The 115,343-nt window shown below is 40.2% G+C and carries 95 protein-coding genes, 1 tRNA gene, 1 riboswitch and 2 other annotated features (1 of these 99 running past the window's edge); of the genes, 11 read left to right on the top strand and 85 right to left on the bottom strand.

Going from position 1 to position 115,343, the window contains the following annotated elements:
* From citF to zwf, 20 genes are all read right to left on the bottom strand, one after another.
* On the bottom strand, positions 1-659 hold the beginning of the coding sequence (gene citF / locus HMPREF9200_RS00795; RefSeq protein ID WP_009352834.1) for a citrate lyase subunit alpha. 892 nt of this gene lie to the left of the window's left edge; only the first 659 of its 1,551 coding nucleotides appear in the window; the start codon lies at positions 657-659; its stop codon lies off the left edge, out of view.
* Positions 649-1,581 (bottom strand): CoA ester lyase, encoded by a 933-nt coding sequence (locus HMPREF9200_RS00790; protein ID WP_009352816.1) that lies wholly within the window; start codon positions 1,579-1,581, stop codon positions 649-651. Before HMPREF9200_RS00790 ends, citF begins: the two co-directional genes overlap by 11 nt.
* A complete protein-coding gene (locus HMPREF9200_RS00785; RefSeq protein WP_009352869.1) occupies positions 1,581-1,850 on the bottom strand; it encodes a citrate lyase ACP in 270 nt (89 codons plus the stop codon). Before HMPREF9200_RS00785 ends, HMPREF9200_RS00790 begins: the two co-directional genes overlap by 1 nt.
* 95 nt (positions 1,851-1,945) lie before the next feature.
* Positions 1,946-3,367, bottom strand: coding sequence for an anion permease (locus tag HMPREF9200_RS00780; protein WP_009352992.1), 1,422 nt, complete (start codon positions 3,365-3,367; stop codon positions 1,946-1,948).
* A gap of 714 nt (positions 3,368-4,081) precedes the next feature.
* On the bottom strand, positions 4,082-4,984 hold the full coding sequence (locus HMPREF9200_RS00775) for a LysR family transcriptional regulator (RefSeq protein WP_009352904.1): 903 nt from the start codon (positions 4,982-4,984) through the stop codon (positions 4,082-4,084).
* A gap of 124 nt (positions 4,985-5,108) precedes the next feature.
* On the bottom strand, positions 5,109-5,807 hold the full coding sequence (locus HMPREF9200_RS00770; RefSeq protein WP_009353001.1) for a Bax inhibitor-1/YccA family protein: 699 nt from the start codon (positions 5,805-5,807) through the stop codon (positions 5,109-5,111).
* 9 nt (positions 5,808-5,816) lie between these two features.
* Positions 5,817-7,535 carry a pyruvate kinase gene (pyk, locus tag HMPREF9200_RS00765; protein ID WP_255260709.1) on the bottom strand — a complete coding sequence of 573 codons (1,719 nt, stop codon included), beginning with the start codon at positions 7,533-7,535 and terminating at the stop codon, positions 5,817-5,819.
* A gap of 27 nt (positions 7,536-7,562) precedes the next feature.
* Positions 7,563-10,970 (bottom strand): DNA polymerase III subunit alpha, encoded by a 3,408-nt coding sequence (locus HMPREF9200_RS00760; RefSeq protein WP_009352982.1) that lies wholly within the window; start codon positions 10,968-10,970, stop codon positions 7,563-7,565.
* A gap of 165 nt (positions 10,971-11,135) precedes the next feature.
* Positions 11,136-11,747 (bottom strand): L(+)-tartrate dehydratase subunit beta, encoded by a 612-nt coding sequence (gene ttdB, locus HMPREF9200_RS00755; protein ID WP_009352944.1) that lies wholly within the window; start codon positions 11,745-11,747, stop codon positions 11,136-11,138.
* Positions 11,747-12,646 carry a L(+)-tartrate dehydratase subunit alpha gene (gene ttdA / locus HMPREF9200_RS00750; protein ID WP_009352839.1) on the bottom strand — a complete coding sequence of 300 codons (900 nt, stop codon included), beginning with the start codon at positions 12,644-12,646 and terminating at the stop codon, positions 11,747-11,749. Before ttdA ends, ttdB begins: the two co-directional genes overlap by 1 nt.
* A gap of 14 nt (positions 12,647-12,660) precedes the next feature.
* Positions 12,661-13,929: an SLC13 family permease gene (locus HMPREF9200_RS00745; protein ID WP_009352853.1), complete on the bottom strand. Its 1,269-nt coding sequence runs from the start codon at positions 13,927-13,929 to the stop codon at positions 12,661-12,663.
* Positions 13,930-14,212: 283 nt separating this feature from the next.
* The gene (locus HMPREF9200_RS00740) at positions 14,213-15,259 is read right to left on the bottom strand and encodes an AraC family transcriptional regulator (RefSeq protein ID WP_009352958.1); all 1,047 of its coding nucleotides are present in this window, start codon (positions 15,257-15,259) and stop codon (positions 14,213-14,215) included.
* Positions 15,260-15,302: 43 nt separating this feature from the next.
* A complete protein-coding gene (locus tag HMPREF9200_RS07950; RefSeq protein ID WP_009352884.1) occupies positions 15,303-16,166 on the bottom strand; it encodes a M48 family metallopeptidase in 864 nt (287 codons plus the stop codon).
* A gap of 589 nt (positions 16,167-16,755) precedes the next feature.
* Positions 16,756-18,567 carry a translational GTPase TypA gene (gene typA / locus HMPREF9200_RS00730; RefSeq protein WP_009352910.1) on the bottom strand — a complete coding sequence of 604 codons (1,812 nt, stop codon included), beginning with the start codon at positions 18,565-18,567 and terminating at the stop codon, positions 16,756-16,758.
* A gap of 209 nt (positions 18,568-18,776) precedes the next feature.
* On the bottom strand, positions 18,777-19,715 hold the full coding sequence (locus HMPREF9200_RS00725) for a bile acid:sodium symporter family protein (RefSeq protein WP_009352921.1): 939 nt from the start codon (positions 19,713-19,715) through the stop codon (positions 18,777-18,779).
* Positions 19,716-20,058: 343 nt separating this feature from the next.
* Positions 20,059-20,499 (bottom strand): cupin domain-containing protein, encoded by a 441-nt coding sequence (locus HMPREF9200_RS00720; protein WP_009352998.1) that lies wholly within the window; start codon positions 20,497-20,499, stop codon positions 20,059-20,061.
* Between the two features lie 93 nt (positions 20,500-20,592).
* Positions 20,593-20,898 (bottom strand): heavy-metal-associated domain-containing protein, encoded by a 306-nt coding sequence (locus tag HMPREF9200_RS00715; RefSeq protein ID WP_009352905.1) that lies wholly within the window; start codon positions 20,896-20,898, stop codon positions 20,593-20,595.
* Positions 20,899-20,982: 84 nt separating this feature from the next.
* Positions 20,983-21,207 carry a twin-arginine translocase TatA/TatE family subunit gene (locus HMPREF9200_RS00710; RefSeq protein WP_009352849.1) on the bottom strand — a complete coding sequence of 75 codons (225 nt, stop codon included), beginning with the start codon at positions 21,205-21,207 and terminating at the stop codon, positions 20,983-20,985.
* 26 nt (positions 21,208-21,233) lie between these two features.
* On the bottom strand, positions 21,234-21,983 hold the full coding sequence (gene pgl, locus HMPREF9200_RS00705) for a 6-phosphogluconolactonase (RefSeq protein ID WP_009352975.1): 750 nt from the start codon (positions 21,981-21,983) through the stop codon (positions 21,234-21,236).
* Entirely contained in the window at positions 21,968-23,491 is a 1,524-nt protein-coding gene (zwf, locus tag HMPREF9200_RS00700; protein WP_009352883.1) for a glucose-6-phosphate dehydrogenase, read from the bottom strand. The genes pgl and zwf overlap by 16 nt, the downstream gene beginning before the upstream one ends.
* A 175-nt stretch (positions 23,492-23,666) precedes the next feature.
* Between zwf and rpsD the strand changes: the two genes are divergently transcribed.
* Both rpsD and HMPREF9200_RS00690 read left to right on the top strand, forming a co-directional pair.
* Positions 23,667-24,254, top strand: a complete 588-nt coding sequence (gene rpsD, locus HMPREF9200_RS00695; protein WP_009353000.1) for a 30S ribosomal protein S4 — start codon at positions 23,667-23,669, stop codon at positions 24,252-24,254.
* Positions 24,255-24,476: 222 nt separating this feature from the next.
* Positions 24,477-24,797 (top strand): YnfA family protein, encoded by a 321-nt coding sequence (locus HMPREF9200_RS00690; RefSeq protein ID WP_176604743.1) that lies wholly within the window; start codon positions 24,477-24,479, stop codon positions 24,795-24,797.
* A 207-nt stretch (positions 24,798-25,004) separates the two neighbouring features.
* Here the strand turns inward: HMPREF9200_RS00690 and HMPREF9200_RS00685 are convergent, their stop codons facing one another.
* The 3 genes from HMPREF9200_RS00685 to tadA all read right to left on the bottom strand — a co-directional run bounded on the left by HMPREF9200_RS00685 (position 25,005) and on the right by tadA (position 26,455).
* On the bottom strand, positions 25,005-25,847 hold the full coding sequence (locus HMPREF9200_RS00685) for a DUF362 domain-containing protein (protein ID WP_009352922.1): 843 nt from the start codon (positions 25,845-25,847) through the stop codon (positions 25,005-25,007).
* 66 nt (positions 25,848-25,913) lie between these two features.
* Positions 25,914-26,004 (bottom strand) — tRNA-Ser (locus HMPREF9200_RS00680).
* Complete coding sequence (tadA, locus tag HMPREF9200_RS08230) at positions 25,958-26,455, bottom strand: tRNA adenosine(34) deaminase TadA (protein ID WP_071814776.1); 498 nt, start codon at positions 26,453-26,455, stop codon at positions 25,958-25,960. Before tadA ends, HMPREF9200_RS00680 begins: the two co-directional genes overlap by 47 nt.
* A gap of 136 nt (positions 26,456-26,591) precedes the next feature.
* On the opposite strand from tadA, the gene ispE reads away from it, so the two are divergent.
* Both ispE and HMPREF9200_RS00670 read left to right on the top strand, forming a co-directional pair.
* The gene (gene ispE, locus HMPREF9200_RS00675; protein ID WP_009352886.1) at positions 26,592-27,476 is read left to right on the top strand and encodes a 4-(cytidine 5'-diphospho)-2-C-methyl-D-erythritol kinase; all 885 of its coding nucleotides are present in this window, start codon (positions 26,592-26,594) and stop codon (positions 27,474-27,476) included.
* Entirely contained in the window at positions 27,473-28,162 is a 690-nt protein-coding gene (locus HMPREF9200_RS00670) for a GntR family transcriptional regulator (protein WP_009352903.1), read from the top strand. The genes ispE and HMPREF9200_RS00670 overlap by 4 nt, the downstream gene beginning before the upstream one ends.
* A gap of 180 nt (positions 28,163-28,342) precedes the next feature.
* Here HMPREF9200_RS00670 and gltB read toward each other — a convergent pair whose 3' ends face one another.
* From gltB to HMPREF9200_RS00625, 9 genes are all read right to left on the bottom strand, one after another.
* The gene (gene gltB, locus HMPREF9200_RS00665) at positions 28,343-32,926 is read right to left on the bottom strand and encodes a glutamate synthase large subunit (RefSeq protein ID WP_038144380.1); all 4,584 of its coding nucleotides are present in this window, start codon (positions 32,924-32,926) and stop codon (positions 28,343-28,345) included.
* Between the two features lie 419 nt (positions 32,927-33,345).
* Positions 33,346-34,365: a branched-chain amino acid aminotransferase gene (locus HMPREF9200_RS00660; protein ID WP_009352867.1), complete on the bottom strand. Its 1,020-nt coding sequence runs from the start codon at positions 34,363-34,365 to the stop codon at positions 33,346-33,348.
* A 304-nt stretch (positions 34,366-34,669) separates the two neighbouring features.
* Entirely contained in the window at positions 34,670-36,112 is a 1,443-nt protein-coding gene (locus HMPREF9200_RS00655) for a [FeFe] hydrogenase, group A (protein WP_009352988.1), read from the bottom strand.
* A gap of 315 nt (positions 36,113-36,427) precedes the next feature.
* Positions 36,428-37,612, bottom strand: coding sequence for a methylmalonyl Co-A mutase-associated GTPase MeaB (meaB, locus tag HMPREF9200_RS00650; RefSeq protein WP_009352979.1), 1,185 nt, complete (start codon positions 37,610-37,612; stop codon positions 36,428-36,430).
* A 127-nt stretch (positions 37,613-37,739) separates the two neighbouring features.
* Positions 37,740-39,923, bottom strand: coding sequence for a methylmalonyl-CoA mutase (gene scpA, locus HMPREF9200_RS00645; RefSeq protein WP_009352889.1), 2,184 nt, complete (start codon positions 39,921-39,923; stop codon positions 37,740-37,742).
* Complete coding sequence (locus HMPREF9200_RS00640; RefSeq protein WP_009352986.1) at positions 39,924-42,098, bottom strand: methylmalonyl-CoA mutase family protein; 2,175 nt, start codon at positions 42,096-42,098, stop codon at positions 39,924-39,926.
* A gap of 309 nt (positions 42,099-42,407) precedes the next feature.
* Positions 42,408-42,584: riboswitch (cobalamin riboswitch) on the bottom strand.
* A gap of 275 nt (positions 42,585-42,859) precedes the next feature.
* Positions 42,860-43,795, bottom strand: coding sequence for a LysR family transcriptional regulator (locus HMPREF9200_RS00635; protein WP_009352929.1), 936 nt, complete (start codon positions 43,793-43,795; stop codon positions 42,860-42,862).
* Positions 43,796-44,052: 257 nt separating this feature from the next.
* On the bottom strand, positions 44,053-45,414 hold the full coding sequence (gene dcuC / locus HMPREF9200_RS00630) for a C4-dicarboxylate transporter DcuC (protein ID WP_009352810.1): 1,362 nt from the start codon (positions 45,412-45,414) through the stop codon (positions 44,053-44,055).
* A 34-nt stretch (positions 45,415-45,448) separates the two neighbouring features.
* A complete protein-coding gene (locus tag HMPREF9200_RS00625) occupies positions 45,449-46,609 on the bottom strand; it encodes a M20 family metallopeptidase (RefSeq protein ID WP_038144352.1) in 1,161 nt (386 codons plus the stop codon).
* 341 nt (positions 46,610-46,950) lie between these two features.
* Between HMPREF9200_RS00625 and metF the strand changes: the two genes are divergently transcribed.
* Positions 46,951-47,832 (top strand): methylenetetrahydrofolate reductase [NAD(P)H], encoded by an 882-nt coding sequence (gene metF, locus HMPREF9200_RS00620; protein WP_009352852.1) that lies wholly within the window; start codon positions 46,951-46,953, stop codon positions 47,830-47,832.
* A gap of 212 nt (positions 47,833-48,044) precedes the next feature.
* On the opposite strand, the gene alr is transcribed toward metF, so the two are convergent.
* The 17 genes from alr to yfbR form a co-directional block, all read right to left on the bottom strand.
* On the bottom strand, positions 48,045-49,154 hold the full coding sequence (alr, locus tag HMPREF9200_RS00615; RefSeq protein WP_009352878.1) for an alanine racemase: 1,110 nt from the start codon (positions 49,152-49,154) through the stop codon (positions 48,045-48,047).
* A gap of 264 nt (positions 49,155-49,418) precedes the next feature.
* Positions 49,419-50,714, bottom strand: coding sequence for an SLC13 family permease (locus HMPREF9200_RS00610; protein WP_009352963.1), 1,296 nt, complete (start codon positions 50,712-50,714; stop codon positions 49,419-49,421).
* A 51-nt stretch (positions 50,715-50,765) separates the two neighbouring features.
* On the bottom strand, positions 50,766-51,029 hold the full coding sequence (locus tag HMPREF9200_RS00605) for a hypothetical protein (protein ID WP_009352887.1): 264 nt from the start codon (positions 51,027-51,029) through the stop codon (positions 50,766-50,768).
* A 143-nt stretch (positions 51,030-51,172) separates the two neighbouring features.
* Positions 51,173-52,288 (bottom strand): sodium ion-translocating decarboxylase subunit beta, encoded by a 1,116-nt coding sequence (locus tag HMPREF9200_RS00600; RefSeq protein WP_009352994.1) that lies wholly within the window; start codon positions 52,286-52,288, stop codon positions 51,173-51,175.
* Positions 52,289-52,344: 56 nt separating this feature from the next.
* On the bottom strand, positions 52,345-52,728 hold the full coding sequence (locus tag HMPREF9200_RS00595) for a biotin/lipoyl-containing protein (RefSeq protein ID WP_009352906.1): 384 nt from the start codon (positions 52,726-52,728) through the stop codon (positions 52,345-52,347).
* 60 nt (positions 52,729-52,788) lie between these two features.
* A complete protein-coding gene (locus HMPREF9200_RS08615; RefSeq protein ID WP_009352831.1) occupies positions 52,789-52,953 on the bottom strand; it encodes a hypothetical protein in 165 nt (54 codons plus the stop codon).
* A gap of 16 nt (positions 52,954-52,969) precedes the next feature.
* Positions 52,970-53,278 carry a hypothetical protein gene (locus tag HMPREF9200_RS08610; protein ID WP_038144350.1) on the bottom strand — a complete coding sequence of 103 codons (309 nt, stop codon included), beginning with the start codon at positions 53,276-53,278 and terminating at the stop codon, positions 52,970-52,972.
* A gap of 94 nt (positions 53,279-53,372) precedes the next feature.
* On the bottom strand, positions 53,373-54,902 hold the full coding sequence (locus HMPREF9200_RS00585) for a carboxyl transferase domain-containing protein (RefSeq protein WP_009352916.1): 1,530 nt from the start codon (positions 54,900-54,902) through the stop codon (positions 53,373-53,375).
* A 36-nt stretch (positions 54,903-54,938) separates the two neighbouring features.
* Positions 54,939-55,361, bottom strand: a complete 423-nt coding sequence (gene mce, locus HMPREF9200_RS00580) for a methylmalonyl-CoA epimerase (protein ID WP_009352819.1) — start codon at positions 55,359-55,361, stop codon at positions 54,939-54,941.
* A 101-nt stretch (positions 55,362-55,462) separates the two neighbouring features.
* On the bottom strand, positions 55,463-56,404 hold the full coding sequence (gene meaB, locus HMPREF9200_RS00575) for a methylmalonyl Co-A mutase-associated GTPase MeaB (RefSeq protein ID WP_009352943.1): 942 nt from the start codon (positions 56,402-56,404) through the stop codon (positions 55,463-55,465).
* A 68-nt stretch (positions 56,405-56,472) separates the two neighbouring features.
* Positions 56,473-56,868, bottom strand: a complete 396-nt coding sequence (locus HMPREF9200_RS00570) for a cobalamin B12-binding domain-containing protein (RefSeq protein WP_009352817.1) — start codon at positions 56,866-56,868, stop codon at positions 56,473-56,475.
* A gap of 30 nt (positions 56,869-56,898) precedes the next feature.
* Positions 56,899-58,545 (bottom strand): methylmalonyl-CoA mutase, encoded by a 1,647-nt coding sequence (locus tag HMPREF9200_RS00565; RefSeq protein WP_009352914.1) that lies wholly within the window; start codon positions 58,543-58,545, stop codon positions 56,899-56,901.
* Positions 58,546-58,565: 20 nt separating this feature from the next.
* A complete protein-coding gene (locus tag HMPREF9200_RS00560; RefSeq protein ID WP_009352985.1) occupies positions 58,566-60,074 on the bottom strand; it encodes an acetyl-CoA hydrolase/transferase family protein in 1,509 nt (502 codons plus the stop codon).
* A 589-nt stretch (positions 60,075-60,663) separates the two neighbouring features.
* A complete protein-coding gene (locus HMPREF9200_RS00555) occupies positions 60,664-61,965 on the bottom strand; it encodes an O-antigen ligase (RefSeq protein ID WP_083818383.1) in 1,302 nt (433 codons plus the stop codon).
* Positions 61,938-63,230: a folylpolyglutamate synthase/dihydrofolate synthase family protein gene (locus HMPREF9200_RS00550; RefSeq protein ID WP_009352842.1), complete on the bottom strand. Its 1,293-nt coding sequence runs from the start codon at positions 63,228-63,230 to the stop codon at positions 61,938-61,940. The genes HMPREF9200_RS00555 and HMPREF9200_RS00550 overlap by 28 nt, the downstream gene beginning before the upstream one ends.
* Positions 63,231-63,241: 11 nt before the next feature.
* Positions 63,242-65,902: a valine--tRNA ligase gene (locus HMPREF9200_RS00545; protein WP_009352961.1), complete on the bottom strand. Its 2,661-nt coding sequence runs from the start codon at positions 65,900-65,902 to the stop codon at positions 63,242-63,244.
* Between the two features lie 124 nt (positions 65,903-66,026).
* Positions 66,027-66,237, bottom strand: a binding site (T-box leader).
* Positions 66,238-66,435: 198 nt separating this feature from the next.
* Positions 66,436-67,029, bottom strand: coding sequence for a 5'-deoxynucleotidase (gene yfbR, locus HMPREF9200_RS00540; RefSeq protein WP_009352894.1), 594 nt, complete (start codon positions 67,027-67,029; stop codon positions 66,436-66,438).
* Positions 67,030-67,131: 102 nt separating this feature from the next.
* Between yfbR and HMPREF9200_RS00535 the strand changes: the two genes are divergently transcribed.
* Complete coding sequence (locus tag HMPREF9200_RS00535; RefSeq protein WP_009352970.1) at positions 67,132-67,866, top strand: adenosylcobinamide amidohydrolase; 735 nt, start codon at positions 67,132-67,134, stop codon at positions 67,864-67,866.
* Between the two features lie 72 nt (positions 67,867-67,938).
* Here HMPREF9200_RS00535 and HMPREF9200_RS00530 read toward each other — a convergent pair whose 3' ends face one another.
* Complete coding sequence (locus HMPREF9200_RS00530) at positions 67,939-68,916, bottom strand: asparaginase (RefSeq protein ID WP_009352864.1); 978 nt, start codon at positions 68,914-68,916, stop codon at positions 67,939-67,941.
* Between the two features lie 167 nt (positions 68,917-69,083).
* On the opposite strand from HMPREF9200_RS00530, the gene HMPREF9200_RS00525 reads away from it, so the two are divergent.
* Positions 69,084-70,529: an aminoacyl-histidine dipeptidase gene (locus tag HMPREF9200_RS00525; protein ID WP_009352858.1), complete on the top strand. Its 1,446-nt coding sequence runs from the start codon at positions 69,084-69,086 to the stop codon at positions 70,527-70,529.
* 187 nt (positions 70,530-70,716) lie between these two features.
* Here the strand turns inward: HMPREF9200_RS00525 and HMPREF9200_RS00520 are convergent, their stop codons facing one another.
* From HMPREF9200_RS00520 to HMPREF9200_RS00415, 22 genes are all read right to left on the bottom strand, one after another.
* Positions 70,717-72,288, bottom strand: coding sequence for a methyltransferase regulatory domain-containing protein (locus HMPREF9200_RS00520; protein WP_009352841.1), 1,572 nt, complete (start codon positions 72,286-72,288; stop codon positions 70,717-70,719).
* 324 nt (positions 72,289-72,612) lie between these two features.
* Complete coding sequence (locus HMPREF9200_RS00515) at positions 72,613-72,924, bottom strand: hypothetical protein (RefSeq protein ID WP_009352875.1); 312 nt, start codon at positions 72,922-72,924, stop codon at positions 72,613-72,615.
* Positions 72,925-73,165: 241 nt separating this feature from the next.
* The gene (locus HMPREF9200_RS00510) at positions 73,166-73,579 is read right to left on the bottom strand and encodes a PepSY domain-containing protein (protein WP_009352844.1); all 414 of its coding nucleotides are present in this window, start codon (positions 73,577-73,579) and stop codon (positions 73,166-73,168) included.
* 326 nt (positions 73,580-73,905) lie between these two features.
* On the bottom strand, positions 73,906-74,793 hold the full coding sequence (gene pheA, locus HMPREF9200_RS00505) for a prephenate dehydratase (protein WP_009352823.1): 888 nt from the start codon (positions 74,791-74,793) through the stop codon (positions 73,906-73,908).
* Positions 74,794-75,216: 423 nt separating this feature from the next.
* The gene (gene leuB / locus HMPREF9200_RS00500) at positions 75,217-76,290 is read right to left on the bottom strand and encodes a 3-isopropylmalate dehydrogenase (protein WP_009352939.1); all 1,074 of its coding nucleotides are present in this window, start codon (positions 76,288-76,290) and stop codon (positions 75,217-75,219) included.
* 4 nt (positions 76,291-76,294) lie between these two features.
* Positions 76,295-76,789: a 3-isopropylmalate dehydratase small subunit gene (locus HMPREF9200_RS00495; RefSeq protein ID WP_009352818.1), complete on the bottom strand. Its 495-nt coding sequence runs from the start codon at positions 76,787-76,789 to the stop codon at positions 76,295-76,297.
* Position 76,790: 1 nt separating this feature from the next.
* Positions 76,791-78,056, bottom strand: a complete 1,266-nt coding sequence (gene leuC, locus HMPREF9200_RS00490; protein ID WP_009352973.1) for a 3-isopropylmalate dehydratase large subunit — start codon at positions 78,054-78,056, stop codon at positions 76,791-76,793.
* A 4-nt stretch (positions 78,057-78,060) separates the two neighbouring features.
* Entirely contained in the window at positions 78,061-79,599 is a 1,539-nt protein-coding gene (locus HMPREF9200_RS00485; RefSeq protein ID WP_009352936.1) for a 2-isopropylmalate synthase, read from the bottom strand.
* Positions 79,600-79,928: 329 nt separating this feature from the next.
* Positions 79,929-80,129, bottom strand: a binding site (T-box leader).
* A gap of 177 nt (positions 80,130-80,306) precedes the next feature.
* The gene (locus HMPREF9200_RS00480; protein ID WP_009352983.1) at positions 80,307-81,917 is read right to left on the bottom strand and encodes a CTP synthase; all 1,611 of its coding nucleotides are present in this window, start codon (positions 81,915-81,917) and stop codon (positions 80,307-80,309) included.
* Positions 81,918-81,948: 31 nt separating this feature from the next.
* Positions 81,949-83,613 (bottom strand): arginine--tRNA ligase, encoded by a 1,665-nt coding sequence (gene argS, locus HMPREF9200_RS00475; protein ID WP_038144346.1) that lies wholly within the window; start codon positions 83,611-83,613, stop codon positions 81,949-81,951.
* Positions 83,579-84,037, bottom strand: coding sequence for a DUF1934 domain-containing protein (locus HMPREF9200_RS00470; RefSeq protein ID WP_038144345.1), 459 nt, complete (start codon positions 84,035-84,037; stop codon positions 83,579-83,581). The genes argS and HMPREF9200_RS00470 overlap by 35 nt, the downstream gene beginning before the upstream one ends.
* Positions 84,038-84,073: 36 nt before the next feature.
* On the bottom strand, positions 84,074-84,346 hold the full coding sequence (locus tag HMPREF9200_RS00465; RefSeq protein ID WP_009352827.1) for a GIY-YIG nuclease family protein: 273 nt from the start codon (positions 84,344-84,346) through the stop codon (positions 84,074-84,076).
* Position 84,347: 1 nt separating this feature from the next.
* Positions 84,348-84,974, bottom strand: coding sequence for a peptidylprolyl isomerase (locus tag HMPREF9200_RS00460; RefSeq protein WP_009352896.1), 627 nt, complete (start codon positions 84,972-84,974; stop codon positions 84,348-84,350).
* A 109-nt stretch (positions 84,975-85,083) separates the two neighbouring features.
* Positions 85,084-85,578 (bottom strand): pyridoxamine 5'-phosphate oxidase family protein, encoded by a 495-nt coding sequence (locus HMPREF9200_RS00455; protein ID WP_038144343.1) that lies wholly within the window; start codon positions 85,576-85,578, stop codon positions 85,084-85,086.
* A gap of 381 nt (positions 85,579-85,959) precedes the next feature.
* The gene (locus HMPREF9200_RS00450; protein ID WP_009352820.1) at positions 85,960-86,271 is read right to left on the bottom strand and encodes a PepSY domain-containing protein; all 312 of its coding nucleotides are present in this window, start codon (positions 86,269-86,271) and stop codon (positions 85,960-85,962) included.
* A 479-nt stretch (positions 86,272-86,750) separates the two neighbouring features.
* Positions 86,751-87,440, bottom strand: a complete 690-nt coding sequence (locus tag HMPREF9200_RS00445) for an energy-coupling factor transporter transmembrane protein EcfT (protein WP_009352964.1) — start codon at positions 87,438-87,440, stop codon at positions 86,751-86,753.
* A gap of 10 nt (positions 87,441-87,450) precedes the next feature.
* The gene (locus HMPREF9200_RS00440; RefSeq protein ID WP_009352843.1) at positions 87,451-88,257 is read right to left on the bottom strand and encodes an energy-coupling factor ABC transporter ATP-binding protein; all 807 of its coding nucleotides are present in this window, start codon (positions 88,255-88,257) and stop codon (positions 87,451-87,453) included.
* 1 nt (position 88,258) lies between these two features.
* Positions 88,259-89,725, bottom strand: a complete 1,467-nt coding sequence (locus HMPREF9200_RS00435; protein ID WP_009352912.1) for an energy-coupling factor ABC transporter ATP-binding protein — start codon at positions 89,723-89,725, stop codon at positions 88,259-88,261.
* 171 nt (positions 89,726-89,896) lie between these two features.
* The gene (locus HMPREF9200_RS00430) at positions 89,897-90,646 is read right to left on the bottom strand and encodes an ATP-binding cassette domain-containing protein (protein WP_009352957.1); all 750 of its coding nucleotides are present in this window, start codon (positions 90,644-90,646) and stop codon (positions 89,897-89,899) included.
* Complete coding sequence (locus tag HMPREF9200_RS00425; protein ID WP_009352902.1) at positions 90,643-91,413, bottom strand: ABC transporter ATP-binding protein; 771 nt, start codon at positions 91,411-91,413, stop codon at positions 90,643-90,645. Before HMPREF9200_RS00425 ends, HMPREF9200_RS00430 begins: the two co-directional genes overlap by 4 nt.
* A 55-nt stretch (positions 91,414-91,468) precedes the next feature.
* The gene (locus tag HMPREF9200_RS00420) at positions 91,469-92,278 is read right to left on the bottom strand and encodes an ABC transporter permease (RefSeq protein ID WP_009352911.1); all 810 of its coding nucleotides are present in this window, start codon (positions 92,276-92,278) and stop codon (positions 91,469-91,471) included.
* Positions 92,275-93,213: an ABC transporter permease gene (locus HMPREF9200_RS00415; RefSeq protein ID WP_009352863.1), complete on the bottom strand. Its 939-nt coding sequence runs from the start codon at positions 93,211-93,213 to the stop codon at positions 92,275-92,277. The genes HMPREF9200_RS00420 and HMPREF9200_RS00415 overlap by 4 nt, the downstream gene beginning before the upstream one ends.
* A gap of 232 nt (positions 93,214-93,445) precedes the next feature.
* Here HMPREF9200_RS00415 and HMPREF9200_RS00410 point away from each other — a divergent pair, with 232 nt between their 5' ends.
* Positions 93,446-94,963 (top strand): ABC transporter substrate-binding protein, encoded by a 1,518-nt coding sequence (locus HMPREF9200_RS00410; RefSeq protein ID WP_009352917.1) that lies wholly within the window; start codon positions 93,446-93,448, stop codon positions 94,961-94,963.
* A 194-nt stretch (positions 94,964-95,157) separates the two neighbouring features.
* Here the strand turns inward: HMPREF9200_RS00410 and HMPREF9200_RS08605 are convergent, their stop codons facing one another.
* From HMPREF9200_RS08605 to HMPREF9200_RS00385, 6 genes are all read right to left on the bottom strand, one after another.
* Positions 95,158-95,316, bottom strand: coding sequence for a hypothetical protein (locus tag HMPREF9200_RS08605; RefSeq protein WP_176604739.1), 159 nt, complete (start codon positions 95,314-95,316; stop codon positions 95,158-95,160).
* 52 nt (positions 95,317-95,368) lie between these two features.
* A complete protein-coding gene (gene purB, locus HMPREF9200_RS00405; RefSeq protein WP_009352931.1) occupies positions 95,369-96,664 on the bottom strand; it encodes an adenylosuccinate lyase in 1,296 nt (431 codons plus the stop codon).
* A 364-nt stretch (positions 96,665-97,028) separates the two neighbouring features.
* Positions 97,029-98,372, bottom strand: coding sequence for an MFS transporter (locus tag HMPREF9200_RS00400; RefSeq protein WP_009352971.1), 1,344 nt, complete (start codon positions 98,370-98,372; stop codon positions 97,029-97,031).
* Positions 98,373-99,053: 681 nt separating this feature from the next.
* Positions 99,054-99,926: a 2-oxoacid:ferredoxin oxidoreductase subunit beta gene (locus tag HMPREF9200_RS00395; RefSeq protein WP_009352915.1), complete on the bottom strand. Its 873-nt coding sequence runs from the start codon at positions 99,924-99,926 to the stop codon at positions 99,054-99,056.
* On the bottom strand, positions 99,926-101,677 hold the full coding sequence (locus HMPREF9200_RS00390; protein WP_009352980.1) for a 2-oxoacid:acceptor oxidoreductase subunit alpha: 1,752 nt from the start codon (positions 101,675-101,677) through the stop codon (positions 99,926-99,928). Before HMPREF9200_RS00390 ends, HMPREF9200_RS00395 begins: the two co-directional genes overlap by 1 nt.
* A gap of 603 nt (positions 101,678-102,280) precedes the next feature.
* The gene (locus HMPREF9200_RS00385; protein WP_009352927.1) at positions 102,281-102,976 is read right to left on the bottom strand and encodes a GntR family transcriptional regulator; all 696 of its coding nucleotides are present in this window, start codon (positions 102,974-102,976) and stop codon (positions 102,281-102,283) included.
* A gap of 192 nt (positions 102,977-103,168) precedes the next feature.
* Here HMPREF9200_RS00385 and HMPREF9200_RS00380 point away from each other — a divergent pair, with 192 nt between their 5' ends.
* Complete coding sequence (locus HMPREF9200_RS00380; RefSeq protein WP_009352836.1) at positions 103,169-104,113, top strand: diacylglycerol kinase family protein; 945 nt, start codon at positions 103,169-103,171, stop codon at positions 104,111-104,113.
* A gap of 63 nt (positions 104,114-104,176) precedes the next feature.
* On the opposite strand, the gene HMPREF9200_RS00375 is transcribed toward HMPREF9200_RS00380, so the two are convergent.
* From HMPREF9200_RS00375 to HMPREF9200_RS00350, 7 genes are all read right to left on the bottom strand, one after another.
* Complete coding sequence (locus tag HMPREF9200_RS00375) at positions 104,177-105,625, bottom strand: glycosyl hydrolase family 28-related protein (protein ID WP_009352955.1); 1,449 nt, start codon at positions 105,623-105,625, stop codon at positions 104,177-104,179.
* A gap of 96 nt (positions 105,626-105,721) precedes the next feature.
* A complete protein-coding gene (locus tag HMPREF9200_RS00370) occupies positions 105,722-106,054 on the bottom strand; it encodes a YolD-like protein (RefSeq protein ID WP_009352825.1) in 333 nt (110 codons plus the stop codon).
* The gene (locus tag HMPREF9200_RS08885; RefSeq protein ID WP_009352940.1) at positions 106,044-106,691 is read right to left on the bottom strand and encodes a hypothetical protein; all 648 of its coding nucleotides are present in this window, start codon (positions 106,689-106,691) and stop codon (positions 106,044-106,046) included. Before HMPREF9200_RS08885 ends, HMPREF9200_RS00370 begins: the two co-directional genes overlap by 11 nt.
* The gene (locus HMPREF9200_RS08880; protein WP_009352956.1) at positions 106,691-107,305 is read right to left on the bottom strand and encodes an ImpB/MucB/SamB family protein; all 615 of its coding nucleotides are present in this window, start codon (positions 107,303-107,305) and stop codon (positions 106,691-106,693) included. The genes HMPREF9200_RS08885 and HMPREF9200_RS08880 overlap by 1 nt, the downstream gene beginning before the upstream one ends.
* Before the next feature lie 360 nt (positions 107,306-107,665).
* Positions 107,666-108,538 carry a CoB--CoM heterodisulfide reductase iron-sulfur subunit B family protein gene (locus HMPREF9200_RS00360; protein WP_009352877.1) on the bottom strand — a complete coding sequence of 291 codons (873 nt, stop codon included), beginning with the start codon at positions 108,536-108,538 and terminating at the stop codon, positions 107,666-107,668.
* Entirely contained in the window at positions 108,538-109,398 is an 861-nt protein-coding gene (locus tag HMPREF9200_RS00355) for a succinate dehydrogenase/fumarate reductase iron-sulfur subunit (RefSeq protein WP_009352935.1), read from the bottom strand. The genes HMPREF9200_RS00360 and HMPREF9200_RS00355 overlap by 1 nt, the downstream gene beginning before the upstream one ends.
* A gap of 96 nt (positions 109,399-109,494) precedes the next feature.
* Complete coding sequence (locus HMPREF9200_RS00350; RefSeq protein ID WP_009352845.1) at positions 109,495-111,213, bottom strand: FAD-binding protein; 1,719 nt, start codon at positions 111,211-111,213, stop codon at positions 109,495-109,497.
* A 932-nt stretch (positions 111,214-112,145) separates the two neighbouring features.
* Between HMPREF9200_RS00350 and HMPREF9200_RS00345 the strand changes: the two genes are divergently transcribed.
* Complete coding sequence (locus HMPREF9200_RS00345) at positions 112,146-114,428, top strand: ribonucleoside-diphosphate reductase subunit alpha (protein WP_009352965.1); 2,283 nt, start codon at positions 112,146-112,148, stop codon at positions 114,426-114,428.
* A gap of 698 nt (positions 114,429-115,126) precedes the next feature.
* Positions 115,127-115,343: AAA family ATPase (locus HMPREF9200_RS00340; protein ID WP_009352913.1), on the top strand; the 217-nt coding region annotated here is incomplete at its 3' end.

The raw sequence follows: 115,343 nt of genomic DNA, 5'->3' as shown, positions 1-115,343 counted from the left end.
ATTGGGTATACATTGTCGATTAAGTTATCTGTTAATAATACAGTTTGGTCTGCATAGTGAGAGTCAACCATAGCATAACCCAACGCACCGCAAGCGGATTTACCTTTACGGCCTGTAGCATTACCACGACGATCACAAGCAGGTACGCCCATGAAAGCTACGTCAATATGAGCTTCCCCAGTGCAAACGGCACGAGCACGTCCACCATGGGAACGAATTACTACTGGGCGTTTTAATACGCCTGGGTTCAAGCTTAAGAATTTGCCCAATGCATCACGAAGACCAGATGTTTCGATGGCTGTTACTGTACCATCTTTAATCATATCGATTAAGAACTCATGGCAAGGTGCTAAGGAAGAATTAAGGATTGTAATATCTTTGATTCCTTTGGCTTGTACACGGTCCATCACAAGTTTCATTACATAGTCACCATTACGTAAATGATGGTGGAAGGAAATAGACATGCCATCTTTCAGACCTACTTTTTCAATAGCTTCATCGATAGAGCCTACTAATTTATCTTCGCCTGGAGTGTGAAGTTTCACTGGTTTACCTGCACGAACTGCAGTTTCTGTCATTGCAAATTGTCCTTCATAGAGACGACGACCTTGAAGGCATTCTAATTCCATAGGAATATCGCGACCAATTTTATTTAACATCGATTTCTGCTCCTTCCTCAAGCTCTACTTTGATACCTGCTGCACGGGCTTTATCTACCACGCGTTGTGCACGTACTACGATAGGACCGTCAATCATTTTACCATCTACTGCGATAACGCCTTTATTGTTGCGAAGTGCTTCTGCATAGGAGTTCAACACTTTTACAGAATGAGCAATTTCTTTTTCATCTGGAGTGAACACTTCATGGATAATTTTGATTTGGCTTGGGTGAATACAAGATTTTCCATCATAACCAAGAGCTTTAATGAATTCTACTTCTTCACGGAAGCCTTGTGGATCTTTCACATCGGAGAATACTGTATCAAGCACACGGATACCTGCTTCACGAGCTGCATGAAGGATGGTTTGACGAGCAAATAACAATTCATGAGCTGGTTTATGTTTGCCTGTACGAAGGTCAGCACGGTAATCTTCTGCACCAAGAGCGATTGCTACTACACGAGGACCTTGTGCAATTTCACGTACATTGTATAAACCTTTTACAGATTCGATAGCTACGATAATGTTGATGGTGCCTTCTTCCCAACCATTCGCTTTTTCTACTTCTTCAATTTTCTTAGCAACGATTTCTACTTCAGATACATCTTCAGTTTTTGGAAGACGAATCAAGTCAGGTTTTGCTGGTACAATCACATCAAGGTCAGCATAACCATATGGAGTTTGTGTAGGATGGTTGATACGAACCACTGTTTCGCCTTTGAATTTTAAAGTTTTCAAAGCTTCTGCTGTCAATAAACGAGCTGTATCTTTTTCAGTGACTGCTACAGAGTCTTCAATATCAAACATGATGGAGTCTGCACCGTGGATATCAGCACTGTTAATCATTTTAGGCGTGTTACCTGGTACGAACATCATGGAACGAGATAAACGTTTTTTTGCTAATTCAGTTAATTGGCTCATTATGCTTCGCTCCCTCTTTCTAATGCACCCAATACACGGGCTTTAATAGTATAATCCCAAGCTGCTTTATCGATAGCTGTTACTTTCACGCCATCGAAGCCTGCTTCTTTTACAGTGGCTTCAATGAAAGCACGAATATGCTTACCATAAGCACGCTCAACTTTTGATTTTAATTCTACTTCGATACCAGATGCAATTGGTTCAACCGTTACCAATACATCATTTTTTTCATCAAAGCCAGCCATAGCTGCTTTCACTAGATGTTTCATAGCAAATCCTTTCTATTACATCAAAATATAGCATAAAAGTCAGGTTCTACAGAGGTATTTCCCCTGTAGACTCTGACTATACAAATTACCTTGTCCTATAGGATGCCTAGCATACCCCACCATGGATAGCCTACTACGAATGTAAGGGTTAAGCACAATACAGCGATAATACCGCCAGTAATCCACCAATCTTTTACATCATTGTAACCTGCGCCAAATACGATTGGTGCTGCTGCTCCGCCGTAGTGTGTTAATGCACCACCATAAGAGTTAGATGCACAAAGCACTAATGCTAATGCCATAGGATTTACACCTGCTGCTGGGCCTACTGCCAAGAATACAGGTAGCATTGCTACTACATAAGCAGATCCAGATGCAAATAAGTAACGAATTGCTACGGAAATAATACCGATAATAACAAGTGCTACAAATCCATTATCTCCGAAGTGAAGATGTGTTTGCATTACATCTGCTAACCATTCGAAGAATTTTGCTTTAGATAACGCATCAGATAAACCGATGATACCACCGAACCACATCAATGTGTTCCAGCCACCTTTATTGGCAACCATATCATCCCATTTAATCGCGCCTAAGCAGAAGCTAGCAACCATAGCTACAATAGCTACTGCAGTAGCATCAATTTTAAATTTAATACCAAATGCTGCTAAGATAGAAGGCAATGCCCAGCCTACTAATGCAAAGATGAAAATACCAACTAATGTTTTTTCAGCACTAGTCATAGGTCCTAATTCTGCTAAGCCTTCTGCTGCAATTTTCTTATTGTCAACTGTAGTCAACGTTGGTTTGTTTAATAAGTATGTTACATATGGAACTACTAATAACATTACTATGCCTGGTACTGACATAGCCAATGCCCATAAGCCCCAATCTAAATGTACACCTAACATTTTTGCCATGAAGTCACCTGCTAGTGCATTTGGTGCCATCGCTGTTAGGAACATTAAGGATGTAACTTTTGTTACCATGTACGTATTAACCATTAAGAAACGACCAGCTTTGTTCGCTGTTTCACCAGGTTCAGAGCCCAAGGATTTCGCTACGGAGTTCATGATTGGGAATACGATACCACCACAACGAGCAGTGTTAGATGGTGTAGCTGGGGAAATGATTCCGTCTAATAAAGCCGTTACATAGCCTAAACGAAGTACTGTACCACCAAATGCATTGATTAGATGATACGCAATACGACGGCCTAAACCAGTCTTTACAAATGCTACAGATAAAGCAAATGCAGAGAATACCAACCATGCTGTTGTTGTAGCATAACCAGAAAGAACTGCTTTTGTGTTACCTAAAAATAATGCAGAACCTGCGATAGCGGATAATACTACTACAGGAGCTGGAAATGGCTTCAAAATTAAGCCTACGATAGCTGCTAAATAGAAACCAAATAGTTTCCAAGCACCATCTGCTAATCCTTCTGGAGCTGGGCTATACCAGATCACGATTGGGATTAACAACATAATCAAAGCATTGATTACTTTTTTGTTCATCTTGTGTCTCCTTACTACATAAGATATAAATACATTGCCTATGTTGCTTGCACTCATACTTTCTATAAACGTGAAACTTAATATATATATAAATGAATGTATATAAGGGCGGTTCACCACTTACTAGAATACTAGAACGTGCAAATGTCTAGGTCTTTTTACGCTCTCATTATATCCAATCATTTCAGAAGGTAAAAATAAAAATCCTTTATAAGGCTTATAAAAATTTTATTATCATCAAAAAGCCTTCATGTATGCATTTAGAGAATACATTATAAACATAGGTATCATGCGGTTTTTATGTTATTCCTACTAAATTGTTCCTATTTTCATGATATATATCTATAATAATTGCTACTTTCATATACATTAACAGTCTGTTAATAGTATTCTAAACTAATCAAATATTAGCATTAGCAAAATCTATACATTGTAAAAGCTCAAGCATAGTAATATACAAAAGTACCAACTACAATGAAAACCACATACAAAAAGAACGCAACTCAATTAGCTGCGCTCTTTATATGTAATACTTTATACGCTTTATCAACTATGAGGCCTTGTTCGGCCAGACATGTAACCCTATCTATATACGTAGTCAGGGACGTATTTTTTGCTGACCAAATATATACAAATCCCTTTAGGTTGTATACTTATATCTATGGACAAAAATACCTGACAGTTGTAAATCCTTACCACACGCACATCAGCCTCTTAGCTTGTATATCCCGGTAATGTAACGATTTGATGATTTTCGTAATACTCTGTTACATAATCAATGAAAGTTTTCACTGCAATGAGCTTTGTACTTACTTCATCATGGAACAAATAGGTAGAACGTACCAATGGACGATTATCTTTCATCCGCAAAGGTTCTACATAAATACCATGTTCACGGCAACTACCAAGTCCTAAATATGGTAAAATAGCCCAACCTAATCCTTCTCGCACAAAGTGACGACAAGTCACCATAGAATCCAGTTCCATGGCTGGTCTCACATCCCCTACGCTATGTTCTTTCTTCCAATTTTCTACCACTGTCGCAATGGATCCATCCGTGCGATAGTTAAGCATCGGAATATCTCGTAATTCCTTGTAATCTACAGGATGTTTATAGACTAAACAATAGGGTTCATCAAAAAGACGCACACCATTCGGCACATGATTATATTCACCACGGGCAAAGGCAATCATCACCTCTCCAGAATTAAACATTTTATTCACATGGGAGCTATACCCTGTCTTTACCTCAATACGAATCTTAGGATACTGTTTTGTGAAATTATTGAGTAAATGAGGCAACTCATAGTCCGCAAAATTAATGGATGCAGCAATTTTTAAGGTACCTTGTATTTTTCCCGTCACCTTTCCAATATTTTGTCGCAATTCCTCCCGGGATCGAATCATACGTCGGCAATAATCGTAATACAACTCGCCTTCTGCAGTTAACGCAATGCCATCATTAGCACGAATTAATAAGGGCCGCCCTAAAATATCTTCTACTTGCTTTAATCGATAGCTTAATGCAGGTTGTGAAAGAAATAATTTTTCTGCTGCTTTCGTAATATTGCCTTCTTCCACCACTGTGACGAAGGTTTGCCATTCTTTTGCTTCCATATACAACCTCCTTACTTGTGTTAATCTATTATATATTATCTCATATATCGAAAGATTTGCATACTAAAAGGGAGAGCTTATAGCTCCCCCTTTTATAAATGTGCTCTCACAAATTAACGATACGTTACCGACGACCGAAAACGCGAAGTAAGTTGATGAAAATATTGATAAAATCTAGATATAAACCTAAAGCACCAATCAATTCAACTCGTTCCAGAACACTTTCATCTTCATAAGCTACTTCCATTATGGTCCGTTTAATGCGATATACATCATACATGGTAAATAAGGAAAAAATCCCTACGGCTATATAGCTGTATACTAATAATCCAAAGTCACTAGCACCGAAGAACATCATAATCAAACTAGCAATGAGTAGCGCAATCACTGCACCCATTAAAAATGTGCCTAATCCAGACAAATCTTTTTTTACCACTACTCCTAAAAAGGCAAAACTGCCAAATACTGCTACAGCCCCTGTTAAAGCATATACTACCACCTCAAAGGAATAGTGTAACGCGATAGCGGTCAAGGTCAATCCATTCATAATGGAATAGAGGAAAAACATGGCTTTCAAAAATGTGTTAGACGCCGTGTATTGACGGAAGGAAAATAAAAACACTACCCCCACTTCGGCTAACAAAATGATATTAAAGTTGGAATGGGCAAAGCGTAACCAACTGGGGTTCGTCAACGCCATAAATCCGATGATGGCTGTAGTCAATAAGCCCCACACCATCCAAAGCATAGAATTGCGCAATTTACGATTTACAATTTCTTCTACTACCACTGTATCTGCTTGTGTAGGAATATGATACTCCATAGTTACCTCCTATCTTGCGTTTGCAATACCTTCATAGACATTACCACGAATACCATCGACTGTTACTACTTGACCATTTGTCAATTGCGATTGCTCATGAGCACCTAAAATAACAGGAATACCAAATTGAATGCCTGCAATAGCTGCTGTCGATGTGTATCCTTCTTCTGCGGTAATAATAGCGCCAGCTCGTTTTGCTAGTTCCATATATTCTGGTTCTAAATCACGAACTACTAGAATACTTCCATCTGTCATAGGCTCTGTAGAATCAGCGTGATGGATTGGTCCCGTTACAGATAGTTTACCAACTCCACGACCTTTGATCAATACATTACCAGTGACATGAACACGAATCATATTAGTTGTACCAGATAAGCCAGATGGCACACCAGCAGTAACAACTACTAAATCACCAGATTGAATCAATCCTTCTCCTAAGGCGGCACTCATAGCGCAGTGTACCATTTCATCTGAATTGGAGTGGGATGGTCCTTGAATCGGTGTCACCCCCCAGTATAACTGCATACGACGTACAGCGTGTTCATGTGGTGTTACTGCAATAATTTGACAGTTTGGACGATGACGAGAAATACTCATGGCTGTAATACCCGATTCAGTACAAGTAATGATCGCACTAGCTCCCAAAGAACGTCCTACTTCAACAGTAGCAGAACAAATAGCATCTGTCGTTTTTGCTTCTTCTAACGGTACTGTATGATTACTATTCACATATAAATCAGATGTTTCTGTTACTTTTGCAATACGAGCCATAGTTGTGACCGCTTCCAATGGGTAGTCCCCCCCTGCAGTTTCCCCAGATAACATGACCGCATCAGTACCATCTAATATGGCATTCGCAACGTCACTAGCTTCTGCTCTTGTAGGTCTTGGATTGGTTACCATGGACTCTAACATCTGGGTCGCTGTAATAACAGGCTTGGAGGCGGCATTACATTTTTGAATCATCATTTTTTGCAATACAGGCACTTCTTCGGCTGGAATCTCTACACCCAAGTCACCACGAGCCACCATTAATCCATCAGACACTTCTAAAATATCATCTAAATTATTAAGACCTTCTTCATTTTCGATTTTAGAAATGATGCGAATATCTGCCCCTTTGGATTCCAAAATACGACGAATGGCCACTACATCGCTAGCCCGTTGCATGAAAGAAGCTGCTACATAGTCCACACCCATTTCACAACCAAATACCAAATCTTTTTCATCTTGTTCCGACACTGGCGGCAAGGATAAGGATACTCCTGGTACAGCCACTCGTTTGCGATTGCTCATCATACCCGTGTTCATAACAGTCGTATGAATCTCCGTGCCCTCGATAGAATCAATACGCAATGTCACTAATCCATCAGATAAGAGAATTTGTTTTGCCTCTTTCACATCTTCTGGCAATCCCGCATGATTCACGGAGCAAATCTCCTTCGTTCCTTCCACATCTCTTGTAGTCAACGTAAAAGCTTGTCCTTCTTCTAAACACACTTTGCCTTCTTTGAATAAGCCAAGGCGAATTTCAGGGCCTTTTGTATCTAGCATTAATGCCACTGGAATACCTGTTCTAGTAGAGGCTAAGCGAACGAGCTCCATACGCTTTGCTTGCTCTTCATGAGAACCATGAGAGAAGTTAAAACGTGCCACATTCATACCTGCTCGCAATAAGGATTCTACCATTTCTAAACTATCTGTACTAGGTCCCATGGTACAAACAATCTTTGTTTTTTATTCATTTCTATCTCCTTATAGTAACTCTACTGCATTGGCCCCTAGTAAGGCTTGCACACGCCCAATAGATTCTTTTGATGGGGTGAAATAAAAACTACGGTTCACCGCTAAGCTGCGTTTTTGACGTTGCAAGAATAGAGTAACTGGTGTATCTCCTTGTAATTCTTGTAACAGCTTTTGTAATTGTTGACTCACTTGCGGTGTATCATGAGCTGTATCAATATGAATACGTATCTGTCGTACTTTATCATATTCTACTTTCAATAACTGTATGGAACTAGCAATGCATTGCACACCTTTTTCATCCGCATCAATGCGTCCCTCGATAGCTACCACACCATCTCGTTGCAATAGCATATGACTTTTTTGATACCCTTGTGGGAATACTACTACTTGTACGGTGCCTGTGAAATCTTCCAAGGTTAAGGTGCACATTTTTTCCTGTCTTGCCTTCGTTAATCGATCCACTTTTTCCGTAATCAATCCACCAATGGTAACAGTTTTTCCATCAAAATCCTCTGGATTTTCTGCTAATCTCCCTAATTGAAATAGTCCTTCCAATTCATCACGATAGGCATCTAAAGGATGCCCCGTAATATAAAAGCCTGTATATTCCTTTTCATCTTTCAGCTTTAGTTCTTTAGGCAAGTCTGGCAAGTCTGGAACATGGATACTCTCCATTTCCTCAACCTCCGCAAAGAGGCTCACCGCTCCTAAAGCATTATTTTTTTGCCCTTTAGAACCAATCCCTTGGGCTTGTTCATAAATCTGTAACAGCTGATTTCGATTTTCTTTGAAAGAATCCATAGCCCCACATCGGATTAAACTTTCCAACAAACGCTTATTGACCACGCGGTATGGTATACGTTCGCAGAAATCAACAATGGATGTAAATTGCCCATTTGTCTTACGTTCTGCTAGTAATTCTTCGATGGCATTATCACCTACATTTTTGATACCACCTAAACCAAAACGAATTTGTCCATTTTGTACGGTAAACATACGCTCTGAATGGTTGATATCTGGTCCTAATACAGCCACCTGTTTCGCTTTACACACATTGATATAATTCGTCATTTTATCCATATTACCCATAAAGCTTGTCATAGTAGCAGCCATAAACTCTGGGAAATAATGGGCTTTCAGATACGCCGTTTGATATGCAATGTAGGCATAAGCGGCAGAGTGGGATTTATTGAATCCATAACCTGCGAAATATAGCAAGAGATCAAATACTTCATTGGCTAGCTTCTCATCGATACCATTGTTCACAGAACCAGATACAAAGGAATCTCGTTGTGCTTTTAGTACAGATTCCTTTTTCTTACCCATGGCACGGCGCATTAAGTCCGCCTGCCCCAAGGAGAATCCCCCCATAGCAGAGGCAATCTGCATAACTTGTTCTTGGTATAGGATAACCCCAAATGTATCCTCTAAAATAGGCTCTAATATAGGATGTAAATAGGTCACTTCTTTTTCTTTATGACGACGCTTGATAAAATCTTCTACCATGCCCGATCCCAACGGTCCTGGACGATAGAGGGCCACTAAAGGAATTAAATCTTCAAAATGTTCTGGCTTCAAATCCATTACTAATTTTGTAATCCCTTCCGATTCTAACTGGAAGACCCCTGCTGTTTCCCCTTTACATAAGATTTCACAAGATGCCTTGTCATCTAACGGGATGGCATCCAAGTCTAGCTCAACACCATGATTTTCCTTAATGAGGCGTAGTGCCTCACCCATCACTGTCAACGTACGAAGTCCCAAAAAGTCCATCTTCAATAGGCCTAGTTCTTCGATATTATCTTTATCATATTGCGTGACAAATCCATCTTCATTGGAGTTTTGCACCGGCACATACTCATCTAATGGTGCTGCTGAAATTACGACCCCCGCCGCATGAGTAGAAGAATTACGAGCAATCCCTTCCAATCGTAAACAAAGGTCAAATAGTTCTTTTACCGATGCATCACTTTCATATAGATCTTTGAGTTCTTTTACCTCTAAAGATTTTTTCAAAGTGATACCTAGCTCATTGGGAATCATTTTTGCTAACCGATTCACCTCTGGTAAAGGCATATCTAGCACGCGACCTACATCACGAATAACAGCACGAGCCGCTTCAGTACCAAAGGTAATGATTTGCGCTACTCGTTCTTGTCCATATTTTTCTGTCACATATTCGATGACCTTATTGCGAGTTTCATAGCAGAAGTCGATATCGATATCGGGCATGCTCACCCGCTCTGGATTTAAGAACCGTTCAAAGAGCAAATCATATTTAATAGGATCTAAACCTGTAATCCCTAATAAGTAGGCTACCACTGACCCTGCGGCACTACCACGACCCGGGCCTACTAGTACCCCATGTTCACGAGCATATTTAACATAGTCCCAAACGATGAGGAAATAATCTTCAAAACCCATGCGACTAATAACACCTAACTCATAATCTAGCCGCTCTTGTAATACCGGTGTTACCTCTGGATAGAATTGAGGAATATAGGACTCACACACTTTACGCAAGTAAGAATGTGCTGTTTCCCCTTCTGGTACATCAAATTTTGGCAAATGGTGGGCATCAAAATTGAACTCTACATGGCAACGTTCCGCAATCTTCAACGTATTATCCAAAGCTTCTGGAATATGACCAAAGAGTTCTTCCATTTCATCGCCGCTTTTCATATAAAACTCATTACTGAAAAACTTCATGCGATCTACATCATTCCGCCTTGCACCCGTAGAAATACATACCTTAATATCATGAGCTTCCGCATCGTCTGCATAGACATAGTGAAAGTCATTAGAACATACAAGTCCCACACCATATTGCTCCGCCATATCTACCAATACATCTTGAACCCGTAATTCCTTAGGGTCTCCATGGTTCTGAATCTCTAAGAAAAAGTTCTCTTTTCCATAGGTCTCAAGATACCATTCTAAAGCACGATGAGCGCCCTCAATGTTGTCCTGTAATATTAGTTGCGGAATTTCTCCTGCAATACAAGCACTCAAAGCAATAATTCCTTTATTGTAGGTAGATAGCAAATCTCGATCAGCACGCGGCTTGCGGTAGAACCCTTCTGTAGAGGATTTAGATACAATTTTTACAATATTTTCGTATCCTTCCATGGTTTCTGCTAAGAGAATTAAATGCTTTAATCGTTCATAGGTCTTACCTTCAGGGCGGTCAAAACGACTGCCTTCGGTCACATACACTTCGCATCCTAAGATGGGTTTGATACCTTGTGCTATGGCCTCTTTATAAAAATATATGGCTCCATACATATTACCATGGTCCGTTAACGCTAGGGCAGACATATTGAGTTCTTTCGCACGACTCACCATTTGTGGCAATCGGCTAATGCCATCAATGAGGCTATATTCACTATGACTATGCAGATGTACAAATGGTCTCATGGGCCCTCCTTACTAACGTAACGCGATATGCTTTCATTCCCTTTATTATATCATAATTTGCATATTTCAGTGTACCGTGAAAGCGTTTGTCATCTATCAATCCATGGATGCTTACAAAATAAAAATGCCTATGTAATCTGTATAACAAACTACATAGGCTTTGCATTATTTAATAAACTTTACTTCTTGGTAGATAGATTCTAATACTTCTTCTTTTTTCGCATTATACTCTACTTTTTTCTGTTCAAACCAGTTATTACCTTCTGTATCAATGGATACAATTAAAGGACCAAACTCTTTCACACGACATGTCCAAAGCGTTTCTGGCATACCTAGCTCTCGCCAGTTAGCGCTTTCAATTTCTTCCACTTCTGTAGCCGCTAGTACAGCATTGCCCGCAGGAAATACTAGATGCAAGGCTCCAAATTCTTTACAAGCACGTTCTGTATTCGGTCCCATACCACCTTTACCAACAATAAGGCGTACACCTGTCTCTTTCACAAAATCGTACTCAAACTTTTCCATACGCATACTTGTGGTAGGTCCTACAGACACCATTTCAAATGTGTCATCTCCTAGATCTCGGACGATAGGACCCGCATGCAAAATGGCGCCATCCCGTACATCCACAGGCAATTCACGGCCTAATTCAATCAACCGACGATGCGCTACGTCACGACAGGTCGTAATATGACCTGTTAAATAAATGATGTCCCCTGCTTTAATACCTTCTAAATCTTTCCGCTGAATCGGCGTTGTTAATACTTTCTTTTCCATTAATATGTCACCCCACTATGCGATAGAATTGTACATTGTCCATCTTTATCAAATACCATATGGCCTCTGCGGTGATTCCAACATCCCACATTAACTGCAACAGAAATAACCGATGGATGACGAGCCCCATGCTCAATATTGACGCCTAGCAAGCACTTATCTCCACCCATACCTTGTGGGCCAATATGCAAGGAATTAATCCCATCTTCTAGCAATTGTTCCATTTTTGCTGCTCGTTCATTAGGTGCCACGGAACTCACGGGTCTCATTAACGCTTTTTTTGAAAGTAACGCCGCTGTATCAATAGACGTAGCCACACCTACACCAATTAACAATGGTGGACACGCATTTAATCCGTAGGATGTCATCAAATCTAAGACAAACTTTGCTACTCCTTCATAGCCTTCTCCAGGCATCAATGTTTTACCGCTACCTGGCAAGGAACAACCACCACCTGCCATGTAAGGGAAAATTTCAACATCATCTCGATCTGGCACGATATCCCATAAAATATAAGGTGCTAAAGTACCAATGTTTTTTCCAGTATTATATTCATCAAATGTTTCTACACAATTATGTCGAAGCGGAGTTTCCTGTGTTGCTTGATACGTTGCATTTCTCAAGATACTTTCCAATTCACCAAGCAATGGATAATTAGCACCTACTTTCACCCAATATTGCAATACTCCTGTATCTTGGCAGGATGGGCGACTTAACTCTTTTGCTAACTTCATGTTTTCTTTCATAGTTGCATAAATTGTTTTCGCTAGCGGATTTCGTTCATCATTCGCTAATTCTGTAATTTTTTCTTGTACATCGTCAGGTAATACTTTAGCAACATGGCCTACAAAATCACTAACGATCTTTGTCATTCGTAACACTTGTTCTTCTTTATTCATACAAACCTCCTATATTATGGGTAAAAGGGAAAGAATATTGGCAAAATAATTAATGACACGATTGTCACTATCACAATGAGAGGAACCCCTACTTTCACGTAGTCCATAAAACTATATCCTCCAATGTTGTACACCATGGTATTGGCAGGCATACCAATTGGTGTTGCATATGCACAAGATGCACCGATAACAGTAGCCATCAATACCGCTTTGGGATCTGCTCCCATAGACTGTGCTAATTGCAAACCGATAGGCACCAACAGTGCTGTAGCTGCCGTATTAGACATAAAGTTTGTTAATACAGCGGATAAGATAAAAATCACTGCCATCACAATATATGGACTTGGATTGCTACCTAATAATCCCATAATCGTATTTGCTACTACAGAACCCGCACCTGTTTTCACAAGAGCTGTAGCAATAGATAAGGAACCAACGAACAAAAATATTGTTTTCATATCAATGGATTTTACCGCCTCTGTTTCAGTCACCACATTCGTAGCCACTGAAATAAGTGCCCCAATCCATGCAGATACATACAGTTTAACACCAATTTGAGTTTCAAAAATCATTGCTAAGATAGTACCTACCAATACCAATGTCGCCATCCATTGTTTCCATTTTGGTACATGGCTATAATCTTCCACTGTATCATAGGTAGAGTCTACAGCACGACTTGGTGTGTCTGGCAGTAATTTATATCCCAATAACAAGAAGTAAATAATACCTACTAACAAAATTGGTCCACCAATTAAAGCATAATCAAAGAATCCAAAGGATAAGCCAATTTTTTCTAATCCTGCTTGTGCGATCATATTTCCTGGGGCCCCAATTAAACTAAGATTACCACCCATAGCCGATGCCAATACTAAGGGGATTAAAAATTTTGATTGGTTAAATCCTGATTTTTGTGCAATTCCAATTGCAACAGGAATCAATACCGCTGCGGTTCCCGTATTAGACAAGAAGCCAGATAATAATCCTGTAATTAGCATGACTGCAACAATGAGCATTTTTTCAGTGCTAGCCATTTTTGTAACTACACTACCTACCACTTGTGCCACACCAGTTTCAAAGAATGCTGCACCCACGATAAACATAGCCATAAATAAAAGAACATTACCATCTACAAAGCCTGCAAAGGCCTCTTTAGGAGATAAAACTCCAGATAAGACTAGACCAACTGATACTAACATCGCCGTAATCGATAAAGGTATCTTCTCCCATACAAACATAACTATGGCAAACACTAAATAACATAACGTAATACTAACTGCATCCATTCCATTCCTCCTGAATCTCTAGTACCGTATTAATATATGCCCTCATTATAGCTATTTATACATCCTCCCTTCTATCCAATATTCATCATGATACTTTTCTATAAAATAGGCATATTTATCTATATTTTTGCAATTTTAAGTCCAATATATATAAAAAAATGCTATGTTATTACATGTAATAACATAGCATTTACCAGTATTAATTAAATTCAGCCTTATTTTATTATATAAAAATATATCCATATACTTAATATTATATATATGCAAGTAAAGTATACCTAGCTTATTCTAGGGTCTGCAATAGCTGCTGTAATTCTTCTTTAACCCGTTGAACCTTACTAACAAGGCTTTGTTTCGTATATTCATTTTCCTCATACTTCACATTTTCTCTAGTCAGGTAACTTCCATACATTGTTAATATCCCCTTAATTTCTGTATCATCAGAGCTAATATATTCTTTCCAATCTTCTAACACTGTATGACGCTCAATTCTCTTTGCCCGTTCACGATAGGCAGAAGGAGTTAGTTTAAAATGTTTTTTAAACGCACTATTAAAAGCTTTTACGTCAGGGAACCCACAATAACTTGCAATATGAATAACCATATCATCCGTATTTACTAATCGTATCGCTGCCTCACGCAATCGCATACGTGACACATATTCTAAAAAAGTAATCCCCAGCTGCCGTTTAAATAGTTGAGAGGTGTAGCTTTCAGTATATCCGCCTACATCAGCAATCGTTGCTAACTCAAGACGGTCGCGAAAATGTTCATCGATAAAATGAACCATCCGTTCAAAATTTTCTTCTTGATGCAATATCTTAGTGGATAATTGATTCTCGTATCGACTAGCCAGTATAATCTCATACACATCTGACAACACTGTATATATAACACCATCTACCTTCATGGTTTCTAGCGCACTAATGCTTATTTCTGCAGTATGATGATTCATAATATACGCTAACGATTGGCGAAGCTCTTTATACCTTTCAGCAATATTTATATCTTGTGTGGAGACTGACACAAATCGATACTTCATAAAATCCTGATCATACTGCAAAAACCATTGTGGTTCTACATGAAAGACGAGAGCAATCGTATCCTCTTCTAATGCCAATGTAGCATGCCCACATTGTGATGAATATAAAATCATGTCATCTCGTTGTAATGTATAGGTCTGCCCCTCTACACACACTTCTAAAGCTCCTTTTAATACCCATAATAACTCAATATGATTATGCCAATTATAATGATAGGTGGAAATACGATATATGTGACTTTTAACTTGTAATAACCCTCTATCAATAGTGTATCTAAAATATTTCATAGGAACCTCTTAATCTCTATAATTGTACATTACCTAACCCTGCTTATGTATAATATTCCTTCATCTCCGCTTTCACTTGCTCCCAATTTGGCAACACATCGCTCATAACCTTATAAAAGCGTGACGAATGGTTCGGCTCTATAAAATGGGCAAATTCATGGACCATCACATAATGAGCAAACTCCGTAGGCCCTAATAGCAATCGAGTATTCATAGTGATAATTTCTTTTAAAGGCATACAAGATCCCCAACGGCTCGTCATGTACCGCAAGCGCAAGGTCGGTGTCGGCACTGTATACCCCGCTTGTTGAAACTCACTATACACTTGTTGTGCTAGTGTTTCCATGAAGTCCTGACCTATGGTTTTCCAAAAGCTAAGCCACATTCGTTCTACTTTGCTAGCATCCAAGGTCTCATGATTACTTGGGTAGCGTACCAACAATATGTCGTCTACCACCGTTACTGCATAGGTAGAGGCGTTCCCTCTCGACAGTTTTCTTTGTGATCGGCTTCCTTGTGCGCCCTTCCTTTTTGATAAACTACCTTTCAATGGAGAATCTGACGGAGTATCACTTAATTGACTATCCTGCGAAGATGTTTCCAAATAGGCAGATACTGTATGAGGCTGTTCTAATATGACTCGATACATCTTACCCATCACCATGATTTCTGTATCTACAGCAGGTACCATCGGATGACCGCCTCTGCTTTTTCGGTTTTGCAGTGCTTTTTCAACGAAAGCTCGATGACGACAGATGAAGGCTTCAATCAATCCTAGGGGAACACGAGGGGAGGCAGACACTCGTACTACGCCACTGGTGGTGACACGAAGATTCATGTTCTTCACGCGTTTTCTATGCAGTTCATAAGTAATGCTACCATCTGGCAGTGTGCGAAGTTCTTTCATCCTATCTCCTGTATCTCCTATATCATTACTAATGTATTACTTATATATCTATTATAGGCTTTCAGTCCTATAAAATACAACAAAATATCATTGCATAACTAAAAAGCACAGAATTTGCCTTCTGTGATTTTTATATATTTTATGAAAGAAAAATCTGCTATAATAAACATGTCACTATCACCCAATCCGTGACGGGAAGGAGGTGTTATCATTGCTTAATTTTTTAATCTTGTTGTTTGTTACTATCATGGCGAATGTAATTAGCTACTACATTTGCAAATGGCTAGATAGTAACAATAAATAGTGACTAGCCAAAGTCGTTACTTTTAGACGACAAAGAAAAAGCACAGGGCGGCAACCCTGTGCTTTTTTTGGTGTTATCAATGCTAGATAATCCTTGTTGTTTTAGCTACTGTTATTATATCACAATTACCCTACAAATTCCAACCTTGTTTCATTTTTCTTCTATCTGCTGCCTCTCAGATACATGACATTTATATTCATCCTTATACTTTCCATGCGCAGTTTCTCTATTTTGAGAGATAGAAGCTAAGTCTTTCAATGGAATTATTCCATATAGCGTATGCAATTATTTTGCTGCTTTTGCTGCTTTCGCACGAGCGGAACGATCCAAGATCGCTTTACGCATACGAATATTTTCTGGTGTTACTTCTACCAATTCGTCATCGTTAATCCACTCTAAGGCTTGTTCCAAGCTGAAGATACGTGGAGGTGTTAAACGAACTGCCTCATCAGAGGAGCTAGAACGCATATTAGTAACATGTTTCTTTTTGTTAGGGTTTACGTCCATATCGTTTTCACGAGCATTTTCGCCGATAACTTGGCCTGTGTATACTGGCACGTTAGCACCTAAGAATAAAGTACCACGGTCTTGTACAGAGTTCAAGCCATATGGTGTTGTTTCACCGTCTTCGAAGGCCACCAAGGCACCGCGCGTACGGCCTGGGATATCTCCTTTGTATGGTGCATAGCCATGGAATACATGGTTCATGATACCATTACCTTTTGTAGCTGTTAAGAACTGCGCCCGGAAACCAATCAAGCCACGAGCAGGTACTACGAATTCCATACGTAAGTAACCAGCTAATTCAACCATGTTGATTAACTCAGCTTTACGAACACCTAAGTTTTCCATAACAGCGCCCATAAATTCTTGTGGCACATCGATAGTTAAATGCTCCAATGGTTCACATTTTTGACCATTGATATCTTTGAAAATTACACGAGGTTTACCCACTTGCAATTCGTAACCTTCACGGCGCATAGTTTCGATCAATACTGCCAAATGCAATTCGCCACGGCCAGATACTTTGAAAGAGTCCGGAGAATCTGTTTCTTCTACACGCATGGATACGTTAGTTTCTACTTCTTTGAACAAACGGTCACGTAAATGACGACTTGTTACATAGTCACCTTCACGGCCTGCGAATGGAGAGTTATTAACGGAGAACATCATGGATAATGTTGGCTCATCGATAGAGATTGTTGGTAGTGCTTCTGGATTTTCTGCATCCGCTACAGTCTCACCGATATTGATGTCATCGATACCTACGAAAGCGATGATGTCGCCCATGCCTGCTTCATCTGTTTCTACACGATTTAAGCCATTGTATGTGTACACACGGCCGATTTTGCCTTTACGAGTGCTTTCGCCATTCATCAACACCACTTGTTGATTGGTTTTCATGCGACCACGAACGATACGACCTACTGCAATTTTTCCTACGAAATCATCATAGTCAAGTGTCGTTACCATGAATTGCAATGGACCATCGATGTCGCCTTGTGGAGCAGGAATTTCTTTGATCAATACATCGAATAATGCAGTCATATCTGTGGAATCATCTTCCATGGATGCTTTCGCAATGCCATCACGAGCAGAGGCATACACCACAGGGAAGTCCAATTGATCATCGTCTGCTTCGAGTTCCATGAACAATTCTAATACTTCGTCTTCTACTTCATGAACGCGTTGGTCAGGACGGTCAATTTTGTTGATAACCACGATTGGTTTCAATCCTTGTTCCAAAGCTTTGCGCAATACATATTTAGTTTGTGGCATTGGACCTTCGAAAGAGTCTACCAATAACAATACACCATCAACCATGTTCAATACACGTTCTACTTCACCACCGAAGTCAGCATGGCCCGGTGTGTCCACGATGTTAATTTTTACATCGTTATGCATAACTGCTGTATTTTTGGAAAGGATCGTAATCCCTCTTTCACGTTCTAAGTCGTTAGAGTCCATTACACGCTCAGCAACTTTTTCATTATCACGGAAAATATGGCTTTGTTTAAGCAATGCGTCTACCAATGTTGTTTTACCATGGTCAACGTGGGCGATAATCGCCACATTGCGAAGATTTTCACGAATCATTCTATACTCCTTTATCTACTTAAGTAGGGTATTCCTAATATTTGTACAAATCGTACTACGACAGTCTATTATATACTTTATTTTAGGATTTTACAAGGAAAAAACGTCACATACTTTCATCCTATAGAAGGCTATGAAAGTACATGACGTTTCTACTAGATATTTAATTTTCTAAATGCTCTAATACCCAAAGTACATTAACTTATAGATTAATGTGTATTTTTAGAATCGTTTCTTCGGCAAATGCCCGCAAAGATAGATCCTGTAAAGTTATGGATAATGGAGAACACGGCACCTGCTACGGCTGCTTGTGGTGTAAAGTGTTTCAATGCCAAGCTAGCTGCCAAGGCAGAATTTTGCATTGCCACTTCGATTTGCATAGCACGGCGATCTGGTACGTTAGAACCAAATAGACGGCAAATGAAATATGTCACTACATAACCGCTCACATTTTGCACTAAACAAGCTAAGAAAATCATCACTCCGTGAGCTAAGATATTATCCCGGCTAACAGCAGTGACGCCAGCTAAGATAATCAATACAGCTACGGCACCTACTGTTGGCAATACTTCTTTCACAGGTTCAATACGAGAACCGATGAAATAGTTTACAATAATTCCTAGCGCAATTGGGACCGCAATGATTTTCACAATGGACATGAACATCGGCCAAAATGCAATATCTACGGTTTGTCCAGCATATAACACGATGAAGATTGGTGTTAACACTGGTGCCAATAATGTGGATACTGTTGTGGCAGATACGGATAACGGCACATTACCATTTGCCAAGAATGTCATTACATTGGATGCGGTACCACCTGGTGCTGCCCCTAACAAGATAAATCCTAAGGCGATTTCTGGTGGGAATCCAAACAAGGTACCTACTAACCAACCTGCTAGTGGCATCCACAAGAATTGAATCAAGGATACCAAGATTACTTGCCACGGTTGTTTAAATACGTCTAAGAATACTTTCCCTGTTAAGGTTAAGCCCATGCTGAACATAACTAATTGTAACAAAGGAACTGTTTGTTTCGCTGCCCCCATGAATAGTTCTGGCACTAAGAATGCGATAACTGCCATAGCTAACACAATCCATGCTAGGTAATCATTGAACAAGCGATTAATACTACGAATAAAATTCATATGTAACCTACTTTCTATAAAAAATGAGAACTTTTCAATTATAACAAATATTTCTCTCTAATAAAAGGGATTTATCTTAAATTTATAATATATTTGTCCATTTATGTGTTACAACTATTAGCTGTGATATGCATCGTATAGTTTTCGTCCCACTCTCATGATTATAACTAGACTCCGTTATTGTATATTAGAAAATGTTATCTACTTAATTGTATAATGCAATTTCACTTTAAAATAAAAAAGAAACATAAGTAACGATAACTCCTAACATCAATATTAGATGCCTAGATTCCTCATCACTTATATTTCTTCCTTGTGAGACAGTTGTATGTAAACTGATTAACTAGCTATTTAAAAACTCCTCGATTACAGGATTTTCCATCATCACAGCTTGTTCTTCCTCTGTGATAACTTGCACCTTATCTCGGTCCACATTAACCAAGCAGAGGAAGCCTAAATGATCGTCTTGGTTCGCACGGAATTGGTGTGCCATCAATTTAGGGATTTCAATCATATCTCCTTCTTGGACGTCTTCCACGGTGTCGCCTAGTAAACATTGGCCTTTCCCACGGAAGATCATGACCATATGCGTATGCTCATGGCGCTCCATAGTGCTATACCCACCTGGTTGTACCTCAAAATAACGGAATTGGCATGGAATATCCCAAGCTCCATCAAACAAAACTTGACGGGTCACATCTTTAAAAGGGCTATTATCTTGCTTGTATACCAACGTGTCGACTCCATCCCAGGTGTATTCTTTTTGATTAAACTTGCGTATCATACTAACTCCTATAAAAGGGCCATCTTGAAATCAATCCAGATAGCCCCTCCTTGTATTCTAATATATACCCGGCATATCACCAGATAGTACGCCTTATTTGAATATTTTCTTAATAGCGCCCAAAATGCCACCATGTTCATGAACATAGTCTTTCACAGATTCCACTTCAAAACCTGTTTCGTCGATAGCTGCACGAATGGTTGCTTCATCCGTTTTAGTATGGTCAAAGCGAATCCGTACTTCTTTTGTTTTCAAATCCACAGTAGATTCTAATACGCCTGGCAACCCACGAACGGCCCCATTTACAGTGTTTTCACAGTTCCCGCACATCATGCCTGGCACGTGAAATAATTTTGTAGTCACATTACCCGTGCTACCACAACCACAATCTTTACACATAGTTCCTCCTAATTATTTTGTTTATGACTATTTTTAGCCCCTAAATAAGGAGCAGAAATATGACTAAATTCATTATAGCACATCCTAATTATTTTGTTTATGACTATTAGTAGCACCAGCTTCTACATCAATGGTTTCCGCTTTTGCAGGTTCTTCTTTAGCTACTTTTTTATCGCCACTAACAGCATCTTTAAATTCATTAATACTTTTACCAATGGCCTTACCAATTTCAGGTAACTTTTTAGGTCCAAAGATAACAAGGGCAATAATTAAAATAAGAAATAACTCTTGTGTACCAAAATTAAACATACCTAATACCTCGCATTTCAAATCAATTAATTTTTATGCGCAGAATCATCTACATACCATTCTACTGGTTCATGAGTTAATACCGCACCTGGTAAACAATGGTCTACTCGATCCTCCCAAGAATATTCTTCATATTCTTTACGTTGGCGAAGCACACGAGCTAAGGCCGCCTCTTTAGAAGCGCCTACCACCGTGAACCACACAGATTTCGCATTCACCAGCATTGGGAATGTCAATGTCACACGTTCCCATACTTTGCCATCTTTCACAGCCACTACCATACGATCACGTTCATACAAAGCTTCCGATTTAGGGAATAGGGACGCTGTATGTCCATCATCACCTAAGCCTAGTAAGACTAAATCTATGGATTCCTTTTCTGTGCGCTTCAAGACCATTTTTACTTCTTGTTCATATTTATCTGCTGCTTCCTCCACAGTACCATTATTCGTTGGTACTGGATAATAGTGAGCAGCTCCCATAATATTTCCAAATAAGCGATCTTTTGCACGGCCAAAATTGTTATCTGGATTCGACTGTGGCACAAATCGTTCATCTACCCAAAGGAAGAAAATATGCTCCCAATCGATACGATTTGTATACTCATCAGAATCGAGCAATGAAAACAATGCATTTGGTGTAGTCCCTCCAGATACAGCCACCACGCAAGCGCCTGTTTCTGCAATGCATTCATTTGTATAAGTTAAAAATCGATCGGCCACTGCTTTCGCCACGTCATCTCCTGTAGGAAATGCATGAATTATATCTCTCGCCACGACCAAGATCCTCCTTCTAATAACTCTTCTGCCTCTTTTGGGCCCTCACTGAAAGCTGGATAGAAGCATAACGGTGTTTCTTCATCATTTCGTTCCCATGCCTCAATCAATGGCTTAAATAAACGCCAAGATTTTTCTACCGCATCATTGCGAACGAATAATGTTTGGTCTCCTAATAAACCATCTAAAATCAATCTTTCATAAGCATCTGGAATGTCTGCTAATTCCTTAGAATTGCTATAAGAAAAGTCCATTTCTAACGTATTGACGCTTAATTTCGATCCTGGAGATTTTACCTCTAAGGACAATCCCATTCCTTCATTTGGTTGCATGCGAAGAACCAATACGTTTTGGTTAAAATCTTTCGCATGGAACGGTTTAAAAATGGAGTGCGGAATTGGTTTGAAAGTAATAGCAATTTCACTTGATTTCTTCGGCAATCGTTTCCCTGTACGCAAATAGAACGGCACATCACGCCATCTCCAATTATCAATGAACAGTTTCAATGCCACATAAGTTTCTGTCGTAGACGTCGGTGGCACATTTTCTTCCTTCCGATACTCTGGGGCTGGGCGCTCTGTATTACCAGAATCTGTATATTGACCACGCACTGCAATATCGCCTAATTTTTGACGGTGTAAACCACGAATAGACGAAATCAATTTAGCAATTTCATCACGGTAATCGTCGGCATTAAAACTGGCAGGTGGTTCCATAGCAATCAAAGATAATACCTGGATCATATGGTTTTGCACCATATCACGCAAAGCGCCTGCCCCATCATAATAGCCAGCACGTTTTTCTACACCTAACTCTTCGGCCACCGTAATTTCTACCCGTTCAATATATTTGCGATTCCAAAGCGGTTCAAATATAGCATTAGCGAAACGAAGCATCAAAATATTTTGTACCGTTTCTTTCCCTAAATAATGATCAATACGATAGGTTTGCTCTTCTGTTATGTATTGTTTTAATGATTCATCTAATGCGATAGCACTTTCTAAATCATGACCAAAAGGTTTCTCAATGATTACTCGAGACCAAGAACCTACTTCTTCTAATAGCTTCGCCCCATGTAATTCACGTACGATAGGTTCAAATAACTCTGGTGGCATGGCTAGATAAAATAGTGCATTCCCGCCAGTACAATGAGCATCTGCCACACGTTCTAATTCTTTGCGCAACGCTACATACGTAGAAGGCTCTGTATATTGACCAGACACATAGGAAAAGCGTTCAATAAATGCTAGTTCTTCTGCACTTGGTTCACGATCGCCTAATATAGATGCTTTCACTTGTTCACGAAACTCGTCGTGGCTCATGGCTGTCCGTGCTACGCCCACTACGGCTACCTTCGGTGAAAGTAAACCACGTTGAAACAAGGAATAAATAGCTGGTAATAATTTACGCTTTGTCAGGTCTCCAGAGGCCCCAAAAATAACGATGGCACCTGCACCTGGTGTATGTTCTATACATAATTCTTCTTTAACATTATAGGACACATTCATTGTGAATCTCCTCTTACATCATTTCCTAATGGAAACACTAATACTGTACCCTTTATTATAGCACATACACGGCCCTTGACAATGGTTATAGCCCTTTGACTTTTTTATTTTCATAGGGTATAATAATTAAGCACGATTTGTGCAAAGTTTTATTAATCTATGAGGTGATAATCACATGGCAACGAGAAGAGAAGCACGATTTAAGTTATGCCGTCGCTTCGGTGTGAACGTTTTCGGTCACGCGAAGGCTTTAAAACGTGTAAAAAAAGACCAACGTCAAAAGAAAATGTCTGAATATGGTCTTCAATTATTAGAAAAACAAAAAGTTAAAGCATACTACAACTTGCTAGAACGCCAGTTCGTACGCTATTACGATAAAGCGAAAAAAATGCATGGTGTTACAGGCCAAAACATGTTGAAATTGTTGGAATGCCGTTTGGACAACCTTGTATATCGCATTGGCTTCGGTAACTCCATCCGTCAAGCACGTCAAATGGTAAACCATGGCCACATTCTTGTTAACGGCAAACGCGTTGACATTCCATCCTACCAATGTAAAGTTGGCGATGTAATCGAACTTCGTGAAGCTAGCCGTGACAACGAAATGTTCAAAGTGAACTTCCAAGAACTTCGTTCTTTCGAACTTCCTTACATCGAAAAAAATCTTGACGCTTTCCAAGGCACATTAACTCGCCTTCCTGAACGTGAAGAACTTCCTATCGAAGTAAACGAAACATTAATCGTCGAATTGTACTCCAAATAATAGGATACTACAGCAACCAGTCTTCGGATTGGTTGCTTTTTTATGCCTTAGTGGTTGAAATTATTATGATTAGTTTATATAATGAAAGTATATATCATTTACTATATATTACATACGGTCTTAGTACACGGTATATCGAGAGTATATTATTCCTATACAACGTACCACATGTATTTCATCCTATGAAAGGCAGTTAACACAAAGGTATTTACTATGTCGCAAATTCTTTTATCAATATTTTATTTTATCCTAGCCGGTATTGCAGAAATCGGTGGTGGCTATTTAGTATGGCTCTATCTGAAAGACGATAAAAGCCCATGGTATATGCTGGCAGGTGCTATTACGCTAATCATTTATGGTATCATCCCTACTCTACAAGAAGCACCCTTCGGCAAGGTCTATGCAGCCTATGGCGGCATCTTCATCGCCCTCTCTATTTTATGGGGCTATTATGTAGACGGCATCACTCCTGATCAGTACGATATCATCGGTGGTATCGTCTCCATCATCGGGGTACTCATTATTATGTATTATCCTCGATAGTATAACTCCCTAGGGTTCCACCTAGGGAGTTTTTGTGCTTCTTTAAGACCCGTTTTATTTGACCTATCTGCCACCACTCTCTAGGCAGAAAAATCTCTAGTCAAAGCGATGCCTTACGCACTCGCTTACACTAGAGATTTTTTATTATTCACATAACCTATCCTTCCACAGCTTATAAAAGCTACCTATTGTTCTAGTTACGTACTATTAAATTTTTTCACCATAGAAGATTAACTCTTCGTCTTTCACCAAGGCGTAGGAACGTGTACCAAGTCCCATGCGGTCCGCACGAAGTAAGATGGCTTGCCATTCGCTATTAGGAGAAATATCTTTGAAATAATCCCACGTACGTTTTTCCACTGTGCTTAATACGCCATGTTCCACTGGTGTAGCTTGGGTAATAATGTCTCCCAAAGCTTCGTCCATAGCCACCATGTCATAGGATACAACAATGCCTAAGTTACTTACGATTTCGTTAGTAGCACCAGCCTCTTTCAGCTTATCTTGGTTCACATAATCTGCTACAACGTCCATCGCTACCCCTACATGGAATCGTTGACGATTTCGAGTGGCAGCTGCTGCATATTCAGCCACCGCTTTATGATGCTCTGTACCTGTTAAAGCTACCAATTCACGACGACCTTCTAGGCTCGCAGAGTACCACCCTGTATTGTTCACAGCCCCAGAGAATCCGCTGTACTCATTCGCTTTAATGTGGTTTACAGAAATCACCACATCACTGGTAGCAATGCGTTCATCGATATAGGCTACTTTCACAGATTCACCATCAGGAATGATGACCTCACAAGAATGGTTGCTAGGCTCATCTACATAGACCACAGTGCCACCTTCGGATTCGATGCGTGCTTTCATATATGCCACTACCGTTTCATACGCCTCATAATCGCTGTGCAAATCATTGCGAAGTAGAGCCACTTTTTTGCCAGCGCAACCAATTTCATCAAAGCCGATTTTACGCAACAAAAAATCTAATCGTTTATGGATTAATTCTTGATTAACCTCTTGTAAAGGGGAGTAATATACTTCCATATCATACCTCCTATAACTACATCATTTTGTAAAAAAGGGCTGCATCTACTGACACAGCCCTTACTTTGGCGGAGAGAGGGGGATTTGAACCCCCGCGCCAGTTTCCTGACCTACCGCATTTCGAGTGCGGACTCTTCAGCCACTTGAGTACCTCTCCGTATACGACGGCGTTCTTTGAAAAAATCTTTCATAATTTGACTGCATTCTTCTTGCAATACACCCGATAACACCTGTGGTTCATGGTTTAAATTCGGATGTGAAAGTACATTAAACAAAGATTCTACCGCACCGCCCTTATAATCACTACTGCCATAGACAACACGATCTATACGACTATTAATAATAGCACCAGCACACATAGGGCACGGCTCTATGGTAACATAAAGCGTACAACCGGTCAACCGCCACCTTTCAAGCATAGCATTCGCCTCACGGATGACAAGGACCTCTGCATGAGCCGTCGCATCATGGTCAATCTCGCGTCTGTTGTGATGACGACTGATAATCTTGCCTTCATGCACTAATACTGCACCAATAGGAATCTCACCCATATCATAGGCCTTACGTGCCTCTACCAAGGCTTCACGCATATACTCTTCATCAGTCATACAGTCACTTCCTTTCCAATTGCCGCTACACAATAGAATACCATACTTTCAGAGAATCGTCACTTCTTAAGCTAATTATGATATAATAAAGAGTACATGTAAACATTTTCGATGACTTCACTGAGGTGACAATCTTATGGAACAACGAGCTTTTAGTAAAATCAATGTAGGTCTTGCTATCACGGGCAAACGTGATGATGGGTACCACGATATAGATACCATTTTTCAATCTATTTTCTTAGGGGATTCCCTCTATTTCGCGCGTCACCATTCTGTGGTGTTCTCTGGCGATGCTCCTGAACTGCCTTATTATATGGCACAATTAATTCCCTATACAGAAAGTAATATTGCTATGAAAGCCCTTCGTATGGTGCAAGACTATACGGGCTGTAAACAAGGGGCTGCTATTCATTTGTTAAAACGAGTTCCCCCTTGTGCTGGTATGGGCGGTGGTAGTGGTGACGGTGCCGCTATGCTACTAGGCCTTAACAAGTTTTGGGACCTGCGCTTAACCGATGAAGAACTATTGACCATGGCTTCTAAACTCGGATCTGATGTACCATTCTTACTAAAAGGCGGCACTGCCCGTGGCACCGGTCGAGGAGAACTATTAGAAACTTTACCAACTAGTAGTGCTCAATGGCTACTGATCGTAAAACCAGAAGTGAGTATTTCCACGGCAGAAGCCTACGGAAGATTTGCAGGGACTTCTCGTGTCACTTCAGACACGATGGATACCGTTACTGCACATATGAATGCCAAAGACTTTTGTCAAGCTTTTATTAGTAGTGACAACACCTTTGAAGAATTAATATTCCCTGTCCATCCAGAACTTACAGCATGTAAGCAATTTTTCTTAGACCGTGGATTTCCCACCATCATGACAGGTAGCGGTCCTACTATGGTGGTTCTATTGGAAAAAGCACTGGATGCAATTCGATTACAAGAAGAAATCAAAAAAGCTGGTTATAACTGGCTTTCACTAATTACGAAAACACATGATGAGGAGGCCCTACGATGAATGCACCACGTTTACAACCCATCCGTTTAGACGCTTACAAACCGCTTCGTGAAATTGTTAGCGATGCTTTGCGTCAAGCCATTCGCGATGGTATTTTACCACCAGGAGAACGTCTCATGGAGATTCCTCTTGCGGAAGAACTCGGTGTGAGCCGCACCCCTATCCGTGAAGCCATCCGCATTTTAGAGCAAGAAGGACTCATTGTTATGATTCCTCGCCGTGGTACCTATGTGGCAGATATGAGTTTGAAAGATGTAACAGAAGTGTTTGAACTTCGTTCTATCTTAGAAGAATTAGCCGCAGAACTAGCTGCAGAACGTATTACGAATGAAGAAATCGAGGCCTTAGAGCAACATCTTGTAGAAATCGGCAATTACATGAACGAAAATAACTTAGACAAAGTCGTACAAGCCGATATTCTATTCCATGAAATCCTTTATAAAGCTTCTCGTAATGATCGTCTTGTTGAAATGATAAACAATCTACGGGAACAAACATTGCGGTTCCGTACATTGTCTATGAGCCAAACAGGTCGTCTTGCCAAAACTTGGGATGAACATCGTCAACTTGTGGAAGCTATCTCCGATCGCGATGTGGAACGAGCTCGCCAGATTGCTCGTATCCATATGGAAGAATCGGAGAAAACATTGTTAGAAGGTATGCAATTAAAAAGTCATGAAGGCTAATATATCTTCCACATATCATACTTCAAATTAAAAGGGTCCTCTCGGACCCTTTTTTAGTTATCAGAGTATAAATAGAGAGGAAAGTTGATGCATTTTGCTCAACTTTCCTCTTTTTTACACAACGATTCAGTTTATGGATAGAGTTCCCCCTAGATATATCGGTTACCTAAGATCTACCCTCTATTTTCCACTCATATATTTTGCTTTAAATGCTGCTAATTGTGCTTCTTCTAATGCCATGCCTTCCTCTTGGAAGTGAGCGATACTTTGCTCCATTTCTTCGTAAGCTGTTGGCACGATTTTCGTAAAGCGATCTTTGTACAATACCCAGTTTTCTAACATATGTCGACCTTGTTTAGAGTTTGTATGCAATACATGTTGTCGTATTAGCTCATGAATCCGTGCTAAATCACTTTCACTAGTTTTACGAAGTTCCACAAGTCCTGTATTACAGTAGCGTCCATCTAAATCAAGGACGTACGCATAACCACCGGACATGCCAGCCCCAAAGTTACGGCCCACACGGCCAAGGACAAGGACCTCACCACCAGTCATGTATTCGCAACCGTGGTCACCTACACCTTCTACAACGGCGGTAATACCGCTGTTACGAACGCAGAACCGTTCCCCAGCCACACCGTTGATATAGGCAGTACCAGAAGTAGCCCCATAGAATGCCACGTTACCGATTAAGATGTTTTCATGCGCCTCATAGGTAGCAGCTTTTGGTGGGTACGCAATGATAGTACCACCAGACAAGCCTTTGCCAAGATAGTCGTTGGCATCACCTTCAAGTTCCAATGTCATACCATTCGGAATGAAAGCGCCGAAGCTTTGACCTGCAGAACCAACGAAATTCAATTTGATAGTATTCTCTGGCAAGCCCGTTTCACCGTAACGACGAACCACCTCGCCACCAACTAAGGTACCTACTACACGATTCACATTGCTGATAGCCAATTTGGCACGAATTGGTTTTTGATCATCCAAGGCAGGACGGCACATACGAAGTAATTTTTTCATATCCAAGGTGCGTTCCAATTCATGGTCTTGGTCGATGCTGTGTAAATGTCCCACAGACGCATCTGTATATGGTTTGAACAAGATTCGTTTCAAGTCCACACGAGACAATTTGAAATTATCGTCCTGTGAGCGTTGGCGTACTAAGTCAATACGACCTACTAACTCACGAACACTGCGGATACCTAAACGAGCCATGATTTCACGCAATTCTTGGGCGATAAACTTCATTAAGTTTTCCACATATTCTGGTTTACCTGTAAACTTAGCACGCAATTTCTCATCTTGTGTGGCCACACCATACGGACATGTATTCATATGGCAAACCCGTGCCATACGACAGCCCACTGCCACTAATGGCAAGGTACCAAATCCGAATAATTCTGCTCCCAACAAGGCTGCGATCGCCACATCATAACCAGTCATCAGTTTACTGTCCACTTCCAGCTGTACACGGTCACGCAAACGGTTCAACATCAAGGTTTGATGCGTTTCTGAAAGGCCCAATTCCCATGGCACACCTGCATGTTTTACAGATGTACGACCTGCTGCGCCAGTACCACCATCGTAGCCGGAGATGAGGATGCTGTCTGCTTTCGCTTTGGCTACCCCTGCGGCAATGGTACCTACCCCAGCTTCTGAGGTCAATTTTACGGAAATCGCTGCACTTGGATTGACGCATTTCAAGTCGTAAATCAACTCTGCCAAGTCTTCGATGGAGTAAATATCGTGATGTGGTGGCGGAGATACCAGTTCTACACCTGGTGTGGAGTGACGAGCTTTGGCAATCTCTGGATATACCTTTTTACCCGGTAATTGACCGCCCTCACCTGGTTTCGCTCCTTGGGCACATTTGATTTGTAATTCTTTCGCATGTACCAAGTAATTCGTTGTTACCCCAAAGCGACCTGATGCAATTTGTTTTACTTCACTATTGCGATTATCTCTATTGGCATCGAGAACAAAGCGACTTGTATCTTCGCCGCCTTCCCCAGAGTTCGATGTAGATCCTAAACGGTTCATAGCGATGGCAATAGTTTCGTGGGCCTCTTTACTGATAGCACCGTAACTCATAGCGCCAGCTTTAAAGCGTTTCACAATGTCTTCCACTGGTTCTACTTCTTCCACAGGAATACCGCCACCTACAGGGAAGTTCAATTCCATCAAGCTCCGTAAGGTCACATGGTAATCATTTCGAATCATTTTGGAATATTCTTTGTATCTATTGTAATCCCCTTCGATTAAGGATGTTTGTAATAACTTAATCGTATCTGGATTGAATAAATGCTCTTCCCCATCTTTCATAGGTCCGTACCAACCACCTGGTTCAAGGACTTTCACATCTTCTTTGAAAGCCCGTTGGAATCGTTCCAATGTTTCATGAGCTACGCCACCTAAGCCGATACCACCAATGCGTGTCGGTGTGTTCGGGAAGTAGGTACTAATAAAGTTCGTATTCAATCCCAATGCCTCAAAGATTTGTGCCCCATGGTAGCTACGTACAGTGGAAATACCCATTTTCGACATCACTTTCATAATGCCCGACACAGAGGCCTTGATGTAGTTTGCTTCTGCTTCCTCTGGTGTAAGGTCTCCCAATCGGTTGGTGGCTTGTAAGTCACGTACTGTTGCTAATGCCACATATGGATTGATGGCCGTTACGCCATAGCCTAAGAGTGTACAGAAATGATGCACTTCACGAGGTTCCCCAGATTCTAAGATTAAGCCCATTTCCGTGCGTAATACAGTGTTAATTAAATGATTGTGCACCGCTGCCACTGCCAATAAAGCTGGAATCGGCGCATGGTGTTCGTCCACGCCACGGTCAGACAAGATCAACACATTTTGGTCTGTGCGAGCTGCTTCCTCTGCATCCTTGCACAAACGGTCTAAGGCTTCTTTCATACCCTCAGCACCTTTGGCTGGGTCAAACAAGATGGACAAGGTCACGGATTTCATGCGACGGCAGTCCAATTGTTTAATACTTGCCAATTCTTGATTCGTCATGATAGGTGTCCGCATGGATACTGCATAGGTGCCCACTTTGTTAGGGTCCGTCAAGTTACCGCTATTTCCGAGCATCACTCGTGTGGATGTCACCATTTCTTCGCGGATAGCATCGATTGGGGGATTTGTCACCTGTGCAAAAAGCTGTTTAAAATAGGAGTATAACATTTGTGGTTTGTCCGACAAGATTGCTAGCGGCGCATCAGCCCCCATAGATCCTACAGGATCTTTCCCATCTTTTGCCATAGGGATAATCATGCGTACCAAATCTTCTTGGGTATAGCCGAATACTTGTTGTTGCATGAACAAGTCCCCTACCTCAGGGATACTCTCTTCCGTAGCTTGTTGAATCTCCGACAAGTGGATCACATGTTCTTTCACCCACTCATTGTAAGGAAGTTCTGTAGCCACACGGTGTTTGATTTCTTCATCAGAAATGATGCGACCTTCTTCTGTGTCGATTAATAGCATTTTACCTGGTTCTAAACGGCCTTTGGCACGAATCATATCATCTGCTTCATTTACAACGCCCACTTCGGATGCCATAATCACACGGTCATCTGCTGTCACATAGTAACGAGCTGGACGCAAGCCATTTCTGTCTAAGACACCACCGATCACAGTCCCATCAGTAAAGCCCATTGCCGCTGGACCATCCCATGGTTCCATCATGAAACTATTAAATTCATAGAAGTCGTGTTTTTCTTGGCTCATCAAGGTATTGCGTTCCCATGGTTCTGGAATCATCATCATAATCGCATGAGGTAAGCTACGGCCTGTCATATGCAAGAACTCAAGAGTATTGTCGAACATGGCAGAGTCAGATCCTGTATCATCAACAACAGGGAACACTTTTTTAATATCTGGGAACAATGGCGACTCTGCTTTTCCTTCACGAGCATTGATCCAGTTCACATTACCACGAATGGTGTTGATTTCCCCATTATGTACTAAATAACGGTTAGGATGGGCCCGTGCCCAACTTGGAAATGTATTCGTACTGAAACGAGAATGAACCATCGCCAAGGCAGAGGTGAAATCTAAATCGTTCAAATCTAGGTAAAAGTTTCGTAATTGCACTGGTGTCAACATACCTTTGTAGACGATCGTTTTAGAAGACAAAGAGGCAATGTAGAAATCGCTACTCATTTCTTTGCTCAATGGGACGATGCGTTTTTCTGCAATTTTACGAATCATATATAATTTGCGTTCAAACTCCGCTTGGTTTGTCACATCTTGACCTTTACCGATAAGAATTTGGATCATCCAAGGACGAATTAATGCCGCCTCATGACCAACTGCTGTAGAGTCTACCGGAACTTCCCGCCAGCCCAATACAATTTGACCTTCTTCACGAACTACTTCTTCTAAGATTTGCTTTTGCTCATTCCGTAATGTTTCATACTTATGAGCAAAGACCATACCCACCCCGTAGTCACCAGCAGGTGGTAAATGGATACCTAACACTTCGCACTCACGGCGGAAAAAATCATGTGGAATTTGCACTAAGATGCCCGCTCCATCGCCAGTATCCTTATCGGCGCCAGCACCACCACGGTGCTCCAATCGCTCAAGAATACGCAAGCCGTCGTCGATAATATCATGGGATTTTTTACCTTTAATATTCACCACAAATCCCATGCCGCACGCATCTTTTTCAAATTGGGAACTATACAAACCATTTGCTTCCAAATGTCGCTGCTCCTCATGTTGTTTTGCAATGGTACTCATTTCCATCATAACCCTCTCCTCCTTTAGGCTCTCTATCACTATACTAGCGTACTTAACACTAGGCATACATATACTGAAAGTTCTAATTCACCTATGCTTTTTGACTATACGTATAGCTGTCTAACTATAAACCGGATGAGTATGTACCTTTTTGATCTTTCTTCTGTAAGAATTAGATTCTTATCTTAATACATAACTTCAGTGTATATCAGTTATATATAATAGTTATTATTCTATAGAATATAGAACTGTATATTATACTAGCAAAAATTATTGTATATTTCAATACACATTACTTATGTATACATGTATTCTTAAATTTGGACCATCTCATACTACTTTCATATCTCCCTATATAGGAATATACAAAAACGCATAGCTACCCCAAGGTAACCATGCGTTTACGTCATTGTAAAAGTATTCTATTATACGATGCGAACAATCCAGCCTTCTGGTGCTTCGATTTCACCATGTTGAATGCCAAGTAATGTTTCGCGCAATTTTGTTAATGTTGGTCCCATTTCATCCATGCCGCTTGGGAAGAAGATATCTTCTTCTTTTGTATGCACCATGCCAACAGGAGAAATAACAGCCGCTGTACCGCAAAGACCACATTCAGCAAAGTCTTTCAATTCTTCTTTATACACTTCACGATGTTCTACGGTCATGCCCAAATAATGTTCAGCTACATACATCAAGGAACGACGTGTAATCGATGGAAGAATACTATCGGATTTAGGCGTTACTAATTTGCCATCTTTCGTGATGAAAATAAAGTTCGCTCCACCAGTTTCTTCTACTTTTGTACGAGTTTGTGGATCCAAATACATATTCTCTGCATACCCTGCTTCATGGGCTGCTTCTAGAGCATGCAAGCTCATAGCATAGTTCAAACCCGCTTTAATATGACCTGTACCATGTGGTGCTGCACGGTCAAAATCGGAAATTTGGATTTTTAATGGCTTCACACCGCCTTTGAAATAATCCCCTACTGGAGTACCAAAAATACGGAATTGGAACTCATCTGCCGGTTTAACACCGATAACACTGTTCGTACCCATCAAGAATGGACGAAGATACAAACTACCACCCGTGCTGTATGGAGGAACAAAGTCTTGGTTCGCTTTTACTACTTCTTTCACAGCCTCGATAAAACGATCCGTTGGAAATGGTTGCATCACAAGATATTTTGCAGAATCATGCAAACGCTGTGCATTTAAATCTGGACGGAAACACACAATATGACCATCCTTCGTGTAATACGCTTTCAAACCTTCAAAAATTGTTTGCGCATATTGGAATACACCAGCACATTCATTGAGGACAATATTCGCCTCATCCGTCAAACCGCCTTCATCCCATTGACCATCCTTGAAATTAGACACATAACGGAATGGCGTTTCTTTATAACTAAAATCTAAATTATTCATATCAATCTTTGCCATACTGTCCTCCTACTATTTCATACCTGTGAAAGCCGTGAAAGTATACGTATATCTATCCTTCTAGCCCTTCACATTATATGAATACTCACTGATTTGTATTTTAGATAAAAACTATTATACACCCAACACGGAAAATGTACAAGAGTATATATAGAATAGAAAAGACTCTTACGGGATGATCCCCATAAGAGTCTTTTCGTCTTGCAGTATGTTGTCATCCTTAGATGACTATATAATAACTTCGTTCAGCAGCAAACCAACTTACACATTCGCTGACTCACCGGAGTTGAAGTTACTAACTAAATTATTCCGGCTTTTTAAATTTTGGAGATGTTGGACATGTTTCAGGAGTTACGTCTTTACGAGCCCCTAAGTCACCGCTGCGATCTACATAGGTAGTATGTAACAATTCATGCGCAATGTGTCCTAATGGTTTTTCCAAGAAATTAGCGTATGCATCTTTAATTTCAGGGTTTTCATAGGAAGAACGAAGCTTCATGTTGGAGTCCCAATTATAAAGACCTTCAATACGTTCACCTTTTACTTTATTAGCCACTGGTAATTTAGCACGTGGTTGTCCACCACCGCCGATACAGCCGCCTGGGCATGCCATCATTTCGATGAAATCATATGTTTTACCAGATGCTTTCAATTCGTTCAAGAATTCACGGATGTTTTTACCACCATGACACACAGCCACGTTGATGGTATGTCCACCGATTTCTACGCTTGCTTCTTTCACACCGTCCATACCACGCACATCTGTTAAGTTAAGAAGTGGAGCTGGAGATGGTTCATCACCAGTGATGAATTTGTAGGATGCACGCATCGCTGCTTCCATAACACCACCAGTATTACCGAAGATAACACCGCCACCAGTAGCAGCACCGATGAATTTATCGTATGCAGAGTCTTCTACTGCGGCAAAATCTAATTCTGCTTCACGAATCCATTGTGCAAATTCACGTGTAGTGATACAGATATCTGTATCTGGACCTAAATCTTCACCAGTGTAACGAGACGCATTGTTTTGCTCAGGACGACGAATTTCCGCTTTTTTAGCAGTACAAGGAGCGACAGACACGGATACAATTTTCTTAGGATCAATGTTCATATTTTTTGCAAAATATGTTTTTACCATAGCAGATTCCATAGCAATACAACTACGAGCGGAAGAAATATGGGATACGTATTCTGGGAAGAATGTTTCACAGAATTTTACCCATGCTGGACAACAGCTAGTGAATTGTGGCAATGGACCTGTGCCATGTAATTTACGTTCTAATAGTTCATTTGCTTCTTCCATGATGGTTAAGTCCGCACCAAAGTTAGTATCTACTACATAGTCAGCACCTAACGCACGAAGAGCACCTACCATTTTGCCTTCTTGGTATGTACCAGGCTCAAATCCAAATTCTTCACCGATAGATACACGAACAGCTGGCGCTGTTTGGATAACCACAATTTTCTCTGGATCTGCAATGGCTTCTTTTACTTTATCTAATTCTGTACGTTCGTACATTGCACCAAATGGGCAAATTACCGCACATTGACCACATTGGATACAAATAGGATTATCTCCTGTTGCTTCCAAATCATAGTAATCAAGTACGCTCATAGTGTCAGCACATGCTTTACGACAAAGAGTACAGTTCTTACATTTTTCTAAATCATGAATAATCGCCACATTATCCTCAGCAATAGGGGCACGGCGATCAAGATGTTGGAATCGACTTTCGAAACTCATTATTATGCACCTCACATAGTGTAAACAATACTAGTTATGTATTCATAAACTTTTCACCATATTATAACAAATATTCAGGCTTGTGAAAAGAAAGGCATATGCCATTTATCTTTCTATTCTTTTAAGTTCTAATAAAATTTTACACATCCATATAGAATATACATTTATATTGTTTTTATGTTACTTTTGTCACACATGTAGATTTTTATCAAATATTTTTCATTATGTATCTTTCAAAATTCATATACCCTAAAATCTACTAGGATTTAGCCCTCAGTAGCACAAAACAGGAGAGTTCCCCCTCCTGTTTCTATTTTATTTCAGCTCAAATAATGGGGTATTCTTTGCTTGATCCCCCAAAGCTGTTTGTGTAAATGTATTAATAAATTGTTGCACCGCCAATGTAGGAGTTAAACGCCCCTCAATAACCGCATCTTCAATGCCTCCACGGCAAGATACAATTTCTGGTGCACGATAGAACAAGTTTTGTAAATGTTCTTCTACCATAGAATATACCCACGATAAAGTTTGGTCACGGCGACGTGCTTGTAGCACTCCATTACCTTTACATTGTTCCATGAATTTTTCAATGACACCTTGCCATAACTCCATGATACCATCCCCAGTGTAAGCAGAGCATGTGTAGGCATGGGTTGTCCATTGTTCCGTGGCATCACGAATAAACCATAGAATACGTTCGTATTCTTGGCGTGTCACTTTTGCCCGTTGTAAATTGTCACCATCAGCTTTATTAACCACTATAGCATCGGCTAATTCCATAACACCTTTTTTCATGCCTTGCAATTCATCACCAGCGCCAGTAAGCACTACGAGCAAGAAAAAGTCTACCATGGAACGTACTGTCGTTTCACTTTGTCCGACCCCTACGGTTTCTACTAGGATTGTATCGTACCCTGCCGCTTCACATAACAGCAAGGTTTCTCTACTTTTACGAGTCAACCCGCCCAAAGTGCCACCTGATGGGGATGGGCGAATGAATGCATTCGGCTCCCGTGAAAGTTGTTCCATCCGCGTTTTATCCCCTAGGATAGAACCACCTGTCACTGTACTCGATGGATCCACCGCAAGAACGGCTACTTTATGTCCGTTTTGACACAGTTTTGTACCTAACGCTTCAATCAAGGTAGATTTACCAGCCCCAGGCACCCCTGTAATGCCTACACGGGTGGATTTACCTGTGTACGGTAACAAACGTTGGATGACTTGTTGTGCCATTTCAAAATGAGCTGCTGCATTACTTTCAATGAGGGTTATAGCCCGTGAAAGTATCATACGATTCCCTGCTAACACCCCTTCTACATAGTCATCGACGGTCAATTTTTTCCGCTTCACTACTTTAGGCGCTACCGGCTTTTGTGGTGCATGGGTATGTGCGTCCATTCCATCATGACCACCATCCACTCCACGCATGACACGGCATGCAAATTTATCATCTTTCTCCTCAGGAACCCAAGAAGGCTTATAGGTATCATCACTCATAAGACACCCTCCTTTCACCGATTCGAATATGACAAACACGCAATCAGTAGCCAGCTACAAAGTAGCACGAGGCACTGACTACGTGTCATGTCTTACTTATATGCGAGTATAGAATCGTCTAATTAGATTATTCTTCCTCTTCTAAGCGTTCTTCTAATAATTCGAGAACTTTTTTAGCACATACTGGAATGATGGTACCAGGTCCAAAGATTGCTGCGGCACCATGCTCATAGAGATAATCGTAATCTTGAGCTGGAATAACGCCACCGATAACTACCATAATATCTTCACGGCCTAATTTTTTAAGTTCTTCACATAATTGAGGCATCAGTGTTTTATGACCTGCTGCTAAGGAACTCATACCTACGATATGTACGTCATTATCTACGGCATCTTTCGCTGCTTCTTCTGGAGTTTGGAATAAAGGCCCGATATCTACGTCATAGCCCATATCTGCGAAGGCTGTAGAAATTACCTTAGCTCCGCGGTCATGACCATCTTGACCCATTTTCGCTACGAAAATACGAGGACGGCGACCATGTTTTTCTTCAAATTTTTCAGTCATGCTACGTACTTCTGTGATCACATCGTCATCGCTGAATTCGCTACTGTATACACCAGAAATAGAGCGAATAATCGCTTTATGACGGCCACATACTTTTTCTACCGCATCAGAGATTTCACCTTTAGAGGCACGAGCACGAGCTGCTTCTACGGCTAATTCAAGCAAGTTTCCTTCTCCTGTTTCCATCGCTTTTGTAATCGCATCCAAACAGCTGCGTACTTTGTCATTATCACGATTAGCACGCAATGTTTTCAAGCGTTCGATCTGTGCCAAACGTACAGCTGTATTGTCTACTTCCAAGATATCTAGTGGATCTTCTTTATCAAGGCGTAAGTAGTTAACACCAACGATTTTTTCACTGCCGGAGTCAATGTGAGCTTGGCGACGAGCTGCCGCTTCTTCGATACGCATTTTTGGAAGACCTGTATCAATCGCTTTAGACATACCACCCAAAGCTTCAACTTCTTGGATATGAGCCCATGCTTTACGGATCAATTGGTTAGTCAAGAATTCTACATAGTAAGAACCACCCCATGGGTCAATAACTTTACATACATTCGTTTCATCTTGGATATACAATTGCGTATTACGAGCAATACGAGCGGAGAAGTCTGTAGGCAATGCAATCGCTTCGTCAAGAGCGTTCGTATGCAAGGATTGCGTATGCCCCAAGGCTGCTGCCATCGCTTCGATGCATGTACGAGTGATGTTATTGAATGGATCTTGTTCTGTTAAAGACCAACCAGATGTTTGGGAGTGCGTACGCAATGCCATAGATTTAACATTTTTCGGACCAAAGGATTTAACAATTTTAGCCCATAACATACGGCCTGCACGCATTTTAGCAATTTCCATGAAATAGTTTTTACCCATTGCCCAGAAGAAAGATAAGCGCGGTGCGAATTGGTCAACTGTAAGACCCGCTGCTACACCAGTACGCAAGTATTCTAATCCGTCAGCCAATGTGTAACCTAATTCGATATCCGCTGTAGCACCTGCTTCTTGCATATGGTAACCAGAAATGGAAATACTATTGAATTTAGGCATGTATTTAGATGTGTAGGCAAAGATATCACCAATAATACGCATGGAAGCTGCTGGTGGATAAATGTAAGTATTACGCACCATGAACTCTTTCAAAATATCATTTTGGATCGTACCTGCCATAACAGATTTATCTACGCCTTGCTCTTCACCAGCTAAGATATAGAAGGCCATAACTGGTAATACGGCGCCGTTCATTGTCATAGATACAGACATTTGGTCCAATGGAATACCAGAGAACAAGATTTCCATATCTAGAATAGAATCTACCGCAACGCCGGCTTTACCAACGTCACCGACTACACGAGGGTGGTCAGAGTCATAACCACGGTGAGTAGCCAAGTCGAAGGCGATAGACAAACCTTTTTGGCCTGCCGCTAAGTTACGACGGTAAAAGGCATTGGATTCTTCCGCTGTGGAGAAACCTGCATACTGACGTACTGTCCAAGGACGTTGTACATACATTGTGCCATATGGTCCACGAAGATACGGAGGAATACCCGCTACATATTGTAAATGGTTACATTGATCATAAATGGAGGCATCATACACAGGACCCACATCGATTTGTTCCATAGTACGAATGAAGTTGTCATCATAGGACTTGCCAGTTTCAGCTTGTAATTGCTCTTTCCATGCATCTAAATCGGATGCTTTTGGGCTAGCAGCTGTAAAAGGAATATTTCTAAAATCCGGAATCATCTACATCATTCCTTTCTCGCGTTGCATTGCTAATAATGTTTGATAGCAATTGGAGCGTACACTAATATAATCATCCATGCCTGCTGCATCGCAAAGTTCTTTCAACTCTGGAGATGGAGCCCCTGCCAAGAATACTTTCATAGCTGGGCGAGCGGCTTTGATTGCTTTTGTCACTGCTGGTGCCAATTCTGGGTATGTATCGTCAGTGGAACATACGATTGTCACATCTGCATTCGATGCTAAGGCAGCTGCTACCGCTTCGTCTACAGTTGGGAATCCATCATTTGTAAGCACATCAAATTCAGCTACTTGCATGAAAGAAGTAACGAAATCGGCTCTCGCTTTATGTTGAGGAATTGGACCCATGTTAGCCAAGAAGATTTTAACATTGTCCCCATTATGTGTTTCTTTGAAGTTTTCAGTGCGCATACGCAATTCTTCGTATTGTTCTGTCCAACGATGAGATAGAATTGCTTTCACAGTGATACCTTCACTGCCATCTGCTAAGGCTTCAAAAACTTGTCCAAAGCTAGCGCCCGCTACTAATGCAGTATACGCAGCACTTACCAAAGAACCAATTTCACTAAAGTCGGATTCTTGTAATTTTTTAAGCGCTAATGTAGCTGCATCTGCAGTACCTACATCCGCTAATGCTTGTACACGAGCTTGGCGTAAACCCTCAAAATCTACCACTGGTACTTCTAGTAATTCTTCCGTCATGTTTGGATACATGTTACTACCAACGGCACGATCTTTACGGGTTGCCAAGTTTTTAAAGCGGCTTTGTAAAATAGCATCCACGGCTTCTTGCGTTTCACCAGATACTAATGTTTCTAAGATGCCACCTTTACCTTCTAATTCTTGGAACAATGCCCAAGATTTTTCAGTCAATTCTTGTGTCAATGGTTCTAAGTACCAGCTACCACCGGCAGGGTCAACTGGTTGAATGAAGTTGAACTCTTGTTGCTCCATGATTTGAATATTACGGGCAATACGACGAGAGAATTCATCACTTGGACGAATGCAGCCATCAAGAGGTCGTACAAACATACCATCCATACCACCTACTACTGCGGAGAAGGATTGAGAACCAGCACGTAATAAGTTTACATATGGATCAAATACAGTTTGTGTAAAGTGAGATGTACTTACGAACAAGTTAATTTTCTTCGCTTCTTCATCACCGCCACAATGTTCAATAATTTGAGCCCATACCATTTTTATAGCACGTAGTTTAGCTATTTCCATGAAGAAATTAGCTCCTACACTGACATGGAAACGAATTTGTTTTGCAAATGTCTTCACATCGATACCACGACGTTCCATCTCACGCAAATATGTGACAGCTGTAGACATTGCAAAGCCCAATTCTTGTACGTCATTGCCACCGCCATTATGGTACACATCTGTGTCTACCAACACTGTGCGCAATTGTGGTGCATGTGCAGATGCCCAAGCAATGGTATGTGCCATATCGTCAAAATATTCATCCATAGGGCGTGGTAAATGACCGTCTTGTGCCAAAATACCAATTGGATCTGCCCCAATCATACCGGACAAGGATTTCACATCCACCCCTCGGGATTCGCAAAGTGCATGTAAAGCAGCCGCCCAGCATACGCTACTAGCACCTGTACGAATATCTAATTCTTTTGTAGTTAAGTCCATGCCTTTTAATAAAGCTTCCACTTCTTCTACAGTGGACAAGGATACCCCTACATCAGCCACATCCTTAGCTTCAGCTTTCGTAGCATCTTGTCCTTTCCGTGTAGCACTATCTAGCGTGAAACTGATAGCTGTGCTACCTTTATCTAATTCAAATTGTAACATGTCATGCATGTCAGCAATTGTTTTTCCGTCACAACGTTGTGCAATTGTCCAAGGTGTATGGATATATCCACTAGCTTTCGCTCCCCGTAAATTGCTATCACGACCAGGATATGTCAAGTTTTGAGTCAATCCTTCTTGGTCGCTCAACCAATACATTGGTTGTAAAGTAATTCCTTCGTATGTTTTTGTATACATACTTTTTTGGAAATCTTTCCCTTTCAAGATACCTTCTACCGTCGTTTTCCACTCCTCGTAGGTAGGGATAGAAAACTCATCAAACGATACGTCTGGTAGCTCAAACTGTTCTTCGTGAACTTGTGGTTCATGATGCTTGTCTTGTCCCATAGTCTAGCTTCCTTTCTCTGACCACATAGGCATACGTTCCCTTACTCAAACCACTTTTCTAGTGAGATTTGCCTCATCATAGAGATTCTAATAGCTTATGTAATCGTTGCAGCTCTCATAAAAATAAAATAAACAATTAGAAAATGGGTATACCCTACCCAACCCTATAACTCATCACCCTACCTAGTCTTTTACTGAAAGATATAACTACCATTCATAAAAGAAAAACCGTTTTCGATGGAAAACGGTAGGTTATGATTTAGCGTATGCACTTAGCGCAAAACCATCTCTACCCGTCTCTCGCGGATCTAACGACATGCTTCTTACGGCAGTTCTTCTGACTCAGGATCTTCGCTACGCTTCGCCTTCCCAGTTTCCCAGTGACGTTACATGAAGTTTCGCTCCCCTTTACAGCGGCGGGACCGTGTTGGCTTTTCACCAAGCTTCCCTATTAAGCCTTGCGGCACCAGTAAGGCGAATATAAAGTTATACCTTGATTATAAACTGTTTTCTGAAAGAATAGAACGTCATTTACAGACTATAACAACATTTCACGTTGACATAAACTTCAGTTATCATAAGATATCTTTATTGCATTTTACAAGCTCATCAACACAATAGTTAACAGTTATCTCATAATAGACTGTTATTTTATTACCACAAGTTATTTACCACATAATTAAAATTTATTCTCAATATAAAACAGAGGTACGCCTACAGCAGCATACCTCTGTTCACTTTCTCATATTCTATTAGAAAATTTATTTCTTTTTCCATTCCATTATTTCAAAACCATAGTTGCGAATATGTTCTTTCAATAGTTCCAAATATTTTTTCGCAATCGGACTTGGTTCTAGCATATGTGGCATTAAGTACCCCATAGTCATCGTATCTTCTACATCCAATGGGATAGCGATAATCTTGTCATCGTTTAACTCACGACTCAAAATACCAGAACTAATGGTATATCCATTTAAGCCGACCATTAAGTTAAAAATTGTAGCACGGTCCGATACTTTGATCGTCATTTTTCTGTCTAAAGTACTTAAAATTTCTTCTGAAAAATAGAATGAGTTATCTTCCCCTTGGTCATAACTTAAGTATGGGAAGTCTTCTAATTCTTCTAGTGTAATTTTATCTTGTTTCGCTAATGGATGTTCACGACACAAAAATACATGTGGTTCCGCTTCAAATAATGGATAAAATGTCAATTTATACTCTTTAAATAATTTCTCCATCACTTGACGATTGAAGTTGTTCAAATACAAAATACCTAATTCACTTTTGAAAGTAGCTAAATCTTCAAAAATATTTTGTGTTTCTGTTTCCCGCAAACCAAATTGATATTCATCAGTATCTACACTTTTTATAAGCTCTACGAAAGCATGCACCACAAAGGCATAATGTTGAGCAGAAATAAAGAAATGTTCTTTTCGTTTGGTATTCGATTTATATCGCTCTTCTAATAATTGAATTTGATCTAGAACTTGTCGAGCATAAATCATAAATTCACGTCCATCATGGGTTAAGGTTACCCCTGACTTAGTACGCAACAATAGTTGAACACCCATTTCGTGTTCTAGTTCTTTTACCGCATTGGATAAGCTAGGTTGGGATAAATATAATTCCTTAGCCGCTTCATTAATAGATCCTTTTTCTGCAATTTTTTCTAAATATTGTAATTGTTGTATTCTCATCTGTTTTGGCCTTTTCTATATCTATCATGAAGTACATCTTTTTTTCATTACTTTCATAGGAATGAAAAACCTAACGAGTAAGGTACGAATACTTACACGTTAGGTACTTCATGTTATTAACGATTCCATTATTCACCCTCAGGGGGTAATAGTCTTGTACAACTATAATACATAAAAGACCACTCATCGTCAATATTTAATTTCTATCAAATACTTAGGAATTATAATCAATCCCTATCTTATGCCTCTTTCACTCATTAATGGAAAATTAAAATACAAATCGTAGAGGTAATGAATGTAATCAATACTGGCACTGCAGTTCGTTTTACTAAATCAAAACTAGAAATATTTGCCACACCAGCTACTGCAATCATAACCGCACTAATTGGGCTCAACAAACGTCCAACAGAGGCCGCATTTTGCATACCTAGTAGCATGGTAATCGCATTACCACCTAATTCTTTAGCAAAATTTGGCACTAATGGTGAGAATGCAAACATAGATGCTACACCAGAGCCCATAACAATGCTCAATACTAAGATAATCACAGATACGATAACACCCACCATATCTGCTTGGATAGAGAAGGTTTTAATGAATGCTACAAACTCATTCACAATTCCTAAGGATGTCAAGCCGAATGCAAAGGTTTCCCCTGCTACAATCAATGTTACCGTATTGGTAAATTGGTCCCCCATACCTTTAAAGAAAGTTTGAATAGACGCAGCTACCTTTCGGAAATCACGTAAGCGAATCAATTCAAATATCATGGCGATGAATAAGCTTAGGAACATAGCCAAGTTAACATTCATCTTAATGCCTGCAATACCATATTTACTAAATCCTAACATAAATACAAGTGGTAAGAATGGCAATATTAAATACGCAAGAGGTCCTACTGCTACTTCTTCTTGTGGTTCTGTATGTACAACTTCGGAAGGAACATGACCAGATTTTTTATCCATATATTGTTGCCATATGTAATGCGCAATAGCTGTCACAATACCACAGATAATGTATACTTTCAATTGATAGCCTACGAAGTATTCTTCTACTCCTAAGCCCACTGTTTTAGACACTAATAAGCTTGTGGCAGAGGCTGGTCCAATGTCCAACAAATGGCCAGTAGCTACCGCTGCCGCTGCCCCTACCGGGCTTACGCCTAAACGCACCAAAATAGGGAAGATGGTCACCATCATCAACATAGCTAGACCAGATGCGCTTGGGATTACCAAGGACATGAACATATTTAATAAGAATGTTAAAGATAATACTAAATAAGGAGCTTTCATCGCTTGCAAAGGTTTTATCGCAGTTGTAACCAAGCGAGAGCTAGCACCAATATGATCCATGTATTTAGCAAAGCCAGTACATGTCATAATCATGAGACCCAACCCTGCTGCATCCTTTGCAGTAGTATTATTAATCCACTCAAAAGCATCAAAGAACATCATGCCTGTTCCTTTTTTCGCATCTACAAACTCTGTTGTATAGCCAAGGAAGTACGCCCCTAGCATCATGATTAAGCCACCTAACAACAATACTGTTTGTGCTTTAAACTTTTTAATCACCAATGTACCTGCGCCTAAAATTACAATAGCGCACAACAATAAATTCATAACTACTTCTCCTTTACCTATGAAGATAGGCTAATTAATAATTTGCTTTCGACTGTTGAAAGTCTTCTTGAATCTGAGCCAATAAGCCCGGTGTGGTGAGAATTTCCTCTACTGTAAGAGCAATCCCCTTGGCTCCGTACATAATAGCATCCTCTGCTAATTGAGTTTTCCCATTATCTAACCATTCTTGAGAATGACTAGTCACTCCTCTACCTACAAATTTAACCCGTAAACAAGCTCCTGGTACGCGGAATGTAACACTGGAAAAGTCAGTAGAACCAGTTACCTTTCTCGGTTCTGAAATATCTGGAGCGCCTACGATTTCCGCATTCTTTAAGAGTAAATCATTTAAGCTTTGCACATTGACCTTGTTATCATAGGCTTTTACTTCATCCCATTCCATAGTAGCTCCCACTTGCAAGGCTGCCCCTTGAGCCACTTGTTTCACGCGCTCCACTACTTCATCTAAGCGAATGCGACTAGAGGAACGAATATACCACTGTGTACACGCATAGTCTGGAACTATATTCGCTGCCTTACCACCATCTGTAATAATCCCATGCATACGTACTTCTGTTGGTACATGCTCACGAAGGTATTCCATACCATTAAAGAATAATAACACTGCATCCAACGCACTGATGCCTTTTTCTGGAGCAATCGCTGCATGAGCCGATTTGCCATGGAATTTAATATTCACCAAGTTAAGCGCCAAGGACTTGCCATCTACCGTGGTAGAATCACTACCGTGCATCATGAAAGCTACATCTAAATCGTCAAAAACTCCTTCTTTTGCCATCACCAATTTGCCAGATGCTGTTTCCTCTGCTGGTGTCCCATACACCACCAAGGTAGCTGGCACTTGCAAGGTACGACGTAAACCAATAGCTGCTGCACAGATGGAAGGCCCTTGCAGATTATGCCCACAAGCATGACCCAAACCTTCTAAAGCATCATATTCGCAGAGAAGTCCAATTTTCGGTCCTCCTCCTTGCACATGGTACACAGCACGAAATGCGGTTTGTAAACCACTCACTTCACGGTCTACAGTAAACCCTTCACTTTCCAGTAAATCTGTTAATTTACCATGGGCTAAAAACTCTTCATTCCCTAGTTCTGGATGGTCGAAGAAAAAATCATTTAATGTTTTCATGGATCCTCGCAAGGATTCAATTTCTTCTAGTAATTGACTCATCACTTTCTCCTTTCTTGCACAATAGACATGCACAACTCTATGACTACAGGAATTACATTCCCTCATTTTTCTCTTCTTCTGAAAGTCCTACTATAACTAACTAGCAATAGCAGTATTCCGAATACTTTTATTATATAGATTTCTACTGAAAGTTCCAATACATATAGCATACGATTCTCCTATTTTCTCTATGCTAATTTCATATGCATATCCCTAAACTCTAACTTTCATTACATTTTATAGTTTTTACCTATAATAAACTATATATTTTAAGAATTGGTCTATATAGAAAAAAATTGGTATCATAAGAACATGTTTTACAGATATGAAAGGAACCAGCCATGAGCGAAACTATACAACAAAAACGACCAACATTATCTTACGAAATATTCCCTCCTAACACACAAGTAGGCGATGAAAAAATTATTACTGTATTAGATGAATTAAAAAGCCTAAAACCAGAGTTCATCTCTGTTACCTGCAGTAATAAACAACGCAATATTGAAGAAACAACCATAAAGTTATCCAACTATGTGCAAAATACATTGCATATCCCTACGAAAGCCCATTTACCAGCTATTTATTTATCTAAAAAGCAAGTGCGCTCCGTTATTGATCAATTAGATCAACTAGGTATCCATAAGCTACTGGCACTTCGTGGCGATATTTTAGAAGACCTACCACCAGTAGGAGACTTCAAATATGCTTCAGAACTCGTACATTTTGTAAAAGACTATGCTCCGCATTTCCAAATTTCTGGTGCTTGCTATCCAGAAGTGCATCCAGACTCACCCAATCAATTACAGGACATTAAATTTCTAAAAGAAAAAGTAGATGCCGGCTGTGAACTATTAGTAACACAATTTTTCTTAGATAACAATGTATTCTACGATTTCCAAGAAAAATGCGCTTTAGCAGGCATTGATGTACCAATCTTAGCCGGAGTAATGCCTATCATCAACCGCAACCAAGCTTTGCGTCTATTAACAAGCAATGCTACCGCTATTCCACGCAAATTTAAAGCTATTTTAGACAAATATGAGCATGATCCAATCGCCCTTCGTGATGCTGGCCTTGCCTACGCCTTAAATCAAATCGTAGACCTTGTAACAGAAGGCGTATCTGGTATTCATCTATACACAATGAACCAATCTAATACAGCCTTATATATCGAAAATGCAGCACGTTCTTTATTTAGCTCTCCCATATATGAAAACCAATAAATAAGAAACTCTATATAGCCTACAATACGTATAGTGTACATACAAATTACAATAAAAATGCTCTACCTAGTGCCTCTCTCAAAGAGAACCTAAGTAGAGCATTCTTTTTATTCATCTTAATCTTATCATTGTAGTTACATTTATAGTTATATTGCTTAAAGGAGAATGTAACAACATATCTCTAGTAAAAGGGGGGTGTAACAAGATAGCCTCTAAATATAATGTCTTGGCACCCGTTCTGAGAAATTACAGAATATTTCATAAGGAATGGTCCCAACCAAATAAGCCAATTCAAGCGCTGTAATACTCTCTTGTCCTTGTTGTCCTAATAGCACAACAGCATCTCCTGGAGCTACGGTAATATGACTTGGTACTTTCACCATAAATTGGTCCATACAGATACGCCCTACTATAGGACAGCGTGTACCATGGATAAGCACAGAGCCTTTATTAGACAACGCCCTAGGATATCCATCGGCATAACCCACAGGTATAGTAGCGATCGTTTCCTCAGCCATCGTTGTATAGGTACTTCCATAACCGATAGATGACCCTTTGGGTAAATGTTGTACATGTACTACCTTACTATATAAACTCAAAGCTGGTTTCAATCCCAATCGATTAGGCACATCCATGGAAGGCATAATGCCATATTGAATAATACCTGGTCGAGCATCGTTAAATAAACTATCTCTTACTGCCAACAATCCAGCACTATTGGCTAAAGAAAAGCGATAATCCTCAGTACGATTGGCACGAATTAACTCCACCACATCTCGAAATTGTTGTACTTGTTGATTGGCATGAGTTTGATCCGCAGCATCGCCATTGGCTAGGTGTGTAAAAAATCCATCTACTCGTAAATATTCATAAGACTCTACTGTTTCTAAAAATGCTAATACATCATCTGGCTTACTACCGATACGATGCATACCTGTATCTACAGCAATAGCGCACTCTACAATTGTTTCATGTCGACGAGCACATTCATTCAACGCTTCTAAATCTGTGGATTCACAAATAGCAGGTCTAGAATGCCCTTCTATCACTAAATCAAAGGATTGGGGCAGCGTCAGACCTAATAGATAAATAGGTACCGTTATACCTGCCTCACGCAAAGGAATCGCCTCTTCTGGAAAAGCTACGGCTAGCGACTCATACCCTTCCTCTACGGCAATACGTCCTACCATAACACTACCATGTCCATAAGCATTTGCTTTCACCACTGCAGTACTCGTGCACCACTCTGGTAAACAATCTTTAATTTTCCGTAAATTACTTCGTATTTGTGCTGTATCAATTTCTACATATGTAGGTCTCACACATTCACCTTCTTATTATTAGTATATAAAACCTAGTATTAACTACTATTTATTAAACTATTATAATAGCTCCTAACTATTCTAAATAATTATTTGCATTACTAATGTACCATGCTATAAAAGTATATGCAATCCTTTTAGATTATTTCTTTTAATACCTTTCATAAAAAGGACTGACTACAAAATCTTGCAAACAAGATTCTGCGTCAGTCCTTATCTATTACCTATTTAATTTTACATTATACCTAAGCAAAGTATGTTACATTATGGCATATTGAAAGGCCATACCATTGGAATCACGATAAGACTTACGATGAAGCAAACCAGGATTAATGGAGTACCTGCTTTCACATAATCCATAAATTTGTAATTACCAGGTGTTAATACAATTGTATTAGGTGGTGTACCTACTGGTGTAGCGAATGCGCAAGATGCGGCAACGCCAATCGCCATAAGTACTGCATGAGGGCTTGCGCCCATCGCTTGAGCAATGGAGATACCAATTGGTGCTAACAATGCGCAAGATGCTGTATTGGACATAAATTGTGTTAATACGCAAGATAAGATAAATAATACAGCTGTTGCAAAGTAAGGACTTGGGTTATCACCCATGATACCTACTACTGCATTGGCAATCATTTTACCAGCCCCAGAATCATTCATCGCGGCCGCTACTGGCATCATGCCAGCAAATAGGAAAATAGTTACCCAATCTATCGATTGATATGCTTGTTTCTCTTTTAAGCAACCAGCTAATACGGCTAAAATAGCACCTACGATAGCGGCTACATGAAGAGGAACGTTAATACCAATGCTTTTCAATGGATCAGACAATGCCATGAATAATACAACACCTAATAAGATAATACCAGAGTACCACATTTTTTTAGGATCATTAGAAATTTCACTAGCATCTACTTCTTGTTCTACTTCAGCATCTGCATTACCATCATGTTTAGGTAAAAAAAGTTTACCAATTGTTACCATGTAGATCATAAATGCAACTGTTAAAGGAATACCAATCCATGCAAATTCAAAGAAACCGAATTGAGGTAGTTTAGCTTGGCCTAATGCACCATTGATGATGATGTTAGGAGGTGTACCTACTAAAGTGATGATACCACCAATCCCTGCTGCAAATGCCATAGGCATCAATTGACGGGACGCTGGGATTTTAGCAGATGCACAAATACCAATAACTACTGGCAATAACGCTGCTGCCGTACCTGTGTTAGAAAGCACAGATGACATACCTGCTGTTACAAGCATCAAAGCAATCATAAGACCATTTTCACTTTTACCTGCTTTATTAACAACGGAAATACCAATTTTTTGTGCTAAACCAGTATGGAATAATGCAGCACCAATAATAAACATACCTGCGAATAAAACTACTGTACTATCAGATAAACCACTAAATACTTGTTTCATTGGAATTACACCTAATAAACCAAGTGCCATAGCACCACCGATAGACGTAATTGCAAGTGGAATAATTTCTGTTACAAATAATAACGCCATTACACCAAGGACAATTAAGGTTTGTACAGCCGGATCCATAAGAATCAACTCCTCCCTAAGGGATACATTCCTTATTAGCCGCAAAGCGCTTTAAAAAAAAGCGTATATAATATAGGAAGATAGGCCAATAAGAAATAACATAATCGCCGCTACTCCATACCCTTCTGCTGTACAAGGGTATCCAAAATGTAGCCACTCTCCAAGTAGGCCACGGCGGAGAAAAAAGCTATATGTTTTTCGTTTTTGAAACCATTTAGATTTTCGCTCTTCACCTAATAGGAGTGCGGTGATGATAAAAATAAAAAGCGCAATACAAATACAAGCAAAAACCTTTCCTTCGTCTGATAATATCATAGGCGTCACCTCATACATAATAAAAGTGAAAAAAGTCTGAGTATTTCTAAAGCGCTTTAAGACAAACTATATAGTTCATCATAAAAGTATCTGTAATAGCCTAGGCAACCCTTTTAGGCGGATTGCCTAGACACTGTTACAAATTATTTCATCATAGCAAGCATTGTACCAGCTGCTACAGCTGTACCGATAACACCTGCTACATTTGGCCCCATCGCATGCATTAATAGGAAGTTCGAAGGGTTTGCCTGTGAACCCACTACTTGCGATACGCGGGCTGCCATTGGCACCGCAGATACACCAGCAGAACCGATCAATGGGTTTGTTTTACCACCGTCTGCCCAGCACATTAATTTACCGAAAATAACACCACCAGCGGTACCACCGATGAAGGCAACTAAACCTAATACGATAATTTTAATGGTTTCTAAATTTAAGAAACTGTCTGCTGTCATTGTAAGACCTGTACCAGTAGCTAAGAAGATTGTTACTGTGTTAATTAAAGCGTTTTCAGAAGTATCTGCCAAACGAGCTGTTACACCAGATTCACGGAATAAATTACCAAGCATCAACATGCCTAATAAAGAAGTGATCGGTGGTAACAACAAGGAAATGGAAATTGTCGCTACTACTGGGAAAACAACTTTTTCAAAACGAGTTACTTCACGCAATTGTTCCATTACGATTTCACGGTCTTTTTGAGTTGTAAATAACTTCATAACCGGAGGTTGAATCAATGGTACAAGAGACATATAGGAATATGCCGCTACTGCGATAGCACCTAATAACTCAGGAGCTAATTTTGAAGCTAAGTAAATGGATGTAGGACCGTCAGCACCACCGATAATACCGATAGCTGCTGCCTGTTTAGCAGTAAATCCAACCATCATCGCTCCACCAAGAGCCACGAATACGCCGATTTGAGCTGCTGCACCTAATAATAATGTTTTAGGATTTGCAATGAGTGGACCGAAGTCAGTCATAGCACCTACCCCTAGGAAGATAAGAGGTGGGAAAATTTCATATTTAATCCCTAAGCCAATCAGGTTCATAACGCCTTCATGGAAACCATTATTAGGAATGTTAGCCAAAATACATCCAAATGCGATTGGACTCAATAATAGAGGTTCAAAGCCTTTCGCAAAAGCTAAATACAATAAGATAATTCCGACAAGGATCATGATACCATGACCCATTGTGAAACTAATAAAACCACTATCCACCCAAACAGAGTTGAGTGCAACAAGAAAAGCGTCCATATGGAGTTCCTCCTTTAGTACTAGAAGGGTTTAGTTTAAGCAGTATAAAGTTATGATTAGCCTAAAACAACTAAAGCGTCGCCAGTTGCTACAGTTTGGTTAGCTGCTACACGAACTTCAGCTACTGTTGCATCATGTGGAGCGTAGATTTCGTTTTGCATTTTCATAGCTTCTAAGATGCAAAGAAGATCGCCTTTTTTAACTGCTTGGCCAGCTGTAACTGCTACGGATAAGATTTTACCTGGCATTGGGCATTTTACTGTTTCTGCGCCTGCTGGTACTGGAGCTGCTGCCGCTGCTGGAGCTGGAGCTGCTGCTGGAGCTGCTTTAGGAGCTGGAGCTGCTGCTTTAGGTGCTGCTGCCACTGGAGCTGCGCCACCAACTTCATTTACTTCTACTTCATAAACTGTACCGTTTACTGTAACATTGAACTTTTTCATTATAACTTCCTCCTGAATTACCTATTTGTAATGAAACTTTTTCATAAGCTTTAGATTAGCTTATAGGGCCTGTAAACGACTAGCTAGTCGCCAAGAATTAGACACTACAGGGCGAATGGATGCAATTTGGTTTTGCGAATAGCCCATAGCAACGATAGCACTGACAATAGCCGCTACAACTTCTGTTTCTTTGTTAGCAGCTTGTGCGTTGGTAGTCTTATTCATTAAGTTCTCCTCCAAACTATCTGGTTACATTCCTACCTAGCAGTCTACCGTCCAATTTCCAACCTGTGCTCACAATCGGTCTTACGGAAGCAATTTGTGATTTGGAATATCCCATCGCACATACTGCTGCCACGATGGCTGCAACCACTTCATCATGATTAGTAGTAGTTACCGCACTAGGAGCTGTGGCTGATGATACCTCTGCTACCTCAGCCTTAGTTGACTTTTTTTTGTAGGATCTACTAGATAAATAATATGCATAAGCACGCCTAATAAAATTAGAACGGCGAATACAATTGTCATATTGATGGCCATAATTAGCCACGGATTATCTGTCATACTTTCACCTCATTAATAGAGAACCATGATAGTAGAATCATGCAAGAAGCAAAGTGTGTAGTATGCCTCTACCTAATATCTTATAGAGGGATATTACCGTGTTTTTTCGGAGCACGGGTTTCGCGTTTACTTGCCAACATTGCTAATGCATTGATGATAGCAGGACGAGTATGTTTAGGTTCAATTACTACGTCAACGAATCCACGTTCAGCAGCTTTGTATGGAGTTGCGAACTCTTCTACATATTTAGCTGTTTTTTCATCTTTATCTTCATCGCGTTTGAAAATGATGTTAGCTGCACCAGCAGGTCCCATTACAGCGATTTCAGATGTAGGCCATGCATACACTTGGTCTGCACCCAAATCTTGGGAACACATTGCAAGGTAAGATCCACCATATGCTTTACGAGTGATAACAGTAATTTTAGGTACTGTTGCTTCAGAGTAAGCATATAACATTTTCGCACCGTGACGAATAATGCCACCCCATTCTTGGTTTGTGCCCGGTAGGAAGCCCGGTACGTCAACGAAGTTTACAACAGGGATGTTGAAAGCATCACAGAAACGGATAAAGCGGGAAGATTTGTCGGATGCATTGATGTCTAAGCAACCTGCCATTACGCGTGGTTGGTTAGCAATGATACCTACGCTTTGTCCAGCAAAACGTGCGAAACATGTAATAATATTTTGTGCATAGTGTGGTTGTACTTCATAGTATTCACCATTATCGACTGTTGCACGGATAACATCGAACATGTCATAAGGCATATTTGGATTGTCTGGAAGTAAAGTATTTAAACCTTCATCTTCACGAGCTGGGTCATCACCAGTGTCAACTAATGGAGTGTCTTCCATATTGTTGCTTGGTAAGAAGCTCAACAAGTAACGAATTTGTGCTAAGCAATCATCTTCGTTTTCTGTTGCAAAGTGAGCTACACCAGATACACTGTTATGAGCCATTGCACCACCAAGGTCTTCTGCTGTTACTTCTTCTGCTGTTACAGATTTGATAACAGCTGGACCAGTGATGAACATTTGAGATGTATTTTTAACCATGTAAATGAAGTCAGTTAATGCTGGAGAATATACAGCACCGCCTGCACATGGTCCCATGATAACAGAAATTTGTGGGATAACGCCAGAAGCGTTAGTGTTTTCAAAGAAGATTTTACCGTAGCCAGCTAATGCGTCTACTGCTTCTTGAATACGAGCTCCACCGGAGTCATTGATACCGATAATAGGAGCGCCCATTTTCATTGCCATACGTTGTGCTTTAACGATTTTAGCAGCGTGCATTTCCCCAAGGGAGCCACCTTCTACTGTGAAATCTTGAGCAAAAGCAAATACCAAACGTCCGTCGATAGTACCGTAACCAGTCACTACGCCTTCACCTGGTAATTCTTTTTTCTCTTGACCGAAGTTCACACAACGATGTTTAACGAATTGATCCAATTCAACGAAGCTATTATCGTCGAATAATTTTTCAATACGTTCACGAGCTGTATATTTACCGCTCGCGTGTTGTTTTTCTACGCGTTTTTCACCGCCACCTTGTTTTACAGTGGACAGCTTTTTGTGCAATAATTCAATTTTTTCCTGAACTGTTGCCATTTTACACCTCCATAGAATAATTACGGATATAGTCTATTATTTCATGCGTTGGCAAAGTTCTAATAAAACACCGCCAGTAGCTTTTGGATGAAGGAATGCAATTGCAGATCCACCAGCACCATAGCGAGGTTCTTCGTCAATTAATTGAACACCTTTTGCTTTTAAATCAGCGATAGCTGCTTTGATGTCATCAACGCGAAGTGCTACGTGTTGGATACCATTACGGCCACCATTTTTTTCGATAAAACGACCGATAGGGCCATCTGGAGTTGTAGATTCTAAGAACTCAAGTTCAGCATCACCGCAAGGGAAGAAGCTTACTTTTACTTTTTGTTCTTCAACCACTTCATCTTCTGGTAGATGTTCCATACCAAGTGCGTTTTTATAAAATTCTTTTGTTGCTGCTAAGTCAGATACACCGATACCGATGTGGTCTACTTGTAATACTTTGAATGCCATAATAACTCTCCTTTCAAATGAGCTGCAACTCGAAAGTGATTTTTATCATCCTTCGATTACTTATATGATACCACGATATTAGATTTTTATCATTCTTTTTATTATCTTTTTAATGACTTTTCCAATACCGAGTTAACAACACTATAAGGGTCGTTAGTTCTATTATTAACAGCTGCTACATCTTGTTTGAAAGCATCACTTTCTACAACATGTTCGTGAACATAGCGCATGATTTGTTCATTAATCATCGCCACGAGCTCATCGTGAGTACGTTCTGCACGACGAGTTGCTAATTCTCCACTATCTTCAAGATATTCAAAGTGTTCATCTAGTGCTTCCACTAATTCATCAACACCTTCATCTTTACTAGCGATAGTTCTCTTAATTGGTGGTCTCCAATCAAGTTCACGAGAATCTAGGTCTAGCATCATTTCAATTTCAACATTAAGCTTATCACAGCCATCGCGGTCTGCTTTATTGATAGCGAATACATCACCAATCTCTAAAATACCTGCTTTGATAGCTTGGATATCATCACCTAAACCTGGTACTAATACAACCAATGTAGTATCTGCATTTTTAACGATATCTACTTCTGATTGTCCAACACCTACAGTTTCGATGATAACAAGATCCATGCCAAATGCATCCATTAATTTAACAACATCTGCTGTTTTTTTAGATAATCCACCTAGGCTACCACGTGTACCCATACTACGGATAAATACATTTTCATTTAATGTCAAATCATTCATCCGAATACGGTCACCTAAAATAGCGCCGCCTGAGAATGGACTGGTTGGGTCAACAGCAACGATGCCGATCCTCTTACCTTGTTCTAGATAATGCTTAACCACTTTATCTGTCAATGTACTTTTACCAGCTCCTGGAGCACCTGTGATACCCAAGATACGAGCTTTACCAGTACGTGGATAAATAGCTTTCATAATATCGATAGCATTATCGTATTCATTTTCTACAGCCGTGATCGACCGTGCCAAAGCAAGACGAGAACCTTCTAATAGTTCTTTGATTAAATCCATATTGTCACCGTCCCAATTATATATACGTCTAGGCTCGAACATAGATGCCCGAGCCTAGCTCAAGTATATTATTTTACGTTAGCTTTGATGAATTCAATTACATCAGCTGTTGGAGTGCCTGGTGTGAATACTGCGGATACGCCAGCTTCTTTTAAGCCAGGGATATCAGCGTCAGGAATAACGCCACCACCAACTACTAATACATCGCCCATGCCTTTTTCTTTTAGCATTTCAACGATTTTAGGGAACAATGTGTTGTGTGCGCCAGAAAGAAGAGATAACGCAACTACGTTAACGTCTTCAGAAAGAGCTGCTTCAACGATTTGTTCTGGAGTTTGACGAAGACCTGTGTAGATAACTTCGAAACCAGCATCGCGAAGTGCGCGTGCTACTACTTTTGCACCACGGTCATGACCATCAAGACCTGGTTTTGCTACGATTACTCTGATACGTTTTTCTGCCATGATGTTATACCTCCAAATAGGTTCGATTAATTATAGTGTGGAATGAGCTTGGTATTCACCGAATACGCCGCGCAATACGTTACAAATTTCACCTAATGTAGCATATGTTTTAACGGCAGCCAAGATTAATGGCATCAAGTTTACAGATTCATCTTCTGCACCAGCTTTTAATGCAGCTAATGCTGCATCAACTGCTGTTTGATCGCGGTCTGCACGAACTTGTTGTGTTTTCTTGGATTGGTTGATACCTACAGAAGCATCGATACGAAGAAGACCTTCAACTGGTTTTTCTTCTACTTGGAATTTGTTAACACCTACGATTGTACGAAGGCCAGATTCCACTTCCATTTGCCATTTATAAGCAGACTCTTGGATTTCTTTTTGGATGTAACCTTTTTCGATAGCTTCAACAGCGCCACCCATTTCATCGATTTTTTGGATGTATGCTTTCGCTTCTTCGTAAATAGCATTAGTCATAGCTTCTACATAGTAGGAACCGCCCAATGGGTCAACTACGTCAGCTAAACCGGATTCGTAAGCAACGATTTGTTGAGTACGAAGAGCGATTTGTACAGATGCTTCAGTTGGAAGAGCCAATGCTTCGTCACGAGAGTTAGTATGTAAGGATTGAGTACCACCCATTACAGCAGCTGCAGTTTGAAGAGCAACACGAACGATGTTGTTGTCAACTTGTTGTGCAGTCAACATGGAACCAGCTGTTTGAGTATGTACACGTAACATCATGGATTTAGGTTTTTTAGCACCAAAACGTTCTTTCAAGATATGTGCCCATAGACGACGGGATGCACGGAATTTCGCAACTTCTTCTAATACGTTGTTGTGTGCGTTCCAGAAGAAGGATAAACGACCTGCGAAATCGTCAACTTCTAAGCCAGCTTTAAGAGCTGCTTCGATGTATGCAATACCATCAGCAATTGTGAAAGCGATTTCTTGCGCAGCAGTAGAACCAGCTTCACGAATATGGTAACCGGAGATGGAGATAGTATTCCATTTTGGCACATATTGAGAGCAATATTCGAAAATATTAGTGATCAAACGCATGGATGGTTTTGGAGGGAAGATGTAAGTTCCGCGAGCTGCGTACTCTTTCAAAATATCATTTTGAATTGTACCGCGAAGTTCAGTGGAAGGCACACCTTGTTTTTCAGCAACTGCAATGTACATAGCAAGAAGTACAGATGCAGGAGCATTGATTGTCATAGAAGTGGAAACTTTACCTAAGTCGATACCTTGGAACAAGATTTCCATATCTTTTAAGGAGTCAATCGCAACACCTACTTTACCAACTTCGCCTTCAGCCATAGCGTCGTCGGAGTCATAACCGATTTGTGTTGGTAAGTCGAATGCGCAAGAAAGACCAGTTGCACCGGACTCGATTAAGTAACGGTAACGTTTATTGGACTCTTCAGCAGTTGCGAAACCAGCATACATACGCATTGTCCAAAAACGGCCACGGTACATAGTAGGTTGTACACCACGAGTATAAGGATAGAATCCTGGGAATCCAAGATCACGTTCATAATCAAAACCTTCTAAATCAAGCGGTGTGTATACCGGTTGTTCTGGTAAGTTTTGACGTGCAGGTACTTTCTCACAGTTTTTAGCGTACGCTGCTTCGTATTCAGCAAGTTTGGCTTTTAAGTTGTCATTAGCCATGTCATCATCCTCCTAAAAAATTAACCTTGTTTTTTCATGCTTCCTGTTTCAGTGAAGCGTTTATGCCAAGAAAGAGCTTCATCTAATAAGATAGGTGTATGGGCGCCATTTGTCTTTTCAATAGCTCTTTCGAGGTAGTTAAGTAATTCTTGTTTGTAGTCTGGGTGAGCACAGTTTTCAATGATTTTGTATGCTCTTTCAATTGGAGCCAAACCACGAACATCGGCAATACCTTGTTCTGTACAGAATACTTGTACATCATGTTCTGTATGGTCAATGTGGGATACAAAAGGAACGATGGAACTGATGTCTCCGCCTTTTGCTACAGAGTTCGTACAGAAAATGGAGATATAACCATTTCGAGTGAAGTCCCCGGAACCACCGATACCATTCATCATTTTGCTACCCATGATATGAGTAGAGTTTACATTACCAAAGATATCGAATTCAATCGCTGTATTCATAGTGATAACACCAAGTCTACGAGCTAATCCAGGGTTATTGGAAATCTCTTGTGGGCGCAAGAGAATATGTTTGCTGTATTTTTCAATATTGTCATAGAAGCGTTTCAATCCATCTGGGGATGGGGATAATGCTGTACCAGAGCAATCTGTTACTTTACCTGCATCGATTAAGTCCAACATACCATCTTGGATAACTTCTGTGAAAATAGATAAGTTTGTGAAAGGACCTTCAGCCAAGCCAGACACAACAGCATTTGCTACAGAACCTACGCCAGATTGTAATGGCAATAAGTTTTCAGGTAAACGACCTGCTTTTACCTCTTCTAAGAAGAAGTTAATCAAATGTTGACTCATCGCTTTTGCATCATCATCGATTGGTGCTAGTGGACGAGTTGTGTCAGGTACATCACATGGAACGATAGCTACGATTTTCGCAGGATCACATGGGATGTAATCTGTTCCGATACGATCGCCAGCCGCTTTGATTGGGAATGGCTCACGATATGGAGGATCTTGTGGTTCATAGATATCGTGCATACCTACCAAAGACATTGGTTGAGATACGTTCACTTCTACGATAACTTTTTTAGCTTGGCTAACAAATGTTGGAGAATTACCAACGGATGTACTAGGAACGATACCACCATCTTCACGGATGCAAACCGCTTCAATGATAGCTACGTCAGTGTCACCGAAGAAACCATACCGGATTTGTTGAGCCATTTGGCTAAGGTGCATATCAATATAACGAATTTTTTGGCTATTCAAAGCTTTGCGAGTATCGTTATTTGTTTGATATGGGAAACGACGACGAATACCGTTTACACGAGTTAATGCTCCGTCTGCTTCATCACCAACTGATGCACCAGTCCAAAGATCAATTTGGAAAGGATCTGATTCCATGCGTTTTGCTAGAGCCAATGGCACTGCTTTAGGGTAACCAGATGGTGTAAAACCACTGATACCTACATGGTCTCCTGGATTAATCAATTTAGCTGCTTCTTCTGCTGTAGTAATTTTTGCTTGCAACGCTGCGCCTTGCACGCGATCTAAAATGTCGATCATACTACCATCTCCTTTAGTTTGAATGACTTATTCAGCTATCTAACAATCACACTATACATTCAATTCTTTTATTTCTATTATGAAAGAAATTTCTTACTTACAAAACTGTTATAGAAATATAAGATTAAATATCTACTCAAAGTGTGACATTTGTTAATTCTCATAAATACTACTCATTTTTCTTATTATTGTCAACCATATATGCAAATATATGCATAATAGGCATACAGAACAGATAAATCCAATGCGAGTATAACTTTTTGTTATACCCTTTATCTACCTATATCTATAAATGTTGGTGTAGTACAACTTTTTTCGATATTTCAACTCTTATGCATACACTCTATTTATGTTTATGCATTTCTACGTGTTATATTATTCATAACTAACAGTTATTTGCTTTTATTCTTTTTTGTTATTTCCCAAGTTATAGTTTTTTACTTTACTGTGTTAGTCCACTCAAAGCTATATAATTGATGATTCCTTTAACTTCAAAACAACAGTATCATTTTTCATATTTCTTAATTCAATATTCATACTCTTCTATAACAATTGATGTATGCAAATATTGTTATAGACAATATACAATCTAAACACAATGATTACCACATATAAAAAGTATAGAGATTGTCATAAGACCTTCTCTATACTTTTTAAGTTTTATATTATTTTTATTTCGTATGACACTCATAGAAAAGCCTAATAGTTGCCACAAGACCATACTTACTTGCTGGCTATATAAAGCATGATCAAAGAGACCGCTTACCAAAACAACTACGGTAATCAAGGTCATACTATAGCGATATGGAATGGCAAGGTGCTTTTGTTTTTGCATATTTCTACTATGCCCTAATAAAATTGCTAACAACAAGCACAAGGAAATCGGGCCCGTTTCTGCAGCCACTTGCAAATACAAATTATGGGCATGATAGATTATGACCGTTGGATCTTGGATAAAATAATTATAGTCTGGATAGGTCATCCAAAATGCATCCCAACCAATACCAAAGATAGGAAAATCTTCTATCATGTACATAGTGCTATCCCATAATGCCCACCGGAGCATGACTGATGTATCTTGCCCACTAAAGAGCGACCACAATCGACTGGATACTTCCCCATGGTAAAAGAATAACACCAACGGCACTACTAGAAGGGCATATAATAATCTTCGCTCTACACAAATACCTGCCACAAATACAACAATAGCCAAACTAAGCCACATGCCTCTCGAATAAGTAAGAACAAGACATAGTAGCATACATATGACTGCTAATGCCATGTAAGCAAAGCGTTTCCAATCTTTAGCTTTCAATACCTGTATCGTTCCTAATCCACCAACGGATAGGACAAACAATAAATACTCACCCAATAAATTAGGGTTCTGTAACGTCCCATACATGCGCCGCATGAGTCCTGGAAAATGAACATTATCCACCCATTCATGAATATGTTCCGGAGTCATATAAAAATACTGATATCCCGCACCTAAGCACACGAGAACTCCAGTAATACAAAATAAGGACAAAAACGCTTTCTGCCGTAATTCATTATCTATATAATATGTCATCAACCAATAGATACTGCCATACATACCTATATGGTAGAACCAGCTCATAGCCGACCATTGTATATTTATGGAATTAACGATAGAAAATCCCGTCCAAAGAATAAACCCCAGAACTGCCCATTGTAGCCAATGTAAGCCCCTAGAAAATCGTTGCCTATCAAATAGCAATGCTAGTATCCCCGCCACAAGGACAAGAATATTGCCACCTATGGGTAATAAAGGAATGCACACGGTGGCTCCATAGAGGAGGTAGACTATCCATTGGTCCACAGATAGTCTACGTAGGGCATCCATTAGTGCCCCATTTCTTGGGCGATCCATTGTTGCACGTCCCCAAGAATGTATAAGGATCCCACCACAGCGATGATATCGCCTTCCTTAGTTATTTTCATAGCATGGTCTAAGCCCTCTTGGATTGTCTCCATAGGATCTGCTTGGACGGGCATTTGTTTGGCCAACTGTTGCGGTGCAATGCCTCGTGGTGTTGGTGCTGGTACCGTAATAACACGGTCTTTTTGTCCCACTAAATAACTAACCATAGTGGATACATCTTTATCTTCCAAAATTGATAAAACCACAGTTTTCGCTTTTTCTGGATACAGTTCATTGAAAGTCATAGAAAAGGCTTCTGCTCCGCTCGCATTATGAGCCCCATCTAAAATGATTGTCCTGCCATGGACTTTGAAGGTTTCAAACCGTCCTGGCCAAGTAGCACGAGCTAAGCCTTCACGGTACGTTTCTTCGCTCACTGCTTGTTCTTTGTCTTTCAAAATTTGCAATGCTCTTGCTGCACATGCTAAATTCAGGGCTTGATGGATACCATGCATAGAAGTAAAGAGCATGTCTTTATGTCCTTCTTTATCTTTTACAGTAATCATTTGTCCCATCGCCATCGCACTGCGACTATCGATGGTAAAGTCCTCATTGAACACATGGTAGGTCACGCCTAGAGAACGAGCCGTTTCCTTGATCACATCAAGAGCGCTCCCTTGAGCTGCTGTTACAAGAGGTACTCCTTGTTTGATGATACCTGCTTTATGGCGGGCAATCTCCTCTACGGTATCTCCACAGTACGCTTGATGGTCAATGGTCACATTTGTAATTACTGCCACTTCTGGAGTGATGACATTCGTAGAGTCTAGTAATCCACCTAAGCCTACTTCGATAACGGCATAGTCCACACCTTGTTCTTGGAAGAATAGGAATGCCGCTGCTGTTAAGATTTCAAATTGTGTGGGTGCTTCCACACCGCGATCCATGATGGTTTTCACAGCATGGCTTACACGTTCAATCAAATCAGCAAAGGCCTCTTCTGTAATACAGGCTGTGTTCACACGCATGCGCTCCGTATAGGATTGCAGATGCGGGGACGTAAATGTCCCCACTCGAAGTCCGCTCATATACAAGCCATAGGTAATATAGGTAGATACAGATCCTTTCCCATTCGTTCCTGTGACATGGATCGTTTTATATGTATGTTGTGGATTTCCTAGCTCTTCTAATAGCGCTGTAATCCGTTCTAATCCTGGATGAATCCCAAAGGAGGCTACCTCTTCTAGGTAGGCAATCGCTTCCGTATAATTCATGATGGATCTCCTTATGCTAATGTTTTTAAGAACTCTTCACGTTCGTTCAAGGCTTGTTGTTTTTGTTTGTATTCTTCCAATTTTTCTTTTTCTTTCGCTACTACCGCTTCAGGGGCTTTCGCTAAGAATCCTTGGTTGTTCAATTTACCTTCTAAACGAGCGATTTCTTTCAATACTGTGGCTTGTTCTTTGGCGATACGTTCTTTTTCTTTATCTGCGTCAATTAAATCTTTCAACAACAAGTACACTTCTAAGCCGTTCACCACAGTTACTGTAGCATTTTCTGGTTTTGGCGCATCTGGTGAAAGTACTGTTACTTTTTCTGCCCAACCTAAGGTATGGAAGTAATCACCATGGGTTTCTAAGATACCTTTCAATTCTTCTGTAGCAGGCACTAAGATAACTTCAGAACGTTTGCCCATTGGTACATTCATTTCTGCACGCATGTTACGGATACCTTTAATGCCGTCCATCATCACATTCATATGTGCCGCTGCAGAGCCGAAACCTTCCATGGATAATGTACTTGGCCATGGAGCAACCATGATGCTCTCCCCTTCATGTGGCAAGTGTTGCCAAATATGTTCTGTTACGAATGGCATGAATGGGTGCAATAATTCCATCATATGACGAAGAATGGATACCAATAGGTATTGAGCTGTTTGACGGTCACGGCCACCTTCTTTGTTGTACAAACGAGGTTTCGCTAATTCAATGTACCAGTCGCAGTACGTATTCCAAATGAAATCGTATACAGCGCTCGCTGCTTCCCCTAATTCAAATTTATCAAGGTTATTCGTAATGTTTGTGACTGTTTTATTGTATTCTTCTAGAATCCATTTATCTGCCAATGTGTAGTCTTCTGCGCTTGGTACAAAACTTTCATCAAAGCCCTCTAAGTTCATCAACACAAATTTGGATGCATTCCAAATTTTATTAGCGAAATTACGGTTTGCTTCCACACGTTCCATGTAAAAACGCATATCGTTCCCCGGTGTATTGCCTGTTACCAAGGTAAAGCGCAACGCATCGGCACCGTATTCTTCGATCACTTCTAATGGATTGATACCATTGCCCAAGGATTTACTCATTTTGCGACCTTGGCTATCACGTACTAGGCCATGAATGAATACGTGTTTGAAAGGAATTTCTTCTTTAAATTCTAAGCCCATAAAAATCATACGAGCTACCCAGAAGAAGATAATGTCATACCCTGTTACCATGACGCTAGTTGGATACCAATGTTTCACTTCCTCTGTATTGTCAGGCCAACCCATTGTGGCAAATGGCCATAAAGCGGAGCTGAACCATGTATCTAGTACGTCTGGATCTTGTTCTACTTTGCCATGGCAATGTGGACATTCTGTCAATGTTTCTGTCGTTACAATCGTTTCCCCACAATCTTGACAGTACCACGCTGGGATACGATGTCCCCACCACAATTGACGAGAAATACACCAATCACGAATAGACTCTAACCAGTTGGTATATGTTTTAGTAAAACGTTCTGGTACAAATTCAATAGATTTATCACGTACCACTTCTAAGGCAGGTTTTGCCAATGGCTCCATAGATACGAACCACTGTTTCGACACCATAGGTTCTACTGTCGTGTTACAACGAGAACAATGACCTACACTATGCCCATGTTCTTCCACTTTTTCTAATAAACCTTGCGCCTCAAGTTCTGCTACTACTTGTTTACGCGCTAATTCACGAGGCATGTTCACAAAGTGACCTGCTCCTGCATTCATGGTGCCATCTGGGTTCATCACCACGATACTTTCTAAGTTATGGCGTTGTCCCATTTCAAAGTCATTAGGGTCATGAGCTGGAGTGATTTTTACGCAACCAGTACCGAAAGATTGATCTACGTATTCATCAGCAATGATTGGGATATGCCGATTCACGAATGGAAGCAATAATTCTTTGCCTACTAAATGGGCATAGCGCTCGTCGTTAGGGTTCACCGCTACGGCTACGTCACCAAACATCGTTTCAGGGCGTGTGGTAGCTACTGTTAAAAATACATCTTCTTCCCCGATCACAGGATATTTAATATGCCATAAATGACCATTTTCATCTTCGTGTTCTACTTCGATATCGGATAAAGCTGTCAAACAATTAGGGCACCAGTTAGTGATGCGTTCTCCACGATAGATTAAACCTTTTTCGTATAACTCTACGAATACTTTTAATACTGCTTCATGGTAACCTTCATCCAAGGTAAAACGCTCTCTCGTCCAGTCACAAGAAGCACCTAAACTACGGATTTGTTTTACGATGGTGCTACCGTACTCTTGTTTCCACTCCCATACACGTTTCAAGAACTCTTCACGACCTAAATCATGACGAGATTTTCCCTCTGTTTTCATGATATTTTCTTCTACTTTTACTTGCGTTGCAATCCCTGCATGGTCTGTACCAGGCATCCACAACACGTTGTAGCCTTGCATACGTTTCGTACGAATCAAAATATCTTGCAAGGTGTTATCAAGGGCATGACCCATGTGCAATTGACCTGTTACATTTGGTGGCGGTAACACAATGCTGAAAGGCTCTTTATTTGTGTCCACTTCCTCATGAAAGTACCCTTTCTCTTCCCAATATGTATACCATTGTTGCTCAATCTCTTTTGGATTGTAAGTTGTGAGATTTTTATATTCCTTCATATGTCCTCCTAGTTCAAATATATCTTTACATTCCTACACTTCAATTAGCATATTTCTATGGTAAACTTGTAAAGTCGCAAAAATGATAGATATTCTTTAGTATATACAAAAAGACCCCCTCGTCCTATAGGACGAAAGGGTCTATACTTCCGCGGTACCACCTAGATTATTGCCGTAGCAATCACTCATTATCGTTAACGCTGATCAGCGGGCACACTTACTCTAGTTCACCATGCCAACTCCGAGGCTACCCTCTTTCTATTACATGCATTGTTCCACCAACCCAATGCTCTCTGTGATGCGTTCAAAAGATTTTTCCTCTTCTTAGTCATTATCTATATAATATTAGTATACGTGAAAGTATGTAATGACGTCAATATGACAAACTATAAACCCTCTATATTTTCTAGAGATAGTACAGGTTCCCCTTAATAACAATCCCAGGGTTCTTTTTAGACACCTTTAAAGCCTCTATAGTTGTACTCATATAGGTAACATGTCCTTTGCATACATGAAAAGTAATAAGTACACTCTTACTTTGCAAAAGACACATTCATTTCATCTAAAGACTTCGTCAAGCTCGGAACATAAACTTTCAAAAATAAATTCACCTCTGGTAAATTCATATCCTGCAAACGTTTATAAATACTGTCATAGGCTGCATTAAATTCATCATTACCAGCAGCTTTTTCTGTGACGCATTTCATAAATGCTGACATCGTATCTGCTGCTTTTATTAAGACTGCATATTCATCAGAGATACCTAATAAAGCTTCCTCATAGCACGGTTGAACCTCTTCTGGTAATGTGTGCCACAAAGTTTCATTTGCCAACTGTTCTACTTCCCCATAGAGGGCACGCAACTTAGGATTAAAATATTTTACCGGTGTCGGCATATCTCCTGTAAAAACTTCACTCACATCGTGATACATAGCCAATACCGCTAATCGGTTCACATCCACAGCCCCATCAAAATAGGTATTCCGTAACACACCTAACTGGTGCGCAATCATAGCTGTTTCCAAACTATGACCTTGTAAGTTTTCTACTTCTGTATTGCGCATTAAGCTCCAGCGCTGAATATATTTCATACGCTGCAATAGCGCAAAAAAATGACTCTCTTCCATAATAGACTCCTCCTCAATGATTATATAATCTATTATACTATCCTAGTTCTTTTTATGGTACTATAACTATATAAAATAACATGTTACTTACTAGGAGGATATATGCCCAATTACAATCAATACAAGGTTCCTACTACACTACGTAGTGGTGGCTACGTGGACATCCATAGTTCAGCCATTACCGTGACCTATAATATGCCCTATTATGCCATCAGCACGAGCCCTTTCAACGGTGGCCTGCACCATGTCATGGCAGTACGCAATCAGCAATTAACTTTTTTCGTCAATAATGAAAGTGAATTACCTGGTGGTTCTACCTCTGACTATTTAGCAAAAGAGTGCGTTCAATTAGACTTACCCATCCATTTCTGTACCGCTTTACTAACCACTGCCTCTATGAATCGACATGCCTATGTATGTTACCAAGAAGGAACTATCATCGTAGAAATCATTGCCACCGCTGGTGTTGAAAAAACAGCGCATCGAGCAGGAGATGGCTATACGTACTACGAAAAAGATGGCGCCTTCCATACTGGAGGCACCATCAACTTATTAGTATTTACCAATTGCGCCCTCACCGATGGGGCTCTCACAAAATCACTTCTCACAATTACCGAAGCCAAAACGGTGGCACTTCAATCTATAGGAATCACTAGCGTTCTATCTAATCAGCCTGCCACTGGTACATCCACAGATGGCGTCATCATGACCATCGATCCAAATGGAGAGCTCCTGACAGATACAGGAACCTTCTCCCAATTTGGTGACACCTTAGCTAAAGCCGTGCGAAGTGCTATAGAAAAAGCATTAGAAAACACAGCTACCTTGGATCTATAAATATACGAGCTTTTTTGCTACCATTCTATTAACCTAAATCGCCGTAATCTGCATAGCACAACAAGAGAAGATTTAATAGAGTGCAAATAAGTTCTCTAAATCTTCTCGACTTCGTTCTTGTTGTAACGCCAACATTAAAAGTATTCTAGCTTTCACAGGTGACAAGGAATCGCTAACGATAAAGCCTTCTTTTACATCTGATGAATTACTGGACACAATACCATTTCCAATGCGAGATGATCGTACTTTGGGAATGGTAATTTTTTTGAGCGTATCTCGTACAGCCTGTGGCAATGTGCCATGCCCAAAACCACCCACAATTAACCCTTGTGAGCGACTTGCTACCATAGTTAGTATTTCTGTATCCATACCTCCATAGAGATTCACAATTCCCACTTGTGGCAATTCCACTTCTTCACGCAAAATAAATTCGCTGTCACTTGTATGCTTACGACATGGAGTATAGTAAAAATAAGCCTTTCCATTTTGTATGCACCCCATATGACCTAATTGGGCATTTCCAAAGGTAGCCACATCGGTGGTATGTAACTTTGCTACCTCTCTACCGCTATCAATGTATCCATTCATCACCACAAGAACACCTTGGTGAATAGCACTTTCACTGCGCGCCACTTGCACTGCTTGCAGCAAATTCACCGGACCATCAGCACTAAGTGCTGTTGCAGGACGCATGGAACCAGTCATCACAACCGGTTTCTTCGTATGTACTGTCAATTGCAAGAAATACGCAGTTTCCTCCATCGTATCTGTGCCGTGGGTAATAACAATACCACCTATATCATCTCGCTCAGCCACTTCATTCACAAGTAATGCTAACCGTACCCAACGATAAGGGCTCATTTCAGAACTATCTATATTAGAGAATTGCACACTTTCAAAAGGACCATACTCATTCAAGGCAGGCACAGCCTGCATCAAATCATCTATACCAATCGATCCCGCTCTATATTCCGTTAATGCACTAGACCCATTTCCTGTACCTGCAATGGTACCTCCTGTGCCTATAATCATAATCTTTGTATCCTTCATGTGATAACCTCCTTTGAAATCACTATTCTTATTATAGCATTCCTTGGCATACCATTGACATAGACTTTCATCATAAAAGAATCGTTTATTCTTATATTGACCCCTTACGGCTAATAGAGTATAGTTATTTTATTGAATATTTCATCCATCCTAAGAAAGGGTTTATTATGACACATACTAACTATACAACTAATGTATTACACTGGTTCCGTGAAATCAGTCAAATCCCTCGTGAATCTGGCAATGAGCAGGGTATTAGCGATTTTCTAATGCAATTTGCCAAAGATAGAGGTTTGAAAGCAGAACAAGACGAAGAATTAAATGTCATCATTCGCGCTAATGCAACTGCTGGCTATGAAAATCATCCATCCATCATTTTACAAGGTCATATCGATATGGTGGCAGAAAAATCTGACACATCCACTCACGATTTTTTCAAGGACCCGATCGAGCTGATTGAAGAAGATGAATGGTTACACGCCAACGAAACTACTCTAGGTGCCGATAATGGCATCGCTGTGGCGATGGCACTGGCCGTGCTAGATGATCCAACTATCCCGCATGGACCTTTAGAATGCCTATTTACTACTAATGAAGAAACAGGTATGAATGGTGCTATGGCTGTGAAAGGTGACCGCCTACACGGACAATATTTGCTCAATATCGATACAGAACAAGAACATGAATTTATTGTAGCCTGTGCTGGGGGCTGTCGTTTGGACCTTACCTTACCAACGAACGCTGTACCAACACCAGCTGGATTAACTGCTTTGAAAGTCTCCGTAGATGGACTTCATGGTGGTCACTCCGGCATTGAAATTGGTGAACAACTTGGTAATGCTGTGACAATCCTAGCTCGCTTATTAGTGGAAGCACAACAAGAATCCCCTATTTCTTTAAGCCATTTTACAGGTGGTTCTAAACATAATGCGATTCCTCGCTTTGCAGAGGCAACTATTCTTTGCCAACCTTCTGATGCAGATGCATTACAAGCTCATATTCAAGGCAACGCTGAGATCATTCGTCACGAATTATCTCCACAAGATCCAAATCTACAAGTGAAAGTCACTCCTTGTGACACACCTGCTACGATCTATAGCGATGCACAAGCACACACCTTCTTGCAATTCTTATACTTAGCACCTCATGGTGTATTTGGTATGAGTAAAAAGTTAGAGGGCTTAGTAGATACCAGTAACAATATCGCTATCGTCGAAGATAATGACACACAATTAGATATTCTTATCTCCGTACGTAGCTTGACTATGAGTCAACTAGCTTACCTACGTGACCGCATCATGACATTGGCAAAAGCACATGGCTTCACGGCTTCCGAGCAAGGTCGTTACCCAGCTTGGGAATACGAACGTGGTAGCCGTTTAGAAGAACAAGCGATTGCTCTATACAAAGAGGTAATCGGTGTAGAACCTCATGTAACAGCCGTGCATGCAGGCCTTGAATGTGGCTTATTAAAAGCACAATTGCCGAATACACAAATGATTAGCTTTGGTCCTACTATCTTAGGCGCTCATACTCCAAAAGAACGGTTACACTTGCCAGCAGTAGATACAGTATCTAAATTCTTATTAACCTTATTAGAAAAATTACAATAACACCATACACAAGGGGGGGATCGCTACGCGATTCCCCCCGTTGTATACACATCATTATGAATGTCCTGTCCTTTGTATATTCTCTAGCACAACAAAAGAGCTGTACTTACATGTCACATAGACATGCTAGTACAGCTCTTTTTAATAGGAAAAGCTACATCTACCATCTAAGCAGACATACATCCATCTACTTATTACACAGGAATCCAAGACGGCCCAAATCATCTAAAACACCATCTACAACGGTACGACCAGCTATTTCTACCACTTTTCCAGATGATTCTGTTTCATTTACTTTTAACTTTTCATCTGCCAGTACATAGAGTTCTTCTAATGTTTTTGGTGTTTCTAACTCTTTCATCATCAGCACATGTCCAGAGTTAAATCCAGTGATGCTGTCGTTGTATAAGTCGGAGATATTAATGAACTTATCACCGCCTCTATCCACAACAGTTTGTACATAATTAGCCATCTCTTTTGGCACTGTGGACATACCTTCTTGGAATGTAGTAATTTCTTTTTTCTCCGTCACAGGTACAATGAATCCACATAACAAGAAACGAATGAGCATACTGTATAATTCTATTTCATTGTATTCTACACCATTCTGCAATCGTTCCAGTTCTGCTTTACAATCTGCGACATCAAAGAATTCTCCTTTTCGGCATTGATTTACAATGGCTTGCTCTATAGCATTGTCAGTATCCTTCAACTCTTTACCTTTATTAACCATACCAAAATACAAAGAATCTATAGTTTCAATTAAAAACTCTTCATTATGACGTAGTAAATGAGCTTGCGACTCATGGCATAATAGGGAACGACGGAATTGTGTGTCATAATAAAAATCTAGAATTTGTTCCTTTGTATTCCAATCTCCACCTGACATAGTATTAATTAATTTCCTACGTTCTTGTTTCATCCAAGTAATCGCCGACAATTGGAAATCTGTATCTGCTACATATACCATGTTATAGTTTTTAGCTCTCTTAATGAAATCACTCACATATACCGGATCATTGATAGGTTCTAAATATTCATGAGCAATATAATAGGTTTTGTGATCCAATGCCGAATCAAAGCTATTTGTTTTCCACTCCAAGGTAGGAACAAGATCTTTAGACTCTTTAATAAGCTCATTCATATGATGTACAAAGGAAATTCCTTTTTCTGTACGTTCTAATAAATCCATACCTTGATCATTTTGTGTGGCAAACATCATCATTTCACGAACTTGATTCAATCGATGCCAACCTGGGTATACGTTATAAGAAATGTAGGCTACTCCACGTTCGGACAAGTTTACATTACAGATTTCTAAAATTTTATCTTTTACCACATCTGGCACCCAAGACCAAATCCCATGAACGATAATATAATCAAAGGTTCCAAAGTCTTTGTCAATTTTTAGAATATCTTGTTCTACTAATTTTACATTTTTTAGATCCATAGCGTTGATGATTTCGTTACCAATTTCAATTTGAGATTCGCTAAGATCAACCCCTACAAAAGTAGCCCCTTGGTGATACACAGCCTGCCCAATGATATTCCCACCCATAGAACAACCTAGTTCTAACACGCGAGCCTCTTTAGCTGGAACTGGATTTAACCCCCACAATTTTGCCTTTGCTTCTAAACTATTAATGGAGGTAACCCCAAAAGATTTAGATGGATACACTAATTCATTATAGGAATTTTTTAAGTGTTCGATTACCTCTGTTTCTTCTTTTGTAATCGATGTGTTTTGGTTTAACTTCATTTATAATTCCTCTCTTATATTTTCTGCATAGAACAATCTAATCTATAAGGTCATAACATTTCTTATATTCAATGTGATCAATTTAATTATAGCAAAGTATCCTAATTTTTGCGAATATTCTATGGATTTAGTTTATGATACCTCGTATTCATTACCCATACTATGATGACTACCAATACAGGTACCAAGTATCCTATACATAATACTACTTAGCTATTAAAACTCTATCCATAGAAGCAAAAAAATACCTAACCCAAAACTTAGGTTAGGTATTCTATAGTGGTATCCAATATGTTCTATATCATAGGAATCCATCACTAGGTATTATTCTGCAATTTGTACTGGCACAACAGTAGTCGCTTGCAATGTATTGCCCACTCGTTTCGGTACCACAGTGTTATCTTGTGCGCGGTACACCGGTTGGTTCGCTTGTACAGGTACTACAGTCGTTGTTTGTTTGAACTCTGTATTGCCTGTACGTTTCGGTACTACTGTATCACTTTGCGCCGCTTGTGCAGATGCTTTCATAGTCGATGTTGATCCTGTATGTTGTACGCGGTCTTGGGACCAAACGGCACCCATCACGCTAGATGTACTGATAATTGCCACTAATATTGCCATAATAAATCGTTTCATTGTATTCTCCTTGTATAACTTATATATCTTATTCCATTACTTAATCTATATCTATATCCTTCGATATGCTTATATAATAACATACGCCTAATGATACTACAAGGGAATTTACAAACCATAATCATTCTTTATTACGATAGATGTGTTGCAATTATGATATAGTCCCATATTATAATTCATCACTATGTAAAGTTATGTGCTTGCATATAAAGTGAGACTATCGTATTTAAAATAAAAACTATTAATGCCCTTCTTTAACTTGGAAGATCTCCCCAGTAACAGCGTCGATTTTAATTTCTACTTCCCGTGTTAAGGTTTCCCCATCGATTTCATAATGAGCACGACCATGATCTGTATCGAACTTAACTTTTTCAATTCGATAGTCAGGGTATGCTATTTTAAAGATTTCCATCGCTTTTTCTTGCGTAATTTGTACTTGTTGCTGCGTTGCTTGTGGCGCTACAGCTCCAGTTTGTTGTATAGCATTATTTGTCGTTCCTGCTGGTGTCCCATTCACCACTGGCGCTACTTGGACTGACCCTTTTACAGCTGGAATAGCACGTGTATACTGTTCACGATCGTGATACCAAAACCACCCCATTGCACAACCTGTCACGATTACGCCTACTAAAAAAGAAATAATGCTTCGTTTCATACTATGTCTCCTTACTCAAATTTCACATTCTTGATACTCATATAGAAATTGGCGATCGCCTATACTAGATTTGCATAGTACATTAGTATAATATGTCTGCACAATACATCTATATAGTATATCTACATAGTATATCTACATATTTCTATATGATTCATAGGAATATAGTATCATACCTCTATTTCTGTGGGCAAGGGGGTAAATCCAAACTTCATCAAACTTTTAAATTACTCCTCTTATACTATCTATCATTACAACATCTAGAAATCCCAAAACATTATGTCTCTATATTAGCATTCTATAGCAGCAAAGTTCTGATTGAACCCTCACAGTACATCATAGATTTTATAATGTCCTAACACTTGCAAGTAATTGGACAGTTCTCGCACTTCTGTTAAAGCTTGTTGTACTTCTGCTTCACGGCCTTCCCCTTCTATATCAATGTAGAAAAAGTACTCCCACGGCGTGTGCATACATGGTCGTGACTTGATATTCACCATGTTCAGCTGATGATTTTCGAAGACTCGTAACACTTTTACTAGTGCCCCTGGCGTATTCGGTGTTTGTACAATGATACTTAACTTATGTGCATCATGAATCACTACATCCTTGTGGGTAATAATGAAGAATCGTGTAAAGTTTTCCTTAAAGTTCGCAATGTCTGGCGCCAATAATGTGAGTCCATATAGTTCTTTAGCGGATGCATTGGCAATACACGCTTTCGTTATATCCTGGGTATCGCTTACATATTTCGCACTCATAGCGGTATTGTTCATAGGACCTAGTTGCCACGAACTGTGTGTCGCCAAAAATTGCGAACACTGCATGAGTGCTTGCTCGTGGGAGTACACTTCTTGAATCGTGTCAAGGCTAGCCCCCGGTATCCCCAGCAAACTATGGCTAATACGATGTCGCACTTCTCCTACGATGTGGATATTCTTATCTTTGATCAAATCCGTACTATCTCGCACTTCCCCAACGATGGAGTTTTCAATAGGCAATATAGCATAATCGATGCGCCCTTCGTGAACAGCCTGTACGAGCTCTCGATGACTTTGACAACGCTCAATCCGTTGTCCTTCCACGGAGCCGCCCTTTTCTATATATTTTGAAAGTACATTCTGTAACACTTCATAGGCATAGGCCCCAGGTACACCTGTATAGCCTAGCACAGAGTGTGCAAAGTCTAAATCTGTAACTCTTTCATCTGCCATGGGAAACCCTCCTATTACTACATGGATTTTGTATAATATATGTACTATATTATACAAAATCTATGTTAAAACTTAAATACAAAGTATAGTTTGTATATAGATGCACCTATACTAGAATATGGTTAGTATATCCGCAAAAGCAGCCCATAAGTATGGTGCGCCCCACCATGGATATACTAATTTGCAGTATCAGCCGAGCTATATCTCGGCTTTTCTTGTTTACCTTACTGTATTTTCCCCTAGAGCCCCACCATAGCGCACTTAGGCTAGGGTCGATGCTTATATATAGGCGGAGATCTAAATTTCACAAACGAAAAAGAATGCCATATACTCCGGAGCAAATCTCAGTGAAACGTAAATTTGTGGAGGAGTGTATGGCATTCTTTCATTTGCTATATAAAGGCTATCTCCTCAAGATAAAGCTTATCCTAAGTGCGCTATGACAGCGTCAGTCATGCCTTGTGTATTTACTTTTGTAAATCCTTCACGGTACATATCCCCTGTACGATAGCCTGCATCAAGAACAGCTGTCACTGCTTGTTCGATGGAATCTGCTACTTCTGGCAAGTCCAAGGAGTAACGACACATCATAGCAGCAGACAAAATAGTGCCTAATGGATTGGCAATCCCTTGTCCTGCAATATCTGGTGCCGATCCATGGATTGGTTCATACAAAGAAGTGCCTGTACCAATGGAAGCAGATGGCAATAAACCAAGAGATCCAGAGATAACAGCCCCTTCATCGCTCAAGATATCTCCAAATAAGTTCGTTGTCACTAGGACATCAAATTGACCTGGGTTTGTTACCAATTGCATAGCTGTGTTATCTACATAGTAGTAATCCATATTGATATCTGGATTCGCTTCTGCTTTTTCTTTCGCAATTTTTCTCCATAAACGAGAAGACGCCAATACATTAGCTTTATCTACGCTCACCACTTTGCCAGATCGTTTACGAGCTGTTTCCACAGCTACATCCATGATGCGTTCTACTTCATAACGAGCATAGGTCTCTTTGTCCCAAGCAAACTCTGTTGGGCCTTCCCCTTGTGCTTCTTCCCGTTCCCCAAAATAGATGCCGCCTGTTAATTCACGAACGATGACAAAGTCAACGCTTTCTACCAATTCTGGTTTCAACGGAGAAAATTCACGCAATGCTGGATAGATTTTCACTGGGCGCAAGTTACAGAACAAGCCCAATGCTTTGCGTAAACCAAGGATGGCTTTTTCTGGGCGGATGGACGGATCTACATCATCCCATTTAGGGCCGCCTACAGCGCCTAATAATACAGCATCTGCTGCTTGGCATGCATCGATGGTATCTTGTGGCAATGGTTCACCGAAGGCATCGATGGCCGCACCACCTGCTTTTTTCTCAATCCAGTTTGCTGTTACACCAGCTTTGGCAAAGGCTGCATCCACCACAGCGCGTGCCGAATTTGTTATCTCTTCCCCAATGCCGTCACCAGCAATTAGGACAATTTGTTTTTCACTCATCATATTACTCCTGTCTTGTTTTTGCAAAATTCACCAGTCCACCTGCTTTGGCAATATTTTGCACAAATTGTGGTAGTGCCGTTCCTTGATAGCTTTCACCAGTTGTCACATTATGGACAACACCTGTGGCCATTTCCACAGCGATTTCGTGACCTTCTTGAATGCGGTCTACTGCATCACCAATTTCGATTACTGGTAAACCGATGTTGATAGCATTGCGGAAAAAGATACGAGCAAAGCTATCTGCTACGATGCAAGAAATACCTTTTTCTTTAATCACTGCTGGCGCATGTTCACGAGAGGAACCACAACCAAAGTTTTTACCAGCCACCATAATTTCACCAGCTTTCACATTCGGTGCAAAAGTCGTATCAATGTCTTCCATAGCATGTTCTGCTAATTCCGCCATATCCGCGATTGCCAAATAGCGTGCTGGGATGATTACGTCTGTATCTACATTGTCGCCGTAGCGCCAAATTGTTCCTTGAAAGTCTGCCATATTATACCTCCTCAGGGCTTGCTAAATACCCTGCTACTGCACTTGCTGCCGCCACATAGGGACTTGCCAAATATACTTCACTGTCCACGTGTCCCATACGACCACGGAAGTTACGGTTTGTGGTAGACACGGTACGTTCTCCCTCTGCCATGATACCCATGTAACCACCTAAGCAAGGACCACATGTTGGCGTACTTACAGCACAGCCTGCTTCGATGAAGATATCCATTAATCCTGCTTTTACAGCTTGGTTATATACATCTTGGGACCCTGGGATGACAATGCAACGCACGAAGTCCGCCACCTTGCGATCTTTAAAAATTTCTGCGCACATTTCTAAATCTTCAAAGCGTCCATTCGTACAAGAACCGATGATGACTTGGTCGATTTGAATACGGTCTTCTTTCACAATGTCTTTCATGTAATGTGTATTGGAAGGAAGATGTGGGTACGCCACCACTGGTGTTAATTCATCTAATTGGATGGTCACTACTTGGCAATAATCTGCATCTTCGTCTGCTGCAATCGGTTCGATAGGACGTGTGATGCGACCTTGGATATACTCCTCTGTCACTGCATCGTATGGAAATACACCACATTTACCGCCTGCTTCGATGGCCATGTTACAGATGGTCAAACGGTCTGCCATCGTCATGTACTGCACACCAGAACCATGGAACTCTAGAGCTTTATAACGAGCTCCATCCACACCGATTTTACCGATTAAGTCCAACACAATATCTTTACCGGAAATCCATTTGGCAGGTTTCCCTTCTAACACGACTTTGATCGTTTCTGGCACTTTGAACCAAGTTTTACCTTCTGCCATAGCAACCCCAGCATCTGTAGAACCAACGCCGGTAGCAAACGCATTCAATGCACCGTACGTACAAGTGTGAGAGTCGGCGCCGATGATCATTTCCCCTGGTCCAATCAAACCTTGTTCTGGTAATAATACGTGCTCGATACCCATACGCCCTACTTCAAAATAGTGCGTAATCTTATGTTGTCGTACAAAATCACGCATCACTTTGGCTTGTGTAGCGGATTTAATATCTTTATTCGGTGTAAAATGGTCTGGTACTAAATAGATGCGGTCTGCATCGAATACAGGCTTACCGATTTTTTCAAACTCTTTTTTCGCTGGCGGAAATGTAATATCGTTCATCAAGATGAAATCTAATTGACACTCAATCATTTGACCTGCTTTTACTTCTGCTAGCCCTGCGTGACGAGCCATATTTTTTTCTGTTATGGTCATACCCATGACATTAACCCTCCTGGTTTCCAAACTCTTGTTCTAATTCTTTTGCTAAATAAATAGCATTCACTGCGTTGATATAGGCGTTTACACTAGATTTTACGATATCTGTGCTCACCCCACGGCCTTGGAATCTGCGGCCATTATAGTTGACTTTCACAACCGCCTCACCAAGGGCATCCTTACCCACTGTTACGGAACGGATTTGGAAATCTTCCAATACAAATGGTGTGTTCACTAACCGTTCGATAGCTCTGAAAGAAGCATCTACTGGACCATCACCAACAGCGGCGTCCATACGTTCCCCATTCGGAGTTAACACACGAATGCTAGCAAGAACGTATCCATTTTGATCGGAATGGTAATCATGTTGTACCACGTGGAATGCTTGTTCGTGATGCATAGTATCCATCACCAAAGCGTAGATATCTTCATCGTAAACTTGTTTTTTCTTATCTGCTAAGGCTTTAAACTGCACAAATAGCTCATTCACTCGTTCTTCTTCTAACTGAAAGCCTAAATTCACTAGATGATCTTCAAAGGCATGACGACCAGAATGTTTACCTAATACGATGGACGTTTTTTCCGCTCCTACACTAGCTGGTGTCATGATTTCATAGGTAGTTGGATTATTCAACATACCATGTTGATGAATACCAGACTCATGAGCGAAGGCATTCGCTCCGACGATAGCTTTATTAGGAGATACGGCAACTCCGCAAAGTTTGCTCACCAATTTGCTAGTACGTGTAAATAGTGGTGTGTTGATGTGTACATCAAATGGATAGTGGTCATGACGTGTTTTAACGGCCATTACTACTTCTTCGATAGCCACATTACCAGCTCGTTCTCCTAAGCCATTCATAGTACATTCTACTTGACGAGCCCCAGCTTCGATAGCTGCCAACGTATTGGCATTCGCAAGACCTAAGTCATTGTGACAATGTACACTGATGATTGCTTTTTCGATACCTTTCGTATGCTCTTTAATGTAGCGAATACGATTTCCAAACTCTTCTGGAGTCATATACCCTACTGTATCTGGCACATTCAAGATAGAAGCTCCACCTTCGATAGCCACTTCAAAGACACGGCATAAATACTCTAAATCTGTACGAGATGCATCTTCTGCGGAGAACTCGATTTCATCAAATTTACCTTTCGCAAACTCAAGGATATGTTTTACTATCGCTAGTACTTCTTCACGAGTTTTCTTTAATTTGTATTCTAGGTGAATATCGCTTGTAGCAATAAACACATGAAGACGACTGCGCTCTGCACTAGCTAGCGCCTCTGCTGCTCTTGTCACGTCATTTTCGTTGGATCGAGCAAGGGCTGCGATCGTACATCCACGTACCTCTCTCGCAATCGTAGATACTGCTTCAAAGTCACCTTCCGATGCTGCTGGGAACCCCGCTTCGATGACATCTAATCCAAGGCGTACAAGAGCTTGTGCAATTTCTACTTTTTCTGGTGTTTGAAGGGACACACCTGGTGTTTGTTCCCCATCGCGTAGTGTAGTATCAAAAAAATAAATTCTGTTATCCATGATTGTTCCTCTTTCTAAAAATAAAAAACACCCCCAGAGATGACTATGCATCCCTAGGGGCGTTATATGTAGCGTATTGGTTTCATAGAGGTTTTTACATCTTACATACTATAGTTCTAGTAATACTACATCACAGATTTTTCTCTATCTTGTGTAGCGATTTGTTCACAACCAACCGCATATTCTACTGCTAGTAAGCTATGCTTACAACTATCAGAACATTCTAATAGAGTCTACTTGTACTGTATACCTTATACAGATCTCATCGTAAAATGTAAGAAACACTAATCAACCTATGATAAAAAAAGCCCCTCAATGTGCAGCGCACATCAAGGGGCATTATCATTTCAATAACACGGTCCCACCCTAGTTGGTTCTCACAGTTATAACGGAACTACCGTCGATGACTACTTGATTTCACCATCGCTGCTCACAGGGGAGTTTCAATATAACCGTTCTACTACTTCGCACCAACCAGTAGCTCTCTGAAAGCAACTAACTATATCTTTATACCTGTTCATCGCATTTGCTTTATGTAACTGAAGACTATTCTATAGTATTTCCAGTCGCTTGTCAATAGACTAATGTGTTTTTTATTTAGATATATACACAATACGAATAAAATCTATTATATAGTACAAAAGGACTGCACCCAGAATCTATTGTATTCTGTTACAGTCCTTTCTATGTTACATACTCACTATGTCTTATTTTTTATTCTCAATGGCCGCTTTCACAAATCCTTTGAACAATGGATGTGCATTGTTTGGACGAGATTTCAATTCTGGGTGGAATTGTACGCCTACGAACCAAGGATGATCAGCTACTTCAACGCATTCTACTAGACGATTATCAGGGGATGTACCAGAGATAATCAAGCCTGCATCTGTCAATTGTTGACGATAGGCATTGTTGAATTCCCAACGATGACGATGGCGCTCGTAAATCAAGTCTTCGCCGTATGCTTCATGTACTTTTGTACCAGGTACTGTTTTACATGGATATACGCCAAGACGCATTGTACCGCCTTTTTCATCTACATCTACTTGGTCATCCATTAAGTCGATGACAGGGAACTGGCAACTTTCATCAAATTCTGTGGAAGTAGCGCCTTTCATATCTAAAACGGAACGAGCAAATTCCATCACAGATGTTTGCATGCCCAAGCAAATGCCAAGGAACGGCACTTTGTGCTCACGAGCATATTGGATGGTCGAAATTTTACCTTCTACACCACGGCAACCAAAACCGCCTGGTACTAAGATACCATCTACATCTTTATATACTTCGGCTAAATCAGTACCTTCAGCTTCTACCGCTTCAGAATCAACCCATTTAATGTTCACTTTTGTATCTTCTACGATACCTGCATGACCCAACGCTTCTGCTACAGAAATATACGCATCATGTAATGCTACGTATTTACCAACAAGAGCGATGGTAATTTCTTGTTTAGGATGTAAGATTTTATGAACCATTTCTTTCCATTCTGTCATATCTGCAGGACGATCTTCTAGGTTCAATTTGCGTACAACAATGCTGTCTAATCCTTCATCTTGCATCATCAAAGGCACTTCATAGATTGTGCTGCAAGTGCGGTTTTCCACGATAGCATCTGGATCCACGTCACAGAATAATGCCAATTTATCTTTCATTTCACGGGAAATTTCTTTTTCCGTACGGCATACAATGATATCTGGTTGAATACCGATGCCACGAAGTTCTTTTACGCTATGTTGTGTTGGTTTTGTTTTCAACTCACCAGCTGCACTAATATATGGTACCAATGTTACGTGGATATATAACACATCATCACGGTTCACTTCTTTTTTCACTTGGCGGATAGCTTCCAAGAACGGTAAGCTTTCAATATCACCTACAGTACCGCCGATTTCTGTAATTACCACATCAGCATTGTCTTCTTTACCTACACGGAACACAGCATTTTTGATTTCATTCGTAATGTGAGGGATAACTTGCACAGTAGAGCCAAGATATTCACCTTTACGTTCTTTATTGATCACAGACCAATACACTTTACCAGCTGTAATATTGGATGTTTTACCTAAGTTAATGTCGATGAAACGTTCATAGTGGCCTAAATCTAGGTCAGTTTCTGCACCGTCGTCAGTGACGAACACTTCACCATGTTGATAGGGACTCATTGTACCTGGGTCAATATTAATATATGGATCAAATTTTTGAATTGTCACCTTATATCCACGGTTTTTCAACAAACGTCCCAAGGATGCTGCAGTAATGCCTTTACCTAATGATGATACGACGCCACCTGTTACGAAAATATACTTTGTTGACATGATGCCTCCCTAATAAATTATGCGCTTCTGATTACATTTTTTCAGGAGCAGAAATACCTAAGATACCAAGACCATGTTGTAATACATGTGCTGTTGCCGTAATCAAGCCTAATCGAGCTTGTTGCAATTCTGGTTCAACGCCCATGATACGACCTTGTTTATAGAAGGAATGGAATAGACTTGCTACATCGTACAAGTATTTAGCGATACGATGTGGCGCTTTATTATTAGCAGATAGTTGAACTTCTTCTGGATAAGCCGCTAATTTTTTAATCAATTCCACTTCTTGTTCACTTTGCAATGCTGTGAAAGATGTATTTGCCCAGTCACCATAGGCAATACCTGCTTCTTTTACTTGCCCAAAAATACTATGAATACGAGCATGTGCATACTGGATATAGTACACTGGATTGTCGTTAGATTTAGAGGATGCCAAGTTGATATCGAAGTCCAATTGACTATCTAAGGAGCGCATCAAGAAGAAGTATCTTGCTGCATCCACTCCTACGTCTTCAATCAATTCATCCAAAGTTATGGTTTCACCAGTACGTTTGGACATTTTTACAAGTTCCCCATCACGGTATAAAAATACCATTTGTAATAACAGAACTTCTAACTTATCTGGATTGAACCCAAGCGCTTCCATCGCTGCTTTTACACGAGCAATATAACCATGATGGTCAGCACCCCAAATGTTAATTAATTGTTTGTAACCACGTTCGTATTTATCTTTGTGGTACGCAATATCTGCGGCTAAGTATGTTGGCTCTCCATTGTCACGGATAACTACACGGTCTTTGTCATCTCCATATTGCATAGATGCCAACCAGTAAGCCCCATCTTTTTCATACATTCCGCCAGATTCTAATAACTGATTCACCAATGTGCGAATCTCACCGCTTTTATGCAAACTACGTTCGCTAAACCAACGATCAAACCCTACGCGGAAATTACGTAATGTTTTGCGTAATCCATTTAATTTTTCTGTTAAAGCAAATTCTTTAAAGAATGGAACACGCTCTTCTTCTGGAAGTACTGCAAAGAAATCGCCTCTCCAGTTAATCAATTCCTGCGCTGTATCGATGACATCTTGACCACGATAGCCAGACTCAGGGAACTCATGTTTCATATCTAATAGTTCTAAATAACGAGCATTCACAGAGGCCGCTAAGTTATCGATTTGCTTACCTGCATCATTAATGTAATATTCAGCAAACACATTATATCCAGCTGCACGCATTAAATTTACCAAGGCACTACCATAGGCAGCACCACGACCATGGCCTACATGTAACAAACCAGTTGGGTTTGCACTAACATACTCGATTTGCACAGTATCTTCTTCACGAAGTGGTGCATTACCGTATGTTTCACCAGCTGTTAATATATTTTTTAAAGTATCGTAAATCACATCAGAGGCTAGGAAGAAATTAATAAATCCCGCACCTGCTACTTCTGCGCGCGTTAACCAATCATAATTCATATGGGAAATGATCGTTTCCGCAATAGCACGTGGGTTGAATTTCGCTATCCGTGCAGATTGCATAGCAATATTCGTAGAAAAATCGCCAAATTCTTTCTGCGGTGGCACTTCCAAATGTGCTTCTGGATAGGCACCTTCTGGTAATTCTCCTTGTTCTAGAGCTATCTGCAAAGCATCCTTAATGGCTGCTTTCAAAACTTCTTTCATGTCCATAATGTACATCCTCCCGAATCTCTACATACAATTGGTTGTAAAATTGCCATTCACCACCAACAGAGATATCATATCCTAAACAAATATGGCCCTTGCCATCTTTCAAATCTATGTCTAATTCATGGGTTAACATAGCTAGTTCTACCGCCCCATATGGGGTTTCTAAGCTAGCAATATTAGTTTTTCCTAATTGATATTCATGGCGCATAGAAAATTCACCAGTTCTTAGGAGTACCACCGAATCCTTATAGGCTTTAATGGTTGTTTTTGTATTCCCCAAACCAGTGACTTCACTTTCATCATAAATGATATGTTTCGCCAAGGCTGTTTCATAATACTTACCAGAGGATACTAATTCCACCACCGTATCTTCTCCATCCGCATCACGTTGCGTACTTTTCACGGACACAATGACTCGTTTCATTAGCATTCCTCCTCTCGTATTCACGCACTATCTGTATCATTTCATTATATCACAATTTGCCGCAATGAGGGCATCTTTTTGGGCCCGTTCCATGCGCTTTACTTGCTGTTCCATGGATTGAGCATCTTGCTTTCTACTGAAAGCTGTACTCCATACTAAAGTGACTGGTCTTCGACTTCGTGTATACTTGGCGCCCCCTTTAATTTCACCATTATGAGCTCGTATACGTTTTTCTAAATCCGTAGTCCATCCCGTATATAGAGAGCCATCTGCACAGCGTACCATATAGGTGTAAAATTTTTCTTCCATCTTATTCACCAGCTGGAATTGGTGCTAAATCAACAGACTGAATCACCACTGGTTCTTTTGGAGTATCCCGTTTATCTCTCGGCACACGACTGATCGCTTCTACCACATCCATACCCTGTACAACCACTCCAAAGATAGTGTGTTTGTTATCTAGCCATGGGGTTGGTGCCACTGTAATAAAGAACTGAGCATTCCCTGTATTAGGGCCTGCATTAGCCATCGCCAAGATCCCCATTTTATTAAAGTGTAAATCATTGCTTACTTCATCAGGAATTGTATATCCAGGACCACCTTTTTTATTATCTCCACCTTGGATCATGAATCCATCGATAACACGGTGAAAGGTTAGATTATTGTAATATCCTTGCTCAATTAAACTTTTAAAGTTTTTCACAGTAATAGGAGCCTTACTGCCATATAGACGTACTTTGATATCGCCTTTATTCGTATGAATCGTTGCATATTCATCAGCAATTGGTGTCGCATCAAAGCTAGGCATTTTTGTTTCTACTTTCACTTCTTTCCCTACTTCAGATTTTGCTTGCTGAGCTGCGTCAGTACCACAAGCAGCCGTCACTACTAACGTTGCTCCTAATAGCGCACTCAGTAAGATACGTTGTATATTCATTAATTGTTGTCTCCATTTCTAAAATAAAGACCGCCGTTAGATGAAACCTCTAACGGCGGTCTTTATTTATCATATCATACTTGACGCAGATGTGCAAAAAGAATCTACCCTATCTCGCCAAGACTTGGCGAATATAATAGCCACGTGCTCGCAAAGAACCATTCAAGTAAACAATCTCATTCGATTTCACACGAATCAAATACAATGCATCATCACGTTCTAATAATTTTTCCATACCAATTTCTGTTAGTACCTTAGCATACTCTTCATCATCAGGGCCTAGCACCGTTGCCACACCTTGAATCTGAACACTCTTCGCCGTACCTGGACCCTCATAAGGGTCGAACACAGTAAGAGATACGTTTTTATCTTCTTCTAAGTGAAAGAATTTCTCACCACCTTCAGAGAAAATATCAATGTATCCACCATGCACAGTATACGATAATGGAGTGCAACGGACACCCGTTTCACTATGCGTCGACAAAGCACACGTATGATGGGCTTTCAAAAAATCAACAATCTCAACATGCAATTCACGTGGGTCCATCTTTCTTGCAGTTTTATCCTTCTCTGTCCAAAAAGAAGCTGCTACTTTATAATCCATCAATTCTCCTTTCAACCCCTGCACGAACTTACCTCATTCTATTATAGCACTAACAGCCATGTCCATTTCAAGTACTTGCAGAATAATTTTGAAAGTTATTATTAAAAACTTAGCTCAACCAAAGTAAATGCGACATTTCCTAAGCAAACTTAGCAGCAAAGCGCAAGTTTGCATATCACCCCACACCTTGAGGAACGCAGTTAAGCGTAGCAGCCTTTGTGGCGTTCCTTTACTGACCAAATCACACAAACATAAGAAGACCGTAACATACCCCTGAACAAACATAACCACTGTATAGTTTGAGAAGAGGTGTGTTACGGTCTTCCGTTTATTTTATTTAGTTAAGAACGGCACAGGCTGCATAGCAAAACAAGAAACGACTTAGTTACGATCATATTTCATGCGGTAAATCTCACCTGTAGCCGCATCAATTTTTACATCAACTTCTTCGTATCCACGGAAGCCTTCAATTTCATAATGAGGGCGACCATAGTCCACATCAAAATCAACATCTTTAATTTGATAATCTGGATATTGTGCCTTAAAAATTTCCACCGCACGATCATAGCTAATTGCTGCTTGCGCTTGTACCGGTGTATATTTACTGAAAGCCGCTTGTGTTGGCACAGCCACTGCAAATAAACCTGCACCTACCACAACTGCTAACGCTAATTGTTTCATTACTTTATTCATAGTATGCTCCTCAATAAACGAAACTTATCTTTTATATCGATATATTTCTATATCCTATAATATTAGTATATCTTCGATGCAAATAGGACGTCAAATATAAACATAGATCTCTCTATGCTAAATTTGCATAGTTATAAACTACAACAAAATAAACAACCCTCTTTTTCCCTAAGGAACGCAGTTAGGCGTAGTAGACTTGTGACGTTCCCTTACTACCTAACTCACACAAACACAAGAAGACCGTAACATGCTCCTGAACAAACATAACCACTGTATCAGTTTGAGAAGGAGTATGTTGCGGTCTTCCAATCCCCTAAGGAACGCAGTTACGAGTAGTAGCCTTGTGGCGTTCCCTTAACTACCTAAATCACACAAACACAAGAAGAGCACGGCATGTTCCGGAGCAAACCTAACCACTGTATCAGTTTGCGGAGGAATATGCCGTGCTCTTCCCTTATGCTAATTAAGAACGCCACAGGCTACATAGCAAAACTAGTGACGCCCCACAAGGTGTATAGCGTCACAAGGGTCGCTCCCAACATAACAAGAACTGCCACATAATCAATGCCTTGCAAGCTAACTTTCCGCATAAATGTATGTTGCTGATTTCCAAAACCTCGAAGTTCCAAAGATAATGCCATTGTCTCCGAACGACTCAATGATTTCAGCATCAACGGTTGGATGACCGTCATGTAAGATTTTATCTTCGTCAGCCAATTCCCTTCTAACGACATACCTCGACAGGCCTGTGCTTCTTGCACCGCTTTACTTTCACGTAAAAAGTCTGGTACAAAGCGTAGAGCTGCTGTAAACATAAAGGCATACGCATAGGGGATACGACATTGTTGTACAAGAGCCACTGTTAAATCTTGTGTTTTTGTTGTTACAATGAGCATCATAAAGATGGTGGTCATCGTCAACATGCGCAAAGCTGTTACAACCGCGGAGTCCACGGACCAGCTACCCAAGTACTGTACGATACCTAAGAACGCAGAAAACCCGATTAAGGCGAATAATGCTTTCCATTGACGCAACAAGATACCACCAATCAGCATTACCAACAATTCTACTCCAAATAATGCCAACAATAATTCCGGAGTTTTCATAGCAATGGCTAAGATGGACACGAAGATTGTTGCCCAAATTTTTGTTAATGGTACAAATTTCATTGGTCTCCTCCTATCCTTTCACATGCTCTGCATAGCGCAGCTCAAACTCTTTCATAGATTTGCAATACCCTAAAGCTGGTACCGTTTCACTAAGCACTACACTCGGTGGTTTTGTCAAACCAAGTTCCAACAAGTCCTCACGGCTTGTAAATAATTCTTCCGGGGATCCATCGAAGGCTTTTGTGCCATATCCCATAATGATCACTCGTGTAGAATATTCTGCCATAATTTCCATATCATGGGTAATGAGTAATATGGTCAAACCTTGGGCTTGCAATTCTTGTAACAACACAAGTAAACCTTTTGTTTCTGTTCCATCTTGTCCACTAGTAGGTTCGTCAAGAATCAACAGTTTAGACTGCATCGCTAACGCTGAGGCAATCGCTACTCGTTGCTTTTCTCCACGGCGTAAGCCTAATGGATAGGATTCTGCTAAATGGGAAATACCTACTCGTTCTAGAGCATCTTGTACGATGCGGTCTACCGTTGCTTTGTCGTATCCCAATTGTTCAGGACCAAATGCCACCTCTTCTGCCACAGTCTGGCGGAACATTTGACGATCTGGCTGTTGAAATACATAGCCAATAAAACGTCCTCTTTCAGAGGTAGGCATATTCGTAATATCTTGGCCGTCGTAAGAAATCTTACCTTCTACAGGCGTTTCCAAACCCACTAATAAACGAGTTACCGTTGTTTTACCACACCCATTACGGCCACCTAATGTAATGAATTCTCCATCTCCTATGGTAAAAGTTACATCTTTCATAATATCTTGTCCCGGTACATAGGAAAAGCGCAAATTTTCAACTGTCAACATATTAGCGTTCTCCTTTCATAAGACTAGACTGCGCAGATGCTAAAGACAACCATGGTGTATCTAAATCAATCCCTTTTGCTGCTAAGGATTTATAGGTCACAAATAAGGATGGCAATGCATCTACGTATGTGTTCGTATCATACATATAAGACAATACATCTTCTACAGAGCTGTCGATTTTTAGCTCCCCACCATCGATTAATACCATACGATTTGCGTACGGTAAGACAGCGTGTAAATCGTGGTCAATAACCACAACAGTAATACCATGGTCACGATTCAAGGAACCTACTAAGCGATATAATTCTTCTGTGCCTTCTGGATCTAAAGAGCTAGTCGGTTCATCTAACACTAAAATAGATGGGTTTACAGCTAACACAGAGGCAATGGCCAACCGCTGACGTTGCCCCCCAGACAAGCTGTACACATTGCGGTCTTCCAATCCAGTTAAGCCTACTTGTTCTAACACGATGGCTGTACGCTCTTGAATCGCCTCCGCTGTATAGCCACGATTTTCAAGGGCAAAGGCTACTTCCTCTGCCACTGTCATGGTCACTAGTTGTGTATCATAGTCAGCTAAGACGATACCGATATCATCTGCTACATCTGGAATTTCTAATTGCGTCACTGCTTTTCCATTGATGAATACCATGCCTTCCATGGTACCACCATAGAACTTCGGTACAGCTCCTGCCATAGCCATGCAAATGGTAGATTTACCACAGCCTGCTGGGCCTGTAATGACAAGGAAATCTCCTTCGTTCACCACTAAGTTAATATCTTTCACGGCATACTGCGTTTGATTCCCATAGCGATAACTCATATGCTCGATTACAATCGGTGCTTTCACAGACGGTACAATATGTAAATCACTGTGATCACTGCTGTCCGTCAATTCTTGCCCTTTCACAGTTTGACGAGCCAATAATTTTTGCGCTGGAATGTACAAGAATGGTGCCACTACCGCATTACAAAGGGATACCATCAACACCAATGGCCACATAGCATTCCAATACACATTGCTAGGCAATCCTAACACGAGATATAAGCAAGTAATAAAAGCTCCACCAGATGCTACAGTACTGATGAAAGCACTTAAAATCGGCATTACATTTAGCCTACCAATTTTCAAATTAGAAATATAATGCACTAACACGGCACAAGTGAAAGCCCCCAAAGGCTCACTAATCAGGTTACCATATGGCAATGCCGATTTTGACGTGAATACATTAATCAAGGCCGCTACCAAACCAATACCTAAACTTTGTCTAAGGGTTGGACGCGTTAAGTTGATAGCTACACAATAAGTAGCTATAGTCCAGTTCGGTGTGACCCCTGCCACACTTGGGGATACAGCATGTAAAATCGTTCCCAAAGCTAGCATGATGGTACTCACCGTTATCCAACGAAACTGACCACCTTGTACATGCGTGTAAGTCAGTTTCGACACATCTTTGATTTCTTTCATACGTTCCTCCCTATCATCTTCTATATCACTTGTATCGTATATTCTAAAATACAATTATACTATTTTTTTACAATTCATGCTATCACTAGGATAATATTTATATCAAAAAAATACCACAACACTTTCACAAGGAAATGTTGTGGTCTTTGCTACTGTATAAACGATAGCCATTTACCCACGGCTAGCTGCCAATAATTGTTTTGTATACGGATGCGTTGCCAATCCCAAATCTTTTGATGCCAAGGTTTCTACAATCGTACCCTCTTTCATCACAATAATACGATCGGTGAGAGTTTGCAAAACGCCTAGGTCATGGCTGACGAACACATAGGTAAACGGTTGCTCTTCGTAAACGTTTTGAATCAGTTCGATAACCCGCGCTTGATTGCACACATCGAGGGCACTCGTCGGCTCATCAAATAAGACAAGCTCAGCCCCGACTGCCATCATGCGGGCTAAAACCAATCGCTGTAACTGGCCTCCGCTCAATTCATGGCGGTATTTCTTCCACACCGATGTATCCAATCCCACCTTTGAAAGCCACCATTCACAGCGCTCTTTCGCCTCTTGTTTTGTGCCTATCCCAAAATTCACGCAAGGCTCTAGCATAAATTCACCTACTGCCATGCGAGGGCTAATGCTGTGAAAGGAGTTTTGGAACATCACTTGCAAGGAACGATAGAGCTCTCTCTCATTTCCTTTCCATTGGGAAACAGATTTTCCAAACAAAGAAAGGTTCCCTGAAGTTGGCTCTTCTTGCAAGGATAGCAATCGCAATAAGGTACTTTTACCAGATCCACTGCCACCTGCAATTCCGATGCGCTCTCGTTCTTGCACGGACAAACTCACATCTTGCAGTGCTGTCACCGTTTCCCCTTTGCGGGTATATAGTTTGCTGACGCCCTGAACTTCTAGTATCATACTTTCACCTCCTGCAAGGACTGTAAAAGTAGTTTCGTATATTCATGTTGCGGATTCGATAAAACCTCTTCGGTCTTACCGATTTCAACTAACACACCTTCATGCATAATACCTACGCGATCCGCCAATCTACGGGCGATCTGAATATTGTGTGTGATAAACAGCAACGTATTCTGCAACCGCTGTTGCACCTCTTCTAGGACTTTCACAATATCCTGTTGCACCAATACATCAAGAGCACTAGTCGGTTCATCTGCAATAAGTAGTTGTGGATGTATGAGTAAACTCATAACGATGGCCACACGCTGTTGCATGCCCCCACTCAGTTGAAATGGATAGGACTCAAGCAATGCCTTTCCTCGTGGTAAGGAAACAGCCTCTAGCAGGTTCAAAATATCACCTTCATCGTAGGCCTTTCCATGGGAGGCTAAGATTACTTTCATCTGCTCCCCAATGCGTTTGAATGGGTTTAAATAATTACCTGGATTTTGGTAAATCATGGCTATATGTACACCACGTACACCTTGCCATTCCTTAGGTCCATAAGTGAGCAAATTATCTCCCCCATAGTGGATGGCTCCCGTTAGGTCTGCCTGTTCTAACAAACCTAAGAGAGCTTTCGCTACAGTAGATTTTCCGGACCCACTTTCACCAATGATGGCAAAGGTTTCATTCTGTTTTAACGTGAAAGATACCTCTTTCACGACCTTTACTCCATCGTAAGAGACGGATAAATTGTCTACGCTTACTAAATCTGTATTAGTCAATGGTACTATCCTTTGTCATTACATAAGAATCAAATTGGGGCTAATATTTCGCCCTTTACACATGCCTACCATCTTGTAAGGCATCACTAATGTAATTTAATAACACAACAGTGATAAAAATTGCTAACCCTGGATAGATCAACAGCCAAGGCGCTGTTTGCAAGAAATCTCGAGCATTCAGCAAGATAGCACCCCATTCTGGTGTAGGCGGTTGTACACCAATGCCGATCAGGGAAAAGCTTGCCACCGTAATAATCGTGTCCCCCATATGTTGAATGATGACCAACAATAGAGTCCCTCGAAGATTGGGAATCATGTAGCGACGGATAATGCGCCACAAGGAAGCCCCAGACATACGTGCTACAACCACATATTGTGCTTGTTTTTCCAAATTCACCAAGTTCCGCGTAATCTTTGCGTATTCTGCCCAACGAGTTAGGCACAGTGAAATAATAATATTTTCCACAGACGGCCCCAATATACCGATGCAGGCAATGGCCACGATCATGCTAGGGAACCCTAGTAACATATCGATGCAACGTGATCCCAATTCATCAATATACCAAGGGCTCATACTTAGCAAACCACCGATACAAATGCCAATGATACTGCTAATGGCAATGATAGATATGGCTATGAACAACGAATCTTGTCCGCCCCATAATATCCGTGAAAGTACATCACGCCCCAATTGGTCCGTGCCTAATAAATGCGTTGCACTTATATCTTGTAATCTAGCCCCTAAATTTGTCTCATTAGGGTCAAAGGGAGCTAACTGAGAACCAAATAGAAAGAGTCCCATCCAAAGTATAGTCAGTAAAATGGCCCCTAAGAGTAGCTTATCTTGTTTCCATAAACGAATCATGGGCGCCCTCCATATCTTCTTTCAGGATGAAGTAAGTACATCCATATATCCACTGATGTATTGACCACCACATAGACTAGAGAAATCCATACGATATAACTTTGAATCACAATATAATCACGACTAATAATACCATGCACCATGAGTTGGCCCATCCCTTTGACAGAAAATACCGTTTCAATCACTGCAGAACCGCCCAACATAGCGCCGGTCGTAATCCCTAACATGGATAACAGCACAAGGCGCACTTGAGGAATGATGTAATCACGATAGATATATGCGGTACGTATACCCATCGTTTTTGCTCCTATCACCGGTAACGATGCATACGCCTGCACCACTGCATTGCGAACGCGACGAATGTATAAGCCACAAAACCAAATCGCCAAGGTAATACTCGGCAACACGTAAGCACTTAACCCCTTCGTATTTGTCACAGAGAAAATAGGAATCTTCACAGCTAGCGCATATAATAACAACAATCCTACCCAAAATGCTGGTACTGCCAATGCTAGAAAGGATACTATACGCACCACATAATCGATCCAAGTATCTTTATAATGCGCTGCCAGTCCTCCTAACCCTATCGATAGGATACTGCCTAAACCAATGGAAACCGCCACCAAGGATAAGGTCCTTGGCAAAGCACTTTGCAACAAATCTACAACGGGTACATTCAGGAAGATAGACTGCCCAAAATCTCCATGTAACATTTGCCACAACCAACGACCATATTGTATATACCAAGGATCATTAAGGCCTAACTCTTGTCGAATTTGTTCCACTATAGTGGGATCTGGTGTCATACCTTGCAGATAAAACCGTGCCGACACTGGATCTACAGAAGACATTTGCATTAAGAGAAACGTTCCCAATGTGACTGCCAATAATACACCTACCATAGATGCCAATTTATATAATAATACCCGTACCATATCAATCCACCTTTCTTATATACATTCTCTATTAAAGTATATAGGATAGGGCCTCTCTTTGTAAATATAACATTTTTATTTTATTCCTCATATCTGATTAAATATATAATTGCAAAAGCATTTAGCAACTTATACACTTCCAATATATATCCGCTTTTATGAGAATCATTGTCTTTTATAGAAAAATACAGTATAATATAGTTATTATTAAGTTTTTTTATAAGGAGGATATATGAAAAAATGGGTTGCACTAGCAATGACGCTGTTTGTTGCTATCGGTTTAATTGCTGGCTGTGGTTCTGATGAATCAAATAAAACTGGCAAGCATTTAAATCTTGGTTTATATTGGTTTGGTGAAACATTGAATCCTACACATGAATGGGATGCTTGGACATTAACACGAATCGGTGCGGGCGAAACATTGGCAACGGTAAGCTCAGATATGAAGTTCGAACCTCAGTTAGCCGATTCCTGGGAAGTAGTGGATCCTTTAACATGGAAATTCCATATTCGTGAAAATGTAAAGTTCCATAATGGTGCTATGATGACACCTGCAGCGGTGAAAGCATCTATTGACCGTACAATCGCCGATAGCAAGCGTTCCAAAGAAGCTGTAAAGATAGACTCTATTACAGTGGATGGTCAAAATCTAATTATTAAAACAACAGAGCCAAATGTTGATTTACTAGCTAGTTTAACTGAGCCTGCTTTTGTAATTGTCGATGTACAGGATACAAAAGATATGGATAATACACCAATTTTGACTGGTCCTTATAAAATTGTGAAACATACAAAAAAAGAAGAAATTCAGTTAGAGCAGTTCAAAGAATACTGGGGTGGAACACCTGCTTTAGATTCTTTAACAGTTAAAAATCTAGAAGATAATAATAAACGTGCTATGGCTCTACAGTCTAAAGATGTAGATATGATCCAAAAGGTAGATAGTGCTAATCGAAGTTTATTTGAAAAGGGTGATTATAACATCATTGAGACCGCAGGGGTTCGCACATATATGCTACAGTTAAATGTCCGTGAAGGCAATGTATTATCAAATCCGACCGTACGAGCAGCTATCGCAAATATGATCGATTATGATGCATTAGCAAAAGTAATCGGTAATGGTGCCGTTACTGGAGGTGCGCCATTCCCTCCAACAGCCAACCTAGGCTTTGACGAACTAAAAAATAAACAACATAAAGATTTAGCTAAAGCAGATGAATTACTAAAACAAGCTGGTTACACAAAACAAGGTGATACCTACATGAAAGATGGCAAACCATTACACTTAGTGTTAGCTCTTTTTGGTAAAGATAGTAGCGTTTACGAAAAACTTCAAGATGATTTAAAACGAGCTGGTGTTGAAGTCGAATTAAAACGTGTACAAGGTCCTGATGAATTACTAACTTTAGCTCCTAATGGTTTTGATATGGGAGAAACAAACTGGGTAACAATGTCCACAAATGATCCATATTGGTTCCTTAGCCTAGCTTTCAAAAGTGGTGCCAAATCCAATCGTGGAGACTATTCGAATCCGAAGGTTGATGAGTTAATTAATAAAATGACAACCACATTTAACGAAGAAGAACGCACAGCGATTGTCAAGGATATTCAAAATGTGTTGCTTGAAGATAGCGCTGGTTATTTCTTATACTATCCAAGTGCCAATGTAGTAACAACAAAACGAGTAAAAAATGTGAAAGTATTCCCTATTGACTACTATGTGATTACAAAAGACACCACTGTAGAATAAAGGTATACTATGTTCAGTTTCTTGCATATAAGAGCTGTCTAAAATGTAACTATAAAAAATAAAAAGAAACATAAGTGAGATGCATGATATATAACTGATTTCAGGTATAACAAAGTAGCCTCACTTATGTTTCTTTTTTTATAGTTTTACGTTTCTCATCAAAAGGACATCATGAATAAAATTTGCTAAGATATTTAGTCAACAGTAATATCCTTCGTCATTAAATAGTAATCGATTGGGAATACTTGTGCATTGTGAACGCGTTTGCTTGTTACCACAGAGGATACTGGGTAGTACAAGAAGTAGAACGTAAAAAAAGGACGGCAGCCACCGTCCTTTTTGTTTGATAACATGTTGAAGTCAACGCTTAATTTTACTATTCTAATTATATATCCGCATCCCTTATTATAATCCAAAGCGAGCCATAATGGTATCTACATGACGTAACAATGGTGTTGGATCAAAGCAGGCATCAATTTCTTCTGCACTTAGGTATTTTGCAATCTCTGGATCAGATTTCAATCCTGTAGCGAAGTCTTTACCTTCCAACCAACGAGCCATAGCATGACGTTGCACCCACCGATAGGCTTCATCACGAACAGCCCCTTTATCCACCAAATGCGTTAAAATCGTTTGGCTGAATACAAGGCCACCTGTTAAGTTCAAGTTTTTCATCATATTTTCAGGATATACCAATAATTTATCTACCGTGCGAGTGGCTAGATGAATCATGTAGTCCAATGTAATTGTTGCATCTGGCAAAATCACACGTTCTACAGAGCTATGGGAAATATCGCGTTCATGCCATAAAGCTTGATCTTCAAAGGCCGCTTGTGCATGCCCCCGCAAGATACGTGCTAAGCCGCAGATTCTTTCACAAGTAATAGGGTTCCGTTTATGCGGCATCGCAGAGGACCCTTTTTGTTTCGGACTGAAATACTCTTCCGCTTCACGCACTTCGGTACGTTGTAAGTGACGAATTTCCAAAGCGATACGATCCAAGGTACCACCGATAACAGCAATCATGGACAATAATTCTGCATGACGGTCACGAGATACCACTTGAGTCGCTACTTTCACAGGTTCTAGACCCAATTTTTCACATACATATTGTTCCACAAATGGGTCAATATTGGAGTACGTTCCTACAGCACCAGACAGTTTACCTACTGCTACAGATTGACGAGCCTGTTCTAAACGAGCAATGTCACGATCAATTTCGGACATCCAGTTCACCAATTTCACACCAAACGTAATCGGTTCCCCATGAATACCGTGAGTACGACCAATCATCGGCGTATATTTGAACTCTACCGCACGGCGAGCTAGGACCTCACGGAAATTACGCAAGCCTTTTAACAACAAGTCGCAAGCTTGTTTCATCATATATCCCAAGGCCGTATCTTTTACATCTGTGGACGTTAAACCAAGATGAATGTATTTCGCAAACTCAGGTCCTACGTATTCGCCTACAGCAGTGACAAAGGAAATAATGTCATGATTCGTTTCTCGTTCAATCTCACGAATCCGTTCTACTTGAAAGTCCCCTTTTTCACGAATCGCTACGGCCGCTTCTTTTGGGATAATCCCCAATTCTGCCTGCGCTTCCGATGCCAAAATTTCAACTAATAGCATCGTATCGAACTCATTCCGTTCACTCCAAATATGTCCCATCTCTTCACGAGTGTAGCGATTAATCATACTATAACTCCTTTATCTAATCCGTTTCCTTATAGAAATATTTTATTATCCATTGTACATCCCCTCAGGGCATTCTATATTACTTTATCATTATACAAAAATCAGGGCCAACTGTCAGCTATTAGTTCCTAATCCCACAAGTGTAAAGTGGTTGTCAACTAATAGTTAACAACCACTTAGCAGCAGAAACCACTCTATCAACTCTCTTACTATATCAAACTAGCACATGGCAAGAACAGCCACATCACTTCTAAAAACTACCCTACGTGAAAGTTTTTAGAAACAACATGGCGGTTCTAATCAATCTCTATGCACTATTATTCGTTATCTCATGATGAAAAAACCATAATCAAGTACATTTGCATTATATACTCTTTTTATTCCATCCAGCAGGAATCGCCCCAACCAAGCAAATAATACCAAACACAACTAATGCGATAGTACTGTTATACTCCATCATTTGTAGCGCCGTTCTTCCTTCTATTGTATACGCAAGAATAACCCCTATGAGCGCCATGCTCATAGTTTGTCCCAATAGGCGGACAGTGGAAATGGTAGACGACGCAAAACCGATGTACTCTTTCGGTACAGAACTCATAATTAGATTATTATTCGGCGGTGCAAAGCAACTCACTCCAATACCAACAACAGCTAAGCTCACCATAATGATTGTCATGCTTTCAGTGAAAGTACCATAAGCCATGCTAAGCAATCCTATGCCGATAAGCACCATACCCCAACGAGCAAATACTACTGGATTATATCGGTCAGACAGTGCGCCCATACGAGGTGCCAAGAACACCATAATTCCGGTTTGTATGCACAAAATCAATCCTGTCATACGAGAATCAAATCCCATAATCATTTGTAAAAATAAAGATAATACAAAACCTACACCAAAGGTGGCACTAAAGTTCATCATCGCAGCTATACTGGACATCGTAAATACTATATTAGACAAAAACATTCTAACTGGTATAAGTGGATCTTTACTATTCCACTCTACATAACCTAATAGGCATAATGCTAGCATACCAGCTCCAACAGCATAGGCACTCCACCAAAATCGAACCCATTCCGTAATACCAATCATCACTGCACTGATACCCAAGGCATATAAAAGTAAACTTCTCGTAGAAATACTACCATCTGGTGTATGTACCCATTCCTCATGCAAAGAGCGAAAAGCCATCACATTTGCTACAACACCTACTAAGGTAGTAAACACAAAAATACTGCGCCAACCATAATAATAATTTAGAAATCCACCTACGGCCGGCCCCAAGGATAATCCCAAATAGACCATACCTCCGATCATACCAAATGCATAACCGCGCCGTTCTAATGGTACTGATAAAGTTAAAATAGACATAGACGTAGTATATACAACCCCTAAGGCAATTCCTTGCAAGGCTCGATACACCGTCAGCATCTCTACTGAGCCAACAAAGCACATAAACCCAGATATCATCGTAAATACAATACTACCTATATAAAATAGCTTGCGCTTTCCATAGATATCCGCTAGTTTACCAGCAGGAATCACCGCCACCGTACAGCACAGTAAAAAAGATTCCACCACCCATGCCATATCATTCGTAGTAGCCCCAAACTCTTGCATCATATCTGGAAAAGACATCGTGAGAGAGCTCGATACAAACGGATTCAAAAACGCCGCTATCATCATAGTATATAAAACAGATTTCATCTAATTATCACTCCTCATTTCAATATACTCTCATTATAACAATACAATTGAGGTTTTGAAAGCAACTAAACTTATAGACTATACTAATCTAAACCTTCGGCATATATTGTACATATACCTCAAAAAGAAGTTTAACATGTATATGACAGCCTTCTTGACTTGTGCTATACTACAGACATATAGGTTGAGTGTTTCCATCGAAACAAAGAACCCCCACAGCGGCTACTGTGGAGGTTCTACTTTTTTAGATGACAATTCTCTTTATTTATGATATACTATAACCAACAAGTTGATTAAGTTCCATTGGGACAACGAAACCCCACAGTTGCAGCTGTGGGGTTTCTGCTTTTTTTGGAGAGCTACCTCCATATTAGGCTAGTTACCCTTAAATCTCCTGTCTAGCCATTTGCAAAAATAATAACTAACTATTCCTGCCATAACAGAGATTGTAAAGCTGATTAAGAAGTCCATTGGTTCACCCCCTTCCTGTCACCAGTATCGGGGAGGTAACATCTACAGTATAGCAAAAATCCACAAACTATAAAACAACATATCTCCTCTCGGAGTATTATATGCAAAAGAAAAGCCGTATAACTTCAAGAAAACTTTCGCGTAGGGCAGTTTTCTGAAGTTGTACGGCTTTTCGCCACATTTCATATCCTCAAACGAGATATGTTGTTTCTATTTAAACTCGTTGCAAAGAGATGCAAACATCTCTGCATCTGGTTTCACCACATCATGTACTAATGCACGCGCATGTGGACCACCGTTGGCAGCATATAATGCTTGTTCAAAGGATGGTTTTGTTGTATCTTGATAAATCAAGCCTGTTACAAGACCATTGGTTTCACCTAACATAGCAAATGCTTCTGCACGGTTTGTTGGATCGTAACCTTCTGGCAAGTTTACTAGATTATCTTTGAAGTAATCATAGCCATTTTGTTTATTGTACGTTACGCAAGGGCTGAACACGTTAATGAAAGAGAATCCTTCGTGTTGCATACCTTGTTTAATTAAATCCACCAATTGTGCACGGTTTACCATGTAACTTTGTGCTACGAAAGTAGCACCAGAAGCAATGGCTGTTTCACAGATTGGCAATGGACTTTCAAAAGAACCATGTGGAGACGTTTTTGTCACAAAACCCACGTCAGAACGAGGAGATGTTTGGCCTTTTGTCAAACCATATACATGGTTATCCATAACCACATACGTAATATTTACATTACGTTTGAACGCATGGATCGTATGACCCATACCGATAGCGAAAGCATCACCGTCACCACCACAAACCACAACGTTCATATCTTCATTTGCTAATTTCACACCTTGTGCATAAGGAAGTGCACGACCATGTGTTGTATGCGCACCATAGGCATAGAAGTAACCACCGATACGGCTAGAACAACCGATACCAGAGATAACAGCCAATTTTTCAGGCGCAATATCAAGAGCAGCTACTGCATCAGCGATGGCTGCTTGTACCCCATAATGACCACAACCTGGACACCAGTTAGGGCGGATATCATTTCTATATTCATTTGCTGTAGCCATTATAAAACCTCCTTAATTGCTGCTTTTACATAAGATGTTGTAAATGGATTACCATCGTATTTTAAGCAACTAGAAAGTTTTTCTTTATTCGGCATGTTGATGCGGAATAAGTTAGTCAATTGACCTGTCGCATTTTGTTCGCAGATCACAACTTTTTTAGCACTGTTATAGAATGGTAGCAATTGTTCTTTCGGGAATGGTTTAATCAAGCGAAGTTGTAAATGGTTCACTTTATGGCCTTCTGCCTCTAATTCCACCACAGCTTCTTCAATAGCACCACGGCTAGAGTTAATACCGATGACAAGAACATCTGCTTCCTCATGTTTTGCATTGTTTAAGAATGGTTCATATACATCTGCTACTGTAGATAATTTACGGAAACGTTTATCTGTTTGTGCCACGTGCATAGAAGGTGCTTCTGCTGGTTTACCTTCTTCGTTATGCTCTAGACCAGTAGACAAGAATAGACCATTTTTCATACCTGGGATAGTACGAGGGGAAATACCACTTTCAGTAATTTCAAAACGTTTGAAATATTTAGGATTTTCCAATGCTGGCAACTCTTCTTCTTTCATCAAATTACCACGTTCAATACCAACACGGTTCAAATCGAATGTTGGTACAGATTGTTTATTCAAGCCTTGTTGTAAATCAGGCATGAAAATAACTGGACATTGGTATTGTTCTGCCAAGTTGAAGGCATGTTGAATTTCGTAGAAACATTCTTCAATGCTTGTAGGTGCGATAACGATATTGGAATAATCGCCATGCGCATTGTAGCAAGCTGCATCGATATCGGATGTTTCTACTTTTGTAGCCATGCCTGTAGATGGGCCAGAACGTTGTACATCGATGATAAGCATTGGCAATTCAGCCATAGATGCCATGGATAAAGACTCCGCCATCAAGCTCAAGCCAGGGCCAGATGTACATGTAAAGCCACGAACACCAGCGTATACACCACCCATAGCCATCATACATGCAGCAATCTCATCTTCTGTTTGTACCACAGTAGAACCAACTTTATCCATTTTCTTAATCATGTATTCCATTACTTCAGAAGCCGGTGTAATTGGGTAGGACGCCATAAAACGGGATCCCGCTGCAATCGCACCTAATGCTAAGGCTTCATTACCAAGTAAGAACATTTGATCTTTTGGTGTTGGTTTGTCCAATGTATCTACTTCTACATCACCCAATTGTTCTTTTACAAGATCATAACCCAATTGGAATGCTTGTAAGTTTTTGTTAATAATATCTTCGGATTTTTTCGCAAAGCGAGCTTTAATAGCTGTTAAGAATAATTCTGTTTCAAAGCCTAATAAGGCAACAGACATCCCCAATGCTACGATGTTACGCATCAACAAGGAACCTTGTTGTAATGCCGTTTCAGAAATTGGCAAGGCCAAACAAGTCACACCTGTGCCTGTGAAAGCTTCAAAATTAGGATTTACTTTGCTATCGCAAATGATAAAGCCACCTTCACGCACTTCTTTACCGTGCATATCTACAGTTTCTTGGTCAAGCGCTACCAAGAAATCGATATGCTCGCCTACTGTCATAATTTGTTCTAATGCGATACGTAATGCAAATGTTGTGTGACCACCTTTGATACGAGATGCAAACAAACGTTGGCTGTACAAGGAATAACCTTCTTTGGCAAGAATCGTAGCTAAAATTTCGCCACAGCTTTCAATACCTTCACCTTGCTGACCGCCCATTTTCCAGATAAAATCTTTACGTTTTTGCAAGAGATTCACCCTCCTTAGGATTGTAATATAGGACCACAGAAAGACTGTTATTTATTAAGTGTTTTCGATACACATCAATCTCTCAAAGTTCATCTTTAATAATAGCATTTTTACCGTTTTTCATCAATCATATTCCCTATATTTATAAACTATTTTTGCGCCACTTAAAGACTATTTATACATCTATTTTCTAAACATATATAATACTCTCTATATATAGACATTCCCTATAAGCAAAAAATACAAAAACCTCGGCCAAGAGAATACAGCCGAGGTCTTTGTATTTGAGAAAAAAGAGAGAGAACATTTGAAATAGCTTCAAATGTTTTGTTGGGGCAATGGGGGGCGCCCCTTCGGTAAAAGTAGGGTCTTTTACCTGGGAAGGTATAAGATAAACCCTTCCCTATTGTAAGTTAGGTAGATAAAGAGAGAGATCTTTATCTAGCAAAGGTAGTGTGAACCCTTTGCCTGAGTTATTATAGCAAATGATACTTTAAAAGTAAACACATGAACCATAAATTCAAAACTTTTTTATATATTTTTTACATATAACATTATAAAATATTTATATTATAGCCTATTAATATTCTTTCAATAGGATATTTACTTCTCTTTCTGTTTTGCTAATAACTCTGCATGAGCCTTTTTAAATACAAATGCATTCCGTACATGAGCTCGCATTCGTTCTTCTGCCAGCTGTCCATTGCGATCATGGATAGCTTCCATAATTTGTTGATGTTCTAGATCACAAGAGATTGTTCGTGTTTTATCTGATGTACTGATGTACATATCTCGATTGACCATTTCCCGAAAATCTGCTAGATAATCTGCTACACGATCATTTCCAGAAAATTCTGCAATTAACGTATGAAAGCGACTATTAATAGCTACCCGTTCTTCTGGATCTTCCGTGTGAATCCCTGCATCACACACTTCTTGTAACTCTACTAGTTGCTCCTCTGTGCATCGTTCTGCACAAAGTCTAGCGCCCAAGCCTTCCATTACTTCACGACATTGATACATGGCTACAATCTCTTCTGGAGAATAACCTTTTACCGTCACACCTTTCCATGGCTTGATAACCACCAAATTATCTTTCGCTAATTTACGAAATGCTTCACGTACCGGTGTGGCACTCACATTTAATTGCTCTGCAATACGCACTTCACTTAATTTCATTTTTGGCTTTAAAGAACCCGTTAAAATGGCTTGCTTTAGCGACATATATACTTGCTCACTCAACGGCAGTCGCCCAATTGAGTCAATACTATGCAAACGATACTCTTCCGTCTTATCCATCAAATCCCCCTCCAGGATGTTACTTTTCTATATTTTCACCTAGTCTGGCATACGTAACACATTTCTTTCATTATACGTGAAGTAGGTCCTAAAAATCAATGAAATCTACAGAAACAACCCTTTCCCACAATTAAATTTCCTATGCTATAATAGTAATAACTACTATATTTATGTTTAACATAGGAATCAACCATGAGTCGTTGTCTAATTATTATAAACCCTGTATCAGGTGGCGGTCGGGCTCGCCGATACGTAATGGAACTACAATGGCAACTAAGCGCGCTCTTTGATCGCTTAGAAGTAAAATTTACCCGACAATCCGGCGATGCTACCCGCTTCGCCATCGAAGCCTCCAACGAAGGGTTCGATGCTATCTTTTGCATGGGCGGTGATGGCACCATCAATGAAACTGTCAACGGTATTGTGAAAGCTGGCTGTCGCTCCAAATTCGGTTTCATTCCCCTTGGCACTGTCAACGATATGAGCCGTGCTCTGGGCATCCCCTTACAACCATTAGAAGCTATTCACGGCTTAAAAAATAGTACCATCCGCCATGTCGATGTAGGTCGTTGTAACGATTCGTTTTTTTGCAACAATATCGCCATTGGAGTCATCCCTGAGGTTGTGGCCTCCGTCACTCCAAAAGAAAAACAATTACTGGGCCCCTTAGCCTACTTTGCCAAAGGTGGACAAGCTTTATTTACAACCAAGGATTATAAATTCCGCATCACTACCGAAGAAGGGACCCAAGAATTTATGTCCCCATTGGTCATCGCCTTACTGACTAATGTGGTATCTAGCTTTGAACATTTTATGCCTACTGCTTCCGTAGATGATGGGTATATGCGTATTATTATTTTCAAAGAATACTTCATCATGAACCTATTCTTCATCTTGCCACTCATTCTAAGTGGTTCTATTTATAATTCAAAATATGTAACCATATTAAAAGTCAAACAAGCTCGCATCGAAGTGTGTGACACCATGGATGCGTCCACCAATATGGATGGCGATATCGGACCTGATGCACCAGTAGACTTAGAAGTATTGCCTAAGTTTTTACAGGTCTACGTACCTAATAAGCGTCGCAAAAAACAACAAGGATTATTCTACAATCCATTACAAAAACAAATCTAATCTCAAGAAATAAAACACTTACAATAAAGGAGAGTTGAAATATCAACTCTCCTTTATTATTTGTTAATTTAGGGGCTCTACAGTAGTATGAATCCATTCTGTAGGACTATTTCGTTTGTTTCCTATATCTATTTGTTGTGCAATCCCTCGCAGTTGAGTATCTCGTACCACAATATCACGAATGCCGCCTCCTATGGTTGTAGTCTCACGAACACGCATAGCGAGTAGTACATCTTCCATAGTCAATCCTTGTAAATACATATGTTGAATCCAAGTATTTCCTGTATTAGCAAAAACAATGCCTACACGACTATGACGAATCTGTAAATTGTACGCATTCCACTGCTCCGTTACACTGGATCCTACAGGGTGTCCTGCTAATACCACAATCCCTTGTTGCATACGTTCCATCACAAGATTCTGTATCAGTAACCCTACACCATCCCAATGTAAGCCATCACCACTGTGTCTACCTTCCATACGCACCTCTTGGATGCTTAGTTGATCCACTTGTGTGGCCTCCACCATATGAGCTGATGCATTTTTTAACACCGTATTTTTCAGAAAAATATCCTTACCATGATGGATAACCACTAAAGAAGACCGTGTAGAATTACCTTTTTCATAACTAGCCCCTCTACGCATAGCAGCTTGTACTTCCGACTTACTTAACAAACCAGTATGATCAAGCACATCTTGCGTCACTGCATCCGCTTCAGGTGTATTCTCCTCTTGTAAAAGGTCTTCTTTCCATCCATATCCATCAATAGTACCACCACGAATGACAACGTTTTCGATAGGTCCTTGCTCATCGCCTTCTAACTGTAAAAGTCCTAAATATGGCGTACCTCCTGTCACCACATAATTAGGTTTCACAAAGGCAGAACTATCATTAACCGCCATCAGCACAGCATCCTCATCTAATTCTAAGGTCATATAACTGTGCAAGAATAGCGTTCCTGTACGATATACCCCTTTACTAAGATGTAAGATACCTCCCGCTGGGGTATCACGTATCGCTTTTTGTAACGCTAACGTATTATCCGTGATTCCATCTCCTACAGCGCCATAGGCGGTAGCCTCTAAACGCGGTTCTTTCGGCAATGTTTTAACTGGCACCTTGGAAGAGTCCGACAAAGTAGCGCCCCTATCATCCACAGCTTTTACTTGCACTAAGTATACTGTATCAGATTCTAGTCCCTTCAACTCTATCCTAGGGATGATAGATGCGCCCTTTGCACTAGGACGAATTTCTTTCACTTTTTCTTGATTGACGTAAATATCATATCCCACCAATCGTTCATCATTCACTGGATTCCAAACTAAGGAAATCGTGGTACTAGTTACGCCTAACTTAGGGATTTGCAATTCAAAATCACCTATTTCTAGCGCATATTTCGTCACTGGCGTTGTATATTTCACATACATATTCCAGCCTAACCCTAGCAAAGCCAAGATTAGACTCAATCCTATGGCCCACCAACCATAGGTTCTATATCGCTTTTGTTTCATTATGTCCATCCTGTTCTCATGTGTTCGCTATGACTCGCATATCTAGCACATAGCTTATATGTACCATTCTACATGATTTACAAAAATGGTCAATACTCAACCGATGATGGTAACCCGCATAATATGAGACATAGGTACAAGCACATCTCCTACAGTCATCGTTCGATGCACTGTATCAATCTGTTGTAATCGCCCTTGCACCGTATCATAAACTCGTCCATTGTGATAGACTACACTAACTACGTCCCCTATCACTAGCCCCTTACACTGTGTATCCAATACTTCCAATTGCTCCTCTGAAAGTTCTTTACGTTTCTCTTTGTATCGCGCTGTTTCCTCCAATAACTCTTGAAATCCTTTCAATGCAGCAAAGGGCATAAATTGTTTAGCCCTCTGTAACAATGTCATCTTTGGTCGTTTATGTTGCATTATGTCCTCCCACCAAGGTATTACGAAACTGCATGGTCCCCTCTTCTTGCAAACTGCTAGCACGAAGTATGGAATTACCGCCAAACTTTTCCTTAATCGACAATACAGTCCGTTCCACTTGGTATACTTTTTCTTCCCTATCCTGAGACGTAGAAAACAAATCTTCTTCCCAAGGCACCGCCTCACGACTGACCAAATCATCAAATCCCACCGATAACTGCCGAATCTCTTGATGCGGGTGAGTAGTTTTTTTATACAACTCCAACACAGCCTGTGAAAGTACCTCTAAGGAGCACGTATACTTCGATAATCGTCGTGATCCACCGGTACCTTTCACCTTTTTATCTGCATACCGCACCCCTAAGGAAATATATTTTGTCAGTGCTTTCTCTGCAATCAGTTCCAACAATAAAGATTCCACCATCTCCCGAAGAGGCACAAAACACTCCTCGTAGGAATAATTCCTCAGCAAAATTTGCCCTCTCGACAAAGAATGTTTTGCTGGTCGGTACATATGAATCTCTTTCATAGTGCACGTCTCACGCCCCCAAGCATGGTCAATGAGTAGCTCCGCATTAATCCCAAATTCCTTATACCAGCGTTCCTCAGGCACAGTCGTAATACCATGTAAATCCACTACGCCATACTTATGTAACCGGCTTGCGATTCCACTTCCGATTTGCCAAATATCTGTAATCGGTTGATGATGCCATATTTTTCTTTAAATAGCTTCTCATTAAGAATACCAATTCCCTGTGGCGCATGCTTGGCCAACACATCGAGGGCTACCTTAGCTAAAAATAAATTAGTTCCTAATCCAACTGTAGCATGAATATGAGTCTGTTCTAATACCTTATATTTGAAGAGCAATGCTAGTTCTCGCCATGTTTTCTTATACAATCGGCTATAGGGAGTCACATCAATAAAATACTCATCAATCGAGTACACATGAATATCTTCTGGCGCCACATAGTCCAATAAGACGCTATAAATAGAGGCAGATACTTCCATATATCGTCGCATCCTAGGCTTTACTGCCATATACTCAATAGTAGAGGGAATCTCAAACAATCGACATCGGTTCTTGACGCCTAATTGCTTTAATGCCGGAGAAATAGCTAGTGTAATCGCCCCTAACCCACGTGATGCATCAGCCACTACCAAGGGAGTTGTAAACGGATCCACTCCCAAATCGGCACACTCCACAGAAGCATAAAAGCTCTTCAAATCTAAACACATATACACTGCCATACTATCCCTCCTCCATACTAGTATAGTAGCATATTTGTTCTATATTTTCAATATATACGTTCGATATATTAACCCTACAACAGTATAGTAATTTACTATATTTTAAAAAGATTACTACGCAATACTCCCTGTATTTGACTTGGTTTACCACTAGGAAATGCATCTCATTATATCCGGCCTCAACGTTTTTAAAACAACTTTAACATTCAATGAGCCTAGTATTTAACTAGGCTCACCACTATTATAACCAACTCATTTTGTCCTATAGCCCACAATATAAGGCTTCCAAGAGCATATAAAAAACAGGTTGCCCCGAAGGACAACCTGTTGTAAGTTTGTGTAATACGATTGTATTTCTGATTATAAGAAACGGTTCAAGGAAGCAGTGCTTGCCAAGTGACGATCTGTCATACCCATTTCTGCTGGAGTGCAACCCAATGCAAGGCCAATTAATTGGCTCATGTGGATGATAGGCATATCACCATTCATTGGAACAGTTGCTTTTGCTTCTTTTTGGAACATATCCAATTGCATTTGGCAAAGTGGGCATGGTGTTACGACACAATCAGCACCTTCTTTTTGCGCATCAGCATTGATAGAACCAGTCATTTGCATTACAGAATCATGTGCAGGATATACTGCATGGAAACCACAGCAATCTAATTTACGGGAGAAATCGATTGGAGTAGCACCTAATGCTGTAATCAAATCTGCCAAGCTTGTTGGGATTTGTATATCTTCGAAGCCCATTTCTTCTTCTGGACGAAGGATATGGCAACCATAATATTCAGCAACACGAAGACCAGTCAATGGGCGAACCACTTTTGCTTTCAAATTATCTAAACCATATTCGCGGATAAGTACCCACAAGAAATGTGTTACTTCGCTAGTACCTTTGTAGCTCATACCAGCTTCGCCAAGAATGTTATTAACTTTTTGACGAGTTACTTCATGGTCATCAAGCTCTTTTTTAGCTTCACGAAGCATTAAAGTACAAGTGTTACAAACTGTAAGAATATCTAAGCCTTCTTTTTCAGCTAACGCAATATTACGAGCATTAGTGGAAAGAGTCAATAATGGATCGATATCTTGAACATGAGATGCGCCGCAGCAAGTCCATCCATCTAATTCTTGGATTTCGATACCTAATTTTTTCGCTACTGCAACGGTTGCTAAGTAGTCTTCTTTAGATGCGCCTTCTAATACGCAACCTGGGAAAAATCCGTATTTCATTATTTTCCAGCCTCCTCTACTGCACGACCGATTGTACGAACACCTTCAATACCATTCACTGGTTTATGAGGAACTACCAATTCGAATGGATTGATTTTGCCATGTTTCCATAAACGAAGAGCGTATAGACCTTGTTTTGCAGAATCCAATAATCCGTCTGTTTTCAAGCTCATTGTTACTTCGTTTAGACGACCAGTTTTTAACAAGTCTTGTTTGAACGCGATAGCATGACGAGTACCTTTATTGGACAAGCCTGCTTGTGTCGCTACACGGCGAAGGTTGGAAATATCTTTTTCTGGTTTCAAATGTTTTGGACAACGAGTGATACAGTTCATACAATGTACACATTTCCACAAGCCATGATTGAAAGCTGGTGTAGTATGTGCCATTGGGGACACATCACGGGAATCCATTACAAAACGATTAGCTTTTGTATATACATATGGATCCAAGAAGTCTTCACGGTTAGCAGACAATTTATTACATTCGGAAGCACAGCATCCGCAAAGGATACATTCTGTGTTCATAACGAATTTTTTGAAGTCTGCAGCAGATTGGCGTGTACCAGTTTTTGTAGTGAATTCTGGTTTTACGAAAATCCAAGGAGCTACTTCTTTCAAACGGCTAACTTTTGCTTCCCAGTCAACTACTAAGTCACGGATCACATCAAAGTTACCGATTGGTGCTACTGTGATTTCATCAGAACCAAAACGTTCTGTAATTTCATCGATTTTAGCTTCACAACCAAGCATAGCTTGACCGTTAACTTTCACGGAGCAAGCGCCACATACTGCAGAACGGCAAGCTGCAACGAAAGTTAATGTTGGATCTAATGTATCTTTAATTTTTGTAAGCCCCAAAGGATAGTACGGTCTGCTTCATAATCGAAAGTATAAGACTGTACATACGCGCGGCCTTCGTTAAAGCGGTGGATATGATAAGTAATTTGTCTCATCTTAGTACTTCCTTTCTTGTGGTTCGTATTTAGTGAACACTACATCGCGTTCGGACATTACGTATTCGCCATTTTCGCCAAGTTTCCAAATAGCGTGTTTTAAGTATTGGGAATCATCACGTTTAGGGAATTCTTCACGAACGTGAGCACCACGAGATTCTTTACGGTGTAAAGCGCCCAAAGCGATAGCTTTCGCAACTGTCAACATAGATTTGATTTCTACGTAGTTTACGAACGCCATATTGTAAGTACGGTTAGAGTCACCTACATAGCAAGTTTCATACTCTTTAGTTAGACGATCGATTACTTCAAGAGCTTCTGTGATACCCGCTTCATTACGGAAGATACCTACTTTATTCCACATAGCTACTGCCAATTCATCACGAATTTCAGCTACTGGACGACCAGAAGTACGGGATGTAACTTCAACGAATTTAGCTTCCCATTCTTCAGCTTTTGCTTTTAATTCAGCATCGCAATCTGCGAATGCGCTAGCTTGTGCATAATCAGCAGCACCCGCACCGGATACTTTACCGAATACAACGCCGTCTGCCAAAGAGTTACCACCTAAGCGGTTAGCACCATGGATAGAGATACAAGATGCTTCACCAGATGCGAAGATACCAGGAACTTCTGTGGCACAAGTTTTGTAGTCTACTACGTCAATACCGCCCATGATGTAATGGCAAGTAGGACGAATTGGCACTGGATCAGTTAAAGGATCGCAATGTTCAAAGCAAAGAGCCAAGTCACGGATACCATGAAGTTTTTCGATGATAACTTCAGGTCCTAAGTGACGAAGGTCAGCTACTACGTATGCATCAAGGCCAGAACCATTGAAACCACGACCAGCTGCAATTTCATCTTCGATTGCTTTTGCTACAACGTCACGAGACGCTAATTCCATTTTGTTAGGAGCGTATTTTTTCATGAAACGTTCGCCCTCAACATTTAACAAGTATCCGCCTTCACCACGAACAGCTTCGGACATCAAGATACCAGTTTTACCAAGACCAGTTGGATGGAATTGGATCATTTCCATATCTTTTAAGCCTACACCAGCGCGGAAAGCTACTGCCATGCCGTCACCAGTAGAAAGGAATGGGTTAGTTGTACGAGTCCAGAATACACGGCCAGCACCACCAGTGGATAATACGATGGATTTAGCTTTGATAATTTCTACTTTACCTTTTTTCATATTCCAGATAATAGCACCACCAGCTTTACCGTCTTTTACAACGATATCTAATAGGTACCATTCTTGTAAGAAATGTACGCCTTCTTTAAGACATTGTTCATATGTTGTATGAAGAATTACGTGACCAGTTTTATCCGCACTGTAGCATGTACGTGGATAGGATTGTCCACCAAAGTTACGTTGTGCGATTTTACCTTCGTCTGTACGAGAGAAAGGAGTTCCCATGAAATCCATTTCTAATACGCCTTCTGGGCAACGTTGACAGAAGAATTCGATAGCATCTTGGTCGCCAAGATAGTCAGAACCTTTTACAGTATCGAATGTGTGAACTTCTGTGGAGTCTTCTTTTGCTACGTTATTTAACGCCGCATTAACACCACCTTGTGCCATTGCTGTGGCAGAACGTGTTGGGAAAATTTTTGTGATTAATGCTACACGCAAACCATCACGTCGTGCAGCTTCTAAAGCAGCTCGTTGGCCTGCTCCACCACTACCTACTACGAGAACATCATATTGTTCCATACGTACCTCCTCAAAAACACTTGTCTTATTTTGAACTATACCTCTTACATACTGTTCTTAAAATAAGGAACTATGTTTAACTGCATATATGACTGATATATGCATCAATCTATAGCCTTATTATATACGGTATTCCAAAGTGTTACAATTGTCACAGCAGCCCTTAAAAACCCTATTTTTACAAGGGATTAAGCGGTTTTGATAACGTTTTTCACAGGTTTTAAGTAAGTATATAACAATATACTATTTTCAAGGTAATTCTCATTCAATTTATACTTATACAGTGTACTTTTATCTTTTCCCCCAACTATCTTGTTATTACACAATTTTTTAGGTTATATAATTTTTTGTCATTATTAAAAGTTTCTTTAGAAATAATTTCCTCTTACTATTTCTAAAATTACTCATTTTTATTATGTGATAGTTTTTCTCATAATTTATTTTCTTTCTTTTATATATTTATTTTGCATTATTAAAATTACTAAAACTCATATTACAATATATTGATTTTTATCACACCTCGACTACAAGTCATATCTATTTTTTTCCATTTTCTATTTCTGAAAGTACTCACTACAAACTATCTTATACAAAAACGACGAAATTTTTCATCCTCTGTATTTTGTAAAGTATCTTTTCCTCATTATGGTATGCATTTTTGACATGCTGAGGGCGTTGTGAAAAAATGACTGATATAGTATAATTTTAGAAGATGTTGTGCCAAAGCACTTTATCTCTATACAATATATTGATATTGAGTCCGTGTGAAAACATATCTATGCACTCTCATTTGCGATTCGTAAATGGGAGGCCTTTTATGGTCAAGGCCTAATACATTATGTTAACCGGATATGCTTTCACATATATTCAATATATGTGGATAATTTTTACAACAGGTACAAAAGCTACATCGTCAGAAAAAGGAGACTCTCATGAGCATTATGATCAAGAAACGGGATGGCCATTATGAGCCATTGTCGGTAGAAAAAACGAAGAAAATGGTTGCCTTCGCTTGTTTAGGCTTAGACTCTTGTGACCCTATCGAGCTTGAAATGGACTGTAAATTGCAGTTCGTGGACGGCATGACTACGAAACAGATTCAACAAACTCTTGTTCAAACTGCCATCGAGAAAGTTATCCAAAAGGTAGATGATGGTTTTGGCAACATGGTAAACCGCATGAACCAAGATTGGCAATTCGTGGCTGCTCGTCTATACTTATTCGATTTATACAAAGAAGCTGCTATCAACCGCAAATACAAAGCCTTTGGTTATGGCAACTTCACTGATTTAGTAAAAACCTTAGTCGCTGCTGGTCGTTATGCAGACTTTTTCTTAACACAATATACAGAAGCTGAATTAGAAGAACTTGGCGACTATATCAAGCCAAAACGTGACTACTTATTTAACTATGAAGGTATTAAACTATTAGCAGATCGCTATTTAGTGAAAGGCTTCAACAAAGAAATTTACGAACTTCCTCAAGAACGTTTCATGGCTATCGCTATGCACCTAGCTGTCATTGAAGGCGACAAAAAGGTACACTACGCGAAAAAATTCTATGACTTAATGAGCGAGTTAAAGATGACTACTGCTACTCCAACATTGGCTAATGCAGGCACACCATTCCATCAACTAAGCTCTTGCTTTATTTCTGGTGTAGAAGATAATCTATGGTCCATTTACGATGTGAACGCAAAATTCTCCCGTGTGTCTAAACATGGTGGCGCTCTTGGTATTTATCTTGGTAAAGTACGTGCCTTGAACTCCGACATTCGTGGCTATAAAAATTCTTCTGGCGGTGTTATCCCTTGGATTCGTTTGTACAATGACACAGCTGTTGCGGTAGACCAACTAGGTAAACGTAAAGGTGGCGCTACGGTAACACTTGACGTGTGGCATAAAGACTTCTACGAATTTGTTGAACTTCGGACCAACAATGGTGACGATCGCCGTAAGGCACACGACATTTTCCCTGCTCTATCTGTACCAGATATTTTCATGGAACGTGTTATCAATCGTGAGCACTTCACTTTATTCGATCCACATGAAGTATCTCGTGTGATGGGCTTCCAATTAGAAGACTATTACGATGACGATACGAATAAAGCCTTCACGGAAAAATATTTAGCTTGTGAAGCTAGCCCAGATTTACACGGCATCGAAGTCAGTGCTTTGGATATGATGAAAAAAATTATGCGTTCTGCTGTAGAAACTGGTACACCTTTCATCTTCTTCCGAGATACGACGAACCGTGCGAACCCTAATAAGCATGCAGGTATGATTTATGCGTCCAACTTGTGTCATGAAATCGCACAAAACGTTGGTTTCACCGATTTAGATGAAGAAATTATCCAAGACGATGGATCCATCGTGACTCGCACAAAAGCAGGTGACATGGTAACGTGTAACTTGAACTCTATCAACCTAGGTCAAACCTCTGATGAAGAATTGGAAGAAAATATCGCCTTACAAGTCCGTATGTTAGACAACGTTATTACTATCAACCAATTCCCTGTGCCTGAAACACGCGTAACTAGTGAAAAATATCGCGCTATCGGCTTAGGCACTAGCGGTTACCACCACTACTTGGTGAAACATAAAGTACAATGGGAAAGCGATGAGCATTTGGCTGTGGCTGATACATTGTTTGAAAATATTGCCTACGCTGCCATCAAGGCATCCATGGAATTGGCGAAAGAAAAAGGTGCTTACCCTGCTTTCAAAGGTTCTCAATGGGAAACGGGAGAATATTTTGAACGCCGTGGTTACACCTCTGAAAGATGGCAACAACTGCGAGCAGATGTGGCAAAATACGGTATCCGTAACGGTTACTTAATGGCTATCGCTCCAACAGGTAGTACATCCAACATTGCTAACACCACAGCTGGTATCGATCCTATCTTCAAAAAATTCTTCATTGAAGAGAAAAAAGGTAGCTTTACACCAAAAACAGCACCTGATTTGAGCAGCGAAACCATGTGGTTCTACAAAGAAGCCCACACGATTGATCAACAATGGTCTATCAAGGCTTGCGGTATCCGCCAACGCCATATCGACCAAGCACAGTCTTTCAACTTGTATATTACGCCGCAAATGAAAGCAAAAGAAATTCTAGATTTATATGTGGAAGCGTATAAACAAGGCATTAAGACAATTTACTATATCCGTAACCAATCCTTAGAAATGGATGAATGCACTAGTTGTTCCTCCTAATCTTTGGCGGGGTTATATGCAATCAATAAAAGAGCACGGTATACTCCTCACAAACGGTATTTCATAATGTTTGTTCGGAGCACACCGTGCTCTTTTTGTATGTTCTGAATAATACAACTCCCCCGCCAAAGATGTAGGCGGAACGACGTCGTTACTTCGGGGAGGGGCGGATTTGTATTCTGTAAGTAACTATGGTATACTTGACATAGAAACAAGAAGAGCCATCAACGTGTCGTGGCGTTAGGCTCATCTCAAAAGTAGTGAAATGTGATTTGCCTAACGTGTTGAGGTGGTGAGATACCTCTTTACGTTAGGCTTTTCATTGTCTATTTTACAAGATCAATGATTTGAATTGCTAAACTAATAATAGAAATGACTAAAGTAATCTTTTCATATTTTGTCATAGCAACCACCTCCTCCCATAATAGGAAGAGATGAGCCCAACTCACGTTGATGACGCTTCTTTGTCTTTATTATATCACAAATATTTACGATATGTTGATTTTTTAGGCGTTTTATATCATAAAGCTCATGTAGATTTCAATTATAATCGAATCTACGCTAATATCTACTAATGATTTCGAGTATAGTCGAAATGATATACATAAGTGCTGATGATTTCGATTATAGTCGAAATCACTGTTGGAATATACATCTATTTCGAGTATAATAGAATCAATGAAAGTGAGGTGTTAGCCGTGGAATATATTAAACGCCCTAAGTACTTGGCACAAATAGAACCGTTTATTGATAAACCAGTGATTAAAATTCTCACAGGTATGCGTCGTGTGGGGAAGTCTACTTTATTAACAATCATTAAAGATACTATCTTGCAGGAAGTACCTGATGAACAAAAAATTTATATTAATTTTGAATCCTTAGAATTTTTAGAGATAAACACTGCAGCACTACTAG

This window comes from Veillonella sp. oral taxon 780 str. F0422, assembly GCF_000221605.1.
Classification (GTDB): Bacteria; Bacillota; Negativicutes; order Veillonellales; family Veillonellaceae; genus F0422.
This window is presented reverse-complemented; position numbering and strand designations above follow the sequence as displayed.

Coding starts and splice junctions, on each gene's coding strand:
- HMPREF9200_RS00555 (WP_083818383.1), bottom strand. CDS start 61,965: ATGGATCGCCCAAGAAATGGGGCACTAATGGATGCCCTACGTAGACTA.
- HMPREF9200_RS00545 (WP_009352961.1), bottom strand. CDS start 65,902: ATGAAGGAATATAAAAATCTCACAACTTACAATCCAAAAGAGATTGAG.
- HMPREF9200_RS00685 (WP_009352922.1), bottom strand. CDS start 25,847: ATGGAAGTATATTACTCCCCTTTACAAGAGGTTAATCAAGAATTAATC.
- HMPREF9200_RS00585 (WP_009352916.1), bottom strand. CDS start 54,902: ATGGCAACAGTTCAGGAAAAAATTGAATTATTGCACAAAAAGCTGTCC.
- HMPREF9200_RS00480 (WP_009352983.1), bottom strand. CDS start 81,917: ATGTCAACAAAGTATATTTTCGTAACAGGTGGCGTCGTATCATCATTA.
- HMPREF9200_RS00610 (WP_009352963.1), bottom strand. CDS start 50,714: ATGGATCCGGCTGTACAAACCTTAATTGTCCTTGGTGTAATGGCGTTA.
- HMPREF9200_RS00595 (WP_009352906.1), bottom strand. CDS start 52,728: ATGAAAAAGTTCAATGTTACAGTAAACGGTACAGTTTATGAAGTAGAA.
- HMPREF9200_RS00385 (WP_009352927.1), bottom strand. CDS start 102,976: ATGGATAAGACGGAAGAGTATCGTTTGCATAGTATTGACTCAATTGGG.
- HMPREF9200_RS00445 (WP_009352964.1), bottom strand. CDS start 87,440: ATGAAATTTGTACCATTAACAAAAATTTGGGCAACAATCTTCGTGTCC.
- HMPREF9200_RS00370 (WP_009352825.1), bottom strand. CDS start 106,054: ATGCAACATAAACGACCAAAGATGACATTGTTACAGAGGGCTAAACAA.
- HMPREF9200_RS00420 (WP_009352911.1), bottom strand. CDS start 92,278: ATGATTCGTTTATGGAAACAAGATAAGCTACTCTTAGGGGCCATTTTA.
- HMPREF9200_RS00465 (WP_009352827.1), bottom strand. CDS start 84,346: ATGGAAGAAAAATTTTACACCTATATGGTACGCTGTGCAGATGGCTCT.
- ispE (WP_009352886.1), top strand. CDS start 26,592: ATGGAACAACGAGCTTTTAGTAAAATCAATGTAGGTCTTGCTATCACG.
- HMPREF9200_RS00790 (WP_009352816.1), bottom strand. CDS start 1,581: ATGAGCCAATTAACTGAATTAGCAAAAAAACGTTTATCTCGTTCCATG.
- scpA (WP_009352889.1), bottom strand. CDS start 39,923: ATGATTCCGGATTTTAGAAATATTCCTTTTACAGCTGCTAGCCCAAAA.
- HMPREF9200_RS00660 (WP_009352867.1), bottom strand. CDS start 34,365: ATGGCAAAGATTGATATGAATAATTTAGATTTTAGTTATAAAGAAACG.
- HMPREF9200_RS00560 (WP_009352985.1), bottom strand. CDS start 60,074: ATGATCGACATTTTAGATCGCGTGCAAGGCGCAGCGTTGCAAGCAAAA.
- HMPREF9200_RS00485 (WP_009352936.1), bottom strand. CDS start 79,599: ATGGATAACAGAATTTATTTTTTTGATACTACACTACGCGATGGGGAA.
- HMPREF9200_RS00415 (WP_009352863.1), bottom strand. CDS start 93,213: ATGGTACGGGTATTATTATATAAATTGGCATCTATGGTAGGTGTATTA.
- meaB (WP_009352979.1), bottom strand. CDS start 37,612: ATGAGTGATGATACCTATAAGCCTTCTTGGGTTCCTGAGGAGAAAGAT.
- pheA (WP_009352823.1), bottom strand. CDS start 74,793: ATGGCAGATGAAAGAGTTACAGATTTAGACTTTGCACACTCTGTGCTA.
- HMPREF9200_RS00780 (WP_009352992.1), bottom strand. CDS start 3,367: ATGAACAAAAAAGTAATCAATGCTTTGATTATGTTGTTAATCCCAATC.
- HMPREF9200_RS00400 (WP_009352971.1), bottom strand. CDS start 98,372: ATGAAATCTGTTTTATATACTATGATGATAGCGGCGTTTTTGAATCCG.
- HMPREF9200_RS00745 (WP_009352853.1), bottom strand. CDS start 13,929: ATGGATGCAGTTAGTATTACGTTATGTTATTTAGTGTTTGCCATAGTT.
- HMPREF9200_RS08605 (WP_176604739.1), bottom strand. CDS start 95,316: ATGTTATCAAACAAAAAGGACGGTGGCTGCCGTCCTTTTTTTACGTTC.
- HMPREF9200_RS00715 (WP_009352905.1), bottom strand. CDS start 20,898: ATGTGTAAAGATTGTGGTTGTGGTAGCACGGGTAATGTGACTACAAAA.
- HMPREF9200_RS00570 (WP_009352817.1), bottom strand. CDS start 56,868: ATGGCAGAAAAACGTATCAGAGTAATCGTAGCAAAACCAGGTCTTGAT.
- HMPREF9200_RS00785 (WP_009352869.1), bottom strand. CDS start 1,850: ATGAAACATCTAGTGAAAGCAGCTATGGCTGGCTTTGATGAAAAAAAT.
- HMPREF9200_RS00775 (WP_009352904.1), bottom strand. CDS start 4,984: ATGGAAGCAAAAGAATGGCAAACCTTCGTCACAGTGGTGGAAGAAGGC.
- leuC (WP_009352973.1), bottom strand. CDS start 78,056: ATGGGTATGACCATAACAGAAAAAAATATGGCTCGTCACGCAGGGCTA.
- HMPREF9200_RS00635 (WP_009352929.1), bottom strand. CDS start 43,795: ATGAGAATACAACAATTACAATATTTAGAAAAAATTGCAGAAAAAGGA.
- gltB (WP_038144380.1), bottom strand. CDS start 32,926: ATGGAAATGAGTACCATTGCAAAACAACATGAGGAGCAGCGACATTTG.
- HMPREF9200_RS00655 (WP_009352988.1), bottom strand. CDS start 36,112: ATGAGTTTCGAAAGTCGATTCCAACATCTTGATCGCCGTGCCCCTATT.
- leuB (WP_009352939.1), bottom strand. CDS start 76,290: ATGAGTGAAAAACAAATTGTCCTAATTGCTGGTGACGGCATTGGGGAA.
- HMPREF9200_RS08615 (WP_009352831.1), bottom strand. CDS start 52,953: ATGAATAAGACTACCAACGCACAAGCTGCTAACAAAGAAACAGAAGTT.
- HMPREF9200_RS00670 (WP_009352903.1), top strand. CDS start 27,473: ATGAATGCACCACGTTTACAACCCATCCGTTTAGACGCTTACAAACCG.
- HMPREF9200_RS00720 (WP_009352998.1), bottom strand. CDS start 20,499: ATGATACGCAAGTTTAATCAAAAAGAATACACCTGGGATGGAGTCGAC.
- purB (WP_009352931.1), bottom strand. CDS start 96,664: ATGATTAATCGCTACACTCGTGAAGAGATGGGACATATTTGGAGTGAA.
- HMPREF9200_RS00410 (WP_009352917.1), top strand. CDS start 93,446: ATGAAAAAATGGGTTGCACTAGCAATGACGCTGTTTGTTGCTATCGGT.
- HMPREF9200_RS00460 (WP_009352896.1), bottom strand. CDS start 84,974: ATGAATATACAACGTATCTTACTGAGTGCGCTATTAGGAGCAACGTTA.
- HMPREF9200_RS00455 (WP_038144343.1), bottom strand. CDS start 85,578: ATGGATTATAAAGTAGCAGCTTCTTTTTGGACAGAGAAGGATAAAACT.
- HMPREF9200_RS00350 (WP_009352845.1), bottom strand. CDS start 111,213: ATGGAACAATATGATGTTCTCGTAGTAGGTAGTGGTGGAGCAGGCCAA.
- HMPREF9200_RS00345 (WP_009352965.1), top strand. CDS start 112,146: ATGAGCATTATGATCAAGAAACGGGATGGCCATTATGAGCCATTGTCG.
- HMPREF9200_RS00515 (WP_009352875.1), bottom strand. CDS start 72,924: ATGAAACGATTTATTATGGCAATATTAGTGGCAATTATCAGTACATCT.
- mce (WP_009352819.1), bottom strand. CDS start 55,361: ATGGCATTCAAAGTATTACAAGTAGACCACATCGGTATCGGTGTATCT.
- HMPREF9200_RS00625 (WP_038144352.1), bottom strand. CDS start 46,609: ATGAGTCAATTACTAGAAGAAATTGAATCCTTGCGAGGATCCATGAAA.
- tadA (WP_071814776.1), bottom strand. CDS start 26,455: ATGACTGATGAAGAGTATATGCGTGAAGCCTTGGTAGAGGCACGTAAG.
- ttdA (WP_009352839.1), bottom strand. CDS start 12,646: ATGAATAAAGAAGAACAAGTGTTACGAATGACAAAGATCGTTAGTGAT.
- typA (WP_009352910.1), bottom strand. CDS start 18,567: ATGATTCGTGAAAATCTTCGCAATGTGGCGATTATCGCCCACGTTGAC.
- ttdB (WP_009352944.1), bottom strand. CDS start 11,747: ATGGAAAAGAAAGTATTAACAACGCCGATTCAGCGGAAAGATTTAGAA.
- HMPREF9200_RS00495 (WP_009352818.1), bottom strand. CDS start 76,789: ATGGCAGACTTTCAAGGAACAATTTGGCGCTACGGCGACAATGTAGAT.
- HMPREF9200_RS00450 (WP_009352820.1), bottom strand. CDS start 86,271: ATGAATAAAGTAATGAAACAATTAGCGTTAGCAGTTGTGGTAGGTGCA.
- HMPREF9200_RS08880 (WP_009352956.1), bottom strand. CDS start 107,305: ATGGCAGTGTATATGTGTTTAGATTTGAAGAGCTTTTATGCTTCTGTG.
- HMPREF9200_RS00435 (WP_009352912.1), bottom strand. CDS start 89,725: ATGAAAGAAATCAAAGATGTGTCGAAACTGACTTACACGCATGTACAA.
- HMPREF9200_RS00530 (WP_009352864.1), bottom strand. CDS start 68,916: ATGAAGGATACAAAGATTATGATTATAGGCACAGGAGGTACCATTGCA.
- HMPREF9200_RS00640 (WP_009352986.1), bottom strand. CDS start 42,098: ATGGGACAAGACAAGCATCATGAACCACAAGTTCACGAAGAACAGTTT.
- HMPREF9200_RS00535 (WP_009352970.1), top strand. CDS start 67,132: ATGCCCAATTACAATCAATACAAGGTTCCTACTACACTACGTAGTGGT.
- HMPREF9200_RS00440 (WP_009352843.1), bottom strand. CDS start 88,257: ATGTTGACAGTTGAAAATTTGCGCTTTTCCTATGTACCGGGACAAGAT.
- HMPREF9200_RS00470 (WP_038144345.1), bottom strand. CDS start 84,037: ATGAAACGAGTCATTGTGTCCGTGAAAAGTACGCAACGTGATGCGGAT.
- HMPREF9200_RS00510 (WP_009352844.1), bottom strand. CDS start 73,579: ATGAAACGAAGCATTATTTCTTTTTTAGTAGGCGTAATCGTGACAGGT.
- HMPREF9200_RS00380 (WP_009352836.1), top strand. CDS start 103,169: ATGAGTCGTTGTCTAATTATTATAAACCCTGTATCAGGTGGCGGTCGG.
- HMPREF9200_RS00430 (WP_009352957.1), bottom strand. CDS start 90,646: ATGATACTAGAAGTTCAGGGCGTCAGCAAACTATATACCCGCAAAGGG.
- rpsD (WP_009353000.1), top strand. CDS start 23,667: ATGGCAACGAGAAGAGAAGCACGATTTAAGTTATGCCGTCGCTTCGGT.
- HMPREF9200_RS00770 (WP_009353001.1), bottom strand. CDS start 5,807: ATGGAGTATCATATTCCTACACAAGCAGATACAGTGGTAGTAGAAGAA.
- HMPREF9200_RS00760 (WP_009352982.1), bottom strand. CDS start 10,970: ATGAGACCATTTGTACATCTGCATAGTCATAGTGAATATAGCCTCATT.
- HMPREF9200_RS00710 (WP_009352849.1), bottom strand. CDS start 21,207: ATGTTTAATTTTGGTACACAAGAGTTATTTCTTATTTTAATTATTGCC.
- HMPREF9200_RS00605 (WP_009352887.1), bottom strand. CDS start 51,029: ATGATATTATCAGACGAAGGAAAGGTTTTTGCTTGTATTTGTATTGCG.
- HMPREF9200_RS00375 (WP_009352955.1), bottom strand. CDS start 105,625: ATGAAACAAAAGCGATATAGAACCTATGGTTGGTGGGCCATAGGATTG.
- HMPREF9200_RS00360 (WP_009352877.1), bottom strand. CDS start 108,538: ATGAAATACGGATTTTTCCCAGGTTGCGTATTAGAAGGCGCATCTAAA.
- metF (WP_009352852.1), top strand. CDS start 46,951: ATGAGCGAAACTATACAACAAAAACGACCAACATTATCTTACGAAATA.
- HMPREF9200_RS00600 (WP_009352994.1), bottom strand. CDS start 52,288: ATGGACGCTTTTCTTGTTGCACTCAACTCTGTTTGGGTGGATAGTGGT.
- HMPREF9200_RS00525 (WP_009352858.1), top strand. CDS start 69,084: ATGACACATACTAACTATACAACTAATGTATTACACTGGTTCCGTGAA.
- argS (WP_038144346.1), bottom strand. CDS start 83,613: ATGGACATGAAAGAAGTTTTGAAAGCAGCCATTAAGGATGCTTTGCAG.
- HMPREF9200_RS00395 (WP_009352915.1), bottom strand. CDS start 99,926: ATGGCTACAGCAAATGAATATAGAAATGATATCCGCCCTAACTGGTGT.
- HMPREF9200_RS00565 (WP_009352914.1), bottom strand. CDS start 58,545: ATGGCTAATGACAACTTAAAAGCCAAACTTGCTGAATACGAAGCAGCG.
- meaB (WP_009352943.1), bottom strand. CDS start 56,404: ATGGATTTAATCAAAGAACTATTAGAAGGTTCTCGTCTTGCTTTGGCA.
- HMPREF9200_RS00520 (WP_009352841.1), bottom strand. CDS start 72,288: ATGAAGTTAAACCAAAACACATCGATTACAAAAGAAGAAACAGAGGTA.
- dcuC (WP_009352810.1), bottom strand. CDS start 45,414: ATGAATTTATTGTTGTGCGCTATTGTAATTTTAGGCGCAGGTACATTG.
- HMPREF9200_RS07950 (WP_009352884.1), bottom strand. CDS start 16,166: ATGAAAGAACTTCGCACACTGCCAGATGGTAGCATTACTTATGAACTG.
- HMPREF9200_RS00725 (WP_009352921.1), bottom strand. CDS start 19,715: ATGAATTTTATTCGTAGTATTAATCGCTTGTTCAATGATTACCTAGCA.
- zwf (WP_009352883.1), bottom strand. CDS start 23,491: ATGAATGTGTCCTATAATGTTAAAGAAGAATTATGTATAGAACATACA.
- yfbR (WP_009352894.1), bottom strand. CDS start 67,029: ATGGAAGAGAGTCATTTTTTTGCGCTATTGCAGCGTATGAAATATATT.
- HMPREF9200_RS00740 (WP_009352958.1), bottom strand. CDS start 15,259: ATGAAATATTTTAGATACACTATTGATAGAGGGTTATTACAAGTTAAA.
- HMPREF9200_RS00550 (WP_009352842.1), bottom strand. CDS start 63,230: ATGAATTATACGGAAGCGATTGCCTACCTAGAAGAGGTAGCCTCCTTT.